Genomic DNA, 115343 nt, shown 5'->3' with positions numbered 1-115343 from the left:
GCAACCTCGTTGACGATCCGGAGCTACGTTTCACACCTAGTGGTGCAGCGGTAGCGAAATTTCGTGTTGCCTCAACACCTCGTTATCTAGATAAGGCTACAAATGAATGGAAAGATGGCGAGAGCCTCTTCCTTCAATGCCAAATCTGGCGTCAAGCTGCAGAAAATGTTGCAGAGTCACTGACAAAGGGAATGCGCGTCATTCTCTCTGGCAGACTCAAGCAACGTTCATATGAAACAAAAGAAGGCGAAAAGCGCACAGTCTTTGAGGTAGAAGTTGATGAAGTAGGTCCATCACTCCGCAATGCAACAGCGAAGGTCACACGAGCTTCGCGTGCAGGTGGAACTGGAGCAAGTGCAGCACCTGCTGCAGCCGAATCCTTCAACGACGATCCATGGGCTGCCGCAACGACTTCACCAGCCGGTGGTGGATGGGGAACATCTACAACCGACGAACCACCCTTTTAAATAGAAGAAGTTAAACAACCGACAATCCATTCCTTCTAAGCAAGTTGCGAAACTACTTGGAAGGGCCCGAAAAGGAGCACCACAATGGGAGCAAGAAATAACAAGGCTCTACGCGAGCCGAAGAATAAGGGCGCTAAAGCAGCGGCTCTTAATAAGAAGTTCAAGAAGAAGCCTTGCAGCTTCTGTCGTGACAAGGTCACATATATCGATTACAAAGATATTGCGACCCTTCGCAAGTACATCTCAGATCGCGGCAAGATTCGCGCTCGCCGAGTAACAGGTGCTTGCACACAACACCAACGTTCAGTAGCAACAGCTGTCAAGAACAGCCGTGAAGTAGCGCTACTGCCTTACACATCTTCAGCGCGATAAGGGAGCTAAGAACTATGAAACTCATCCTTACTCGTGAAGTAAATAAGGTCGGAAACGCTGGCGATGTTGTCACTGTTAAAGATGGCTACGCACGCAACTTCTTGTTGCCACGTGGCGTTGCAATCGTCTGGTCACTTGGTGGCGAGAAGCAGATCGAAGGAATCCGTCGTGCACGTGCTGCCCGCGAAGTCCGCGATCTCGATCACGCTAAAGAGATCAAGGCAACACTTGAGAAGGCAACAGTGACCGTAAAGGTCAAGACCGGTACAGCTGGTCGCCTCTTCGGTTCTGTCACAGATAAAGACATTGCTGCTGCAATCAAATCAGCAACATCCGTTGATATCGATCGCCATAACCTCAAGACAACTGGTCACATCAAGAAGACAGGCACACACGCCGTTAAGGTCTCACTTGCACACAACATCGTTGCAACTGTTAACTTGACTGTAGTTTCTGCTTAATAAATCTTCAGTTATAAGAAAGCCCGTCGCTATCTGAGGCGGGCTTTCTTATTGCCATTTTCAATCTCAGGTGAAATCTCACCAGATGAGAACTCCTAATTTACTTTTCTCCCCACCTTTCCACGCTCAATTGGGAGGCTATCCACCGTTAGGCGGGAGTTACACACACCTTCTCCACACCCTTTTACACATAGAAGTGTCCCTTATCCACACCTTTACCCCCAGGGTGCTTCGCATTTGTCAGTGCTCTAGAGGAAGGTACGCCTCGTGAGCATCGCAGAACTACCCAATAACTCCCAACGTAACGGGCAGTACAACACTGTTGGGGCTGAGTTTGAGCGCACACCACCACAAGATCTTCAAGCAGAACAATCAGTTCTCGGTGGAATGCTGTTATCAAAAGATGCGATTGCAGATGTTGTTGAAGTCCTACGTGAACGTGATTTCTATAGACCAGCACACGAACTTATCTACGATGCAATTCTAGATCTCTACGGACGTGGTGAACCAGCCGATGCAATTACCGTTGCGGCAGAACTCACAAAGCGTGGCGATATTGCGCGTGCAGGTGGTGCACCTTACTTACACACACTTATCTCTTCTGTGCCAACCGCTGCTAACGCCGGCTACTACGCAAAGATTGTGCTTGAACATGCAATCATGCGCAGGCTTGTGGAGGCAGGAACAAAGATTGTGCAACTTGGCTATGATCAAAATGGCGAAGTAGATGACGCAGTAGATGCTGCGCAAGCAGAGGTCTATGCAGTCACAGAACGACGCTCTTCTGAAGATTATGTGCAACTCAATACTTTATTGCCGCAAGCACTCGATGAGATTGAAGCTATCTCAAAAGGTGTTGGCGCTGAAGGTGTTAAATCTGGTTTCCGCGATCTAGATCAACTCACACACGGTTTCCATCCTGGAAACATGATCATTCTTGCGGCTCGTCCTGCCGTCGGTAAATCAACACTCGGTCTTGATATTGCCCGTCACGCCGCAATCCACGATAACCAAACAGCTGTCATTTTCTCTCTTGAAATGTCGAAATCTGAAATCACAATGCGCATGCTCTCTGCCGAAGCGCGCGTGGGACTTAATAGCATTCGTTCCGGTCAACTCAGCGATGACGAATGGTCAAAGCTTGCTCGCCGTATGGGCGAGATCTCAGATGCACCGTTATTTATTGATGATTCTGCCAACCTTTCCATGATGGAGATTCGAGCAAAAGCACGCCGCTTAAAGCAACGTCACAATCTCAAGCTTGTTGTGATTGATTACCTGCAGCTGATGACATCAGGTAAAAAGGTGGAGAACCGCCAGCAAGAAGTATCTGAATTTTCGCGTCAATTAAAGTTGATGGCAAAAGAACTAGATGTTCCAGTTATTGCAATCTCACAGCTCAACCGTGGCCCGGAACAACGTACAGATAAGCGCCCAATGCTCTCAGACCTTCGTGAATCTGGTTCTATTGAACAAGATGCCGACGTTGTTATCTTGCTCCACCGCGATGATATGTATGACTCACAGAACCGATCAGGTGAAGCAGACTTCATCGTTGCTAAGCACCGTAACGGACCAACTCGCACCATTACCGTCTCTGCCCAGCTTCACTTTGCACGCTTCTTTGATATGGCACCGAATGTTGGTTCTGGCCGCGACTTCACGCAATCAACTGCTACAACAAATGATATTCAACCGACAGCGCCAGGTGACGGTGGTTGGAACGAGTAGTTCAACTTTAATTTATTTTTGCGTTACGTTCTTAGCGCGATCTGCTAAGTAGATTCCAAAGAGCACAGTTGCTGCGCCAATGAGTTGTATGAAATCCCAACTCTGACCAAACCAGAACCAAGCAAAAGCTCCAGCGAGAACTGGTTCAAGCATCCCAATGACGCTACTTGTTGATGCGGTAAGAAGTCGCATGCCGGTAAGTACACAGAGATAAGGAACTACGGTTCCAATGATTGCAGCTGCTGCCATCATCACCCAACCAGGAACTAATGTGCCAGCAGCAATGCCACCCAGGTCCATCTTCATTGTAAATACTTCAAAAGGAAAGGTCCAAGGTGGAAGAACTACAAGCCAAAAGATTGATGCAAATCCCATACCAAAGATAAGTAGGGCAATCGGTTCGCGTTTCTTTCCAATTTTCTCACTCATTAAGAAGTACGCAGCTAGCGCGAAGGCGCTCATCACAGCGCCACCGATACCAATCAAGTCGAAAGCGAAGCCATCCCACGCCTTGGCAACCAAGACCAAACCGAAAATTGAGAAGGCGATAGCTATCCACATTTGGCGCGCAACGAAAGACTTACGGACAAACTTAATCCATAAGGCGATCCAGATTGAAGCGGTGAACTCGATGATTAAAACAAGAGCTAGTGGTACTCCACGTTGGATGCCAAGTAGGTATCCAAAATTAACCATCGCAAAACCGATGACACCGTATAAGCCTAATTTAGGTATTTCAGCGCGCACCATCTTTATGATTTCAGGGCGAGTGAGTACGACCAGTGTTCCAAGAATGAGCACAGCCGTCACAGAACGGAACTCAGCTAAGCGAAATGCCGGCAAATGCTCTAGTACAACCGTAACCACGATTCCGCTTAATGCGAAGAAGAAAGCTCCTAAAACAAGAAAAAACTCACCACGATGTTTTGAGAGCACCAGGAAAGGTTATCGTACAAGGACTAAAAAGCGGACTCCGGGATCTCCATAATCGTTGAATCAGTTGCTTCCACAATCTTGCGATCTGCAGTGATATGCGGAAGAACTGTTGCAACAAAGAACTTTGCCGATGCAATTTTGCCGGTGTAGAAATCAGTATCTTTGCCAGCACCGGCAGCTAACTTCGCCTCTGCGATATCTGCCTGGCGAAGAAGAAGCCAAGTAATAATGACATCACCTACTGCCATCAAAGCACGTGAGGTGCTCAGGCCCACCTTGTAAATTTCATCTGACTTCTCTTGCGATGCCATCGCATGGCCAACAAGCACGCCGATAATTCCATTGAGATCAGCCAGTGCTTTAAGGAGAGCTTGCTTCTCAGCAGCATGTGCTCCTCCACTTTCGGCAAATGCTTGAATCTCTTTTCCGAGTAGACCAAGTGCGCGGCCACCATCTTTTACAACTTTGCGGAAGAAGAAGTCCAAACCTTGAATTGCTGTTGTGCCTTCATACAAAGTATCAATCTTGGCATCGCGCACATACTGTTCTAGTGGCCAATCTTGGGTAAATCCGGCTCCACCAAATGTTTGTAGCGATTCAGTTCCAAGAAGTGTCCATGATTTTTCAGAACCGAAACCTTTAACAACCGGAAGCAGGAGATCGTTCAGACGTTCCATCTTCTCCAGCTTCTCTTCCTCCCCGGCTGCTCGAGCCAATTCGATCTCATCTTGAATTGAGGCGGTATAGAGCACAAGTGCGCGCATGCCTTCGGAGTAAGCCTTCTGCACCATCAACGAGCGACGCACATCTGGATGCTTAATGATTGTCACACGCGGGCTTGCTTTATCGTTCATCACCTTCATATCGCCACCTTGCACGCGGACTTTGGCATAGGAGAGTGCTTGCAGGTAGCCGGCAGATAACGTTGCAATCGCCTTAGTTCCCACCATCATGCGAGCGAATTCAATAATTTTAAACATCTGGAAGATTCCTTGATGGACATCACCGAGTAAATAGCCAACCGCAGGTTCTTTCTCACCAAGATTTACTTCGCAGGTAGCAGAAACATTAAGGCCCATTTTACTTTCTAGGGCTGTGACATATACGCCATTGCGTTTTCCTAGTTCGCCTGTTTCAAGATCGAACATGAATTTAGGAATGAGAAAGAGTGATAAACCTTTTGTTCCTGGTCCGCCACCTTCACGACGAGCAAGCACAAAGTGCATCACATTCTCATAGAAGTCGGCATCTCCGGAAGTGATGTATCGCTTATTTCCGGTGATGTGCCAAGTCCCATCTGCTTGTTCCACAGCTTTTGTCCGCCCTGCCCCAACATCTGAACCAGCATCTGGTTCAGTCAATTGCATGGTCGCGCCCCAGTGACGGTCAACCATATGTTTCGCCATTGTTTTTTGAACATCTGTGCCTAATAGAAATGCAACATGGGCAAAGGCATAACCGGATGCATAGAGGTGAACAGCGGGATTTGAGCCAAGGACCATTTCAGCAATTGCCCAACGAATAGATGCCGGAACTTTCATTCCACCGAGTTCTACTGGTGCATCAAGTCGCCACCACTCACCATCAATGTATGACTTAAAAGATTTAATAAAGCTCGCAGGCAGATTTACATTGCCAGTCTCTTTATTCAGAATTGCGCCAACGCGATCACCTTCAACAAAGGAAGCAGCTAAATCGTTCTCACATAAACGCTTCATCTCTTCTAACATTCCCATTGCGGTATCGCGATCAAGTTCAGAGTAGATAGAAGTACCCAGTACTTTTTCGCGACCAAGTAGGTCAAAGAGGCAGAATTCAATATCGCGCAGATTGGCTGTGTAATGGCTCATGGCGCAATAATGCTACCCGCCAGTAACTTAGGCAAGCGCGCCGGACTCCTTTTTCTAAGCCCGCAAAGGTAGGCTCGCGCCGTGCTTCTTAGTGATCGCGATATTCGCTCCGAAATAACGGCGGGCCGCGTGGCCGTTGAGCCTTTTGAAGAGGTGATGATCCAGCCATCCTCGGTCGATGTCCGCCTGGATAAATTCTTTCGCGTCTTTGAAAACCATAAATATTCAGTCATCGATCCATCTATCGAGCAGGCAGAGCTCACGCGCGAAGTTGTTGCCGATGATGGTGAAGCATTTATCTTGCACCCAGGTGAATTCGTATTGGCAAGCACCTATGAAATTATCACTCTTCCAGATGACATTGCCGGGCGGCTAGAGGGTAAATCTTCATTGGGCCGCCTAGGACTGCTCACACATTCCACTGCCGGATTTATCGATCCTGGATTTTCTGGACACATCACCCTGGAGCTTTCCAATGTTGCTAACTTGCCGGTGAAGTTATTCCCAGGCATGAAAATCGGTCAGCTCTGTCTGATTAGACTTTCATCCCCTGCTGAACACCCATACGGTTCAGCCATTTATGCATCTCGTTACCAAGGACAGCGCGGGCCAACCCCGAGCCGTTCTTTCATGAATTTTCACCAGAGCAAGATCAAATAACGCCTCGGATACCGATTATCTGGGGAATACAACTACCCACCAGAAGGTTGAATACATTATGGAATATATAGTCATCGGCGCAGTCATACTTTTAGTTTTATTCTTTATTGCCCAATACAACCGCCTCATTCGCTTGAATATCACAGTCGATGAAGCATTTGCCCAGATTGAGGTTCAACTCAAGCGACGTGCAGATCTGATTCCAAATTTAGTGGAGACTGTTAAAGGATATGCAGCCCACGAACAATCAACATTTGACGCCGTTGTCACAGCGCGGGCGAAGGCGACCAGTGCAACAACTATTGCTGACGTTGCGGCAGCAGATGGCGCCCTGACAAATGCACTCAAAGGTTTGCTCGCAGTGGCTGAGGCGTATCCAGACCTGAAGGCATCGGCAAACTTCTTATCACTTCAAGAAGAACTTTCAACAACTGAGAATAAAGTTTCATTTGCCCGCCAGTTCTATAATGACACTGTGCGCTCGCTCAACACGGCCGTTAAAACCATCCCCACCAGCTTCTTTGCCGGCTTTGCCAAGGTAGATGCGCGTGACTTCTATGAAGTTGAGAATCCAACAGATCGCAACGTTCCTGGCGTTAAGTTCTAGCAAGTTCTATGGCTGAGAATAACTTTCGGGCACTCGCTTCTGCCAATAAAGGAAAGACCTATTTCCTTCTTGCAGCAATGGGAGTTCTCACCTGGCTGGTCGCATACGCGGTACTAACTTATTTTGGAGCCGGCACAGCTTCAACAATTGTTCCGTTTGCGGTGGGAATATCACTCATTGGCGTGTGGGGCTCTTACTATGGCTCAGATAAATTAGTACTCACCATGACAGGTGCCAAAGTTGTTACCCGAGAAGATGCACCCGAACTCTTTAATGTGATTGAAGAAGTGGTGATTGCAAGCGGTTTACCTATGCCTAAAGTGGCAATCGTAGAAGATTCTGCGCCCAACGCATTTGCAACCGGACGTAATCCTGACCACGCACTGATTGCATTTACTACACGGATTCTTGAAGTCATGGATCGCGATGAACTTCAAGGAGTCATCGCACATGAGATGTCACACGTGGCAAACCGTGACACCTTAGTGTCAGCAGTTGCAGCAACTACTGCCGGAGCAATAGCAATCTTGAGTGATTTTCTGATGCGCATCATGTTCTTTGGTGGCGGTCGCAGAGACGGAAACCAAAATCAAAATCCAGTCGCACTTGTTCTTTCACTTGTTGTCTTAATTCTTGCTCCGATTGCAGCGCTGCTCTTGAAATCTGCAATCTCACGTAAGCGTGAGGCGCTAGCAGATGCCACAGCTGTCTCCTTTACGCGCAATCCCGCCGGGCTTCGCAAAGCACTTGAAGTATTAGCTGCTGATTCAACTGTCGTGCGCCAGAAATCAAATGCGGTTGCACATATTTGGATCGAATCTCCATTAGATGCAAAAGCAGTCTCCAAACTCTTTAGTACTCACCCACCAATCGAAGAGCGCATTGCAACGCTGCGTGCGATGGAATCATTGGGTCCACAGATTTAATATTTTCTAACTTTGCGCTGAATTACATTGGTGTAACTCCACCCACAATGGGGATAAACTCTGTGGATATCTAGCAAAGAGTGAGTTGATTCAGTAGGAACCCTCACCCCTGCGCCGAACGGGCGGTAAATCCCACTCCTAAGGCTTCTCGCCGGTATTTGACTTCTGATTTAACGATAGGATTTCACCCTGCTATAGCGGAATCACCGCTCTATAGCCCATTTAAGGCAAATTCAAGGAGTTCCCACTTTGAGCGAAAAGCGTGATGTGAAGAAGGAACCAGGCGGATACGACGCCTCCTCGATCACAGTCCTAGAGGGCCTTGAGGCTGTTCGAAAGCGCCCCGGAATGTATATCGGCTCCACCGGTGAACGCGGGCTGCACCACCTTGTCTATGAAATCGTCGATAACGCAGTTGATGAAGCGCTCGCAGGTTATTGCACTGAAATTAAAGTCAGCTTGATGCCTGATGGGTCACTACAAGTGGTCGATAACGGTCGCGGAATCCCGGTTGATATCCACCCGATTGAAAAGAAGCCAGCACTTGAAGTTGTTCTCACCGTTTTGCACGCCGGTGGAAAGTTTGGCGATGGTGGCTACTCAGTCTCTGGCGGCTTGCACGGTGTTGGCTCCTCTGTTGTCAACGCACTTTCCACAAAGCTATCTGCTGAAGTAAAACGCGATGGATTTACCTGGCGCCAAGATTACCGACTCGGTGTTCCGCAAGCACCTGTTGCTAAAGGTGAAGCAACAACTGAGACCGGAACAACAATTCAATTCTGGCCATCGGAAGATATCTTTGAAACAACAGATTTCTCATTCGAAGTTCTCTCTACTCGTTTTCGTGAGATGGCATTTCTTAACCGCGGCCTGATTTTATCTCTGACAGATTTGCGCCCTGGCCATGTCGATGACAAGGGTGAACAAATTGCGGTGCGCTACCAATACCAGGGTGGTATTACTGACTTTGTAAAACACCTTAACTCCACACGTGGTGAACTTCATAAGACCGTTATCGCAATTGAGTCAGAGGATAAAAAGGCGCAACTTTCACTTGAAATTTCAATGCAGTGGAATAACGGCTTTTCCGAGTCTGTCTATACCTTTGCCAACACTATTCACACCCATGAAGGTGGAACCCACGAAGAAGGTTTCCGCACAGCACTGACTTCAGTGGTTAATAAGTTCGCCGAGGAACAGGGACTTATTCGCAAGAAAGAAGATCGCCTTACGGGCGATGATGTTCGTGAAGGCCTTACTGCAATTGTCTCTATCAAATTGGGTGAACCACAGTTTGAAGGACAGACAAAGACCAAACTCGGTAACACTGCCGCGAAATCATTTACCCAAAAAGTAGTTAATGAGCACTTGACGCAATGGTTTGAACAAAACCCACAAGAGGGCAAAGACATTATTCGTAAATCAATCGATGCAGCTTCTGCTCGCGTGGCAGCACGTAAAGCACGTGATTTAGCTCGTAACCGTAAGGGCTTGCTCGAAGGTCGTGGAATGCCCGGCAAGTTAGCTGATTGCCAGTGGACTGATCCTTCCAAGTGCGAGCTCTACATTGTCGAAGGTGACTCTGCTGGTGGCTCGACAAAGGGTGGCCGCGATTCACGAAATCAAGCAGTCCTGCCAATTCGCGGCAAGATCCTTAACGTTGAAAAGGCTCGTATTGATCGCGTGCTACAAAATAATGAAGTGCAATCCCTGATTACCGCACTCGGTACCGGAGTTCACGATGACTTTGATATAGAAAAGTTGCGCTATCACAAGATTATTCTGATGGCTGATGCTGACGTTGATGGTCAACACATTCGCACACTACTTCTTACTTTGTTATTTAGATTTATGCGTCCATTGATTGAAAACGGTTTCGTCTATCTTGCCCAACCTCCACTTTATAAACTCAAGTGGGGCGGTAAAGACCCGGTTGAGTATGCATTTAGTGACAGAGAGCGCGATGGCATGATCAAGATTGGTCTAGATGCCGGAAAGCGTCTTCCGAAAGAAGATGGAATCCAGCGCTTTAAAGGTTTAGGTGAAATGCCGGCAAAAGAGTTGTGGGATACCACTATGGACCCAGAGCATCGCGTCTTGATTCAGGTAACACTAGATGACGCAGCAGCAGCCGATGATTTGTTCTCTGTTCTGATGGGTGAAGATGTAGAACAACGACGCGCCTTTATTCAGCGCAATGCTAAAGACGTTAGATTCTTGGATATCTAATGACAACTGATGACATGGCACCGGAAGAGGTAACTTTCGATCGCATCGAAAAAGTAGACCTACAAGTTGAAATGGCGCGCAGCTATCTCGACTACGCCATGTCTGTCATTGTTGGGCGCGCACTTCCTGATGTGCGAGATGGCCTAAAGCCAGTTCACCGCCGCGTTCTCTATGCCATGTTCGATGCTGGTTATCGCCCCGATAAGGGCTATTACAAATCTTCTCGCATCGTCGGTGATGTCATGGGTAATTACCATCCTCATGGTGACACCGCTATCTATGACACCGTTGTTCGTTTAGCTCAGTCATGGTCACTTCGTTATCCATTGGTAGATGGCAACGGAAACTTCGGTTCACCCGGTAACGATCCAGCAGCTGCGATGCGTTACACCGAAGCTCGCTTGGCACCTCTTGCCATGGAGATGATGCGTGATATCGATGAAGATACCGTCAACTTCTCACCCAACTACGACGGACGATCACAAGAGCCTGATGTATTACCTGCACGTTTTCCCAACTTACTTGTTAACGGCTCTGCCGGTATTGCAGTGGGTATGGCGACAAATATTCCTCCGCATAATCTTCGCGAAATCGGTGAGGCGGTCATTTACGCACTTGAACATCCAGATATGCCGGCCCCAGATCTACTTAATCATTTGCTTACTGTTGTGAAAGGCCCAGATTTTCCAACCAAGGCACTGATTGTTGGCCGTGGCGGCATTGAAGATGCCTATCGCACTGGCCGTGGCTCAGTGACTATGCGGGCAGTAGTAAATGTAGAAGAGATTAATAAGCGCACATGCTTAGTTGTCACTGAACTTCCCTATCAAGTGAACCCAGATAACTTAGCGCTTAAAATTGCTGAACTTGTTAAAGATGGAAAGATCAAGGGAATCGCAGATGTGCGCGATGAAGGAAACGAACGTCTAGGTCAACGCCTGGTTATTGTCTTGCAGAGCTCGGCAATTCCAAAGGTTATTCTTAACAATTTATATAAGCAGACTCAACTACAAGATACTTTCGGTGCCAATATGTTGGCACTTGTCGACGGTGTTCCACGTACCTTGCGCTTAGATGAATTCATTAAGTATTACATCGAGCATCAAGTTGAAGTCATTGTTCGCCGTACTAAATTCCGCTTGGTTGAAAAAGAGAAACGCGCACATATTCTTAAGGGATACCTCAAAGCCCTCGACGCCCTCGATGCCGTGATTGCACTCATTCGTGCCTCAAAGACTCCCGAAGAAGCGCGTACAGGTTTGATGAAGTTACTCGATGTCGATGAGATCCAAGCAAATGCAATTCTTGATATGCAGTTGCGCCGAATTGCAGCACTTGAGCGTCAGAAGATTAATGATGAATACGAAGGCCTGATGGCTGACATCATCGAGCTCAACGCAATCTTGGCATCGGAAAGTAAGCAGCGCGAAATCATTAAGAGCGAGCTCACTGAAGTGATTACTAAATACGGTGATGAGCGCCGTACTCAAATTGTGGCAAGTGAAGGTGATTTCTCGGCTGAAGATCTCATTCCTGATAACAATGTCGTAGTAACTATTACCCGCGGTGGATATTCCAAGCGCACTACCGCTGATCTCTATAAATCACAGCGCAGAGGTGGTCGCGGCGTTAAAGGCGCGGCGCTGAAGCAAGATGATGTGGTTGATCATTTCTTTGTTGCCTCTACCCACGATTGGCTCTTGTTCTTCACCAACCAGGGCCGCGTTTATCGGGCGAAGGTGCACGAGCTTCCTGATGCTGGCCGCGATGCCCGCGGACAACATGTGGCAAATCTGATGGCATTTAAGCCAGAAGAACAAATTGCACAAGTGCTTTCATTTAAAGATTACAACGCAGCTCCTTACCTAGTACTTGCCACAAAAGGTGGGCTAGTGAAGAAGACCCCACTGACTGAATACGATTCACCGCGCACCGGTGGCCTCATTGCAATCTCATTAAAGCCTGGGGATGAAGTTGTTTCAGCTTCTCTTGTCCGTAATGCCGATGAACTCTTGCTTGTTTCTAAGAAGGCGATGTCACTGCGCTTTACCACCGATGATGATTCACTTCGTCCGATGGGACGTTCCACATCTGGTGTGATCGGAATGAAATTTCGCGTGGGTGATGAACTCTTAACAATGGCGCGCGTTGATTCTCAATCTACGCAGGGTGCATTTGTCTTTACCGCAACCGATGGTGGCTATGGAAAGAAAACTCCAATCGATGAGTATCGACTACAAGGTCGTGGTGGCATTGGCATAAAGGCGGCAAAGATCGATGAAGATTCTCGCGGAACACTTGTATCCGCACTTGTATTAGAAGATAAAGATGAAATCCTCGCGATTACATCTGCTGGAACTGTCATGCGAACCCCTGCAGCTGAAGTGCGCCAAACAGGCCGCGATTCAATGGGAGTTCGTCTGGTCAACTTAGATGTTGGTGTGACCCTGTTATCTGTGACCCGCAACAGCGAAGATGAGATTTCGGAGCAAAAGTAGTAGGGTTCACGCCTGTAGTAATGGGGGCCGTTTTGGCTACTTGATGATATTCAAGTAACCTTGCGCTTCTGCGAAACGCACGAAAGTACGTCTAGCGGGCCCATAGCTCAGCCTGGTTAGAGCGCTTCCCTGATAAGGAAGAGGTCGGTGGTTCAAGTCCACCTGGGCCCACCCGTTCTAATACGGGGACCTAGCTCAATTGGTAGAGCACCGCCTTTGCAAGGCGGGGGTTAGGGGTTCGATTCCCCTGGTCTCCACATGTCAAACACTGCAACCCTTCACACCTCACTCGGCGACATTGTCATCGAGCTATTTCCTAATCACGCACCTAAGACTGTTGAAAATTTTGTAGGTCTTGCAACTGGTGCCAAAGAGTGGACGGATCCTCGTACAGGTAAGAAATCAAATGAGAATTTATATGACGGAACTATTTTCCACCGTGTCATCGCCGGTTTCATGTTGCAAGGTGGAGACCCACTAGGTCAAGGCTTTGGCGGACCTGGATACCAGTTCGCTGACGAATTCCATGGCGAGCTTCAATTTGATCGCCCATACATTCTTGCCATGGCTAACTCTGGACCAGGAACAAATGGTTCACAGTTCTTTATTACAGTTGCTCCAACAACATGGCTTAACCGCAAGCACACAATTTTCGGTGAAGTAAAAGATGTCGCTTCACAGGCCGTTGTAGACAAAATTGGCGCAACACCAACAGGTGCCCAAGATAAGCCTGTGACACCAGTTGTCATTAATAGCGTCACTATCGCTTAATTCTTTAAGCGCATGAAATCGCGTTCAACAGTCATATCGCTAATCACCATTATCTGCGGCTTTTACCTATACGAACTCCTTGATTCCGGAATCATTGGCACCTTTGGCCTCTATGGAATCGAATTACTTAAATCAACAAACGAGTGGTATCGACTTGTCACTGTGGCTCTCGTGCACGATAACTCAAATACAATTCCAATTCACCTAGCATTTAACATGCTTGCCCTGCACTCACTCGGAACACCGATCGAGCGCTTTATGGGGCGCAGCAAATTTCTCATTATCTTCTTCATCTCACTCATCGGTGGCTCTCTATTTTCGGCATACAGTCTTGGTTACAACGGATATTCAGTGGGAGTATCAGGTGCGGTCTTTGGTTTATTCGGCGCATTTGTAATTATTGGCAAGCGAATGGGCGGTGACATTAAAAGCATCATCGTTGTCATCGCCCTGAACTTTGCACTGGGTTTTACTATTGGCGGCGTAGATTGGCACGCTCACCTTGGTGGTCTTATCGCAGGGGCTGTAGTGACTAAGTTATTGCTTACTCTGAAGCCTTCACGCTTCTAAGTAATATCTGGGCAACATCGAGTACTTCAACATCTGATTGACGCGCAACCATTCCATCACCGACCATGATTCGGCAGAATGGACAGGCAACAGCGACTTCTTGCGCCCCGGTATCAATTGCTTCATCAACACGATTTAAGTTGATGCGAGTTCCAAGTTTTTCTTCCATCCACATGCGGCCACCGCCACCACCGCAGCAGAATGATCGTTCCTTATTACGTGGCATCTCTTCCACATCGCAACCACTAGCCTCCAGCAGCTCACGAGGTGGTGCGTAAATTTGGTTGTGTCGACCGAGGTAACAAGGGTCGTGATAAGTCAGCTTCTTATCTGATTTATGCGGACTTGGCTTCAGGCGTCCTTCTTTAATCAAATTATTAAGTAATTGCGTGTGGTGCAACATCTCGAGCTCAAAACCACTCTGTGCATAATCTCGTCCAATAGTTGTGAAGCAATGCGGGCAGGTAACAACAACCTTCTTCTTACCTTTTGATCTATCGCCAAAAGTTTCGTTAAAAGTCGCAATGTTTTCTTGGGAAAGAATTTGGTAGAGAAATTCATTACCGGAGCGACGTGCCGGATCTCCAGTGCAGGTCTCACGCTTTCCTAGAACGGCAAAGTTAACTCCCGCCATATGTAGTAACTCAGCGACAGCCTTTGTTGTCTTCTTTGCTCGATCTTCGTATGCACCAGCGCAGCCAACCCAGAAGAGATATTCAACTTCTTCTGGAAGTTCACCGCTAACAACGCGTACTGGGAAATCACACTCTGCAATCCAGCTCTCGCGGTCAGCCTTATTAGCACCCCATGGGTTTCCGGCCTTCTCAAGATTGCGGAAAGTGCCACCAAGCTCTGTTGGAAATTCAGATTCAACGAGTACTTGGAAGCGGCGCATATTAACGATGTGATCAACGTGTTCGATATCAACTGGACACTCTTCAACACAAGCACCACACGATGTGCAAGACCATAAGACATCAAGTGAGATAGGAGCGTTCTCACCCACTATGTTTTCGGTCTCGACAACCTTTGACATCGCGTGATCGCGCATCGCCATAATCAATAACTTAGGTGAAAGTGGTTTATCGGTATGCCAGGCCGGACATTGCGATTGGCAACGACCACATTCGGTGCAGCTGGTCATATCCAGCAAGCCCTTCCAGGAGATATCTCCGCGCGTTCCAAGGCCAAAGACATCATCTTCAGCCGGATCTTCGAAGTTAACAGGCTTACCTTTTGAGAGCATCTCTGGCAGCGCACCGAGTGCTGGTTGATCGATATTACGTTTGTAGTAAATATTAAAGAAGGCAAGGAATCTGTGCCAGGCGATACCCATGGTGAAATCAGATGCAATCACAATGAACCAGGCCATTGAAATAACAATCTTGAGCGTTGCGACGATAACTATTGCACTTTCAAGGGACGCAACCGACATGGAGTTAAAGGCAAGAACTGCCGGCCATGAAATCGCATAATGCCAATTCCATGATTCTTCATTAGCGAGTGCGCCTTCCAAACCACGAAGTGCAATGACACAGAAAACAATGCCAAGAATTGTCGCCTCGATGTAATAGGCCTTACCCATATTCGATCCACTAAAACGATTGCGTTTACGTAAACGAGTCACTTGGCGAATGCCAATCAAGGTAACTATGCCAACGCCGGTGAGGGCGGCGATGAGTTCAGCAAAGAGTTCATATCCAACAAAATGTCCAATAAGGGGCAGTGCAAAGTCTGGGTTAACTACTTGTCCATATGCGGTGATGAGAGTTCCGAATAGCGCGCCAAAACCAATCATCACAAACCAGTGAGCGATTCCCGTGGCTGTGAAGTTGAGCATCTTGGTATGTCCAAGAACTTCTGTGAGCATGTTCTTAAACCGCGCAGATTGATTATTGCTGCGAGTGGGATCTGGTTGCTGCTTCTTATACAGAGCAATTAATTGGCGTACTCGCACAGTAAGAAAAATGAGTGCGAAGGCAGTAATGAGATAAGAGAGTCCTGCCAGCGCAAACTTCATAAGCGTAGGGTAATCGTTACTGGCGATTTAGGAAGCGCACATGCTTAGGAGTCAATTCATCTAATGAATTCACACCCAACAACTTCATATTTCGAACCATTTGTGTGCGCATGATTTCAAGTGCGCGCTCGACGCCATCTTGGCCACCAGCCATCAGGCCATATAAATAAGCTCTGCCCACATAAGTAAATTGAGCACCGAGTGCGATGGCGGCTAAAACATCAGCCCCATGCATAATTCCGGTATCAATATGAATCTCGTAATCTTTCTTAAATTCCTTCTTAATATCACTCAGTAAATGGAGCATTACCGGGGCGCGATCGAGCTGCCGTCCTCCGTGATTGGAGAGTAGAACCGCATCGGCTCCAAGCTCTGCCGCCTTTTTTGCATCTTCAAGATTTTGAATTCCCTTGACCGTCAGCGTTCCATTCCACTGTTCTCTAATCCACTTCAGATCTTCCCATGTCATTGTTGGGTCGAACATGTAGTCAAGGAGTTCTCCTACAGTGCCCTCCCAATTCTTCATCGATGCAAATTCGATTGAGGGAGTTGTTAGAAAGTTAATCCACCAAGCAGGTCGAGGAATAGCGTTAATCACTGTTCCAGCCGTCAGGCGCGGTGGAACGGTGAGGCCATTTCGGTAATCACGAATTCTTTGTCCGGCGGCAGGCACATCAACTGTGAGCATTAGGTTTTTCACACCAGCACGTTGTGCACGCTCGACCAGCGCCATGCTTCCTTCGCGATCTTTCCACATATATAACTGGAACCAATTGCGACCATTAGGTGCTGCGGTGACAACATCTTCAATAGTTGTTGTGCCAAGGGTTGAGAGCGTAAATGGAATTCCAAATTTTTCAGCAGCCCGTGCTCCCGCAATTTCACCTTCAGTCTGCATCATGCGGGTAAATCCGGTTGGAGCAATACCAAGTGGCATTGAGAATTTTTCTCCGAGTGAGGTGCGAGTTAAATCTGCAGTAGATACATCTTTTAAAATACTTGGGATAAATTCAAGATCAGCAAATGCTTGACGAGCGCGTTCTAGACTTACTTCACTCTCTGCTGACCCGTCGGTGTAATCAAACGGACCTTTAGGAGTGCGCTTCTTTGCAATATCGCGTAGATCCCAGATTGTGTATGCCTTCTCTAAGCGACGCTTCTTGCGGCGCAGAGTAGGAAGTGAGAACTTAAGAAGTGGGGCTAGCTCCGAAGGCTTGGGAAATTGACGCTTAACATTCTTGCCCATGGAAGAAGTGTTCTAAAGTTTCTTACTTAGCGCCACTTAGTTGCGAGCGAGAATCCCACAGCGATAAAGCTAAAGCCAATAATCATGTTCCAAGCCCCGATACCCGGAATTGGGTAGCGAGTTTCGCTGACATAGAAGATGACAATCCAGAAGAGGCCGATTAGGAAGTTGGCAATCATCACAGGGGCAAGCCACGATGGGCTCTCGAGCAGCGGTGACTCTTCTTCGATGTGATGCTGTTCTTCGTGAGCGTGCTGCTCGGCGACCTTCTTACGCAACTTCGACTTTGGCATGAGGGCAAGGTTACAGCACAATTAGGACCATGGCTCGAATCCTCGTCATCGATAACTACGACTCGTTCGTCTTTAACCTCGTTCAATACCTCGCACAATTGGGGGCAGAATGCACCGTTGTTCGAAACGATGAAGTCACAGCCGATGAAGCTGCGCGCTATGACGGGGTTTTAATCTCCCCAGGACCGGGCACTCCAGATAAGGCTGGGGTCAGCATCGCGATGATCAAATACTGCGCAGAGAATTCAATTCCGTTATTTGGCGTCTGTCTTGGCCATCAAGCAATCGGTGAAGCATTTGGCGCCACTGTCTCTCGCGCTCCAGAGCTTTTACATGGAAAGACTTCAGAAGTTCTGCACAATGCAACGGGAGTACTGACTAATCTGCCTTCACCATTTACTGCAACTCGCTATCACTCACTTGCAGTAGAACGAGATACCGTTCCAGATGTCTTAGAAATTACCGGGTCAACTGAATCTGGTGTGGTCATGTCACTTAAACATAAAACCTTGCCAATCGAAGGCGTGCAATTCCACCCAGAATCAGTCTTAACCGAACACGGACATCAGATGTTGGCTAATTGGTTGGTGACATGTGGTGATCTAGCTGCACCTAAGCGAGCAGTTGGATTATCGCCAGTAGTTGGTAGAGCTAATTAAGGTTCTCTATTAATTGTAATTGTCACTGATTTACCAATTGTTTGAGTTGACTCCGCATCAGGTGCTTGGCGAATAACAACACCGAGTGGTTGCTCCGGATCGAAATCAAAGAATTCGTTGATAAGAAAACCCGCTTGAATCAGCGAAGTCTTAGCTTGAATTGCTTCCACACCAACCAAGTCTGGAACAGTGATTTCACCACTTGCAATTGTGAGAATTACTCCACTGCCAGCATCGGTAACTGAGCCCACTGCAGGTGTCACTTCGAGCACTGTTCCCTGTGGTTCATCTGATGGAGCAGCAATGGTCTGTGAAACAAGTAGACCAACAGCGGTAAGGGCTGCGCGTGCATCGATTAGTGACATGCCAATTAGATCATCAGGAACAATTGCCTCTCCCGGACCCTTTGAAATCGTAAGTACGATCGATGAGCCAGGTTGGGCGCTCATTGTTGCTAGTGGTATTTGGCTTGCGACTCGATCACGTGGAATAACGCCGTCATTCGCTCGTCTAATCGTGATTGTGTATTGGCTCAAGAGCGCGCGTGCTTGTGCCTCACTCAAGCCCACAACATTAGGGATTTGCGCCAGATTCTTATTTGAGCTGCCACTATATAAATAACCGCCAATAGCTAGCGCAATCGCGGCAAAGAAGGCACCACCGTAGATAAGTGCGGACTTGCGCGTAAACACAGGTGGACTAACTACCTTGGCTAATACTTTCTCACCTGCGCGTACTCGCGCAATATCATCGAGCATCTCTTGTGCACTTTGGTAACGATCTGCAGGTTTCTTGGCTAGTGCAACCGCAAGAATAGTTTCAATTCCTTCTGGAAGATTTGGTTGTATGGTGCGAATAAGTGGAGCGGTACTTGATGCATGTTGGTAGGCAATTGATACCGGAGTTTCTCCAGTAAATGGTGGTTGCCCCGAAAGTAGTTCAAAGAGTAAGCATCCAGCTGAGTAAATATCACTTCGTGAATCTGCGGGCTCACCCACAGCTTGTTCAGGTGAAAGATATTGCGCAGTTCCCACAACGTTCCAGGTGCTGGTAAGAGTGGCACCAAGATCATCCATGGCACGCGCGATTCCAAAGTCCATTACTTTTACATCGCCCTTGTCGGTGATCATTACATTCGCCGGCTTGATATCGCGGTGAACAATCGCTCGCGCATGTGAATACTCAAGGCCTGCAAGAACGCCCTCGGCAATTTCTAGTGCGCGCTGCAGCGGAAGTCTTTCACCATCATGAATCAGATCACGCAAGGTGTGGCCAGAGACAAGTTCCATCACGATATACGGCGCAGGTTCTTCACCAGAGTCATAGACAGCAACAATTGCTGGGTGATTAAGGCCAGCGGCGGCTTTTGCTTCTTTTCTAAATCGAGCTACGAAGAGTGGATCTTTTGCTAAATCACTACGCAAGATTTTGATAGCAACTTGTCGTGACAAACGTTGGTCTTGTGCAATATACACATCGGCCATGCCACCTGTGCCAATCATTTCCCCAAGCAGGTAGCGAGCACCCAATAATGAATTCATCATTGTGCGGCACCTAAGGTGAGAATCGAACTATCTTCACTTATCTCCACCAGATCAGCGATGATTACCGTGACGTTATCGGGAGCGCCATTGATATAGGTGGCATCAACTAAAGCATCAACAGCTTCTTTGCGATTCTTACCTTTAATCAATGACTTAATCTCTTTCTCGGTTAAGACAGAGCTCAATCCGTCGCTGCATACTAGATAGCGATCTTTAACTTTTCCTTCGAGAATCAGTAGAGGTGCGTGTGTGATGCCATCGCCCATGAGGACTTGAGTGAGCACCGAGCGCTGAGGATGCGTTGCAATATCTGCCTCCGAAATTGCACCTTGGCTAAGTAGCTCTTGAATCACGGTGTGGTCGAGGGAGAGTTGCTCAAATGAGTTTGCCCGCAACCGATATGCCCGGGAATCTCCAATGTGGAGCAAGGCAATCTTTTCCTGTGAGAGAAAGAGAGATGTCAACGTAGTTCCCATGCCCGAAAGCTCTGGGTTTTCATCTGCCGCACTCTTTATCTGAGTATCAATAGTGTGAAGTGATTGGCCAAAGAGATCGTCAGCAGAATCAGAATCAATATCTGGGTGAGTAATAACTGAGGTGAGTTCGGCAAGTGAATTGATTGCAATCTTTGATGCAACTTCTCCTGCTGCATGCCCGCCCATTCCATCGGCAACAGCAATAACGTGCAGTGAAGTAAGAGCGCTATCTTCATTGCCCTTGCGGACAAGACCCACCGCAGAACGCGCGGCAGTTGCGAAGTAGAGCTGGCCCATGGGGGTAAGACTAATCTCTTTGCTACTCTCGGTCTCATGCTCATCTACGCGCATCGCGGTGCGAGTGCCGATTTTCCAGAACTCACCATGGCCGCCTACGAAGGCGCAGTTGAACAAGGCGCCGACGGCTTCGAGTGCGATCTGCGCATCACCAAAGATGAAGTACCTATCTTGTGGCATAACGCTTCGATGCTCGAACGGGCTGGCAACCGAGGCCTCATTGCTGAGATGACATATAAAGAGGTATCTCGGGCATACCCACAGGTTCTCACCCTTGATACTTTCTTAGATTATGCAATCGCCAATAAGAAAGGTGTGCTTTTAGAAACTAAGCATCCCGTCTTTTCCGGCAACCGCGTTGAAGAGTTATTAGTGACGGCACTTCATGAAAAGAAAGCACTCGCAAAAATTGCAGTCTCTGTCATGTCATTTAGTTGGCTGGCGGTGGAGAAGATGCGCAGATTAGATTCAACAATCAACACAACATTTCTCATGCATAAAAATACGCCATGGTTTCAGGCACGTTTTTCATCTAGTGCTGCAATTGGACCAGGAATGAACGAATTACGTGCTGAGCCAATGATTGCGAAAAAGATCCAGTCGCTGGGGCGCTCGCTCAATGTGTGGACCGTCGATAAGGATGCGGACATTCACTTGTGCCAAAAATTAGGCGTAGACATTCTCATCACCAATAAGCCGGCACATGCACGTGAGGTACTCGGGTATCCTTAACCAGTGAGCACCCAAGACAGCCATACATATGCCTATTTGGGGCCGGTTGGAACTTTTACGGAAGCTGCACTAAAAACAATTACCAGTGAAGCTGATATCTCCATTCCTTTTGCCAATGTCACCGCCGCACTCGATGCAGTGCGTTCTGGGAAAGCTGACTACGCACTCGTTCCGATTGAGAATTCGGTAGAAGGCGTTGTTGCGCGCACCCTTGATGAACTTGCAACTGGAGAACCACTGACAATCGCTAGAGAAGTAACACTGGCTGTGACCTTTGCCTTAATGGTTAAGCCAGGTACGAAAGAAATTAAGCGTATTGGCACACATCCACATGCCGAATCACAATGCCGGGCCTATATTGCAAAGAACTATCCGCATGCAGAAATAGTTTCTACTGCATCAACTTCTGCCGCAGCGGAGGCAGTGAGTAAGGGTGAAATAGATGCAGCTATTGCATCAAGTGCGGCTGCCCAACATTTCAACCTAGAAGTAATTGCTGAAAATATTGGAGATAATGGTGGCGCCGTCACCCGATTTATCGCTGCCCAGAAGCCGGGATGGATGCCAGAGCCGACCGGACACGATCGCACCTCGATTGCCGTCTTTATCGGTATCGACCATGCGGGAGCGCTCCTTGAAATTCTGCAAGTCTTTGCCCAACACGATGTAAACCTGACATTCATCCAGTCACGTCCAACGGGTCGCGAACTTGGTCACTACCATTTCATCATTGATGTCGAAGGTCATATTAAAGATGCGCCAGTCGGTAAATCCGTGGAAGAGCTCCGCGAAATCTGCGACGACATTAGATTCTTAGGATCTTATCCACGGGAGGTGCGCGCATGATTGATATCAAATTCTTACGTGAGCACCCAGATGTTGTCCGTGCATCACAAAAGGGGCGCGGTGAAAGTGTTGAACTCGTAGATCAAATCCTTGCAATTGATGAGAAGAAACGCGCTGCGGTAACAGAGTTTGAAACGCTACGCCAAGAACAGAACACCCTTTCCAAGAGCGTTGGCGCAGCTAAAGGTGATGAGAAAGCAGCACTGCTTGAGAACGCGAAGGCCTTGGCAGATAAAGTAAAAGCGGCCGATACAAAGCGCGCCCAGGTAGAAGAGCAAACCAAAGCGTTAATTTTGCAACTCTCCAACCTATTAGACACTCAAGCACCTATAGGTGGCGAAGAAGACTTCCTCATCATTGAACATGTTGGAACCCCGCGCGATTTTGGCAAAGATGGTTTTGAGCCGAAGGATCACGTTGAACTCGGTAAGTTACTAGGTGCCATTGATACCGAGCGCGGTGCAAAAGTTGCTGGCTCACGTTCTTATTACCTGACCGGTGTTGGTGCGCTCCTGGAATTTGCACTCGTTAATTACGCAATCCAGAGCGCGGTAAAGAATGGTTTCACACCTGTTATTCCACCAGTGTTGGTAAACCCTGCGGCAATGGAGGGAACAGGATTTCTTGGCCAAGCAGCAGAGAATGTATATCGCATTGAAAAAGATGATGTCTATTTAGTAGGAACATCTGAAGTCCCACTTGCAGCGATGCATATGGATGAAACTCTGCCGGTTGATAAATTGCCACTTCGCTACGCCGGATATTCATCATGTTTCCGCCGCGAAGCTGGAACATATGGGAAAGATACTCGCGGAATTATTCGGGTGCATCAATTCGATAAAGTAGAAATGTTTACCTTCTGCAAACCTGAAGATGCACAAGCAGAGCATCTGCGGTTGTTGCAGTGGGAGAAAGATTTCCTGAGCGCAATGGAGATCCCATTCCGCGTAATCGATGTTGCATCAGGTGATCTGGGTTCATCTGCCACACGTAAATTTGATATTGAAGCATGGATTCCTACGCAAGATGCCTATCGTGAAGTAACCAGTACATCGAACTGCACGGAGTTTCAAGGGCGACGCTTGAATATTCGTTATAAAGACTCTGAAGGAGTCAAAGCAATTGCCACTCTCAATGGCACCCTAGTTGCTATTCCTCGCATGATTGTTGCAATTTTAGAGAATCATCAAAATGCAGATGGCACAGTCAATGTTCCGGCAGCGCTGCAACCATTTCTTGGCATGAAGAAATTTGAGGTTGTGTGAGTCTTCCTCAAGTATCGCAGCGCCGTCCAAAGCTCATTGCATCAGATCTCGACGGCACCATCGTCGCCCACTATGGCAATGTAACTCAGCGCACCATCGACGCTTTTCGTAAAGCGCATTCCATGGGAATTGAAATCTTCTTTGTTACAGGTCGCCCACCGCGTTGGATGCCAGAGATCAAAGAGGCATTTGGAATTGGTAACGCAATATGCGGCAATGGCGCCATGTTGTATGACCTGCAGAACGATAAAGTCCTAGAACAATGGCTGATGGATGCTGAAGATATCCTGGAATCTGTCAAGCGATTGCGTGCAGCGATTCCCCAGATTTCATTTGCAGTGGAATCACATAATTACTTTCACCGAGAAAAGATTTATATTCCGCGCTGGGATGTTGGTTTAGATAACATCGGAGTAGATCGCATTGAAGAAGTGATTACTTCTCCATCACTGAAGCTGCTCGCTCGCTGCTCTCAGCAGGAGCTAACATCGGATGAAATGTTAGCTATCGCATCAGTTGAATTAGAAGGCCTAGCAACTGTTACACATTCAAATCCGCATGACTCACTTCTTGAAATTTCAGCTATTGGTGTTTCAAAGGGAATGACACTTGCAAAGATGGCGGCTCGACTTGGAATCGATGCAGCCGATTGTGTTTCATTTGGAGATAATCCAAATGACTTCTCAATGCTTGAATGGTGCGGACGATCATTTGCGATGTCTGATGGACATCCCGAGGGAGTGAAGTATGCAAAAGGAGTTGCTGGTCCATGCGAAGAAGATGGTGTTGCAATCATCATCGAGCAGCTGCTCGAACTTCCTGCCTAATTACTCACTAATTTTTCGCTGAATTATTCAAGATGGCCACTTTCGGGTAATCTCTCCCACGGAGGACTCGCATAGCGGCCGAGTGCACCGGTCTTGAAAACCGGCAGGTGAAAGCCTCGTGGGTTCAAATCCCACGTCCTCCGCGCTTAATGCCAAACCCGCCTCATGCACTGGGGCGGGTTTTGCATTTCATGCGCCAGTTGTGGCTGACTTCATAAGCTATATGCGGCTCACCGCCTAGCGACTTTGCCCCAGTAAGCGCACACTTCTCTCATTAGAGAATCCCGTCACTCGGGAAAACTAGGGGAGCAGACATGTCCGGAGTTTTTTCTCCAACGCGCGCGAAGATTAAAGAGCGCACGCTACGCACAGATAAATGGTGGTTAGAACCCGCAATTACCTTCGGAGTTCTTTTCTCATTCATTATCTATGCAACCTTTAGAGCTTTCGAGGGTGCCAATTACTACAAAGATCATCTGATCTCACCTTTCTATTCACCGTGTTTATCAGAAGCCTGCGTGCCGGAAGCAACATTTCTTGGCTTTACCCCGGTCAGTGCTCAAATTTTTAACTTCGCACTTTCACCAGCACTTATTATTTTGATCTTCCCACTTGGTTTCCGTATGACTTGTTATTACTACCGCAAGGCTTATTACCGCGCTTTCTGGCTTTCACCACCAGCGTGCGCTGTTGCCGAACCACACACCAAGTACACAGGTGAAACACGTGCACCTCTTATCTTGCAGAACTCACACCGTTGGTTCTTCTATGCAGGTTTGGTCTTTAACGTCTTTCTTACCTATGACGCGATTATTTCGTTTAAGAGCGTTGAAGGTGAGTGGGGACATATGAGTGTTGGTTCCCTCGTACTGCTCGTGAGTTCAACACTTCTCTGGTTCTATTCACTTTCATGCCACTCATGTCGCCACACAGTTGGCGGACGTTTGAAACATTTCTCAAAGCACCCAGTTCGATATAAGGCATGGACTTGGGTATCAGCGCTTAATCACAAGCATCAACAATTTGCCTGGTACTCACTTGCTGGCGTTGCATTTGCCGATATCTACGTTCGCCAAGTTGCAACTGGCGCCTGGACAAACTTCTACTTCTTCTAAAGGATGCCGACAGATATGACTGCCAACGAATCAACTCTACAAAGAGAGAAGTACGACGTCCTTATTATTGGTGCTGGCGGCGCTGGTTTACGTGCAGCTGTGGAGGCTCGCGAAGCAGGCTTGAGCGTTGCAATCATCTGTAAGTCACTCTTTGGTAAAGCTCATACGGTGATGGCCGAAGGCGGCGCTGCTGCATCTATGGGAAATGTGAATGATAAAGATAATTGGATGGTCCACTTTCGCGACACTATGCGCGGCGGTAAATTCCTTAACCATTTCCGGATGGCAGAACTACATGCCAAAGAAGCACCAGATCGCATCTGGGAACTTGAAATGTGGGGTGCGCTCTTTGATCGCACAAAAGCAGGAAAGATTTCACAACGTAACTTTGGTGGACATGAATATCCACGCCTTGCTCACGTAGGAGATCGCACCGGCCTGGAAATTATTCGCACAATGCAACAGAAGATTGTTCAGTTGCAGCAGAAAGATGGTCGTGAGTTTGGCGATATGGAAGCCAAAATAAAAGTATTCGCAGAGTGCACCATCACTGAAATTCTTAAAGAGAATGGCAAAATCTCTGGTGCTTACGGTTACTGGCGTGAGAGCGGAGAAGAAGTTCTCTTTGAAGCACCTGCAGTAGTTATTGCTACCGGCGGTGTTGGAAAAACTTTTAAGATTACATCGAACTCTTGGGAAGGCACCGGAGACGGACATGCACTTGCGCTCAAAGCAGGCGCGAACCTGGTTGATATGGAGTTCTTACAGTTCCACCCAACCGGAATGGTCTGGCCACCTTCAGTACGTGGAATCCTTGTTACTGAATCAGTTCGTGGTGAGGGCGGAATTTTGACTAACTCACTCGGTGAGCGCTTTATGTTTAAGTACATCCCAGATGTATTCAAAGATAAGTATGCCGATAATGAAGAAGAAGCAGACCGCTGGTATCTAGATCAAGATAACAACCGACGTCCGCCAGAGCTCCTGCCACGCGATGAAGTTGCTCGCGCGATTAATACCGAAGTGAAATCAGGACGCGGTACTGAACATGGTGGTGTCTACCTCGATGTTTCAAAGCGCATCCCTGCTGAAGTGATCAAGAAGCGTCTTCCTTCGATGTGGCATCAATTCTATGAACTTGCTGGCGTTGACATTACAAAAGAGGCGATGGAAGTTGGCCCAACTTGTCACTATGTGATGGGCGGAGTGGAAGTTGAACCAGATACTGCAGCAGCAATAGGAGTTCCAGGACTCTTCGCTGCCGGTGAAGTTGCTGGTGGAATGCACGGCTCAAACCGTCTTGGCGGAAACTCACTCACAGACCTTCTTGTCTTTGGTCGCCGGGCAGGTGCTGGCGCCGTAAATTATGTGAAGAGCGCGGGTGCTAATCCTGTCTCGGCTGCATCAGTTAAGGCCGCCGCCGATCGCATCGAAGCACCATTTAGTCGCGCAGGTGGAGAGAACTCATACTCACTTCACGCGGAGCTGCAGGAAGTCACACATAACTTAATTGGAATTATTCGCACGCGCACCGAGATTGAAGAAGCAATCATCAAGATTGCCGACATTCGCGCTCGCAGTAAGAACGTTGCCGTTTCCGGGGGGCGTTTATTCAACCCAGGATTCCACCTAGCCTTTGATCTAGACAACATGCTCCTGGTTGCTGAATCAACAGCAAAGTCGGCGCTTTTGCGGGAAGAATCGCGTGGTGGACACACTCGAGATGATTTCCCTGGCATGAATAACAAATGGCGCCAGATCAATAACATCGCCAGCTTTGACGGCAATCAAGTCAACATTAAAGAACAAGCTTTGCCAGTATTGCCTAAAGAGCTCTTTGATCTCTTTGATGTGCACGAACTTGAGAAGTACATGACACCGGAAGAAATTGCGAAAGGCGGTTCCAACTAATGGCACGCACACTTAATCTTCGCATCTGGCGAGGAGACGCAAAAGATGGTGGTCTCAAAGATGTACAAGTTGATGTCAACGAGGGCGAAGTAGTTCTCGATGTTATTCACCGTGTTCAAGCAACGCAGATGGGTGACCTCGCTGTCCGCTGGAACTGCAAGGCAGGAAAATGTGGATCTTGTTCGATGGAGATTAACGGCAAACCACGCCTTGCCTGCATGACTCAGGTTGCTTCATTTGATGAGAATGAAACTATTACTGTTACACCACTTCGTGCATTTCCTGTCATTAAAGATCTCGTTACCGACGTATCATTTAATTATAAGAAAGCAATGGAAATTCCAGCCTATGAGCCACCTAAGGATTTAGCACCAGGTGAAGCACGCATGCAACAAGTCGATGTCGAGCGCAGCCAAGAGTTCCGCAAGTGCATCGAGTGCTTCTTATGCCAAGACACTTGTCACGTAATTCGCGACCACGAAGAGAACAAGCCATCTTTTGCTGGGCCACGATTTTTTATCCGTATCGCAGAACTCGATATGCACCCACTAGATATCTTGAAAAACCGTAAACGCACTGCTCAAGAAGAGCATGGTCTTGGAATGTGTAACATCACAAAGTGCTGTACTGAGGTCTGCCCAGAACACATCAAGATCACTGACAACGCAATCATTCCAATGAAGGAGCGCGTTGTTGATATTAAGTACGATCCAGCTCGCATGTTTGCCGGTCTTCTCAAGCGAGAAAAGCGCAGCTAACACTGAAGGCGGTCTGGCTAGTCTCACTTGGGGGAGTTCTCGGCTCTCTTACCCGCTGGATACTTTCTTTAATAATTCCACACAGTGGTAACGGAACACTTGCCGCCAATCTACTTGCAGTAGCTTTAGCAATCTTCTTCCTAGTGTTGATGGAGCGTCGCGGAATTACAGAGCTACGTTATTTCTTACTTCCAGGTTTCTGCGGCGGACTTTCCACATTCTCTGCTGTGACATATGAGGCTGTGGCACCTGATGAAGCTGGATTCTCATATTTGCTTATCAACGTAGTTGCCTCATTGATAGTCGCTTACCTTTCACTTAAAGTCGCCCGAAAAGTTGTGAAGGCTCGAATATGAATGTGTTCATGGTCATTGTCGGAGCAGCTATCGGATCCCCTGCCCGATTCTTAGTTGATCAATATTTCAAGAAATTTACAGATAAACCTGCCGGAACTTTCATTGTAAATATCCTCGGCTCATTTCTCATTGGACTAACTTTTGCCACAACGGAGCACTGGCACGATTTTCTGGCCGTTGGCTTCGCCGGCTCCTTCACAACGTGGTCCACATTTATCGTTGATCTCTATCTTGGCTATGAACTCAAGCACTATAAAGTTGTTGCAATTAACCTATTAGCTTCAATTACTTTTGGCTTACTGGCCGCTTATCTGGGCTATAACCTGGTTAGTTAAGCAAAATCACTCATTAATTCAGGGGTAGGCTGGCAGAAGTTCACTTTTCATTAACTTTCTAGACCCCAAGACCCTCTATTTTTCTGCCGTTATGGCGTGTATTGCCGGTAACGGGACACAAAAAGTGGGCGATGTTTTTCGAGGGAGTCGTCCACTTTTTGCTTTCTATTTATCGCTCTAAGACTCGCTTCATCCACATTTCAATATCATTAGGATGGCGCGGGATGTTTTCAGAAAGATTTCTATATCCATCACTTGTTACAAGAACATCATCTTCAATACGAATACCAATGCCGCGATATTCAGGTGCGAAGAGTTCATCATCAGGTTGGATGTATAGACCGGGTTCCACAGTTAATACCATGCCCTCACGCAATGGTGCATCGGAGTACATCTCTTTGCGGGCTTGGGCGCAATCATGCACATCAATACCTAAGTGATGACTTGATCCATGCAAAGTCCAGCGACGATGTAGACCCACCTCAGGCTTCATTGATTCTTCGACCGAGATGGTGAGAACTCCCATATCGGCTAAACCACGTGCCAATACTTCTTGGCATGCCTTATTTACATCAGAAAATAGCGCTCCAGGTTTAACGGCGGCAAAACCAGCGAGCTGAGCTTCATAAACAAGCAGGTAGAGCGCACGTTGTGCCGGAGAAAACCTGCCATTTATTGGAAAAGTGCGAGTGATGTCGGCGGTGTAGAAAGATTCCATTTCAACACCAGCATCGATTAAGACAAGTTCACCTGGATGCAGATCGCCATCGTTACGGGTCCAGTGCAGTACGCACGCGTGTGAACCTGCGCCCACGATGGTGTTGTAACCAAGGTCGTTACCTAATATGCGGGCACGGCCATAGAAAGCGGCATCTAGTACTCGTTCACCGCGCGAGGTTTGAACAGCGGCCGGAATGGAGCTAATGACATCATTAAACCCAAGTGTTGTTGCGTGAACTGCGCGCTGCAGTTCACTCACCTCATATTCATCTTTGCATAAGCGCTGTTCTGAGATGAACGTTGCAAAATCCTTATCAGCAGGCGAGAGTGATTTCTTGCCATCAGCTAGTAACTCTTTGAGCTCACTCAAATTCCTGGTTTCAATTTGGTAGCGCGCCTTAGCCTCTGACAATGTGAATCTGCGACCTACCCAGAGTTCGCCATATCTTGCATCGCGATAGAAAGCTTCAGTATCTCTAGTTGAACGTGGGTTCATATAGAGATAGGTAATGTGTGAATCTCCACTCGGTTCAAGTATGAGTACCGCATCAGCTGTTGCATCAGGTCCTTGCACGCCACTGTAATAAGCGAAAGCACTATCAGGGCGGTAGTTGTAATCGGTATCACCTGCGCGCACCTTCAGTTCACCTGCAGGAATTACTAGTCGCATTCCTTGGTATGCCGCAGAGAGAACTTGCCTGCGGGAGTATGCGTAGGTAACAACTTCCAGCGGCTCTAATTCAGTGAGTTCACTTTCGTCCCAGCCACTTTTCATAAATTCAGAGAAGATCAGTGAAGGTCCTTGATCATGGACCCGTGCGGTTTGCTCTTGCGGTGCTTGGGTACTCTCGCTACTCATTGTGCAATCCTAGGACTTACCGCAGTAAGTTCAAGATGGATGTATCAAGGCGCATCAACGACGAAGATGGTGCCATCCCTTTCTATCGTGGGTAGCAGGATGAGGTTTCTTGTCGCCGGACCCCCAGTTGGCTTACCGGTCGTCGCTTCAAAATATGAACCATGTGCAAAGCAGACTAATTGAGAACCAGAGATCTCGACATCACGCCCCAAGTGGGTGCACCGATTGCTAAATGCAATCACGCCATCTTCGCGGCGAATGAGGATGTAACCCCGCGCTGGGTAATTAAGTGAGGGGTTACTCACCGAGATTGGCTGGTTAAGTTTTAGATTCGCACTCTTTGCCACCGCAAACTCATCTGGTGGAGGCGTGTAGGCAGGGCGCGGTGCAGTTGAAGTGGTGGGAGTTGGCTGCGTGGAAGGTTGAGTTGTAGCCGAAGGAGTTGGCTTGGCTGGTGTGACCGGGACACCTTTATTCCACACTAGCTTGTTACCAGATTTCACACATGTGTATTTCTTATCCCGCCAAATAATTGTTTGCCCCACCCGTGTGCACTTCAGAGTCGGAACTTGAGCAGCCTCAGCAATAAATGGGTTGGCAAGAAGTGCAACTCCGGTGAGAATCTGAAGAATCTGTCTGCGTGAGAAGTGTGACATGTAACGATTATTCCCTGGAATTAGGTGATGAAAGTAAACACCAGGATAACGCAGTATTAATAGAGACAAAAAGCAACACCATGCATTCATATAAAAAGTGATAACAATTTGCTTGGTTGTTACTGGAAATATAACTCTCACCTAAAGACTTCGCGCAAACCTCACCGTGAGGTATTACCTAAGGAGTAATAAATGAAGAAGAAACTCTTCGCAGCTGTATCTACGGGTGTGATTGCATCATCACTCGTTCTTCAGAGTGCATCTGCAGCAGAAGCGCCGGTCTACTTAATTCCCGCAACAGATGCCGCTTCACTTGCTGTTATCGCAACAACAGGCGACAAAATTTCAAACGAAGTACTTCGTGGAGTTCCAGATGGAATGGGCGCGATGAAAAACGCAGATGGAACACTGACCCTGCTTTCAAACCATGAAATCTCAACTGGTGCAGATATCGCAAATAAGAAAGACACCGGAACATGGGGATCATCAATTTCAAAGATGACATTCGATCCGGCAACAAAGAAGATCACAAAGATGGAAAGCTGGATGAAGAGCATGTCCTACTACAACTACGCCACTGAGAAGTGGGGTTCAACATGGGAGCAGTCACTTCCAGTAGGCACTTCAGCCACTGATGCTTATGGATCAATCATCGGCACCAACGGAATTAACCGCCTATGTTCAGGTGACTTGGTCGCTGCAGGTGGATTTGCGTATAGCGAGAAAGATGCAAAGACAAAAAAGACAGTTACCTACGGTTACAAGGATGCTGTCTACCTCACAGGTGAAGAAGGCTCTGATGACCAGTCACGTGCTTTCGCATTCGACGTCGACGGTAACGGAATCCAGCTTCCAAAGATGGGTCTTGCTCCATGGGAGAACCTTCTTACAAAGCCAGGTACAGGTAAGACAACGATTGTTATGGGAAATGAAGATGGCAACGCAACAGATAGCCAGCTTTACATGTATGTCGGTACAAAGCAGACAACAGGAGCTAACTTTGCTGAGAAGGCTGGCCTCACAAACGGCAAGCTCTACACAATTGCGCTAGAGAACTACCGCACAGATAACGCCGTACGTGCAGTTGCAAAGGGCACAAAGATTAAGGTTGGCTTCAATGAAGTTAACACAAACCCTAAGTTCGGAAAGCTTGCAACAATGTCACAAGCTAACGGAACGACATTCTCACGTATCGAAGATGGCGAGTTTGATTCAAAGAATCCAAACGTCTTCTACTTCGTTACAACAGAATCAAATAAGGATCCGCTAGCAACAACACCACGTCCAGGTGCTACATACTCACGTGATGGTGGCGCACTTTGGAAAATGACTTTTGCTGATGCAAAGGATCCATTCAAGGGTGCAACAATTGAGATGCTACTTAACGGTACCGAAGTTCCGTACCTTACTAAGCCAGATAACCTAACCATTGATGGTGACTACATCCTGATTCAGGAAGATCCAGGCAACAATGCTCACATTGCTCGCCTAGTTGCATACCGTATCTCTGATGGCAAGCTCGCCGAGATTGCAAAGTTTGACGAGCAGTACTTCATCACAGGTGCGGCAAAGTTCATCACCCAAGATGAAGAATCATCAGGAATCATCAACGTCAACAAGTTCTTGAAGGCAAGTGGCGACACAAAGTCACACTTCTTCTTGAACGCACAGGTTCACTCAAAGCTTTCAGTGGCACGCCCAGATTTGGTTGCTGGCCTTGGAACAACTGAAGTGATGGCACTTGATAGCAAGGCAATTGAAGGCGGTCAGTACTACCACCTTGCAGTTGACTGGACAAAGGTCACATTTGCTTAATAAGTAAATGAAGAATTACAACTGAATAAGGCAGAGAGCGGTTCGCTACACAGCGGGCCGCTCTCTCGCCATTTATACAAGGGTTAGGTATGCCTGGGCGAAGGCGCTAAACTTGCCCTGCAACTCGGAGACGTCGCATAGCCCGGTCGAGTGCGCCTCACTGCTAACGAGGTAAGGTGTAAAAGCCTTCAGGAGTTCAAATCTCCTCGTCTCCGCTCAATCTTTCCTCTCCCACGCAAAAATATGAAATGCACTCTTGACCTTTGATAGGAATATTAGATACTTGGGCACACCCAAAGGGAAAGAATAATAAAAATGGCAAAAGTACGTGTCGGCGTCATCGGTGCTGGAAGCTGGGCAATCGCTTCACACCTCCCGCATCTTGCAAATCATGACGACCTCGAATTTGTGGGAATCTCACGTAAAGGTCCAGAAATCCTAAAAAAGATTGCAGATCGTTATGGATTTAAAGTCGCCTCTGAGGATTATCGAGATGTACTAAATGCTGGTGTGGATATTTGCGTGATTGGTAGCCCAACAGGATTACATCATGAGCATGCAAAGGCTGCGCTGGAGGCTGGTGCACATGTCATGTGCGAAAAGCCAGTAACCATCAACCCGACAGATGCATGGGATCTTGATGCAACTGCAAAGCGCGTAGGTAAAGAGCTCATCATTGCTTTTGGTTGGAATTACATGCCAATGATGCAAGAGGCGAAAGCTTTAATGGAAAAGTATGGAATTGGTGATTTAGAACATCTGACTATTCATATGTCTTCTATGACAAGAGAACTTCTCTCCAACACAGGTGCTTATCCGGATGCGACACCAGAATCCTTGCCTGATGAGAAAACTTGGACCGATCCAACACTTTCTGGCGGCGGATATGGTCAGGCACAGCTTTCTCACGCACTAGGTATGGGTTTGTGGGCAACTGGTGCTAGAGCTGAGTCTGGTTTCGCCTTGATGTCTTATCCAATGAATGCTCCTGTTGAAATGCACGATGCAATTAGTTATCGATTTGAAGGTGGAGCAATCGGTTCCGTCTCTGGCGGCTCTGCTCACGCGAAAGCCCATAAGACTTACCACGCACTTGAATTAAGAGCTATTGGCTCTGATGGCCAAATCCTTTTGGACCTTGAGCGGGCAGCAGTCTGGTTGTATTACAAAGGCGAAAACATCAGATTAGATCTTGATGATGATGCCGGTTATTACAACTGTCAGGGACCCATTGATGCACTCGTTGCAGCGGGTAAGGGTGAGAAGTTTAGGAACTACTCACCAGGAGAACTCGGCGCTCGCTCGGTAGAAGCTTTGGATATTGCTTATCGAAGTGCGGCAAGTGGAAAGCTTGAGCACCGTCTGTAAGAATCTTCTGCACTGCTGATTCCTGCATTGCCCCATTTAACATCGCGCCAAGTTTTCTCTTCGGGTGCTAGTTTTACGTACTCCTCATGCTCGCCACCCGCTGTTTTAATTCGCACCTTTCCGGCACCTATCGGCATCTCTTCAAATTCAACGTGTGTCACAGCAAGAAATTCAGAGGCGCTTTGCAAGTTAGTTGGATCTCCTGATTCCCAGAGCGCTGCAACTGCATAGGCTGGGTTCCACCACGGCCCGCCTTGAGAGGCATCAAGTATTGAGGCAACTGAAGTTGAGAGCACGACTGTGATGAATTCTATTTTTTCTTTATGCACTTCACGTAATTTCAATGCAGCAGCGAGGGCGGCATGAACAAATCCATTTGCGTCCATTAAACGAATTGCCACACCATCAATACCATTGAGAATCTCTGATGTTGATCCTTCAACAAGGAACAATTCAAAGAGCCCGCGGGGCCCGCTCCATATTTCTTCTGCGTGTGGAGCGCCAACAAGGGCGGCATGAGCGCTTGTAATTCCAAGTGAAATAGCTGAAGCACGATTTGTTTGGGCGGCGCCCTTGCGTTCGAGAACGGCTTGTGAAGAGCCACCAATGTTCATAGCGCAAATATGTAGTGCTTTTACGTGTTGCTCTCTTGATAGCCCAAGTGCGATTGCAGCAGTTGTTGTTGCAGCGAATGCTCCACTGGTTGCTGTGACATGCCATTTAGATCTATGCAGTGGTCCAAAGAAATTAGCAATCGTTGCACCAGTTCGATACCCGTAGGCAGCAGCTTCATAGACTTGCTTGAGCGATAGACCGCGCTCGATTCCAATCGATGTTGCGATAGGCCAGATGATTGAACCTGGATGAGTGAGTACTTTCCAATTCACATCATCCATATCGAGTGCACTGGTATAGAGACCTAAAGTCACGGCTCTTTCGGTGATGCCCGAGGAGAGCGCAGGTGCGCTCACCCCATAGTGCTTTTCACCTAAAACAGCAGAGGCCACAAAGTCTTGGAAGAGTATTTCAAGGCGGTTTTCTTTGATTTCAAGATTGTTTTGCGTCAGTGCTTCGATCATCAACTTTCCAAGTTTGGGATCATGCATGAGAGAGAGCCTTACTACTAGATCGTGGTCGGTAGATTGTAGGAACAACTGCTTGCGACGGGGCCTTTTCTGCAATGAGATCTAACATCAAGCGCGCCGATTGCCGCCCCATCTCTTCCGGATCTCGATAGACCGAGGATAAATCGGAAGAGAGAAGATCAAACATGGGCCATTCATCTAGTGCGACGAAGGCAATATCGGCCCCGGGCTTAATTTTTAACTCTTTTAGTGCGTGAAGTGCTCCGGTTGAAGCACCAATGCCACCTGTAATCAGCGCATTTGGTAATTTTTTACCTGAGAACAAATCTTTGGTTTGCTCGTATGCAAATTGTTCCCCAAATTTACCAAGTCGAATTAAATCCTCATCAATTTTTATTTTTGCATTCGATAAGGCTTGCTCATAACCTTTAATTCTGTTGCGCGAGATAAAGACATCTTTTCGCCCTGACACAAAAGCAATTCGCTTGTAGCCATTCTTAATGAGGTCTGCTGTGGCTTCTCTTACGCCTTGCGCATGATCGCAGATTACAGCGCTCGCGTTGAGTCCGGTCACTTCCCGATCTAAAAGCACTACTGGGGCACCTAATTCATTAATCGTGTTGCGAACATATGGAGAGTCTTCGGAAACAAGGGAAGCGATAACACCATCGATTCGGCGACGCTTAAAGAGTGCAAAATTCTCTTTCTCGGCATCTAAATCTCCATGTGAATTAATCAAGATGATTGAATAGCCAGCTTTACGTAATTCATGCTCAGCGCTTTGCGCAACAATTGAAAAGAGGGGATTGGTGATATCTCGAATCATGAACCCAATCGTGTTGGTAGCTCCTTTGCGCAGTGATTGCGCCAAGTGATCTGGTTCGTATCCAAGCTGGGCAACTGCTGCCTCGACTTTTTCGCGCATTTTCTCTGAGACATCGCGATGGCCGGAGAGAACTCTAGAAACACTAGAAATTGCGACGCCAGCTTTGGCGGCAACATCATGAATCGTGATTCGATTCTTTCCCATGGTCAGCCAGGGTAGTCCTGGCACGAGGGAATGAGAATGAATCCTGGAAATTATTCCCAGAAAAGATTTCCGGGGTAAATATTGACAAAGGCAGATTCCTGCTTAGAATTAGGAATCGTTTCCAGTTTTACTATCCCAGGAGGTGCAACGTGGACCTAACCATCACTCGTGTTGAAACTGAGTCAGTCCGTGTTCCCTTAGAGCGGGTTTATAAGGGCAGTCACTACAAGATGACTCACCGCTCGACAACCATCACTCGTATCTTCACTAAATCTGGCCTCGTCGGTGAAGCCTATGCAGGCGATGAAGATGCGGGGCTACTTGAAATTGACAACATTATTCATGAAGAGCTTGCCCCATTGATTTTGGGCAAGGATGCATTTGAAATTGAAAAGCTGTGGGAGCTCTGCCGCCCTGCAACATGGGACATTCTTCGTGATCGTCGCCTTGGATTAGTGGCAACTGCCTCTATCGATGTGACTTTGTGGGATCTACTTGGCAAGGCATATAACGCACCACTCTGGAAGCTATGGGGTGGCTATCGCTCCAAGATTCCGGTCATCACAATCGGCGGCTACTACGGCAGTGATTTAACGATTCAAGAAGAAGTTGAATATCTGCTCAAAGAGGAATTTGCCGGAATGAAATTTAAGATTGGCGGTCTTGAGCCAGAAGAGGATGCCAAGCGCTTCAAAGAAGCTCGACGCGTGGGCGGGGATAAGTTCCGCATTGCAGTAGATGCCAATCAGGGTTACACGGTTCCGCAAGCAATCAAATTCTCACACTTAGTTGCCGACGATAATCTCTTATGGTTTGAAGAGCCATGCATTTGGCAGAACGACAAAAAAGCGATGCGCGATGTTCGCTATATCGGCAACGTCGCTGTTACTGCCGGACAGACTGAATTTTCAGCAGCAGGCTGCCGCGATCTGATGGAGACCGGATCTATCGATTACTGCAACTTCGATTCATCGTGGTCGGGTGGACCCACTGAATGGCGCCGGGCGGCGGCTATCGCAACTGTTTATGACGTAAAGATGGCACACCATGAAGAGCCGCAAGTAGCTTCACATCTACTTGCATCCATTCCTCACGGTACCTACCTTGAGTTCTTCCACCCAATGCGAGATCCCATCTGGCACAACATGATCGCCAACCGTCCAAAGCTGAAAGATGGGTATATGCAGCTCAACGACACCCCTGGGCTCGGTTGGGAACTCGACCGTGATTACATCAAGAAGTATCGGATTGCTGAACGGGTATCAGAGCTAAAGTAATTCGTCCCTGACCAGGTGAATTGGTAAGTAGAGATACTGCGCACGAATACGTGCGTCTGTTCAAAAAATCTGGGTATTTCAATGCATTGTTCAATTTATAACATAAGTTTATCTTGAGTAATTGGTGAGTTTTCTATTGACACACATCACCTGGCAGGAAAGGATTCCAGTTAAGGCAAGAAATGCTTATGGGGAATTCGACACGGATCCCTCATCAAAAAACGAAGTTAGTGAAAGGTAACGGTGAACGATGAAAACTTTATCCAAAGCTCGAGTAGGTATTGTTTCGGCTTTAGCAATTGCTGCACTAGTTGGTTCAACGCTAGTTCCTGCTACAGCAGGACAGTATGAGTTCCGTCCAGCGGTCAAAGGCAGTGGTAAGGGAATCACAATCGGATATATCGGACTCGATGATGCAATCGGATTCGGTAAGGATGTTGGCGATTCCATCAAGCGTGAAGCTAAGAAAGCAGGAGCAAAGGTAATTTACTGTGACTCTAAACTTGATGCTGCAAAGGCACTAAACTGTGCAAAGACATTCAAGTTAAAGAAAGTTGACGGTATCTTGAATTTTCAGCCTGTGGCATCAGCCTCTGCATCAATCTGTAAGGCAGGCCCACAAGTTCCAGTTATTGCAATTGATATTGAGCAAGATCCATGTCAAGACGCATTCATGGGAGCTGACAACAGCTACGCCGGTGAAGTAACCGGAAAAGCACTCGGCGAACACTTCAAGAAGACATTCAACTGTGAGTTTGATTCATTCATCTCACTAGAAGATTACGGAGTTGGAGTTGTAAACGCTGCACGTATGGGCGGATACCGCACAGGCTTCGAATCAGTTTGCGGCAAGATTGGTGACAAGTTGATCCAGATTGATGCTGGTCGTCTTGAGCCAGCTCTTGCAAAGATGAAGGATGCACTTACAACCCTTCCTAACGCAAAGAAGATTGCTGTTGTAGCAATTAACGATGAAGGTATCCAAGGCGCATTTGCTGCTGCAAGAGCAATCGGTCGCGACCAGGATATTTATGCAGGTTCACAAGGTGCAGCTGCTTCAGCTCACTGCGATATCGCTAAGAACCCTAACTGGATCGGAGCAACTGCTTACTTCCCAGAGCGTTACGGCGAGATTGGTGTTCCTTACCTTATTGATCTCATCAAGGGAAAGAAAGTTCCTTTCCAATTGAAGATCAAGCACGTCGCAGTAACTGGGGACAACGTATTTAAGTTGTTCCCAGCTTCAAAGGCGAAGTGCGCGTAATACTGCATAGGTAGGAAAACGCTTCACAACCAACTGCTAGAAAGGGTTTCTATAAATGTCGAATAAGACGGAATTGATTCGTTTGGAAGGCATTAAGAAGTCTTATAACAGTGTGGAAGTTCTGCACGGAGTGGATTTATCTGTAAACGCCGGGGAAGTCATTGCACTTCTCGGGGAGAACGGAGCAGGTAAATCCACTCTCGTGAAGGTTCTGGCGGGGGATATTCCTCCAACAGAGGGCGTTATTAAAGTTAACGGTGCCGAGTTCTCTCAGCTTGATGTATTTAAAGCGAGAGAACTCGGTATTCGTATGATTTTTCAAGAACTTAACGATGCTCCCGCACTCACCGTTGCTGAAAATATTTCTCTTGGCCAATGGCCGACATCCGGTGGAAAGATTGCGTGGAAAGAGCTGAAGGCAAAGGCAAAAGAAGTCCTTAATCGGCTCGAAGTAGATATTCCACTCGATGCAGAAGCAGGCTCACTGCGCGTGGGAGAGCGGCAGTTGCTTGAGATTGCACGAGCTCTTATTCAAAATGCAAAAATTCTTGTTCTGGATGAACCATCGGCAGCTCTTTCAAACATTGAAGTTGAGCGCCTTTTTAAAGTAATGGATCAACTAAAAGCCCAAGGTGTAGGAATGGTCTACATCACCCATCGCCTTGATGAAGTCAACCGCGTTGCAGACCGCGTACAGGTGCTCCGTGATGGCGACTCTGTACTCAATGAAGTGGCTCAAGAAGTCTCACGTGAAGAATTGGTAACTGCGATGCTTGGCCACGCAACTGTACAAAACGTACGTCCAGTAGTTTCTAAAGGAGATACTCGCGCCCTAGTTGTGAATAACCTCTCCGACGGACATGTTTTTAATGACATTTCATTTGATGTTCATCAAGGTGAGGTTCTCTGTTTATTTGGAAAAATTGGTTCTGGCACCTCTGAAATTCTCGAGAGTATTTTTGGTTTGCGCCCACTTAAGTCTGGCGAGATAAGCATGTACGGAGAGAAATTCACTCCTAAGTCTCCGCAAGACTCTACCTCTAAGAAGATTGGCTACCTGCCTGCAGACCGCCAACGACTTGGCTCCTTTGCGATTCGCTCTGTGGCCGAAAATCTCGCTGTTAGTTCATGGGATCGGATGGCTAAGTTTGGTTTTGTGAAGAACGCAGATGAAGAAAAGGCTTATGGAACATGGCAAGAAGCGCTCTCTATCAGCTCGCGCCGCGGGCCATCACAAGAGATTTCAACTCTCTCGGGTGGAAATCAGCAGAAAGTTCTTCTTGGCCGTTGGTTTGAGGCAAAGGTAAATGTGCTTCTCCTTGTTGAACCTACACGAGGTGTGGATGTTGGAGCGCGTCGTGATATCTATGAAATTATTCGTAAACAAGCGAAAGAGAGCAACATGGCTGTTCTTGTTGCCACATCTGATTATGAAGAAGTAGTTCTTCTCGCAGACCGTGCACTCGTCATTTCCCGGGGTGCAATATCTGCAGAATTTACCGATGATCTTGTTCAAGCCAGCAATCTAATAGAAGCGTCAAGTTAGGAGCACATAGCAAAATGATTAAGAATAGAGCTAAATCAGTGACAGCAGGCACCGAAGATGGTGCAAAGAAGTCTCGCAAGATTCCTGACACCGCTCCGCTTATTGCTGTGCTTGTTTTGATGATGATGTATTTCAGTGTCGCCAGCGAATACTTCTTCCAAGTCGAAAACTTCAGAAATATTCTTGCCAACGCTGCAGTAACTGGAATTGTCTGTATCCCATCTACATTTTTAATTATCGCAGGTCATATCGATCTATCCGTTGGATCAGCTGCTGCAGTATCTGGAATGATGCTTGCTCAAGTTGTGAACTCCCAAGGGGTGGCAGTTGGAATGCTTGCAGTTCTCGCCTTTGGATTGGTCTTTGGATGTTTTAATGGATTCCTTGTGACCGTCGTTGGTGTTAACTCGCTGATTACCACCCTTGGCGGCCTTGGATTCCTCTATGGAGTAGCCCTTCTAATTGGTAACGGCCAGACAGTGGGCATGAACGACTTTGAATGGCTAGGAACCGCTCAACCGCTCAAGATTCCACTCCCAATCATCATTTTCGCGGTGATTGCTCTTCTTGGAGCGATCACGCTTCGATATACAAAGTTTGGTCGCTCAATTTATGCAATTGGTTCAAATCCCAATGCAGCCCGTGTTGTAGGTATTCGCTCTAATCGAATTATCTTCCAGACATTTATTCTCTCTGCAGTTGCATCGGCTCTTGCAGGTGCTGTCCTTACCTCACAACTTTCTGCAGGTTCTCCAAACTCAGGTCTAGGACTTGAACTTCAGGTGATCACAGCAATCGTTCTTGGTGGCGCCAGCCTTGCTGGTGGCCGAGGTTCAATCTTAGGAACAGTTCTAGGACTACTCATCGTGGGTATCTTGAACAACGGTCTGATTCTGATGGATGTACCAACCTTCTGGCAGCGTATTGCTCAAGGCTTGATGCTTATTCTTGCTGTTTCCTTCGACTCTATTCGAGCCAAACTCAATAGCACTAGGAGTTAACGCATGACGGTCAATGTTTCTACACAGAGAATCATTCCTGCTCGTCGACCTAAGAGGACTATCAAGGTTGGTTTAGTTGCCGGCGGACTCGGCACATACTGGCCGCAATTTCCACATCTCTTGCCGCAACTACAAGCATCAGCAAAGTATGTCTCACAACGTATCGGGGCGATGGATGTTGAACTAGTTGATGCTGGATTTATCTCTGATCCACAAGAAGGTGCAATAGCTGCTGAGAAGTTACGTGCTGCAGGCTGTGACATGATCGTAATGTTCTTAACTACCTACATGACATCATCAATGGTTATTCCTATTGCCCAGCGTTCTAATTCGCCTGTGCTCGTAATTAACTTGCAACCAACTGAACAGATGGATCACGCAAATTTCGACACCGGTGATTGGCTGGCATACTGTGGAGCTTGTCCACTGCCAGAAGTAGCTAACGCATTTGAGCGGGCCGGAGTTCCATTCCGATCAGTATCAGGATTCCTACGCGAAGAACGCGCATGGACAAAGATTCATGGTTGGATTCAAGCTGCTGGAATTCGCGCAATGCTTCGTAACTCACGTCATGGCATTATGGGCCACCTTTACCCTGGAATGTTAGATGTATCCACCGATATGACTATGGTAACTACACACTTTGGTGGTCATATGGAAGTGCTTGAATTTGATGACTTACGCGTGCGCGTTGAAAAGGCAACTGAAAAAGAGATTAACGCAGTCCTTGATGAAACTCGTTCAATCTTTGATTTAGATTCAACAGTTAACGATGATGATTTGCGTTGGGCAGGACAAGTAGCAGTTGGACTTCGCCGCCTCATTGATGATTTCGATATTTCAAGTCTTGCTTACTACCACCGTGGTCTCGATGGAGAAATTCACGAGCGCCTCGGTGCTGGAATGATTCTTGGTTGTTCACTTCTTACTGCAGAAGGTGTTCCTGCTGTGGGTGAGTATGAATTGCGCACATCCATCGGAATGTTGATGTTTGATCGAATTGGCGCAGGTGGATCTTTCACTGAGTTCCAGGGACTTAACTTTAATTCTGGTGTTGTTGAAATGGGCCACGATGGCCCTGCTCACCTATCTATTACCAATGACCGTCCGATTCTTCGTGGCCTCGGTGTTTTCCACGGTAAGCGTGGTTATGGAGTTTCGGTTGAAATCGGTGTCAAACATGGACCGGTCACTACCTTTGGAGTTAATCAACGCAAGAACGGCAGCTATCAATTCGTTGCCTCCGAAGGCGAAGTTGTTGCTGGACCGCGTCTTCTGCTTGGAAATACAACATCACTGATTGATTTTGGAATGAATCCAGGTGAATGGTGTGATGCTTGGAGTGCTACTGGAGTGCCTCACCACTGGGCGCTAGGAACCGGCCACCGCGTGGCAGAACTGCGTTCAATTGCAGAACTTCTTGATATTGAGATGGTTGTTATCTAGTAGCTCTTAGACTGTTAAGAATCAAAGAAATTTAGTAGGACTTCTTTCCTTTATTGCTATTTGTTCTAGCCTTCGTCTCTGCAACGTTATGGAAAGTCGTCGGAATCAAGATAGTTCTTGGAGCCTCGCCACGGATTAACTCCAGAATCAGCTCAGCAGCATATCTACCGATTAATTCAGGATTTCGATAGACCGAAGAAATAGGTGGGTTTAACAAGTCAAATAAAGGCCATTCATCTAGGGCAACGATGGTGACATCCTTCTCTGGCACTTTTCCGATCTCTTTAAGGGCATGCAACGTGCCACCGGAAGCTCCAATTCCACCAGTTAAAATAGCTGTAGGCGGCTTTGGGAGCTTAAACAATTTTAAAGTTTCTTCCTTGGCATATTTTTCAGTAAAGTCCTTAAGTCGGATGAGCTCAGGGTAGATCTTCTCATCAGCATCTTTATAAGCGGATCTAAAACCTTCTAAGCGGTTCTTTGTTACATACATATCTTTTGGCCCTGAGATGAAGGCAATGCGGGTGTGGCCCTGTGAAAGAAGGTGTGCAACTGCCTTTTTAACACCCAATGCATGATCGCTGAGTACGGCGCTACTGGTGACTCCGGGCAACTTACGATCTAGGAGAACCGTTGGTGCACCGAATAATTCGAGGTCTTCTTTGACGCTATCAGATGTCTCAGAGACCAGCGATGCGATGACGCCGTCCACACGCCTGCTCTTTAAAATAGCAAAGTTTAATTTTTCGGTATCTTCTGTGCCTGATGAATTGATTAGAATCATGGAGTAATGAGATTTGCGTAGCTCTGCTTCACAACTTTGCGCGATAGTTGAGAAAAACGGGTTCATGATGTCTCGGATCATAAATCCGATGGTGTGTGTTGTTCCGCGACGCAAAGATTGCGCTAGATGATCAGGTCTATATCCAAGGTTATTTACAGCCTTCTCAACCCTTATTTTCATTGTTTCCGAGACCGACTTATGTCCGGAGAGAACACGAGAAACACTAGAGATAGCCACACCCGCTTGGGCAGCAACATCCTCGATTCGGACCCTAGCTACTTTCTTTGATTTCAAAACTTTGCCTTTCGCAGGGCTATCTTCTTTTGCGGTGTGTGGAGTCTACAAAGGAGTAAATGCGTTCACCGCATTATAGGAGAATTACCTTGCTTGCAAGAAATTACAGGGAGTTAATTCTTATCAATCCTGTATTTTGCAATGAAGTCCTCGTCTAGCTCCCAGCCAAATCCAGGCTCTTCTGAGAGCAGGAAGTTGCCATTATCGAGCGGCTTCTTATTTGCAAGCATCTCCCAGAAAATAGGATCTCGGGTTGGGGAGAAGCATTCGGTATAGGTTCCGTGAGGCACCGATGCCAATAAATGCGATGACACTTGAGCCTCTTCATGGTGACCTAGTTGCACATCAAAAGTGGCGGCAAGAGCAGCAACGCGGCGCCATTCAGTCGGGCCTCCGCCCCATGAAGCATCGTAGTTACATACATCGATTGCATCATTGACCATTAGCTCGCGCATACCAAGTTTGGTGAACTCACTTTGTCCAGCGGCAACATTGACATTTCCACGAGTTCGAATGTCACGAAGCCCGCGCCAATCTGAATGCCAACGAGTTGGCTCTTCAAACCAACGCAACTCAATCGAATCCTCAATGCATGCCAAGAATGCCAGTGCTTCCGGAACGGTATATCCCTGATTGGCATCAACTACGAATAGAAAATCATCACCAACAATTTTCTTAGCTAGCTTTAATCTGGCGGCATCTTCCTCAGGCGGTTTTGCCCCAATCTTAAATTTCATACCAACTGTGCCAGTTTCTTCCTTGAAAAATTGAAGTTCACGTTCTAAGTCAGCTTCACTGGAACCGTAGTAACCACCAATTCCAATCATTGGAATCCGATCTCGGAATCCACCCCATAGGCGCCATAAAGGCTGGTTAACGCGCTTTCCAAATGCATCCCAGAGCGCACTATCGATACATGCAATAGATTGCATCGGAATTGCGCGATCGCGCAATTGATCGAAGGTAACGGGAAGCATTGCGTGCCACACTTTTTCAATCTGGCGCGAGTCCATGCCGATAATCGCAGGAACAATCTCGTCATGGATAATGCCTAAGACTTCGTGCTGCTCTTCATCTGTGTCAGCGTTATAGCTTTGGCCGACTATTCCATCAGATGTGGTAATTCTGGTAATGATTGTGCAGCGGTTACGCATCTTGTAGTACGAACCTTTGTAGAGGTGTTTAAGAGGTACCTTTATCGGAATCGTCTCGATTTTTTCTATAATTGGCACTTTATCTCCCTTAATTGGTTTCGCAGGTAAAAATGACGTCGCCCGTTTTTATTGCGTCGTTCTCCTTAAATAGGAGTTCAGTAATTTTCCCACTCACGGGAGATGGAACTTCAACCGAAGCTTTATCAGTTTCTACCTCAAGGACCATCTCACCAGCTTCAACCTGGTCACCGACTGATTTCTTCCAGTTTAAAAGGAAAACCTCATCCACTGTGTCACCAAGTCGTGGAAGTTTTACGCTGGTTTTCATTATTTACCTTTCTTATCGGTATAGATATTTTGGAACATCGAAGCCAAAGTAGGATTTGGAGCGCTCTTGCACACTTCAACAACACCCTCGATTACCTTAAGAGTCTCCTCTTTAATCTTATTAATTTGAGCAGCATCAATTAACTTCTCTTTGACTAGTTTTTCTTCAGTCAATTTAATTGGATCGCGTGCTTGCCATTTTTCTAACTCTCCTTCTGGGCGATAGAGCGCTAAATCGGCTCTAGAGTGGCCGGAGAATCGGTAAGTCTTTGCTTCGATAAAAGTTGGTCCCTTACCGCTTCTTGCATGATCTACAGCCTTTTGAATACCTTCTTGCACGGCTGCAATATCCATGCCATCAATTGCATAGTGCGGCATGCGATAACTCTCGCCTCGCAGGTGCAAATCTTCCAGCGGTGTCGTGATATCGATACGGCTGTATTCGCCGTAAACATTGTTGTCACAAATGAAGACAATAGGCAGGTTCCAGATAGCCGCTAAATTCAGGGTTTCATGGAAAGCTCCAATATTTGTGGCACCATCACCGAAAACAGCAACTGCTACATCATCTGTTCCTCGGGTTTGGAATGAGAGCGCGGCGCCTGCAGCAACTGGCATACCGCCTCCGATAATTGCCGAAGTAGGAAGAAGTCCTAATTCCATGTTGCTTAAGTGCATAGAGCCGCCTACGCCACCACAACAGCCAACTGTCTTACCCATGATTTCACCCAAGACTGATTCCGGGCTAAGTCCAAGTGCGAGTGCAATTCCGTGACCGCGATACGTTGCTGAAACAATATCTGTAGGTCGAAGCACTGATGCCATACCAACTGCAAGTGCTTCTTGCCCGATACACAAATGTGTTGTGCCTCTAATCTCACCTGAGGCAAAGAGCGCATTTATCTGTTCTTCTAAAGTACGTATTTCAATCATACGTTCATACTGAGCAACTTTATTGCCGGCTAAGGCAGATCGACGTTTTAGTTCAGCACTCATGAGCTTAGACCTTCAATCTCCCACCACTGTTTCGGAGTTAATCCGTTTTTCAATGATTCTGTAAGTTGGCGAGCTATATCTTGCGCTGTTGGAATGTATCTTGCTTCCAAAGTTCCACTATAAGGAACTGGAACATCAGGTGTAGTGATTCTAAATGGCGCAGCTTTAAGAGATGAGAAGAGCTTTGAAGTAGTTGCAGCAAGTATCTCAGAGCCCCAGCCACCACTGAATGGAGCTTCTTCAACCACGACCAAACGGCCAGTCTTTTTCACTGATTCAAGGACAGTTTGGCGGTCCCAAGGAACGATGGTCGCAAGGTCAATAAGTTCGGCATCAATTCCAGAAATCTTAATAGCCTCGTGACACACCTTTACCATTTGTCCCATCGATACCAAAGTAATGTCTTTTCCTGTACGCAGAACTCGCGCCTTACCGATCTCCATTTTTAATGAGGTATCAACTGGTCCACGATCGGCGTATAGAACTCTTGTTTCAAGAAACATTACTGGGTCTGGATCTTGAATTGCTGCTCGAAGCAAACTGTATGCTGACTGAGCATCGCTAGGAGTGATTACTTTTAATCCTGGGGTTGCACTTACCCAGTTTTCAAGAGTTTGCGAATGCTGGCTACCAAAACCTAAACCAGAACCACAAGAAGCACGTACGACCATCGGTACGGATAACATGCCATTACTGAGGTAACGCATCTTTGCCGCTTCAGTAACGAGCTGATCGAGTGCGACCCCTAAAAATTCCATAAACATAATTTCAACAACCGGGCGCATTCCCATGATTGCTGCTCCGACTGCGGCGCCCGTGAATGCCATCTCAGAGATGGGAGTATCTCGAACGCGAAGGGGTCCAAATTCCTGAAGCAGACCTTCTGAAGTTTTAAATGGCCCTTCAGCTACTGCCACATCTTCGCCGAAAATCATTACTGACTTATCGGCTCTCATCTCATCTGCCAGCGCCGTTGCTATTGCTTGGCGAAAACGGATTTCCTTTGTGCCGCTCTCAAGGACCTGTTCAGTCATTTCTTATAACCCTTCACAAGGATAAATCCTATTTTGTTTACATTTTGCTTTACTCAAGCCTATGGAAACGATACCATGTCAGAATATAACTTTCCCACCATAGGAGTCAATAGCTTCACATGTACAACAAATCACTATTTGAGCACTTGCCGCTCTCGGGCTTAAAGGTCCTAGATGCAACCTCTAACATTGCCGGTCCTTTTGGTGGGGCAATTCTGGCTGATTTGGGCGCAGAGGTAATTAAAGTGGAGACTCCGGCAGGTGATGCCTCGAGAACTATGACACCGCAAGATGGAGATAGATCCGCCTATTTTCATATTGTGAATCGGAACAAATCTGCAATCAGTATCGATCTAAAATCGGCAGAAGGTCAAGCAGAGCTGAAAAAGCTTTTGGCTGATACCGATGTCTTTCTGACTAATTTTCTTCCGGAGCGTTTAACGGCGATGCATCTGACCCCAGATGAACTGATGAGAATTAAACCAGGCTTAATATTTGGCAATTTATCTTCTTATGGCAGCAGCGGACCAGATTCATCTGTGCCTGGATATGACGCCACCTTGCAGGGGCGAACCGGAATCATGCATGTTACCGGCGAACCTAACGGAAAACCTGTTCGAGCCGGTGTCTCAGTACTCGATATGGGCGCCGGGATGTGGCTAGCTATTGGAGTTTTGGCTGCCTTAGTTAAACGCGCTGAAACCGGGCTAGGTTCGGTAGTAGAAACTTCGCTCTATGAGACAGGCGCGTCGTGGGTGAGTTATCACCTTTCCGCGTTCCAACTGAGTGGGAAGCCTTCTGAAAGATTTGGTGCAAGTCACCCAGCTTTTGGTCCTTATGGTCTCTATCAAACACTTGATGGAGACATCTGCATTGGAGTGGGCAACGATAATATTTTTTCTAAGTTGTGTGTCTTACTCCATCGCGAAGATTTGATTACCAACCCACAATTTGTGACCAATACCAGCCGAGTTGCGAATGCAGCTCTACTTCGAATTGAGCTAGAAAAGGTCTTGGTAACCCAGGGCGCTAAGCATTGGGCCGAACATCTTGGTAGACAGGGAGTTCCCGTAGATCGCGTTTCCAAGCCCGAAGATTTGTTAAATGATCTACAGGCGCAAGCAGTGGAGATACTGCTGCCTTACCCTGATGAGACAAGTAAGGTAAAGAAGATCCCAGGGGTCCCAATCCGATTTAATGGAGAAAGACCACCTATTAGAAGCGCGGCCCCACACAGACCCAATTAATACATTAATTGACCACCGGAGACGTTAAGCACAGCCCCGGTGATGTAAGAAGATGCATCTGAAGCTAGGAATATCACTGGACCCGCTAGCTCTTCTGGCGTAGCAAGGCGGCCAAGTGGAATCATTGAAACGAATCCTGCTAAAGCTTCTGGAGTTTGATTGCCCACCATCATCTGTGTATCGACTCCACCAGGAGAGACCGAATTGACGCGCACCCCATCCGGAGCGAATGAGCGAGCGAGACCTTTAGTCATTGTGACAACTCCACCTTTACTGGCGGCGTATACAACCGAGCCACCGAAGCCACCGGTCCACCAACCTTGAGAGGAGAAGTTGACGATAGAACCCTTGGTGCCGGCCTTGCGGAATGAATCTCGGGCGGTGCGGTTTAAGAAGAAGGTTGCTTTTAAATTGGTATCAATTTGGAAATCCCAATCGTCTTCTGTTATCTCATCCACAGTTGAGCGCCGGCGCAAAACTGCTGCACAGTGAACAAAAGCAGCCATGGGCGCCATCTCTTGCGCGAGCTCAAAAATACCTTTGTGATTAGCTAGTTGCGATAAATCCAGTTGAAGGGACTTATGCCCCGTGCCTGCCAGGCCAGAAATTATCTCCTCGACTGGAGATCCGGGGATATCAACGAGAAGAACGTGAGCCCCAGCTTCTGCCAATCCTTGGACAACTGCCTTGCCAATTCCACCTGCGGCTCCAGTAACAACAACACTTTTACCCGTTAATCCTGAATCACTTCGCCACATGGACGCCCCACTCCCCGAGTTAGTTAGTTCTTTCGAAAAATTACCAAAACACCTATTTAATATTGTTACATAAACCGCTACAGTCTATTTCACAGTACACTCATAGAAAAGTCAATATGTTTAAGGTGGAAATTTAATGGAATCACTATTCGGTATCACTGGATCTAAAGTTTTACTCACTGGCGGTACAGGTGGAATAGGTTCTGCACTAGTCGGAGGTTTTCTTCGAGCCGGAGCTCATGTGTGCATGCTGGCCCGCGATGAGGATGCGGTGAAAATTTCACAGCAGAAATACTCTGAATTTGGTGGGAACTTAACTTATGTGATTGCTGATTTCCTATCAGATGATTCATGCCTAAGCGCAGTCGCGCAGGCAACAAAAGCGCTAGGTCAGATTGACACTTTGGTGTTGGCACATGGCAACGCCATGCCAGGACCTGCCATCGACCTGACCCTTGATGTATGGTCGGCGCAGATTCAAGTGAACTTAACTGCGACCTTCCGTTTAGCACAGGCAGTTGCGCCAGAGATGATTAAGCGAAAATCTGGAAAGATTATTACTTATGCGAGCATGCTGACATTCCAAGGTGGATTAAATGTTGCTGGATATGCCGCGAGCAAAGGTGGGGTTGGTCAACTCACCAAAGCCTTATCCAATGAATGGGCGCCCCACGGAGTGAATGTGAACTCGATTGCTCCTGGATACATCAAAACCAAACTCAATCAACATGTGTGGAAGGATCCGGAGAGAGAAAAGAGTGTATTAGCTCGCTTAACAAGTGGGCGATGGGGCAACCCAGAAGACCTCGTTGGACCGACCCTGTTTTTAGCTTCCCACGCAGCAGATTACCTACATGGAGTAATTCTTCCCGTGGATGGCGGATGGCTCTCTCGGTGAAAGACGAAGTCGCTACCAACGTTGGTATCGATAGCTACACCTTCCATCGATTCTTTGGTGAGATCACTAAGTGGGAAGAGCCTTCTCAGGAACAGTGGAAGCTAAAGGATTTCTTTGACTTTGCAGATCAACAAGGAGTCTCTTTCGTCTCGCTGCAGACCGTCTACTTAAAAAACGAGATTGATACCTTCAAAGCAGATATCAAGAACTGGTTGGCAAAACCCAACCGCACCGTGGTCTTCACCTGGGGCCATCCAAACGGATTCGATGGCGGGCGCAAACCAGAGATGTTATTTGATGCCTTGTATTTCCTGCAGGTATCCCATGAATTAGGACTTCCGCAGATGCGGATTGTGCTGGGTAATCATTGGAATTTTGATATGCCGGTGCAAGAACGGCTAGAGACGCTTCGACCCCTTGTGAAGTCAATGCTGGTAGCAGCTGAAAATTTTGGGATCAAGATATCTATTGAAAATCATGCAGACTTTCTAGCCGTTCAACTCATGGGATTTATCAAAGAGTTCAATTCTCCCTATCTAGGGATGTGTTTGGATTTAGCAAATGTCTTTCGAGTGGGAGAAAATCCAGAGCAACTTTTGAGAGATTTCAATCTTGATAAGGTATTTATGATTCAGGCAAAAGATGTCAGGAAAATTGAAGGTCATGAACACCCCACTGGATGGTGGCCAAGTCAATTCTTTGGATCTGGAGATGTTGGTTTAATGAATTGCATGAAGGTGTTGAAAGAAAAGAACTTTAGCTCTCCTGTAGTTGCAGAGATATCAAATCTATTTACTGATCTAGAGGTGAAAGAAGTTGCAGCGCAGGCAGTTGCCTACCTAGCCCGTGAACTAAATACCTAATTTTCATGTTAATTGACTTAAGAAGAGTTTAAAAGAGGGAGGAATTCCCATCTGCTCTATTGACGCCATTCCTGCACAGTCTATGCTTATGGAAAGGTTTCTATGAGCAGGTTTCTAATGAGAGAGAAAACGTGAAAGCAGATATTGAAACACTCGCAACAGGGCTAGGTCATCCAGAAGGTCCTGACATTTTGCCTGATGGCCGTATCGTGATGGTAGAAACATTTACAAGTAGAATTATTGCTTGGTCACCGACACGAGGAATTCATGATTACGCGAACTGTGGTGGTGGACCGAATGCTTGCAGACTAGGTTCAGATGGAGCTGTATATATAACGCAAAATGGTGGCACGGCTGGTACATGGAGAGCGAAAGTTATGTCAGTACCTTCTATCCAGAAGGCTTGGCCAGATGGCAGCGTCGAAATCATTGTTGAGCAAATTGATGGATATAAATTACAAGCCCCAAATGATTTGAGCTTTGGACCTGATGGACGACTTTACTTTACAGATCCAGCAGATTACGACCCAGAAGATAGAGGACTGGGTCGCATATTTGCGGTAAATCCTGATGGCACTGGCGAACTTTTAGATGAGATTCCCGCAGCGTTCCCCAATGGCATTGTTGCAGAAGCGGGTGGCACCATTGTTTGGGTAGATTCATATGAAGGCGGTGTATATCGATTGCGTCCAGGTGGGAAATCAGAGAAGATTGCGCAGTTACCTGAAGGTCACGTCCCTGATGGTCTGAAAATTGATGTAAATGAAAATCTATGGATTACTACTTATACAGGTGGAGGTGTAGACATCATTAAGCCAGATGGAACTTATATTGATTTTCTTAAAACTGGGGGCGTCCCCCTCAATTGCGTCTTTGAAGGAGAAAACTTAATCATCACCGATTTTGGCGATATTGACACTATTTCAGTTGCTGAACCCATGGAAGGAAGACTCTGGAGGATTCCGGTCGGAGTCAGAGGGATGGAACTCTTTCGAGGTGCAATAGCATGAGCGATTCCTTTGACCCAATGTTCTCTGTACAAGGCAAAATCGTGCTGATTTCAGGTGCTGGAAACGGACTGGGAAGAGCAATCGCCATTGGTTTAGCTGCTCGCGGCGCAAAAGTAGGCGCCCTCGATTTTGCTTCAGATCAAGTACAAGAAGTCTGTGATGAAATTATTTCTCAGGGTGGAATCGCAACTCCGCTTGTTGCCGATGTGAGAGATACAGCTGCGCTCGCAAGTTGTTTAGAAAAGTTAATCGAGAAATTTGGAGTTCCAGAAATTGTTATTGCGGCGGCTGGAATAAATCGGCGTGGTACTGCCGTAGAAATGCTCGATAAGGATTGGCAAGATGTTATTGATGTCAATTTAACCGGATCATGGAATCTTGTGCGGCTGGCAGCGGCAGAGATGATCAAGGCTAAAGTGCAAGGTTCGATGATTTTCATCTCCTCAGTTGCAAGCCTGGTAGGAATCACAACCGGGATTGCGAATTACTCTGCCAGCAAAGGTGGCATTAACTCTCTTACGCGCACCTTGGCGATGGAGTGGGCAACCTTGGGAATCCGAGTCAACGCAATTGCGCCGACTCATTTTCGAACCCCAATGTTGGAGAAGGCAATTTCATTAAATCCAGAAGGCGCTGAATATTTCACAAGAAATATTCCATTAGGGCGACTGGGTCAACCAGAAGAACTGGTCGGGACAATCGTCTACTTGTCTTCGGCCGCATCAAGTATGGTCACCGGAATAGTCTTAGCCGTAGATGGTGGACATACCGCACGATAAAGAAGGTTAACGATTCTCACTATGTCCAAGTAGTGGACATTGGCCCTGAGATCTCTAATTTTTTATCCACTATCCATATATCTCTTCCCATTTTTCTATGCTGGGAGTACTATTTGGAAACGATACCAACGGGGAATATGGCAGAAATATTTTCCAACAACGAAAAGGGTTCCTATGAAAATTGTAAAAGTTGAGCCAATCCCCGTCGCATATCCTGAACCCAACGACTTTAATGCTGAGCGATACCTCTGCCTGGTAAAAATCACTACCGATGATGGTCTCGTTGGCTGGGGTGAATCCATCACACAATTTAAAGAAGCAAATTTTGCAGTTGCAGCTCTCATAGAGGGACTCTCCGAGTTCGTTATCGGAAAGTCTCCGATTGATAATCAGGCAATCTGGACTTCAATTCGCGAACGCTATTGGTGGTATGGATACCGTGGCGGCTTAGCAGCATATGCACTTTCTGCAATTGATATCGCACTCTGGGATCTTAAAGGTAAGGCTCTGAATGCAAGTTTGCTTGATTTACTCGGCGGACCTGTGCACGAGAAACTCCCGGCTATTGCTTCTGGTCATGCTCACGACTCATCAATTCCGGCAATGGCTGAACAAGCTAAGGGATGGCTTGCAACTGGAATGCAAGGAGTGAAAGTCGGATTTGGTAAGCGCGGGAATGCACATCTTGGATACGAACACGATCGCGATGTTGAGTATGTAAAGCAGATGCGTGAAGCACTTGGTCCAGATAAGAAGCTCATTATTGATCTTGGCTATGCAATTAAATGGGATGTTGCAACTGCGGTAAAGCGCGTGCAAGCATTTGATGAGTACAACATTGATTGGATTGAGGAACCACTCGGTGCTTGGGACCCTGAGGGTTATCGAACACTTCGCGATAAGACTAAAACTCTCATCGCTTACGGAGAGCGCGAATGGAATGTTGCTGGTTATGAGGCAATTATTGCGACTGGCACATGCGATGTATTTGGTATTGATCCTGGCCGCGTAGAAGGTGTCACAGGCTTTACAAAGATTGTCTCTCGCATTGAATCAGCAAAGCGACAGGCCAACGCTCACGCTTGGTCATCTGCAATCGTCTCGGCGGCAAGTATTGCGGTCAGCTTTAGTAGCTTGGCCTTTAAGCTCTTTGAATTTAAGCCACTTGCTAACCCGATGCAAAATGATCTCGTTAAGACCCCGCTAACCCATACAGATGGCTGGGTCTACCCACCATCCGGGCCAGGACTAGGTATCGAAATCAACGAGGATGTAGTTAATAAGTATCGCCAGAAGAAGTAAGTTTTTCTAGAAAGCGCATCGGTTTTACTGGTCGAAGAATGGCTAGTTGTGAATCTGAGCAACTCTTTCTAATAAACGCTCTGCAACTTTCTTAGATGCTTCATCAATCATGAGGCCGTCAAGATTAGTAGCACCTGATGATGCCTTAAATGCGTCAATAATTTCTTTTGCATGTGCAATCTCTGCCGGACTCGGTGTAAAAGCTTCATTGACCAGCGCGATTTGATTTGGATGAATCACCCATTTTCCATCAACACCTAAAGCGCGGGCCGTACGGGCAGAGCTCGAAAGGCCGGCATCATCGGTGATTTGAAAGTAAGGCCCATCGTAGGCAGTCTTTGCGTGCGCATGCGCTGCAATCACAACTTGCATGAGTGGCCATTGCAGTGCGTTCGCTGCTTCCGCCCAAGGAGTTCCAGGATTACTACTTGGCATTCCTGCTGAAGCCATGAAATCTGCTGGCCCAAAGGCAAGGGAGATCACTTGCGGATGAGATGCAATCTGTGGCGCATTGATGAGCCCCATCGCACTTTCAATTTGTACTTCAAGTTGCATATTGGCCGGAAGTTTAGCCGCCCAGCTCTTTACGTCCTCCAGGCTATGTATTTTAGGAAGAATAACTGAACTAAGAGGTTGTGGATTAAAACCACAGATGAGATCAATATCGGCTTTGGCAAAGGTGCTTGAGAGTTCATTAACACGGAGTGAAATTTTCTTTTTACTCTCAACTTTGCTCAGAAAATCCTTAAGGTATGCGCGAGCCGCTACTTTATCTGCGGGCGTAACAGAATCTTCCAGGTCAAGAATTATCTGATCGCAATCGAGCGTCAGAGCCTTTTCCACCATCTTTGGCTGGCTAGCAGGCACGCAGAGCAATGAACGCATGTTGCTTAGTCTAGAGGCAGCGGGCTTACGAAGGAAGGAAAATCTTCTGAGTAATCGATGCCGAAATCATTTCACGTAGTTGCGCTAAGCCCGAGACTTCTCCAGCAGCAATAGCCTGCATACCTATATTTCCTAGGAGAGTAGCTTCTACTGCGCCAGTAATAACTTTCTTTCTGGTGACATCAGCGGTCAATTGATTGAGGAAATCATTGGCGCTGCCTCCACCCACTACATAAATGAGATCAAATGAATGGCCTTCCACCTCTTCAAAATCAGAAATTACCTGATCATAAGCAGCAGCCAAACTGTCAAAAATACAACGTGCATACTCCGCCGGAGTATTGGGAACTGGTGCGTTATTTGCAATGCAATACTCGGCAATACGGCCGACCATGTTTCCGGCAGCCAAAAAGATATGATCGTTAGGATTGATAAGAAAGGAATTGGCAGGCACCTTCTGCGCCGCGGCAACGAGTTCTTCGACTTTGATATCTAATCCTTGGGCAGCCCAGTCTCGCTGACATTCTGATAGCAACCACATTCCAGCCACATTACGCAAGGACCGCACAGTTGCCTGCACACCTAATTCATTTGTTAAATCGATTTCAAATGCTTCATTGGAAGTATTTGCTTGCGATTTCTCGTAACCAACCAGAGACCATGTTCCACTTGAGATGTAAATGGATTTCTCCGGATGAGTCATGGGTACGGCTGCAACGGCCGATGCGGTGTCGTGTGAACCCACTGCCACCACTTGAATCCCGTCGAGTTCTCCATGGCCCTTAATCTTGCTTAAAAATGCTCCCGCTTCATGGAGTGCGGGAAAAATTCTCTTGGGGAGATCTAATTCTGCAATCAAATCCCAATCCCAATCGCGCGTTATAGGATTAAGTAATTGAGTAGTAGATGCATTAGTTACCTCCTGCGTCGCACTTCCGCAGAGGAAATAATTAAGTGCATCGGGAAGCATTAGAAATTGAAAAGCACCATCAAATTCATCAATTGAGAGCCCAGCGATTAATTGATAAATTGTGTTAAAGGTGAGAAATTGGATTCCAGTACTTTTATAGATTCGCTCTTTGCCAACTAGCTTGGTCGTATCTTCCATAACTCCTTCGAGTCGTAAATTTCGATAGGAAAAAACTCTTTTGTTAAGCGATCCATCGCTATTAAGAAGTTGGTAATCCACACCCCAAGAATCAACGGCCACTGATGTTAAGGGATATTTCTTCGCCGCCATATTCAGCCCTACAAGAACTTCTTCTTGAAGCTTGGACCAGTTCCAAAGAAGACCATCTACAGGATCATCAATAGGGTCATTGGTAAAACGGTGAATAACTTCGAAGGAGATTTTTCCATCCGAAATAGTCCCAACTGCCACACGGCCGCTGGTTGCACCTAAATCAATCGCTGCGTAAGAAGCCATAGTTAGCGCAGGAATGCACTCGCTACACCGCTATCAACCGGGATATGTGACCCTGTTGTCAGTGGTAAATCTCCTGCAACAAATGCAAATGCCGCTGCAGCAATGTGTGATGGAAGGACCTCAAGTTTTAAGATGCTGCGCTGGGCATAGAACGCACCAAGCTTCTCTTCTTCAACGCCATAGACGGCAGCGCGATTTGCGCCCCATCCACTAGCGAAAATTCCAGAACCTTGCACAACACCGTCTGGGTTAATTCCATTAACCCGAATTCCATACTCACCGAGCTCAGCAGCTAGCAGTCTCACTTGATGAGCTTGATCTGCCTTGGTCGCGCCGTATGCAACATTGTTAGGACCGGCAAAGACGGCATTCTTTGAAGCAATGTAGAGAATATTTCCAGCCATCTTCTGCACAATCATTGCCTTTGCAACTTCGCGTGAGAATAAGAATGAACCACGAGCCATCACATTATGTTGAAGATCCCAGTCACTAACAGTTGTATCAACTAAAGATTTAGAGAGTGAGAGCCCGGCATTGTTGACCAAGATATCTATTCCACCGAATGCCAGTGTTGTGGCATTTACTGCAGCAGCAACTTGATCTTCAAGTGTGACATCGACACCCACGGCGAGTAATCGCTCAGAATTACCCATTTCAGCTATGAGCTTCTTTGCACCTTCTAGATCGCGGTCTGCAATTGCAACACAAGCACCCTCATCAAAGTAGCGCTGAACAATTGCGCGTCCGATTCCTGATGCACCACCTGTCACAATTGCGATTTGTCCGGCAAGTGCCTTTGGCTTAGGCATGCGACGAAGCTTTGCTTCTTCAAGATCCCAGTATTCGATGCGAAACTTTTCGAGTTCTGAGATTGGTGCATATGTTGAGAGAGCTTCAGCTCCACGCATCACATTGATGGCGTTGACATAAAACTCTCCTGCAACACGAGCTGTCTGCTTATCTTTGCCGTAAGAAAACATGCCGATTCCTGGAACCAGAATAATTAGTGGATCTGCCCCACGTATTGCCGGAGATTCCTTGGTTGCATGACGGTTGTAGTAAGCCGAGTAACTCGCGCGATACTCCTCATGCAAAGTGCGAATACGAGCGGTTACTTGCTCAAGATCAGCACCTGGCTCTGTATCAAGGACCATAGGGGAGACCTTGGTACGTAAGAAGTGATCAGGACATGATGTGCCTAAGGCAGCGAGTTTTTGCAGTGACTGGCTGGCGATGAAATCTAAAACTACATCTGAGTCGGTGAAGTGACCAACCATGCGTGCATCCTGTGAAGCCACGCCTCGCAGTATTGGAGAGAGTTGTGCGGCGCGTGCCCTACGTTCTGCTTCCGCAAGCGCCTTGTACTTAGCGATACTTGCACCAAATGGTTCTGATTTGCCATTTGCCTTAATGAAATCTTCTGCCTTCTTTATGGCATCAAGTGAGCGCTTCTCGCACTCATCAGAAGTATCAGCCCATGTTGTTAAGCCATGGCCACCAAGAATGCACCCTTTAGCGTTCGGGTTCTCTGCGGCAATCTTTGCGATATCCAATCCAAGTTGAAACCCAGGTCGGCGCCAATCCACCCAGAGAATTTCATCCCCAAAACATTTTTTGGTGATAGCAGGACCATCGGCGGAGGTGGCAAAGGCAATGATTGAATCTGGATGTAAATGATCAACATGTAACTTATCAACCAAACCGTGCATCGAGGTATCAATGCTCGGCGCTGCTCCACCTTTACCAAAGAGGCAGTAGTCAAATAGTGCAACCATTTCATCCTCGCGTTGCTCACCAGGATAAACATTTTTAAGCTCATGAACTTTATCGGTATATAAAACTGCTATTCCTTCTTCTTTGAGAGTACCGAGATCACCACCGGAACCCTTGACAAAGATAAGCGAGGTTGGCTTACCGGAAATTGGATCAGTAATCGTTGCCTTCGCAGAGGTATTGCCACCGGCATAGTTAGTTACTTTTGGGTCGGCACCTAAACGATTAGAACGAGAAATCAGTTCGTTAACTGCAGGAGTTAACTCAGATAGCTTTTTAATTATGCACCCCACCCAGCTTGATTGCCGCCGACTCGTGAATCAGCAATTTTCTTTAGATAACCAGAGGCTTTAAATGCCTTCATAGGATTGGGATCAATTCCCTTATCGCTGCGCCACTCTTCAAGAAGTGGACGGACATCAGTGTTATAGGCATCCATCAGGACACCGTTTGCCTCAAGCACATCACCTGCAGCTTGCGCAGCTTCAAGTGCACCCTGGTCAACTAATAGCGCCTTTGCAGCAGCCTCTTGAACATTGAGAATTGAGCGAATTTGCCCAGGAATTTTCGCCTCGATGTTGTGGCATTGATCTAGCACAAATGAAACGGGCGTTCCGACATCGAATCCGCCGTTGATGTTGACTTCGTGCAGAATGCGGAATAACTGGAATGGATCTGCGGCTCCAACAATCAAATCATCATCAGCGTAGAAACGTGAATTGAAATCGAATGCACCAAGCTTCTTTGCTCGAAGTAAGAAGGCCACGATGAATTCAATATTTGTTCCAGGAGCATGGTGTCCAGTATCAACGCAGACCATTGCGCGCTCGCCAAGTTGTAGACAGTGAGCGTAGGAAGTTCCCCAGTCAGGAATATCAGTGGTGTAGAAAGAAGGCTCAAAGAACTTGTATTCAACAAGCATTCTCTGATTGCCTTTGAGGTGACTATAAGTTTCGTGAAGTGATTCAGATAAACGATCTTGACGAGAGCTGATGTTGTCTTGGCCCGGATAGTTGGTGCCATCTGCAAACCACAACTTCAAATCTTGTGACCCAGTGATATCCATGATTTCAATGCACTCTAGAAGGTGGCGGACTGCTTTCTCGCGAATCTTCTTATCGGGATGACAGACTGACCCCAGCTTGTAATCATCGTCTTGGAAGGTATTGGAGTTAATTGTTCCAAGCACCACACCTAGATCTTTTGCGTGCTTGGCAAATTTTGCGTAATCCTCAACCTTGTCCCAAGGAATGTGTAGGGCAACGCTGTGAGCAGCACCGGTGTACTTATGTACCTGGGCGGCATCTTCTACTTTTTCAAAAGGGTCACGAGGAACACCCGGTTGACCAAAAACTTTAAATCGTGTTCCAGAATTTCCGTATGCCCATGATGGAGTTTCGATTTGTAGTCGGTCAAGAACTTTCTTAACGTCCGCCTTTGATGCCATGCCGTGCTCCTCTAGTAGTGGATGTAATAGAATTTATTGAAGAAAAAAGACTTGCTCAAGCTTGATAAATCCCTGATCTGCATTAACGCCTTCAAGATTTTCAAAGAATGGTGCCATATCTTTCTGCCATTTCTCGTTAATCTCAGTCTTTCCCATCCCTGCTAGCGCCGCCTCTAAATTAAGTGTTTCGAAATATCCAAAAAGTGAGCCATCAGCACGATCGAGGAAGATGGAGTAGTTGGTCCAACCAGTAGAGCGAAGAGCGTCGAGCATCTCGGGCCAGACTTCTGTATGTCTGCGCACATACTCATTCATCATCTCTTTACGTACTTTGAGACGAAATGCGACTCTCTCCATAGAATTCTCCTTGAACCGTTTTAAGCAGTTAGCTAAGGCTATTCATTGAGTTTAAGGGCGTCAATTGAGCGCGAAAAGAGAATCTGTTCAAAAGGCAAAGTAGCCAGACTCGCTCTAAATCCTGTATCGTTTCAAGTGTTCAATAGATTTTGTTCAATTCTAGGGAGATCTTTGTGGCAAGTATCAGAGATGTGGCCAAAGCCGCCGGCGTCTCTTTGGGCACCGTCTCTAATGCGATTAATCGCCCAGAGGTATTGGCACCACTGACTCTGCGTAAAGTGCAAAAAGTTATTGAAGAAATGGGCTTTGTTCCGAATGCATCCGCCCGCAATCTGCGCGCTGGACGAAATCGCGTCATTGGATTAATTGTCCCTGACATTTCTAATCCATTCTTCACCGCGCTAGCCATGGGTGTAAACGATGCTGCCTTTGCCGCAAAGTATGTTGTGATTTTATGTAATACAGATGAGAGCACTGATAAAGAGAGCCAGTATTTAGAGGTACTCAGCGCTCAAAATGTAGAGGGAATTTTGATTACACCAGCCAGAGAGACTATTAGGGCTCTGGCAAAAGTTGCCGAAAAGGGAATTCGCTTGGCTCTAGTTGATCGTCCTGCGCTCGGTTTGCAAGCATGTAGCGTTGCAGTAAACGATTCATATGGTGGTTCGCTGGCGCTCACTCACCTACACGAACTAGGGCACCGCAAAATTTTATTGCTCACCGGAAGTGAAGATATTCCACAAGTTGCCGATCGCAACACCGGAATTAGAGATTCTATGAAAGAAATCCCGGCTAACCAACTCCCTCAGATTATGGAACTTCGCCTGGATTCTATGAGCGCTTCAAATGCATACGATGCGATGATGAAGAAGATTGAATCAGGTGTTGATTTCACAGGAATCATCTGTGGCAATGACTTGATCGCACTCGGTGCCATCCGCGCCTTGCGCGAAAAAAATATTGCGGTTCCAGAAGATGTCTCTGTTATCGGATATGACGATATAGATTTTGCGGGCAGCGCCAACGTTCCCCTCACTTCAATATCACAACCCGCTTATGAACTCGGTTTTGCAGCGGCTGAATTGATTATTTCAGAGTGCGAAAACCCCGAGCGCCATGTTCATCAACGCATTGAATTCCAGCCACGTTTAGTAGTTCGTTCTTCTACCGCCCCTACTAAATCCCACCGTGCAAATTTGCGAATTTCCTAACTGAGTAAGAAACTGGGCATCGATGTCAAGATTTAAGGTAGCAATCGTCGGCGCGGGTCCTGCTGGCTACTTTGCAGCCCAAGCTCTGCAAAACTTGCAGAGCGATGAACTTCAATTTTCTATTGACATGATTGAACGTTTACCAACGCCTTGGGGTTTAGTGCGTAGTGGTGTGGCCCCGGATCATCCAAAAATTAAGACCGTATCGAAAGTATTTGAGAAAATTGCTGTGGAACCAGGCTTTAGGCTATTTGCAAATGTTGAACTCGGCTCAGATCTGACGATTGAACAACTCAAAGAGAAGTACGACGCGGTCATAATCGCTACCGGGTCTGCAGTTGGCAAGAAGCTTGGCATTCCTGGAGAAGATCTACCAGGCTCCATGTCTGCGGCCACCTTCGTGCCTTGGTATAACTCCCACCCAGATTTCAAAGATCACACTATTGATTTGAGTTGCGATACAGCCGTTGTCATCGGCGCTGGCAATGTGGCCATGGATGTGGCGCGCATCTTGGCGCTTGAACCCAGTGAACTTGATCCAACTGATACTGCAGATCACGCAATTGATTCATTTAAAGCAAGCGCCGTGCGCAAGGTAGTCATCAGCGCTCGCCGCGGAGCTGAGCATGCCGCCTTCACATCACCTGAGCTACGTGATCTGCCAAAACTTGAACATACCAATGTGATAATGAATAAGTCAGATATTTCTGATGCTATTTCGCGTGCAGGAGATGAACCTGCAAAAGATGTGAAGAGCAATCTTGATGCCATGTTGTTGATTGCTGAAAAAGAAGCGACCAACCACGAGCGCACGATTACCTTCCAATTTCTAGCCACCCCTATTGAGATTAAAGGCGCTGGCCGCGTTGAAGAGGTTGTATTTCAGAAGACGGGCAGTGATGAGATATTTAGCATCAAGTGCGGCCTCGTGATTACCGCCATTGGTTATGAAGCAACAGCGCTAGCGGGTGTGCCCTATGAGAAGGGCAAGGTAGTAAATACTGATGGTCGAGTACATGAGAACGTCTATGTTGTTGGTTGGGCTAAGCGTGGTCCGTCAGGTGTGATTGGTACCAATAAATCAGATGCAGCAGATGTCATGAAATTACTAGTCGATGATTTAACTACTCCCAAGAGCGCGGGTGATATCACCGATGTAATTACACATAACAGAGTTGTCACCCAAGCTCATTGGCAGGTAATAAATCAGGCTGAAGTAGCAGCAGGTGAACCGCTGGGTAAACCGCGTCGCAAGGCCGTTGATCGCGAGGAGCTCTTAAGACTCGGTAGGCTGTAGTACGTGCGATTTATCAACCAGCCGATTTATGATCTGACTTACGACGATGTATTTATGGTTCCAAGCCATTCCGAACTTACTAGCCGTTTAGAGGTAGACCTTTCTTCACGCGATGGTAGTGGTACAACAATCCCGCTTGTTGTTGCAAATATGACAGCAATTGCCGGCCGCCGAATGGCAGAGACAGTGGCAAGACGTGGTGGCCTAGTTGTCATTCCGCAAGATATTCCAATTCCGGTTGTTGCAGAGGTCATTGCATCGGTGAAAGCTCGCCATACATTTTTTGAAACTCCCATCACGCTGACTCTCAAAGAGACTGTGGCTGATGCAGCATCACTTATTCATAAGCGAGCACATGGGGCCATCATCATCGTCGATGGCACAAAGCCTGTGGGAATCGTGACTGAGGAAGATTTAGCGGGCGTTGATCGCTTTACTCAACTCAGCCAGGTCATGACGCAAGAGCTAACAAGCATGCCCGAGACCTTAGATCCGCGTCAGGCGTTTGACTTCCTGCATGAGCGCCTGCGCACTGTCGCCCCAGTAGTTTCGGCAAAAGGTGACCTCGTTGGAATAGTTACCAAAGTGGGTGCACTACGCGCAACGTTATATTCGCCAGCAATTGATAAGAAGAACAGATTACGTATTGCGGCAGCCGTTGGTATTAATGGCGATGTAGCTGATAAAGCGGCAAAGTTAGTTGCGGCAGGAGCTGACGTACTTGTCGTTGATACCGCCCATGGTCATCAGAAGAAGATGATCGAAGCGCTGCAGAGCATTAAGAAACTAAACCTTGGGGTACCAATCGTTGCCGGCAATGTTGTTACCGCCGATGGTGTTCGCGACTTGGTTGCAGCTGGCGCTGACATTATTAAGGTCGGAGTTGGACCAGGTGCCATGTGCACAACGCGCATGCAGACAGGTGTTGGCCGACCACAGTTTTCAGCAGTTCTTGAATGTGCTACCGAGGCAAAAAAGTTAGGTGCACACGTCTGGGCCGATGGCGGAGTTCGCCATCCTCGCGATGTTGCACTGGCGCTCGCGGCAGGTGCATCGCAAGTAATGATTGGTTCTTGGTTTGCTGGCACATATGAATCACCTGGAGATCTGATGCGTGATAGTTCAGGGCGTGCATATAAAGAATCATTTGGAATGGCATCAAAGCGCGCGGTTAGTGCCCGCACTTCACAGGAAGATGCATTTGATCGCGCCCGGAAATCACTTTTTGAAGAAGGCATCTCATCTTCCCGAATGTTCCTTGATCCAATTCGTCCAGGAGTTGAAGACCTCATCGATGAAATCATTTCTGGACTTCGTTCTTCTTGCACGTACGCAGGTGCTAAGAACCTAGAAGAGTTTGCAGACCGCGCGGTTGTGGGAATTCAATCTGCCTCTGGTTATGCAGAGGGACGCCCACTGAATCAAAGTTGGCGCAGTTAAGCATTAATTTCTGCTCGTTTTAAGCGTTTTTCAGTAGCGAGAAAAGCCTGTAGTATTCGTTTTCGCAATACACAATTTAATAGGCGTGCGTAGCTCAACGGATAGAGCATCTGACTACGGATCAGAAGGTTAGGGGTTCGAATCCCTTCGCGCGCACAAGTTAAGCTATCGGTGCCTTTCACACCGGGGGCTTTTCTTTTTCAACCTCTGAATGCATTCGCAAACTTGTGGAAATTCTCAACAAGTAAATCAATTTCAGGCAAGCGATGTGCCTTAGGTATTCTGAAATGACTATGCTGAGCATATGAGACTTCGCTCATCTGTGAAACTCTAACTATCTGGTGTGACGCAAAATAAATCAAATCTCGGGAGACAAATTATGCAGTTACTCTACGAAATACTTTTAAGGTTAGTGGGTGTAGCGTAATGAAAATACTCGTGCTGGGCGCTGGTTGGCGAGTTCAAAATGACGTACTTCCAGCACTCATTGGTTGTGGAGTAAGCCCTGAAGACATTGCTATTGTGAGGAGAAAACCAAGTAGCGTCCCGGGACATGAAGCGATTGAATGTTTCTCGAACATTTCGGAATTACCCCAAGATTTTATTTCCGATTCCATACTGCTCTGCAGTCTCCCAACAGGAGAAGTTTTTCAAATGTTGTCCACAATTCTAACTAAAGGTAAGCCAGCCTCGATTCTTGTTGACACTCCCATTTCAATGATTCAATCCGAGTTAAAATCACTCGAATGGCTTTATCAGATTCAATTTAATGTCCTCGAGGACTCTGTGTTAATTCCCTGGCTTGACGACATAAAAGACCTTAAACCGGCGGTTGTATTCATTAAACACGGGCTTTACTACTACCACGGGACTGCCTTGATGTCTTATGTCGCTAACCGAAAATTGTTTCGCATTTCCCCATGGTCGCTTTCGGACTCCTTCCCCTGGATTTTTCTTGATTCTCGGTTACGTGCGTATATTATTTGGGGAAGTAAGAATCCAAATAAGGCTGGTGGTTTTGTGCTTTCAACTTTTGGTAGGCTCGTGCGCGATTCCAATTTTGTTTCTACACGTACAGTAGACTACGCAAAAGGCGTGCTAGGGGAATCTTTTGAATCAATTGGATCAGATGGCTCCCTTACTCGGAGCTCGCCACTGAGCAGCATGGATGAGTGGAAACGAATTGGCTTAATGCTTGGCCTCCGCAAGTTGATTTTTTCCAAGGAAATGGCATTTCCTTCAATTGATGAAGCAATTGTTTTCGAACAACTTTCCTGCTGGGATCAATCTCATTTGATTATCCCGCGGATTTTTCGAAAAGCTCGAAAGCTAATTGTTTCCGTACCAGGGGGAAAAATGCTCATAAAAGGTATTCGATTCATACGCAACTTTAAGAATTAACTCAAAACTAGGGTCAGGTCCAAAATCTTATAAGTGCTTCCGACCGAGCAGCTTATCTACGGTAACAACCGCTATAGCAAGCGTCGCCATGGTGGGGTGGGTCGCAGAAGCCCGAGGTAAGATCCCAGCACTGATTGGATACACGTTTGGCAATGAAGAAATTTCTGCCGGGTGGGTGCCACTGGGGTGATTACTTGTCTGCAGATCTTCAATATTCAGGCCTTGCCTTTGAACAACGTTTTCCACTCCCGGCATAGCATCAATACAAGAGAGTAACCACTTTCCGTATCGAATAATTAAATTCCATTCATCAGATGAGATGTCAAAATCGATTCTAATTCCTGGAATTCTAGGAGTGAAGCCTTCGTCCGTTTCCAGACTGATACCTCTCTCCGGACTGTTTGGCGATTCAATAAATAGGTTTATGTCAGCTTCGACAGACCCTTTACTTGAGTCACCGTTACTCTTCATCCCATAAAATTCAGAGTCACCACGTGGATTTCGGAAGGATACTCGAGGCCCACCGTGGTTTATATTAGTAAAATAAATAAAACCTCGAAGAGAGTCAAATTCTTTGGGCTGATTTGAAATAGACCATCTAGGCCAAAGGCGCGAGCCATCCTGATTTTCCGAATAATCAATTAGTGGCGCCCATTGAAACAATCCCGAGAATTTAACAGATCCTAATTTAATAGTGAGGTGATCTGACAGATTTCTACCAAGGGCTGCTAAATCCCCATTTTCCGTCGATTTCACGGAATTCATTAGAAGTCTTGTAGTCTCAATGGTTCCTAAGCACACGAAGACACGTTTGGCGCGAACTTCAAACTCATCTGTTTCGCCGAATCGAATCATGCGCACAGTTACAAATTCGCCTGAATCCTCTAAACTCAGCGCAATTGCGTTCTTTATAAATTTGACACCTGGGCTTGACTTTAAGTTTTTAGAATTTTTCTTCATTTTTGAATCTTTTACAACGTATGCGTAGCAAAGTTCGAATACTTGGGAATCAAAATTTGAATCGCTAGATGGATTATTCTCAACCGGGACATTCTTTATGAAATCGAATCCATTGATTTCAAGCATCTCGGAAACAATTTTGTAGCCAGGCTCCATATTTGACCACATTAGAGAATCGGGTGAGGGACGACTGAGGTCTTTCAATGGAAATCCCATGCACGCACCACCCCAATGAAATTTTGACCCACCAAAAAGGCTTGGCATTTCACGTACATTTTTGAAGTCGACATTTGAATTTACAACCGTTGACGCGCGAAGCGCTGGCAATCCTTGCCCCGAATCGACAGTTACTACTTCGCAGCCTGCTGCCGCGAGTCGCTCTGTAACTACTATCCCTACGGGCCCAGCGCCTAAAACTAGGTTTTGTATCATGCAATGATTGTATTCCACCCTGTTGCATCTGGAAAAGTTGGATATTCATCCAAGCCTGTTGAGGTATTTGTCGTCGTGTCCTGTGAGCAACAAATCGAACTCTGGTCCGATGGTTGAGAATGCACCTGCTATGTTGCATTCATGTTTCTACTCATTGGGGTGGAGATACTTCTCCACTCAGATAGCAAAAAACTTTGTTTAAATCTTTGCTTTCAAATTGCTTTCAATCACACAGATTAAGCCTGAAACTTGGAGAACCAGTGAGAGCGTCTCCACGCTTAATTGCGGCAAAAGAACGAAGAACTAGATACTTAGAGATACGCTGAGACCAGCGTGAAGAGAAACTACGGATCAGAAGGTTAGGGGTTCGAATCCCTTCGCGCGCACAAGTTAAGCCTCGAGTGCCTTTCACACTTGGGGCTTTTCTTCTTTACGCTCTTATTGCTTTAGCAAACTCTCGGAAATCTTCAACAAGTAAATCAATTTCAGCCTGGCCATGTGCCAGTGAAATTAACCATTGCTCATCAAGTCCTGGCGGAGTGATGATTCCGCGGTTGAGGGCGAATAACCAATGTGCTTCTGCGATACCAAAGTCAGTTGCTTTGTAGTCACGATAGTTGCGAACTGGTGTTGTTGACCAGGTAACGCAGCCCTTCACACCAAAACCGACAGTATGTGCTGGAAGTTGGTATTCATCGATAATCTGACCGATGCGAGTTAGTGCTTGCAGGTTCAACTCTTCAGCTGCTGCGAGTGCCTCATCGGTACAAATACGATCTATGGCACGGACACCCGCCATTGCAAGCGGGTTACCGTTAAATGTTCCAAAGTGTGCCATTTTTCCGTTGCTGACAAAGTCCATGTATTTCTTCTTGCCACCGAAGGCGGCAAGTGGAAGTCCGCCACCTATAGATTTTGCAAGAGTGATGAGATCTGGCTTTACGCCGAGTCGAGCAGATGCACCGTGTGCACCCGCTGTGAGTCCAGTTTTCACTTCATCAAAGATCAGGATGACGTTGTATTGATCGCAGAGTTCACGAACTCGCTCGAGATAACCTGCATCAGGAAGAACAATTGCAATGTTCTCTAGAACAGGCTCGACGATGAAGCAGGCAATTTTATTTGCGTTGCTTGCAAACATACGCTCGAGGGCTTCAATGTTATTAAATGGAACGACATAGATATCTCCGGGCACCAGATTTGAATCAATATAAGGAGTTGGCTCTTCAGCGTCTCCAGCTTCTGCAACCGGTGGCTTGGAAGAAACTACAAATGGGTCATAGCTACCGTGGTAGCCACCCTCAATTTTTAGAATGCCCATCTTCTGGGTCGCAGAGCGGGCAACTCGGACGGCATACATCGTTGATTCGGTGCCTGAATTGGTAAATCGAACTTGGTCGATTCCAAAGCGCTTACAGATTCGCTCTGCTGCATCAGTTGAGGTTGGGGAGGGAGTCACAAAGAGCATGCCTTGTTTCAGGGAGGCTTCAATCTCTTCAATCACAATTGGGTTCAGGTGGCCGGCGAGCATTGCGCCAAAGCCCATAGAGAGGTCGAGTAATTGGCGACCGTCGACATCGGTCATATATGCGCCCTTGGCCGATGAGATGGAGATTGGGTAGGGATCCCAGTGCTGGAAGCTAGAGGTGACGCCAAGTGGCAGTGAGTTAAATGCCCGCTTGCTCTCAGTCTCAGATGCTTTGGTGCCTTGTGTGAATAATTCCCATTCAGCCTTAAGTACAGAAGCTACTTTTTCTGGCGAAACTGGAGTTGATGTGGACGGTACGTATCGGTGTGTTGCTGCATGTTGCGATTGGATCGCTGCTTGTGTAGTCATTGTAAAGCTGTACGGCAAATGTTTCTGATTTAGAAACCGTTTGAGAAGTACTCTCCTTTGGTTTTGCGAATGAACGCAACCCAATTATCTATGAAGTGGTGAAAACTTGCAACTAATGCGTGTTTCAGCGAGTTTTACGCACGAATTATCTGGATTGCATTCAAAACAATAATTCCTACCGCCACGATAATTCCAAGATACTTTGCGGGTAAACGGCCAACTAGGCGCGCTGCAACTGGGGCGGCAATGACTCCACCAAGTGCCAATCCGCCAACTGTTGACCAATTAATATCAATGCGCCCAATCTGTGCCAAGAATCCGGCAGAAGCAGAAAGTGCAACGACAAATTCTGCTGCACTCACTGTTCCGATAACTTTACGAGGTTCAGTCGTTGTCGTTGTCATCAGAGTTGGCGTAACAATTGGGCCCCAACCTCCACCACCTGATGCATCAACAAATCCACCAGTGAAACCAAGGTAGGTGAGAAAACGCGGATTTTTTATCTCCAACAAATTAGTTTGTGGTTCGGTCTTAAATACATTGCGATAGAGAAGTAAGAAACCCAAGAAAAGTAAGAGGGTGGAAATGAATATCTTTGAACTAGATAGATCAATAAATGTAAGGAATGTGGCCCCTAAGAACGCGCCAATTCCTCCTGGAATAGCCAACCTGAGAAGAATCTTCTTATCTATATTCTCAGCATGCCAGTGAGAAGCACCGGATGCGAGAGTCGTACCAATTTCAGCGATATGAACAGCGGTAGAGGCAACCACTGCAGATGCCCCTAGCGTGACCAAGAGAGTCGAACTTGTGAGTCCAAAACCCATTCCCAGAGAGCCATCAATTAACTGAGCTGCTGACCCTACGAGGGCAAAGAGAAGCCAATTCATAACAGAATCTTAATTATTTTCTCCACATTGTCTGCAACTGACGCGGTTCCATCAAGGTGCAAATCTGGAGCGAGAGGTCTTTCATAGTCTTGTCCCACACCAGTGAAGTTTGGAATCTGTCCAGCAGCAGATTTCTTATATAAACCTTTTGGATCTCGGGAACGACATGTTTCAACTGGTGTATCAACAAAAACTTCCAGGAACTCACCATCGTCAAAGATACTCTTTGCGCGCTGTCGGTCGACCTCAAATGGACTCACCAGAGCGGTAATGACAATAAGGCCAGCATCAACCATTAGCTTTGCAACCTCAGATACTCGTCGCACATTCTCGGCGCGATCTTCTGGTGTAAATCCGAGATCCATATTTAGGCCTAATCGTAAGTTGTCACCATCTAAAACATACGCGTGAGCACCTGAAGCAAACAGCCGTTGCTCTAGCGCATTAGCAATTGTTGACTTACCTGAACCTGAAAGACCGGTGAGCCAAATTACGCGCGCTTTCTGAGACTTTTGGACCCCACGTTGGGCTTTTGTTATTTCATAATCCTGGTGCGTAACGTTCGAGGCGCGTCGAAGAGAGTGACGGACCATTCCAGCACCAACTGTTTTTAAGGTCAGTCGGTCGACAAGAATGAAATTACCAAATTCTCTCGAATCCGTATAAGGTCGCATGACTACTGGGATATCTGTGGCTACTTCAACATCGCCAATTTCATTCATCTGTAGAACATCTGAAGAGATATGTTCACCCGTATTTACATCAATCTTGTGGCGGATTTTTGTAACAATTGCCGGGGTCGTGGTTGCGCCACTCACCAGTAAGTAAGAACGACTATGTATGAGGGGTTCTTCATTGAGCCAGACAATGTGGGCAGCTAAGCGATCAGAAGGTATTAAATCTTCAGTTGACTGGGCAATGATGTCTCCACGGGTTGCATCAACTTCAGGCGTTAGTACCAAAGTGACTGCCGAATCAGTGGGGGCGTGCTCGCTCTCCTCATTAAAGGTAACTATCGAGGAAATCTTTGCCTTCTGCATGCTCGGAAAAATCGTAACTTCATCACCTTTACTGAAACTTCCACGACGGACAGTTCCTGAAACCCCGCGAAAATTTTCAGCTCGAGCAATCATCTGAATCCGCATCAACCCCCGTGCTTCATGGTCAACTGGTTCGCTCCAGTCTTGGATGCTCTCAATAAGGGTTTTTCCTGAATACCAGTTCATATTTTCGCTGCGGAAAACAACATTATCGCCCGCCAACGCACTCAGCGGGATGATGTGAACATCTGTGAGCTCAAGCCGATCGATAGTTTTCTGAATCTCGGCTGAGATGTCATCAAAGACTTTCTTATCAAAACCGACAGCATCTAATTTATTGATGGCAACAATTACTCGGGAAACGCCCATCAAAGAACAGATTGTTAAGTGGCGCAACGTCTGTGTGCGCACGCCCTTGATTCCATCAACTAAAACCAGTGCTATATCTGCACGTGATGCTGCAACCACCATGTTACGTGTGTACTGCTCATGGCCTGGAGCATCGCTGATAATTAGTCGTTTACCATCCAAAAGATTCATTGATCGATAAGCGACATCGATAGTAATTCCTTGTTCGCGCTCAGCTTCAAGCCCATCAGTCAGAAGGCTGAAGTCAATTTCTCCAGCAGGGATAGTCGAACCTGTGCGACGTACTTTCCTTGCCGCGCCGACTGTGTCGTGCGGGATGCTATCTGTTTCAACTAATAGGCGGCCAATGAGAGTTGATTTACCATCATCGACACTGCCACAGGTTAAGAGGCGAACAATTGCACCGGACATTAGAAGTACCCCTCGGACTTCTTCTTCTCCATAGAATCTTCATTATCGCCGTCAATTAATCGGGTGGCACGTTCACTAAGCTTTACTTGCAAGACTTCTTCAACGACATCCTCAATAGTGAGAGCATTGGATTCAACAGCTGCGGTGAGTGGATAACAGCCCAGCGTGCGAAAGCGAACCTGCTTCATAAATGGAGTTTCACCATCTTGCAAGGGGTAACGATCATCATCGACCATTATTAATTGTTCACCACGTTTGACTACTGGTCGTTCTTTGGCGAAGTACAGTGGATTTACTTCAATGCCCTCCTGCAGGATGTAATGCCAAATGTCATTTTCGGTCCAGTCAGAAATTGGAAAGACGCGCATAGTCTGCCCTGGGCCTAGCCGAGTGTTATATGTGTTCCACAGTTCAGGGCGTTGTTCGCGCGGATTCCAACGATGGCCAGGATCTCGAACGCTAAAGATTCTCTCTTTCGCCCGGCTCTTCTCTTCATCTCTACGTGAACCACCAATGGCAGCATCAAAACCATGGAAATCAAGTGCTTCACGTAGGGCAACAGTCTTCATCACACGGGTGTATTCGGAAATTCCAGTAGTAAATGGGTTGATATTTGCATCCACGCCAGCTTGATTTGTATGCACAATAAGTTTCGAATTGGTTTGCGCAACCACTCGATCTCTAAAAGCAATCATCTCTTTAAACTTCCACGTGGTATCTATATGTAGCAATGGGAATGGAATAGCTGCCGGATAGAAAGCTTTACGAGCAAGGTGTAGAAGTACCGTCGAATCCTTACCGATTGAATACATCATGACCGGTTTACGGAAACCCACAGCCGTTTCACGGAAAATCTCTATCGATTCGTTTTCGAGTTCTTTAAGGATGCGTGACTTTATACTCATGAGCCCACTCGTGGAAATGTGAAGTCTGCATGACTCTTACCCATTGATACAAGAAAATCATCTTGAACCTTGCTCGAGCGATCTTGCTTTACTGTTGTCGGCGCAAGAGTTAACTTATCCCAATCTGAGAAGCCAGGAAATGCTGCAAAACTCTGTATCTCTCGTACCTTTTCCGGGTTATGTAAATCATCGAAATCAACATCAAGAATCTGGCAACCTTGCGCTTTAGCGAATTTCACGTAGCGAGTATAAAAGTCTGTAAAGTCATTTGTAAATCTCTTGAGCTCATTTGCATCAAGATTAATCACTAAGTCAGAAGTAGAAGCTGTATGCCATTTGCCGCTGGCATTTGCTTTCTTATGCGATACAAAACGGTCCAGATGATTTCTACGCAAGAAAATAATGTGCGGCTTGAACTCGGAGATCAGTGATTCCAATTCCTTATCAGGAAGGTGTTGAGGAAATATCTTGATGACGTGAATTCCAGGAATCTTCTTGATTGCACTCAAGGTTTTTCGAGAATCAAGAGATGTTGTTTCGAACTTGTTATAGGACCATTTCTTACGTTGCTGTTTTAGATTTTGTGAATATCTAAATGAAAAGAATGGATAGTGGCGATTAATCTTTTCAATATTCTTATTCCATGCATTGAAGATGAAGAATTCACCGTAGTAATGAAATCCCACCTGATCATTTGAGAGCAAACTGCCAATTGCATGGGTGCCAGAGCGGGGGAATGAGAGCACAAAGACTATTTTTGATTGCACTTGGATGGCTTTGCGAAGGTAATTGACTACGAAATAGGGAAGTAGCGCCCTGACATTAAGGAGAAACTTCTTTATTGAGGGCATTTTACCTTCGGTAGACACTTTAGAATCTTATCAGTCCAAGTTTTGAACATTGATAGTCTTACCCTGTGTCAGAGCCCGCAATTAAGAGTCTAGATAAACTCACCAGCTTTTCTCAGGAAATTGATGCTCTAGAACTATTGCGTAAGCAGCGAAGGTCGAAAGTTAAGAAATACCCTTCAGTCTCTGTTCTAGTTTCTACGGTTCGTCCAGATGATCTGACCAATCTACTGCAACAGTTAGTCAGCCAAAGCCTTCCTTTATTTGAATTACAACTTGGTCTGCATGCAATTAAAATAAATGCCTCACACAAGAAACTGATTCGAGTTCTCGAGAAACGAAAAATCTCAGTAAACATAGACACATTTGACCGGGAGAGTAGCCTTGGCACAATTCTCTCTTCATTAGCCCAGGCATCGTCAGGAGAATTCATCGCAAAGATGGATGATGATGATTATTACGGACCTGAGCACCTAAGAGATTTATTGGATGCAGCCCTTGATACCGGTGCGGATGTAGTGGGTAGGGCGATGAATTATGTATATCTCGAACCCTTGCAGCTAACCGTTCGTAGATTTTCACCTCACGGGATTCAAGCCGTTGAGTTATGGAGTGATTGGGTTTGCGGAGGAACAATTCTTGCTAAGCGTGCAGTAGCTGAAGCCGCACATTGGTTTGGAGATGGCAATACTGCAGTCGACAGGTTCTTACTCAGCGGAGTAACTAACAACGGTGGAAAAATCTGGAGAACTTTTGGGGCCGGATACATTTATCGTCGCACCTTTACATTCCATACTTATGCAACGAACTATTCCAAGTATCTCAACGGCGCAAATGAACATGTAGTCGGAAGATGGAAACACCCGGTATTTGGAGGTAATCTCCTATGAGTACCAATTTTAGGTTTAACCGCCCTCAAAATCTTGCGCTAGTGAGTAGACCTTCGCTGTCAGTGGCCGTGGTCATCGCATGCAAAGATGGACAAGAGAAGCTAGATCTTGTTTTAGCCTCCCTTACCTCGCAGAGTTACCCATCACGTTTATTCAACGTCTATGTCATTGACGATGGAAGTAGCACACCAATAACTATTCCTTCAATCTCACCGAAAAAAACACGCCTATTAAAGTATAAAAACTCGCCATCTCACTGGGGAAAAACTGCAGCCACCAATCATTTTGCAGCAGGACTTAAAGAAGATGTTCTGTGGTTCATCGATGCAGATATGGTTTTCGAACCTGACCACCTTGCCCACCATATGAAGTGGCATCATGAAGCAGATGATTTTGCGGTCTTAGGTTGGAAGCGATTTGTCGATCACTGGGATTACACGCCAGCGGCCCTTGCGGAATCGCTACGTAAAGGTGGCTTCCATCAGCTGCATTCTCAGAGCTGGAGTAAAGAGTTGTGGGAAGAGCGAGTCAATCGCACGCAGGATTTAGTAAATCCGGCACTTGAAGGTTATCGAACTTTTGTAGGTGCAACATTTTCAATTATGAATTCTCAGTGGAAAAAACTTGGTGGCTATAACCGCGAACTCATCACTGGTGAAGATACTGAACTAGGTTGGCGTATCTTTACAAATGGGCTAAGAACAGTTCCGGAGCGAGAGGCGCACTCTTGGCATTTAGGATTTAGTACAGTCGAGAAAAATAAAGAGTCGATTCACCGCCATAATGATCCGGCGTTAGCGCAGTTTATTCCGGAGATGCATTCAGTCCGGGCACGCTATGAATTTGATTGGAAAGTTCCCACATACCAAGTCTTTGTTGATGCCCGCAATTTAACCTTAAGAGATTTGCTCCTGCGCAGGCAGGAGCTGCTAGCAGTCAATGGTACGTCTGCTCATTTCACCTTGATGGGCCCATGGAAGCTTCTGAGAAGTCGATACTCGCCAACTGCAGATAAGTTTGCCGACCTTCGGGAAATCCGTAGCTGGTTAAAGGCAGATGAGAGTTATACCTTTGTCGAAATTGATTCAGAAATGAATGTGACAATCGATAGCGTTATCGAATTAATTAAACCAAGTGCAACACCACACTACATATTTATCGAAGGCTCATCTAAGGTTGATTTAAAGCATTTAGTTGACTTACAGATAACTCAAGGCCATGGATTGGTGGGAGTTGTGGACAAGAAAGATAATCGAGCATTTGTGATCTTTGCACCAGCGCTTTCTCGCGCGTGCACATCAGGTGGAGATGTGTATGAAAATATCTCTACACAATGGGGACTCAATTGGATGACAGATGAGAAGTTTCTTCAGCTCAATGCTGGTAGAAAATCTCGCATCAAGCGCTTCAATCGGTTTCTCAAGCGCGAGGGGAAGAAGATTAATTCTCCTGCCCAGCTTTTCATCTTTATCCAAAAGCTTGGGAAGTTGATTCTTCGAAAAGTTTTGCGCAATGGCTAAACCGACAATAATCCTTGCGACAAGCAACGGAATCGGAATGGGGCATCTCGCCAGAGCAACTGCGATAGCAAAAGCAATGCAGGAATTTGCCACCCCTGTGATTGTCTCTGTCGCTGGAGGAATTGCCGAGATTCCATCTGCAACTGGTTTTCAATGTGAATACATTCCAGGAAAGACTCGCGGATGGATGCCGCGCGGTAAATGGGATACCTATTTTCGCGATCGCTTAGTTGCGATAGCTCAGGAGACAGGTGCCAGCGTCATCGCCTTTGATGGCGTTGTTCCTTATCCAGGGTTTATTGCATCTAAATTAATGGATCCTCAATTGCAACTTGTGTGGATACGACGAGGTATGTGGCAAAAAAATCTCTTGCGCTTCGTTCTTCCCTTCCAATCGCAATTAGTTGATCAAGTTATTGAACCTGGGGATTTTGCTCGAGGCTATGATTTCGGACCCACAGCTGGACGCAATGAAGCAATCCTTACCGCTCCAGTTTCACTCTTTGAAAAAGATAAGGCTCTGTCACGCGATGACGCCCGAAAAGTTTTAGGTCTTGATATAAATCGCCCAGCTGTACTGGTGCAACTTGGCACTGGTGATAGTGATGTGAATCAGAAAATGCATGCTGCGCTCTCTGGGCTTACTGGATGGAAAGATCTGCAGGTTGTACTCACCAAAGATCCAGTTGATAAGAATGGCGCCTCGTGGGCACCCGATGGCTTGGATATTCGGGTAGTGCGCCATTTCCCACTAGCTCATGTGTTGCGCGCATTCGATGCAAGCGTCTGTGCCACCGGATATAACGGGGTTCATGAACTTTTACCGGCGCAAGTACCAACAGTGTTTGTCTCTAATATTCGAGGAACTGATGATCAAGAAGCCCGTGCACAATGGTGTCATGACATGGGCTTCGCCTTACGTGCCGACCAGTCAGATTTAAGCAACATCACTGCAACAGTAAGAAAATTACAAGATTCGCAAATTCGCGCGCGGCTACATCAGCAATGTGAGCATCTTCCCGATCCGGTGGGCGGGCAAGAAATTGCGAAGATTCTTTATGAATTGGTAAGTAAGACAAAGATGTCTCGTCAAGGGCCCGTTAATCGCCTGAAGCGACTTTTATTGTGGTCAGTTCTCAGAAGGGCGGCTCTCATTTATCGCACGATAAATCCCCATAACGTAGATGACTTAGTAAACCGCGAGGCACCAATCTGGGGATCTCAAAATACTGCTGAAGATCTTCACCCACTTATTAAGGGATCGATGCGTTTTGAACATCTAATAACTGGTGCATCCGAGAATTACATTAGGCGACGCAAGGAGATTGCACAGTCCGCCTACGGCACTCCTGGTCCTAGCTAGAAGCGAGAGCGAATTTCCCAGAGATCTTTAAATATCGGATTAAAGAGAGTGCTTGCAAGATATTCGACTCCACTGGAACCACCGGTTCCTGGTTTCTTTCCGATTGTTCTTTCAACCATTTTCACATGGCGGTATCGCCATTCTTGAATACCTTCATCAATATCTACCAGTCGTTCACTGACCATGGAACTCTCGGGATCTTGCTTATGAACAGTTAAGAGAACATCTTGAACAAGTGGATTGGATTCATATGCAATGGATTTATCCCGCGAGATCACTTCATGGGGAAGTGTGTAACCTCGTGCTTGTAGATAATCCAGGAATGAATCCCATAATGAATTACGGGAGGTAATCCCAGCAATTTCTGATTGAACCTCCGGTGGAAGGTGGCTCGACATGCGGCTATCGCGACGGCCAAGAATCGCTTCCACTTTTCTAAATTGAGCTGATTGAAATCCACTTGAGGAAGAGAGAAAGCCTCGAAAAGCATTAAATTGAAGTGGCGTCATCGTTTCCAAAATATCTACCTGTGCAACGCATACCTTCATGATGGTCCGGATCCGACCAAGGATTGCAAGTGCATAGTGGGTGTTACCAGACTCAAGTGCGCGTTGGGCTTCGAAGAACTCATGGATTAACTGTTTGAACCAGAGTTCATAGGTTTGATGGATGATAATAAAAAGCATTTCATCGTGCTCAGGTCCGGTGGAAAGTGGCTTTTGGAGTGCAAGTAATTCATCGATGGCAAGGTATGAACTGTATGTAAGGGCGGAATCGAATTCATTACTCATGTGACGCGAGATTCCGATCCTTGAATTTTCTCGTATTGACGGGTCTCAGTAAGGGCTGTAATTCGTTGGAATCCATCCCACACCTCGACATAGGAAGTCGCTAATGGGGAGATAGCCAGGCGTATGGCATTAGGAGTACGGTAATCAGGGATTACATTGGCAAATTTTCTAAGTGCAACGCAAATTCTTGCGGCATCAGGATGACCAAGTGAGATGTGTCCACCGCGTTCCTGAGGATTTCTAGAGGTTAAAAGGGTGTAACCAAGCGGAGCTAACCATTCATCGAATAAATCAATCATCATCTGAGTTCCAATAGCAGCCTTCGATGCTATGACGTTTATACCTGCCTCTTCAATCATCGAATAGGAAACTTGCACGCCACGTATTCCAATAATGGATGGACTTGCAATTTGGAAACCGCGAATTCCTTCTGCTTTCACAAATTCAGCTCCCATGCCAAATTGATCTTCATTTGCAAACCATCCTTGAATGGGAGTCTGCAATTCACTTTGAATCTTCCTATTCACATATAGCCAGGCTGGTGATCCAGGGCCAGCATTGCCATATTTATATGTGCATCCCACTGCAAGATCGACCCCGTTGTCATCGAAGTTCATCTCGATAGCACCCGCTGCATGGCTGGCATCCCACACAACGAGAGCACCATAACTTCTAGCCAAATCAGTGATGGATTTAATGTCTGTACGAGCACCAGAGCGATACTGAATTACTTCGAAAGTTACTAGTGCGACATCTTCTGTCATGTACCTCTCTAGCAGTTCTGCGGTGACTAACTCATTTTCTGCAATTGCAGGATCTTCGTTGTCGATGATTACCAGGTTCAGCCCATAGCTCTTTGCGATTCCATCGAGTATGTAACGATCAGTAGGAAAATTTGCCGCATCTGTAATTATTGTCTTGCGGCCAGGGCGTGCGTTAATTGCTGCTAAACAAAGTTGATAGAAATTAACTGAAGTTGTGTCACAGACTAGAACTTGCCCAGCGCCTGCGCCTAGAACTGCTCGGCCCAAAAGATCTCCTGCCACCTGCGCTTCATCGATCCAATGGCTCCAACCGGTAACGACTTCATTGCCCCACTCGTGGGACAGGAAATCTCCCACCGCTTTGACGGTGGCATGGGGCAATCTGCCTAGGGAATTTCCATCGAGATAGCAGAGATTAGGGTCTGTGATTACGAACTTGCTTCTATATTCGGCGAGCGGGTCATTCTTATCTAATTCCAACGCGTAAGCGCGGTCAGTGACCTTCATAGTTCAAAGGTACGCTCTCCTACCGTGGCGCGCAATGTTGTAAATATCGAAGAGGTTTCTAAGGCCTTCGATATTCGTCCTCTTCTCGATCGTGTTTCACTCGGAGTCTCAGAGGGTGAACGAATCGGAATCGTCGGACGCAATGGTTCGGGTAAAAGCACGCTCATGAAGATTATTGCAGGCGTAGAAGATCCAGACGCAGGTCGAGTTACAAAATCAAATGCAGCGCGTATTGGAATTCTCTCTCAGATTGATACAGCCGCCGCCGATGCCACCGTTGGTGATGTTGTGATTGGCAATCGTGAGAAACACGAATGGGCTAGTGACCCACAGATACGTGAGATATTTACCGGACTATTTGGTGGATTCGATGACCACCTGTTTGAAAGAGTCTTCTCATCGCTATCAGGTGGTGAAAAAAGACGGGTAGGTCTTGCCAAGTTGCTCATTGATGACCTGGATCTGATTTTACTTGATGAGCCAACAAACCACTTAGATGTTGAAGGCGTTGCCTGGCTAGCCCAGCATTTAAACAATCGAAAAGATTTAGCACTTCTTGTTGTTACTCACGATCGTTGGTTTTTAGATGCAGTCACAGATCGAACCTGGGAAGTAGTACTTGGAAAAGTAGAGGAGTATGACGGTGGTTATTCAGCATTTGTTTTAGCAAAAGCAGAGAGATCTCGTCAGGCAAATGTATTGGATAGCCGTAGAAACAATCTCATCCGTAAAGAGTTAGCCTGGCTTAGACGTGGCGCACCAGCTAGAACAACTAAACCAAAGTTTCGAGTTGATGCGGCCAATGAATTGATCTCTGCCGAACCCGCCCCACGTGATTCAACTGAACTATTAAAGTTTGCACTCAATCGCTTAGGAAATACTGTCTTTGAACTACACCATGCACTTATCAGGGCTGGCGATAAGAAATTAATCGAAGATCTCACTTGGAATATCGGTCCAGGAGATCGCATAGGAATAGTGGGAGTTAATGGTTCCGGAAAAACAACTCTCATGCGCACTTTGGCTGCCTTGCATCAACTCTCAGCTGGAAAACTGGTCACAGGTATTACAGTAAAGATTGCCTTCCTCACCCAACATTTAGATGAGTTAGATCCAGAGTGGCGCCTACTTGAAGCGGTAGAAAAAGTTGCAACCCATGTAGAGATTGGCAAAGGAAAGACTTTATCTGCCTCCCAGCTATGCGAACGTCTGGGCTTTGATCGCGATGCCCAGTGGACTCCAGTAGGCAATCTTTCTGGGGGAGAAAGACGACGATTGCAACTAACCCGATTGCTTATGGATTCGCCCAATGTTGTTCTACTCGATGAACCTACAAATGATTTTGATATCGAAACCCTCACCGAACTCGAAGATTTACTCGACAGCTATGGTGGAACTCTGATTGTTATCTCTCACGATAGATATTTTCTCGAGCGAGTCTGTGATCGCTTCTATGGGTTGCTTGGAGATGAAAATCTTCGAGATCTACCTAGAGGTGTAGATGAATATCTTGAGCGAAGAGCTGATTCAGTGTCATCACGCGGTAACACGGCGCCAAAGCAGTCATCTGGTTCAAGTGCTGCAGAACAGAGACAACTCAAGAAAGATCTAGCCCGCCTTGAGAAGCAGATAGTAAAAGGTAAAGAGCGAATTGCAGAACTATTTGCCGAACAAGAGCGTGAAAGTGCGAATCATCAACGTTTAATTGAACTCACCAATGAACTAGCTTCGGCTGAAAGTGAACTTGCGAGTCGAGAAGAAGAATGGCTGCAAGTGACGTTAGCCCTGGAAAGTTAATAGGATTGGGTTATGTCTAAAAAGACGCAACGCTTAGATGTATTGGCTGCAATATCTGGAGTCATGATTGCTCTTCAGGCACGCGCAAATGGAGAACTCTCACACTTAATCGGCAATGGCGTCCAAGCTGCCCTTGTTTCATTTGGATCAGGCCTAGCCATTATTGCGGTGATTGCACTGTTTAATCCGGCTATCAAAGCTGGCGCAGCTAATTTACGTGGGGCCATTACACGCAAAGAGTTACCAAAATGGACTCTCTTTGCTGGGGCGCTGGGTGGAAGTTTTGTCGCAGTGCAAACGCACATTGTTCCCCTTATCGGTGTGGCAATTTATTCAGTGGCATCCATTGCCGGACAGACCGCAGCTTCACTTGTTGTTGATCGCATCGGGTTAACTGGTGGTGGCAAGAAGCACATCACTCCACGACGAATCGGGGCGGCGCTATTTACGGTCTTTGCAGTCTTCATCTCGGTCTTCGACCGACTTGATGCACAAAACCTTTCAATCTTCGCCGTTATCTTGGGCTGTATCGCGGGGGCGATTGTTGGAGTACAGCGTGCGCTCAATGGACAGATAAACGAACATTCTCATCAGAGTTTCACAACATCCCTGCTCAATTTCATTATGGGAACTGCTTTCCTCGTAATTTTCCTTTTCATGCTTATCGCACTCGGTCCAACAGAACTTGTTCCTTTACCTGCGGGCCCATGGTGGATATACACGGGTGGCGTCATTGGAGTTATCTACATTGCCTTTACTTCAACAATCGTGCAACACCTGGGAGTTCTAACTTTTACGCTTTTCAGCGTTGGCGGACAACTAGTTGGATCCTTGATAATTGATTTTTATTCACCTACTGAAGGCGTGCAGGTAAGTGCTTATCTAGTTACAGGAATCGTTATGACTTACTGTGGGGTTCTCGTCGGTGGCGTGAATAATTCACAATCCCGGAAACGATTGAACCAATGATAAAGAAGGCTGCAATCGCGTAAGAGAATGTTCTCACCCACGGGACACTTGCAGCATAGAACCCAGCGAGAGTAATTCCCGCCCCCCACAGAACTGCCCCCACGACATTGGCAGATAAAAACTTGTAGTAATTCATCTTCGATGCCCCCGCAATGGGTGGAACGAAAGTTCGAATCCAAGGGAAGAAGCGTGCTGCTACAACTGCCCACCAGCCTGATTTTTCATAGAAACGCTCGGAGTTCGCAATCATTCGTTGCACACGCGGTGACTTTCTCTTATCAAGATATGGGCGGCCCACAACACGACCGATGACGAACCCAACTTGATCTCCGAAGAATGCCGCGAGCAAGATAACTGCCACTAAGACAGCAATATTGATATTTCCATGAGAAGCAGCGACCAAGCCTGCGCTGAACAAAATTGAGTCACCAGGAAGGAAAAAACCAAAGAGAAGTCCAGTTTCAATAAAAACTATCGCCCCAATAACAATGTAAAAGATGAATGGGGCAAGAGTTGAGAGTTGTGAATCAAATGATGCGGCAAGCTCAATCACACAGAAGCCTTCACTGCCGCCGCAACTTTAACAACAACGTTAGGGTCAAAAACGCTAGGGACGATGAATGATGTATTTAGCTGCGAAGGACTTACGCAATCGGCAATCGCCTCGGCTGCAGCAACAAGTAATTTGTCGGTAATTTTATGAGCTTGCGCATCAAGTAGACCTCGGAAGATGCCCGGGAATGCAAGCACGTTGTTTATTTGATTAGGGTGGTCACTTCGACCGGTCGCAACGACAGTTGCATACTTTCGAGCGATAACAGGATCAATTTCTGGGTCAGGGTTGGCAAGTGCAAAAACTATTGAACCTGCTGCCATTGCAGCTACATCCGCTTCTTTAAGAACGTGAGGCGCACTGACTCCAATAAAGATATCGGCCCCCACCATTGCCTGGTGAATATCACCAGCGAAATTGCCAGGGTTTGAGTGTTCGATAAACCACGAGCGCATTGGGTCTGATGATGTTGAATCGCCACCGATGAGTCCATCTTTATCGAAAGCAATAATATTCTGAGCGCCACTTAAGAGAAGCAGTCGCGCGATTGCTGTGCCAGCAGCTCCTGCGCCACTCATAACAATTTTCACAGCAGACATCTCTTTCTTCACCAACTTAAGAGCATTGCGCAGCGCTGCTAGAACGACAATTGCAGTCCCATGCTGATCATCATGAAATACAGGAATATCAAGAAGTTCACGCAATCGACGCTCGACTTCAAAGCAGCGGGGCGCCGAGATATCTTCAAGATTGATTCCTCCATATACAGGGGCAATAAGTTGCACTGTGCGAACAATTTCATCAACATCTTGTGTATCTAGACAGACAGGCCACGCGTCCACATTTGCAAAGCGCTTAAAGAGCGCAGCTTTTCCTTCCATGACGGGAAGGGCGGCAGCTGGACCAATATTTCCAAGGCCGAGCACGGCAGAGCCATCGGTAACAACGGCCACGGTATTGCGCTTCATGGTCAGGCGACGAACATCGGATGGGTCATCAACAATTGCTTGCGAAATTCGAGCAACGCCTGGAGTGTAAGCACGCGATAGATCATCACGAGTTTTCAATGGAACCTTAGAAGTTACTTCGATCTTTCCGCCGAGGTGTAGCAAGAACGTGCGGTCACTTACCTTGCGAACGGTAAGGCCATTATTGGCTGAGAGGGCATCATGAATTTGTTGAGCGTGGTCAGAGTCAATCGTGTCGCAAGTAACGTCAATGACTACTTTTTCAAGCAAAGATTCAACAACGTCGAGTGCGGTAATCGTGGCACCAGCATTGGTAATTGTTGTAGTAATTAATGCAACAGGTTGAAGTTCTGGTGATCCTTCAACACGAATCGTGATTCCGTAGCCGGGTGATGTAGAAGCCATTTACACAACTCCATAGAGACGGTCGCCGGCATCGCCTAGACCAGGAACGATGTATCCCTTTTCATTTAACTTTTGATCGAGGGAGCCTGTCACTAGCGTTATAGGAATTCCTGCATCTTTAAATTCATCCTCGAGTGCCTTGATTCCTTCAGGGGCGGCAAGTAAACAGATGGCAGTAATTTCATTCGCACCTCGCTCGATGAGGTAATTAATAGCCATCGCCAACGTTCCACCTGTTGCAAGCATTGGATCAAGGACAAAACATTGGCGACCAGATAAATCTTCAGGTAAACGATTTGCATAGGTGCTTGCTTGCAGCGTCTCTTCGTTTCGAACCATACCGAGAAATCCAACTTGTGCAGTTGGCAATAACTTCGTCATGCCTTCAAGCATTCCTAAACCTGCACGCAAGATGGGTACGACAACTGGACGAGGTTCAGCTAATACCAATCCTGTCGTGGCAGTCACCGGAGTTTTAATGGAGATAGATGTGGTGCGAACATCACGGGTTGCCTCATACGCGAGCAGAGTCACCAACTCTTCAACAAGAAGTCTGAAAGTTGGAGAATCGGTCTTTTCATCGCGCAGAACGGTTAATTTATGAGAGATTAACGGATGGTTCGCAACGTGAACTTTCATGTCATTTACTCTACAGGGCTTTCTTTCTAATCCAATGAGTGCCAAAATGGTTGATGTGTCAGAGCAGACCCAGGACTTCGCAATTGAGGCGTGGCATGAAGACGGCCGCTGGTCTCTTGCCGCTTTGCCTGATCCGGATGACCTAACTCACATTATTGATCGGCTAAAAAAGCAGCAAACAAATGGTGGTGCTGTTGCTCTCATCGCTATCGATGATGAATTCTTCATCGCAATTCGCGTACTAGGTAGTAACGTCAAATACTTCATGAGCGATATCACCGCAGCTCTCGACTATGAAGTGGCCGCCGAATTTTTAGAAATTGCAGATATTGATGCACCAGATGAAGAAGATGAGCCACTTCCTACCGGCGACCTAGATATTTTTGCTGATTTAGGTTTACCTCATATGGAACTCTCAACTCTCTGTGACGATGCCAATCTCTTTCCAGATGAACTGATTGAAGCTATTGCTCATCGATTAGGATTTGGCGAGCAATTCGCAGAGTTATTGGAGTCATAAAAATTTCACTTCGTACGCCAAATGAATTAATGGGTGAGGCAATTGCAATCGCTCATGACGCCGTGCGCACAGGAGATGTTCCAGTCGGCGCAATTGTCTTGAATAAAGATGGCATTGTTATTGGAATAGGCTCCAATGAACGCGAGGCAAATAACGACCCGACAGCCCACGCCGAAGTAGTTGCAATTCGTAATGCAGCCTCACGATTACAAAATTCGCGCCTTGATGGTTGCACCTTGGTTGTGACGCTCGAACCGTGCGCCATGTGCGCTGGTGCTATCGCACAATCAAGAATTTCACAGTTGATCTTTGGTGCTTGGGATGAAAAAGCAGGAGCAGTGGGCTCGGTTTGGGATCTACTCCGTGATCCGCGTTCGATTTTTAGCGTTGAGGTAACAGCTGGAGTACGTGAAGCTGAGTGTGCGCAGTTACTGAAAGATTTCTTTTCAGATAAGTAGTTCGTAAGAAGGATTTAAAATAACGAGCTGTCCATCTTCTTCCCCGACCATTCCCTCTGCGCGCATCTCCATACCAACTTCCAAGCCAGCTATTTCTCGGCGACCCAAGAAGTTCAAAGTGATTCCACCACTGTGATCCCACACTTCAACCTGAAGTATCGGCGCAGAACCACGCGGAGCTGTTGAAATTGAAGTTACCCTGCCGTGGACCATAGAGCGCTTACGCCATTGGATCTCTCCGATTGCGGTGACATCGTCTACATAGTGAGTAACCGGAGCAAAAACCTTCGGAGCATCCTGTGTTGGCTTCTGGAAATCGGTGGTCTTAACGTGGGCCAGGCTTTCACTCGCATGGTTGATAGCAAGCGGTTTACCTGAAGTAATTCTGTTGACATCAAATGGCACGATCGTTGCTACCACACGCTGCAGCTGTGAGATTGGTGCTGCAATGTTCTCCGCTGTCTGATCATGGAGCAGGCGACCTAAGAATCGTGAGTATGAACGACGAGGCAATAAAATGGTTAATTCAACATCGGGTTTCTCGGTCTTGCGAATTGCGTAGTCGAGGGCAGAGTTAACGATTCGACGGTCTGGGCAATCAATGAGTTCAAGCTGAACATCTTCAAGGGCAACGGAGGCTGCCCAGGCTTTTTGAATATCTTCAGCGCGACGATCATCGATGACGAAATGCACTGCTCTAATCTTGTGTGGTTTAAGGCTTCGTGCATAACGAACTGCTCCAACTGTCGCAACATCGACGCTATCGACGAATATTGTGACCATGTGACGTGCCATAGAAGTAGCACGCTCTTGCTCGGTCTTCACAGAGAGAGCATCTTGTTCGCGTGTGTATTGACGGCGTAAACGCAAGAATGTTGCGACCAAGATTGGCGCCGTCACAAGTACCAACCACGCGCCTTGAGTGAATTTAACGACAGAGAAAATGATGACAATTATTAGCGAGATTGAACCTGCAAGCCCGTTTATAAAGACTTTAATCTTCCATCCCTTTGGTTTGGTGCGCAGGAAGTAGCGAGTCATTCCGAACCCAGCCAATGTAAAGCCAGTAAAAACTCCGAGGGCATAGAAAGCGACGAGATGCTCGACAGATCCGGCTGTGATTACCACTAAGAGGATTCCGCCACCCGCAAGCAAGAGAATTCCGTTTGAGAATGCAAGACGGTGGCCGCGCTTAGTTAACTGGCGTGGCAGGTAACCATCTGAAGCAATAAAGTTAACTAGTAACGGGAATGCACTATATGTGGTGTTCGCTCCAGCAAACAAAATAAGCATTGTTGCTAGCTGAACCATAATAAACATCAATGAGCCAAAGGCGCCTGTACCCACCGCAGCCTTTGCAATCTGTGAAATTACTGTCGGAACACCAGATTCATATGGCATGGCATAGATGTGATGCGCAAAGTAAGAGACTCCTAAAACAAGAGTTCCAAGTAGACAGCTCATGATGACAAGAGTGCGCTTGGCATTTACATGCTCTGGTGCTTTAAAGAGGGCAACACCATCGGAGATTGCTTCAAGGCCAGTAAGAGATGATCCACCATTTGCAAAGGCGCGTAGCAAGATAAAAATCGCTGCAAATGTGAGCAAGCCTTGTGGTTCTCCTAATTCGACGGCACCAGGCAAATCGGTATCAAGCACAGGCAAAGTTCCATTTGCTAAACGGTAGAGCCCCATACCGAAGACGATGAACATACATCCGACGAAGAAATAGGTAGGAAATGCGAACGCTTTTCCCGCTTCCTTAACTCCACGCAAATTTCCATATGTAAGAAGTGCGATGACTGCAAAAATCATATGCATCTTATACGGTTCAGCGGAAGGGAAGGTCGAAATTATTGCAGCGACTCCTGCAGCAGCTTGAATTGCGAGAGTGACGATGTAATCAAGCATCAGTGCGACAGCAGCTATCTGGGCAACAACAGGTCCAAAGTTGTCGCGCGAGACAATATATGCGCCACCAGTTTTCGTATACACATCAATAACATTTCGATATGACAATGTAATGATGACAAGTATTACAAGAACTATTGCTGTCATTGGCATCAAGATTGCAAATGCTGCTAATCCAAAGGCGGGAAGGAGTGCGATCAAAATCTGTTCTGAACCGTAGGCAGAAGATGAAATGCAGTCTGAAGAGAGAATTCCGAGCCCGTATCTCTTGCTCAGACGTTGGTGACCAAGTGAGTGACGATTGAGTGCGCCGCCTAGAAGAAAGCGCTTAACCTTGTAGGAGAATGGATCTTTCACGTGCGCGTGTTCCTGTAGTGCTACCGGCTCCGGTGCATCATCGGTCCAAGACTTAGGCACTTCTACTCCCTCGGGCGTTGCAGTTAAGGCATCACCACTGCGTAGGAAACCATTTTAGGTGACCCATCGATATCTCGTAAGTATGCTTATCTTATGCGCACTCAGTTATATATAGATGGTCAATGGGTAGATGGAAGCGGCACGCTAGACGTTATCGACCCCAGTGACGGCTCTGTTATCGCCAAAGTTGCCACATCCAGTGATGATCAGAACCTCGCCGCCGTAGAGGCCGCCGACCGCGCGGGCCCATCGTGGGCACAGACTGCCCCACGCGTGCGAAGTGAAATTTTGCGGAAAGCCTTTGAAATGATGATTGCCGAAGCTGATTACTTGGCTGAACTGATCTCAAAAGAAAATGGTAAAGCTTTACCTGATGCAAGGGCTGAAGTGAATTACGCGGCAGAATTTTTCCGCTGGTTTGCTGAAGAGACTGTTCGAATTTCAGGTGATTTCAGAATGGCACCTTCGGGGGATAAGCGAATTCTGGTCACACACCAACCTATTGGAGTCTCGCTTTTAATTACACCGTGGAATTTTCCTGCCGGAATGGCAACGCGCAAGATTGGTCCAGCCATTGCCGCAGGCTGCACCATGATTTTGAAACCTGCTGGTGAAACACCACTGACTGCCCTCGCTATCGCCGACATCCTCGAGCGTTGTGGATTACCCAAGGGCGTCTTAAATGTAATTCTTCCAGCGAAAACCGGTCCAGCAATTAGCAAACTGCTTCACGATAATCGGGTAAAGAATTTGTCATTTACTGGATCCACCCAGGTCGGAAAGATTCTGCTCAAAGAAGCAGCAGATCAAGTAATTCGTTGCTCGATGGAAATGGGCGGCAATGCGCCATTCGTTGTTCTAGATGATGCAAATGTCGAAGAAGCCGTAAAGGGTTTGATGCTGGCAAAGATGCGCAATGGTGGCGCTGCATGTAATGCTGCCAACCGCATCTATGTCGCGCGTGCTATTGGGGATAAATTCATTGCAGAATTTACAAAGGCTATGGCGGCTATGAAAATGGGCGTTGGTCGAGAAGCTGGAACACAGCTTGGGGCAAGTGTTTCGATGAAAGAGCGAAACAAGATTGCCGAACTTGTCGATGCTTCAAAAGCGCGGGGTGCCAAAGTTCACCTCGGTGCTACTACCCCGGATGGTCCTGGGGCTTTCTATCCAGCAACTGTGCTTGAAGTTTCCAAAGATGATGACCTCTTAGCCAATGAAATCTTTGGCCCAGTTGCACCTATTGCACTCTTTGATACTGATGAAGAGGCCCTTGTGCTGGCTAATGACACTGAATATGGGCTCATGAGTTTTGTGTATTCGCAAGATTTAAAGCGTGCCATCCGATTTGCAGAAGGTATCGATGCTGGCATGGTTGCAATCAACCGCGGATTAATCTCTGACCCTGCTGCGCCATTCGGTGGTGTAAAGCAATCAGGCCTTGGGCGCGAAGGTGGCTTTGAGGGAGTGCATGAGTTCTTGCAGACAAAATACATTGGCGTAGAGATTTAATTTCTTCGCCCATTATTTACCTGACATTCACTAATAACCACGGAATACCCATGCCATCAGGCGGAGAATTAAAGCGCTTCCCCAGCCGATTACTTGCTAAAGAAGGGGTTGCCGTGTCACAAATTAATGATCTACCAGAGTGTTTCTTGTGCCGTTCGCAAGACCTCGAACTTGTCATGAATGCAGAAAAAGGACCAATGGTCCTATGCGATGAGTGCGGGTATTCAAGCTTGATGTCTAATAAACATCTCACGCTGCCAACAGTTTTCACTATCGCTTCTTAAAAATCTACTAGCTTAGCTACTAGACCTTAAGTTCTGCGCGAGCCTCGCATTCGGCCAACGTGTTCGTGATGCAGTCGATTCGCTCTTCGCTTTTTTGGGAAAGTTGAGACCAGCTAATTCTTTGGAATTCAAGCTCTTCCGGCGCACGATAGCTATATCCGCATCCGTTCTCGTCTACGGAGATTTTATACGTTGCTCCATTGCTTTCAAGGAGTTCCTCGCCACCATCAATTAGGCGCATTGCCAACTCTTCATATTTAGACGCATTTTTTAACTTGAGCTCATTCATCAGACCAAAGTAGTTTCGCTCCCACTCGATGTCCTCACCGCCTAGAAACCGATCTTGATATTTGCTCATGAGTGGAGTTTAACTCACGTACCGCACCTAAGTTCAATAGTATTTTCAGACCAAACAGGCGGAGTTTGGTACTGCTTTCCATTTATTAATGCCTTTGAGTAAGCCAATCCATAGTATTTTGATTTTGTCTGATTTTTGCAAAATATATAAGTAAATTGATTTTTTACTATTAAGCCGCGTGATTTGGAACTGAGGCCTTGAGTACTCTTTTCTACCATCAGATGCGGAGGACCAATCCCGACTTTATAGATTTTCACAGTAAGAACGACATTTTCTTGTAAAACGTTGCACCTTGAGATTGCATTTACCTTAACCGCTAAGCGACCTTGTCGCTCCAGAATTGTTGAAGAGATATGTGCGTCCCCAACATCGATAAAGCATTTAGTTTTTGGGGGAGATGAAACCTTTTCAGTTGCTTGAAGCTCAGTTGAGAAGATCACCGAAATCATCAAAATTGTTAGCAAAACTGATTGATACTTACCTTTGACTTTGCTCATGCCACAGGATGACAAGTAATTGGGAAACATGAATCAGGCTATCCACAGGCGGTACTGGCGGAGGATGAGGGATTTGAACCCTCGATAGGTTGCCCTATACACGCTTTCCAAGCGTGCGCACTCGGCCGCTATGCGAATCCTCCTGAGTCATACCTACCTGCTTCAATGAAGCCCGTAAGTCCGACCGGCTAAGGGTATCGGTGTCCAACTGAGTGCTCTGACACTTAAGATTGGGCCAGATCTCCGGTGCGACGCCACCGTGCCGAACTCCCCCAGGGTAGGAATACAGCAAGGGTAGGTACGCTCTGACGGGTGCACCGGAGGTCCCAAATCAATATAAGCAGTCAGAAGTTAATCAGCTCGCAGCCAATTAGAAGTGAATTGAATTGCGACCTTCACGAGAGTAGAAAAAGATGTCGTTAGCGTTATATCGAAAGTATCGCCCCTCTGTATTTGCAGATGTCATTGGCCAAGAACATGTCACTGTTCCGCTTTCAAACGCGCTCGAATCAGGAAAAACTCATCACGCATATCTATTTAGTGGACCTCGTGGTTGCGGAAAAACTTCAAGCGCTCGCATTATGGCGCGCTCACTGAACTGCGAAAAAGGACCCACACCGAATCCATGTGGCCTCTGCCAATCATGTAAAGATTTAGTAGCAAACGGACCTGGTTCTATTGATGTGATTGAACTCGATGCGGCAACACACGGGCTGGTCGATGATGCCCGCGATCTTCGCGATAAAGCATTCTTTGCGCCAGTACAAAGTAAGTACAAGATTTATATTATTGATGAGGCCCACCAGCTAGGGCCAGGTGCTTCAAATGCGCTGCTTAAAGTTGTGGAAGAACCGCCTCCCCACGTTATTTTTATCTTTGCTACAACTGAGCCAGAGAAGTTGATTTCAACTATTCGCTCACGTACCCATCACTACCCATTTCGCTTAGTACCGCCAGGAACTCTGACCACACACCTTGAAGGCATCTGCCAATCAGAAGGCGTGCAGGTTGCTAAAGGAGTTCTGCCACTTGTAGTTCGCGCCTCCGGTGGCTCTGTTCGAGATGCCTTATCTGTCCTTGGCCAACTCCTTGCCGGTGCTGGCAAAGATGGAGTTAGCTATGACATCGCAATTCAACTTCTTGGATTTACCGATGGCGCGCTCCTTGATGATGCTATGGATGCCATCGCTGCCCGCGATGGTGCAACGCTATTTAAGACAGTGGACCGGGTTATTGAATCAGGACATGACCCACGTCGCTTCACTCAGGATTTACTCGAACGTCTGCGCGATCTCATGATTGTTGACGCATTAGATGCGACAAATGCCAACAGCATCTTGCGCGAACTTCCTGATGATCAACTCGAACGGATGCGCGGGCAGGCACAGAACATCGGACAAGCATCACTTTCGCGCGCCGCAGATATTGCAGCCGAAGGACTCACTCAAATGCGTGGTGCAACTGCGCCGCGTCTTATTCTTGAACTCATCTGCGGGCGCATATTGCTGCCGATGGGCGATGCCGGTGAATCAGGACTTCTCGCTCGCATTGAACGGCTGGAGCGCGTTGAAAGTATTGCCCCACAGCCTCGAGCCGTTGATAGAGCCGATTATGTAAGTGCGGCAACTGCTGAAGCAAAACGGGAAGCCCCTGTTAAGCCAGTAAAAGAAGTTGCTGCCGTCGAAGTTGTGGCTGAAGAAAGTAATGCAAAGAAGGAAGCTGCTGCGCCTGCAAAAGCTCAGATTGATTCCATTGATGTGGCAGGGCTGCGAAGGTTGTGGCCTGATGTGATTGAGAATGTGAAGAAGAGGCGCCGCCTTACCTGGTCACTGTTATCAGCTAGTGCACAGATTCTTGGTGTGGATGATAAGAACATCACGATCGGAATCGTTAACTCGGGTGCTCGTGATTCATTTGTGCGCAGTGAATCAGATGAGATTCTGCGCCAGGCATTTATTGAAGTTGTTGGCCTTGATCGCAAGATTGAAGTTACAGTTGATCCAAGTATTGATATAACATCAACACCAGAATCACGTGCGGTGCGAACATCAGAGGCTCCAACAGATAAGGCGCAACTATCGGGTGCAGCGTTACTAGTCTCTGAACTTGGTGCCACTGTCATTAGCGAAACGAATCACGAATAATGTCAACCGGAATGTATGAAGGCGCGATTCAAGACCTCATCGATGCGCTAGGTCGGCTGCCAGGAATTGGACCCAAGAGCGCCCAACGCATTGCATTTCATATCTTGCAAGCAGATTCTGAAGTAGCAGCTAACTTAGTTGAGGCAGTTCGCACGGTGAAAGAACGCGTTAAGTTCTGCACGCAGTGTGGCAATGTTTCAGAGGAGACCGAGTGCCGAATTTGTCGTGACCCACGACGTGATGGAACAAAGATTTGTGTCGTTGAAGAGAGTAAAGATGTGATTGCAATCGAGCGCACGCGCGAATTCCGTGGGAAATACCATGTGCTTGGTGGCGCCATTAGTCCTATTGATGGAATTGGCCCAGATCAACTGCGCATCCGGGAGCTAATGCAGCGGCTTTCTGACTCATCGATTACCGAAATCATTTTGGCCACAGACCCCAACCTGGAAGGTGAAGCCACTGCCACCTACCTGGCTCGCCTGATTAAGCCGATGGGCATCAACGTCTCGCGCCTTGCATCCGGTTTGCCTGTGGGCGGAGATCTGGAATATGCAGATGAAGTCACGCTTGGTCGCGCATTTGAGGGCCGCACCAACCTTTAGTCTCATTATCTGGGCGCTGGAGCATCTCACATAGTAAGATTTTTAGATAATTGGGTGGCGTCATTTTTTCTCCTGCTTCACACTTAAGCCATGGGTCTGATTGTTCAGAAATTTGGTGGCTCCTCTGTAGCTGATGCCGAGGGCATGAAGCGCGTGGCTGCCCGCATTGTGGCGACTAAAAAGGCCGGCAATCAGGTTGTCGTCGTGGTCAGCGCCATGGGCGATACCACTGATGAACTCATCGAACTGGCCAATGCGGTCACTCCGATTCCGCAGGGGCGCGAGCTGGATATGTTGCTCACCGCCGGTGAGCGCATTTCAATGGCCGTGCTTGCGATGGCAATTAACAATCTTGGCTTTGAAGCACTTTCCTTTACTGGATCCCAAGCTGGTGTGATTACAGATTCAGTTCATGGCAAGGCGCGCATCATTGATGTGACACCAGGTCGGATTCGGGAAGCAATCGATGGCGGGGCTATTGCAATTGTTGCCGGCTTCCAAGGAATTTCCCAAGATACAAAAGACATTACAACTTTAGGCCGTGGTGGGTCCGATACAACTGCGGTGGCGCTCGCCGCTGCCCTGGAAGCAGATGTCTGTGAGATTTTTACAGATGTCGATGGCGTCTTTTCAGCCGATCCACGAGTTGTTCCAGCTGCGCGCAAGTTAAAGACTGTTACATATGAAGAGATGTTAGAACTTGCTGCAGCTGGTGCGAAAGTTCTGCATTTGCGTTGTGTTGAGTACGCGCGCCGATTTAATTTACCGATTCACGTCCGATCATCATTTTCACCTAACGAAGGAACATGGGTGGTTGAAAACCATCCGGATGGAGGCACCATGGAGCAAGCAATCATCTCTGGCGTAGCGCACGATAAGTCAGAAGCTAAAGTCACAATCGTGGGCGTGCCGGACCGCACCGGCGTTGCTGCCCGCATCTTCCAAGCCGTTGCCGATAACGATATTAACGTTGACATGATTGTCCAGAATGTTTCTGCCGCCGCTACTGGCCTGACAGATATTTCCTTTACCGTCTCAAAGACTGAAGGACAGAAGGCAACCTCAGTTCTGCAACGCATTCAAGGCGAAGTTGGATTTGCCTCAATTATTTACGATGACACAATCGGCAAACTCTCACTTGTGGGAGCAGGAATGCGTTCACACCCAGGTGTGACAGCTACATTCTTTGCGGCCATGGCCGATGCTGGGGTGAATATCGAAATGATTTCTACCTCTGAAATTCGCATCTCGGTCATCGTTCGTCAGGCAGACCTTGAGCGCGCGGCAAAGGCTGCCCACACCGCATTTGGACTCGATGCCGATCAGATCGAAGCAGTTGTATATGGAGGAACAGGTCGATGACACCTAAGAAAGTAAAGAGTGCGAAGAAACTTCCATCACTTGCAGTAGTGGGAGCAACAGGTGCGGTCGGCACAGTGATGCTCGATATCTTGAGCAAGCGCACAAATGTTTATGGTGAAATTCGCCTGATTGCATCCGCTCGCAGCGCCGGAAAGAAATTGATGTGTCGTGGTGAAGAACTCACAGTTGTCGCACTCTCACCAGAAGCCTTTGATGGTATTGATATTGCAATGTTCGATGTTCCAGATGAAATTTCAGCCGAGTGGGCACCGATTGCCGCAAAGCGCGGAGCTGTCGTCGTTGATAACTCTGGTGCATTTCGCATGGATAAGAAAGTTCCACTCGTTGTTCCAGAAGTAAATCCGAAGGAAGTAAAGAAGCGACCAAAGGGAATTATCTCTAATCCGAATTGCACAACACTTTCCATGATTGTTGCCATGGGAGCACTTGATAAGAAGTTTGGCTTGAAAGAACTTGTTGTCTCTTCTTATCAGGCAGCATCGGGTGCTGGGCAACCTGGAATTGATGCGCTGCACGATCAGATTTCAAAGGTTGCTGGTAAGAATCTTGGATCAGTAACCGAAGATCTTCGTGGCACCATTACTGATTTAGGACCATTTCCAGCTCCACTTGCCATGAACGTTGTTCCATGGGCCGGTTCTCTTAAAGAAGCTGGATATTCATCGGAGGAACTTAAAGTTCGCAACGAGTCACGAAAGATTCTTGGTATGCCAAAACTTAAAGTGGCTGCAACATGCGTGCGCGTTCCTGTCATTACAACCCACTCACTAACAGTTCATGCAACGTTTTCCAAGGTTGTTACACGTAAAGCAGCTCAATCGGCTCTAAAAAAGGCGGAGGGAGTCTTCCTCTATGACAATCCGGAGAAGATGCAATTTCCAACTCCTGCCGATGTAGTGGGAACAGATCCGACCTGGGTTGGCCGTGTCCGTCAGTCATTGGATAACCCAAACTCAATTGACCTCTTTGTATGTGGCGATAATTTGCGCAAGGGTGCAGCGTTAAATACTGCACAAATCGCAGAGTTACTTGCTGCTGAATTCACCCAAAAGTAAATAATCGCAGGAAGCAGAACTAGACTCTGACCATGACAATCGTGGTCGCAGGCGGTACTGGCCTTGCTGGCTCTGCAATTGTGCGGGCCTATCAGGCCACCGGCGCCGAAGTAGTTGTAATCAACCGAAAAGTTGTCGACCTGCTCGATCGTGATGCCACAACAGCGTTCTTGAAATCAGTAAAGCCGGCTCTGGTTGTTGATGCTGCTGCCAAAGTTGGCGGCATCGGTGCAAATAACGCTTATCCCGTCGAATTCCTTTCCGATAATGTGCGAATTCAAAGCAACCTGATGGAGGCGGCGCACGCAGCAGATGTAGAAAAGTTTATTTTTCTTGGCTCCAGCTGCATCTATCCAAGAGATTGTGCTCAACCAATTAAAGAGGAATATCTACTCACCGGCCCGCTTGAAGAGACCAACTCTGCCTATGCAATTGCAAAAATTGCTGGAATAGAACTCATTAAATCTTTTCGAAAAGAGTATGGCCGTACCTGGATTTCATTAATGCCCACAAATCTCTATGGACCACGTGATAATTTCGAATTACAGGGATCACATGTGCTTCCTGCCTTTATTCGCCGCTTTGTCGAAGCCGCGCAGAATAACGTTGCTACCGAAACTTTGTGGGGCACAGGTTCACCTAAGCGCGAGTTTTTACATGTCGATGATTTAGCTTCGGCAGTGGTGCACTTGGGCAATACCTATGATGCAAAAGAGCACCTGAATATTGGAACAGGTGAAGACCTGACCATTAAGGAATTGGCGCAACTTGTGGCGCAATTAGCGGGCTTTACCGGTGAAATCGCGTGGGATACGACAAAACCCGATGGCACACCTCGCAAGGTCCTTGATGTTTCGAAGGCGAAATCGCTAGGTTGGGCTCCACAGATTTCGTTACGCGATGGAATCGCATCAACTATCGCTTGGTATAAAGATGCAACTGCAAAGGGAGAAGCGCGACGATGAGTAGAAAAGTTGCATTAATTACCGGTGTCACCGGTCAAGATGGTTCCTACCTCGCAGAGTTCTTGCTAGCTAAAGGTTATGAAGTACACGGTCTAATTCGCCGTTCTTCCACATTTAACACTTCACGCATTGATCATATTTATCAAGACCCACATGAGAAGAACCCAAAGCTATTCCTGCATTATGGCGACCTCATCGATGGAGTGGGACTAACTAACCTCATCCGTGAAATCAAACCAACTGAGGTATACAACCTTGGTGCGCAATCACACGTTCAAGTTTCATTTACCATGCCGCAATACACCGGCCAGGTGGATGCGGTCGGTGCGGTTGGATTACTTGAGGCGATACGTTCTGCCGATCTTGATATACGTTTCTATCAAGCATCAACTTCCGAACTCTTTGGATCAACTCCACCACCACAGAATGAAGATTCTGTTTTCCGTCCACAATCACCATATGCGGCGGCAAAGCTGATGGCTTACTGGTGCACAGTTAACTATCGCGATGGCTATGGGCTTCATGCAACAAATGGAATTCTCTTTAACCACGAATCCCCACGTCGTGGCGAAACATTTGTGACTCGTAAAATTACCCGCGCAGTGGCTGCCATCAAGGCTGGCAAGCAAGAGAAGGTATTCCTTGGAAATCTCACCGCAGTGCGCGACTGGGGTTATGCAAAAGAATACGTCGAATCAATGTGGCTCATGCTTCAGCAAGATAAGCCATCAGATTATGTAGTGGCAACAGGTGTGGGAGCTACCGTGAAAGATTTTGCGGAAGCAGCATTTTCACGAGCTGGGCTAAATTGGGAAGATCATGTTGAGACAGATAAGAAATACATCCGTCCAACGGAAGTAGATGCACTTATTGGCGACCCATCAAAAGTGAAAAAGGCGCTTAATTGGAGTGCGACTACTCACTGGAAAGAACTTGCCGAACTGATGGTTGATGCTGATATTGCAGCACTTAATGATTAATTAGAAACCAGCGGTAAGAGTTACCAAAGAAACCTCTGGTGGACTTGCAACGCGAATTCGTGAGAATGGTCCGGTTCCCATACCTGCAGAAACATTAAGAAGCGGTTCACCTTTCACAACCGTTAATCCACGGGCGCGCCAATTAGGCAGATCACAATTAGTAGTCAGCGCCTTTGATCCACCAGGCCATGGCAAGCGCACCTGACCGCCATGAGTGTGGCCAGCAAATATTGCATCGAGGTTGTCATCAGACATAGCCTTAAGAATGCGCAGATATGGTGCATGGGTAACACCGATAGCCACATGACATTTTTCTGGTTGCCCGGCAACGAGTGAGTAATCATCAAATTCCAGATGTGCATCATCTGTGCCGCGAGCTTCAATCACTGTTTTGTTGATGGTCACCATTGCGCGCGAAGTGTTGAGGTTCTTCCAGCCACGTGCTTGCAGGCCAGAATCAAGTTCTTGCCAGGCAAGTTCGGGGCCGTGTATACGCTTTCCATGATTGGGAAGTAGGTACTTAAGCGGATTCCTTGGCACAGGTTCGTAGTAGTCATTAGATCCAAAGACAAAGAGCCCAGGAATATCCAAAAGAGAGTCGAGTGCATCTAAGACCACGGGCACAGCGTGCTTATGGGCCAAGAAATCACCAGTGCTAATAACTAGGTCGGGTTTGAGTGAGGCAAAGGATTTAATATCTGCAATCTCACTCTTTCGAGCTGGCGTGAGGTGGAGGTCAGAAAAATGCAGGATTCGAATATCTGCGTGGCCTGCCGGCAAGATAGGCATCTCGGCCTTGCGGAGTACATAACTCATGATTAACCAACAATAGTGGGGCATGAGAAGATACGGCTATGGGATTAAAAGAGACACTCAAAAGCGACCTGACAGAGGCAATTCGTAGCAGCGACAAAATTGTATCGGGCACCATCCGAATGGTTCTGACCGCTATTACCAATGAAGAGGTATCTGGAAAAGAAGCACGAGTTCTTTCTGATGACGAAATCATTACCGTGCTTTCTCGTGAAGGCAAGAAGCGTCGTGAGGCTGCAGAAGAGTTTGCAAAAGCTGGACGCACCGATAGAGCTGCGGAAGAAAAAGCTGAAGGTGAAGTCATTGCAAAGTATCTTCCTGCACAACTTTCCGAAGATGACATTAAGAAGTTAATCGCTGCTGCAGTTGCATCAACTGGTGCAGCGGGACCAGCTGATATGGGTAAGGTTATGGGAGCAATAAAGCCACAGATCGCAGGAAAAGCAGACGGTGCACTCGTTTCATCGCTGGTTAAAGCAGCGCTAACCAATTAAGCACAGGGAGAGGCAATAACTAATGAAGTTTGAATATGCCACAGTCCCACTACTTTCACATGCAACTAAACAAATTCTTGATACCTGGGGTTCAGATGGTTGGGAACTTGTCACTGTCATTCCAGCACCTGGCGGGGAACAACTCGTTGCGTATATGAAGCGTGAGATTAAGTAATGAGCGTTGATGTTCGGGCAAAGCTAGCTGAAAAAGGGCTAGTACTTCCCGTTGCCTCTAAACCAATTGCTGCCTACGTTCCAGCAGTTCGCACCGGCAATATTGTCTTTACCGCCGGTCAACTTCCGATGGTTGATGGAAAGATTGCGCGCGAAGGAAAAGTTGGCTCAGATATCACCGTTGAAGAAGCTAAGGCACTTGCTGAAATTTGTGCACTGAATGCGCTCTCTGCTGTTGAACTTGTTGCACCCGTAGATTCCATTGTGAAAGTTGTTCGTATTGTCTGTTACGTCAACGGCGCACCTGGATTTATTTCTCAGCCAGCAGTTGCCAATGGAGCATCAGAGCTCTTTATGCATATCTGGGGAGATGCTGGAGTTGCTGCGCGCAGTGCGTTAGGTGTTGCAGAACTTCCGCTTAACTCACCGGTTGAGGTCGAGTTAACAGTCGAAGTAAAGTAATTACTTACCGCGCTTTTCTAGCCGCTCTAGATCTGTAATCAACACTGCGCGACCATCAAGCTTGAGCCAACCACGGCCAGCGAAATCTGCAAGTGCTTTATTTACTGTTTCGCGTGATGCGCCAACTAGCTGTGCCAGCTCTTCTTGCGTGAGATCATGATGAACAAATAAACCTTCGCTGCTGTGCTTTCCAAAGCGGGTACCTAAATCAATAAGTGCTTTTGCAACGCGACCTGGAACATCAGAGAAGACCAAGTCGCCAACGGCTTCATTGGTGCGGCGTAAACGTTGCGCTAAACGAGTGAGCAGGTGAAGTGATACTTCTGGATTTCCCTTAAGCCAAGGAATCAATTTTTCGTGACTGAGCGAAAAGAGCTTTGCATCAGTAACTGCTGTGGCAGTTGAGGTTCGTGGGCCTGGATCAAAAAGGGAGAGTTCACCGAACATCTCACCGGGTCCAAGAATTGAGAGCAGATTTTCTCGCCCATCACCGCTAGATGTACCGAGCTTTAATTTGCCTTCGAAGATGACATAGACATGTTCACCCTCATCGCCTTCTTTAAAGAGGATGCCGCCCTTGGAGATCTTGACTGAATCCATTGAAGCGCGCAGCGAAGCTGCCTGAGCATCATCAAGGGCGGTAAAGAGCGGGGCGCGTCGTACGACTTCATCTTCTTGGGGCACATCGGTAGTTTACTCGCATGGCCGCCGATAGCGAAACTCGAAGTAACGCTCGCGCTATCTATCGGATCTTGACCAGGACCTACCCAGAGGTACGCTGCGAATTAGATTTTACAAACCCGCTTGAGTTAACTGTGGCAGTTGTTCTATCAGCGCAATGCACCGACAAGAGAATTAATACCCTGACGCCAGCACTCTTTAAAAAATATAAGAAGGCGACAGACTATGCGCGAGCACCACTTGCTGAAATTGAAGAGTACATTTTTTCTGCTGGTTTCTATCATGCAAAGGCAAGGCATCTCAAAGGCCTCGGAACCAAACTTGTTGAAGATTTCGATGGAAAAGTTCCGGCCACTATTGAAAAGCTCGTTACCTTGCCTGGTGTGGGGAGAAAGACCGCCAACGTCGTACTCGGACACGCATTTGGTATTCCAGGAATTACTGTTGATACCCACTTTGGCCGGTTGTCGCGACGCTTTGCTTGGACAACATCGAAGGATCCCGTCAAAGTTGAGCATGAAGTCGGCGCACTCATCCCGCAGAAAGAATGGACGAATCTTTCTCAACGAATGATTTGGCATGGCCGGCGTATTTGTCATTCTCGTAAACCAGCGTGTGGTGCATGTCCGGTCGCAAAGATTTGCCCATCATTTGGAATTGGTGAAATGGATAAGGCGAAAGCGAAGTTACTGGTGAAGACGGATAAGGACTTCAGATGAAGAAAATCTCTGGACTCTTTGTACTTCTTTTGGCTCTCACCGCTTGCTCTTCCATAGAACCTATTCAAGTCAAAGGTGAAGTAGTTAGTTGCGCGAACATTAAAGTCGAAAGTGGGACTGGCGTGCCGCTGGAATGTCTTGGTGGCGGTAGCGCAATCGCTGCCGATTCCATTCGCGGGCCAGCGCTGATCAATGTGTGGGGCACGTGGTGTGAACCTTGTAAGCAAGAGTTACCGCACCTCGCTCACTTCTTAGCTAAATACAGCGACCAAGTCGATACGGTGGGAATTGCGGTGGAAGAGAAAAGCATGGAGCGCGTGAGAAAGTTTGTTCAAAGCCACGGAATTTCATGGCCCATTCTTTATGATGCAACTGGTGCGACTCGTGGCAAATTTGGAATGGGCGTGCCGGTAACCTGGCTGGTGGACGAATCTGGCACAGTTGTATATAAGAAATACGGACCATTTAAGTCGACCGAAGAGATTGAGCTAGCAGCGATAAAGTATTTGGGAGTGAAATGATTTTTGATCTTATCTTCGCACTTGTTGCCATTGGTGCATTCTTTAACGGTTATAAGAACGGCCTGGTCACAACAGTTATTAGATCCATATTCTTTATCGCTGGCGGCGTAGGTGCGATGTATCTAGTTGTTAAATTCGATCAATCAGGTTGGCTCATCATCGCAATCATCGTCGGTGCCTATGGAGCTGCTTTTGTAGGAACACAGATGGCGAAGGGCCTTAAGGTCACCGTTATCCGCGGACCACTTCGGCTGGCAGATTCACTCATGGGTAGTGCATTTGAAGTTGGCAAGTACGTACTTCTCTTTTATGTAATCGGCACGATTTTATTGTGGGCGCCATGGCCAGCAGGGCAGAACTCAGTTTCTGAGAGCCGCTTCTATCTGCAGGTAAGTAACCACGCACCTGAGGTGATTGCTGATATTCGTAAAGAGGTAGAGAAGGTTCTTTCTAATCCTCGTCTTTAGAGGATTTCAAACCTTCAGAAATCAATTTCATCACATTGGGATCTGCCAGAGTCGTTGCATCACCTACCGCACGATTTTCCGCAACATCTTTTAAAAGCCTGCGCATAATCTTGCCGCTTCGGGTCTTAGGAAGTTCATTGACCACCATGATCTGACGAGGCTTTGCAATAGCCCCAATTTCTTTAGCAACGTGGTTGCGTAGCTCCTTTACGAGTGCATCACCATCGGCATGGGCTGTTCCGCCTCGTAAAATAACGAAGGCAACAATTGCCTGACCGGTAAGTTCATCAGCTGCGCCAACGACGGCAGCCTCAGCGATTGCCTCGTAGGAGACAAGTGCCGATTCAACTTCAGTAGTAGATATGCGATGGCCAGAAATATTCATCACATCATCGACTCGACCCATAAGCCAGATGGCACCGTCATCATCGAGCTTGGCACCATCGCCGGCAAAGTAAATTCCTGGAAAACGAGACCAGTAGGTTTCTTTATAGCGTTCGGTCTCACCCCAGATACCGCGCAACATAGATGGCCATGGTTGATCAAGAATGAGAAAACCACCATGTCCATTTCCAACTTCTACACCTCTGTCATCAACAACTTTCGCGCTAATTCCTGGCAATGGTCGCATTGCCGAACCAGGTTTTGTGGCAGTCACACCTGGAAGAGGGGAGATCATGATCGCCCCGGTTTCTGTCTGCCACCAGGTATCAACGATTGGGCAGTTATTGCCGCCAATAACTTCTCGGTACCACATCCATGCTTCCGGATTAATTGGTTCACCAACAGAACCAAGTAGACGAAGTGTTGTGAGATTGAATTTATTAGGGAATTCATCTCCCCACTTCATCCAGGTGCGAATGAGCGTTGGTGCTGTATACAAAATAGTGACACCATACTTTTCAATAACTTCAAATACGCGACCTTTGTGTGGTGTATCAGGTGTACCTTCATAAATAACTTGCGTGCAACCATTTATGAGTGGTCCATAGACCATATAGGTGTGGCCGGTAATCCAACCCACATCTGCAGTACACCAATAGATATCTGTTTCAGCCTTGATATCAAAAACAACCTTGTGGGTATATGCCGCTTGGGTGAGATAGCCACCGATGGTATGAAAAATTCCCTTTGGTTTAGCTGTTGTTCCGGATGTGTAGAGAATAAATAAAGGGTGTTCGCTATCAAAAAACTCTGGGGTATGCGTTGGGTTTTGGCGATTGACAAGATCATGCCACCAGATATCCCTGCCTTCATTCCAGGCGGTCTCTTGCCCAGTGCGCTTTACCACTAAGACATTTGCAACGTTTGTCTCACCTTTCAGTGCTTCGTCTACAAGTGGCTTAAGAGCAAATGCAGCACCTTTTCTAAAACCACCATCTGCTGTGATGACTAATGTGGCATCGGCATCTTGAATGCGAGATAAGAGCGCGTCGGCGGAGAATCCACCAAAGACAACAGAGTGAATTGCGCCAATGCGCGCGCACGCAAGCATGGCAACAATTGCTTCAGGAATAAGTGGCATGTATATCGCAACACGATCTTCTGAGTTGATTCCAATTTCGGTGAGTGCGTTTGCAGCTTTACTGACATCGGCAAGTAGTTGTGCATAAGAAATAGTTCGAGTGTCGCCAGGTTCGCCCTCAAAATGAAAAGCTATGCGATCACCATTACCTTCGGCAACATGTCTATCTACTGCGTTGACGCTCGCATTAATCTGGCCACCAACAAACCATTGCGCAAAGGGTGAATCCCATTGCAGCGTCTTATCCCACTTCTTGTGCCAATTCAGAGCACTGGCCTGCTCGTCCCAGAAAGCTAAGCGATCTTTATCAGCGTGTGCGTAGAGGTCAGCGCTTGCATTTGCTTGGGTGGCAAAAGCACTTGAAGGAGGAAAAGATCTATTTTCAGTGGAGAGATTTTCCAGTGATTCAGAATTGCCACTCATATACGCGAGGTTACTCCTTTGTCAGGAGATTTTTCTAGCGATATTTATCAACAGAGCGCCAGATTGAGTCCTATTTCTTATCGATGAAGGCTGATGATTCGCAGCTATCGCCACATCCATCTGAAATGTGAAAGGAAAATTATGACAATCGCAGCCATCATTACAATCTTGCTTAAAATCCTCGGCAACCCCGCCCTCATAGCGGGGCTGATCGCCTACCTGCAGAAACTCCTCCACCCGTAGGGGGGTTTACCGCCTGCAGCTGCTCCCGCGTAGTAAGTGAGTCGATTTTTCTTACGCGGGGGTAGGTGGTTGGATTAGGCGTAAGCCTGACAAAGACCCAGTGCCGCGTCGATGCGTTTACACCAGTTCTACTCACTCACTTGGGAGCCTCAGATGCCAATAGCAACCCCTGAAGTTTATGCAGCAATGTTAGACCGCGCGAAAGCGGGATCTTTTGCTTATCCAGCAATCAACGTTTCTTCATCACAAACAATCATCGGAGCAATTCGTGGTTTCGCCGAAGCAGAATCCGATGGAATTATTCAATTTTCTTGGGGCGGAGCTGAATACGCATCCGGTTCAACGGTAAAGCACATGGTTGATGGCGCAGTAGCGCTAGCAGAGTTCGCCCATGTGGTGGCCAAGAATTACAAAGTCAATATTGGTATTCACACAGATCACTGCCCAGCAGAGAAGCTAGATGGATTCATGCGTCCGCTTCTTGAATTCGGTGCGCAGCGCATCAAGGAAGGTAAGTCACCACTTTTCAACTCACATATGTGGGATGGCTCAGCTGTTGATATGCCAGAGAATATGAAGGTCGCTCGCGAACTTCTTGATAAATCTGTTGCAGCTCGCACTGTGCTTGAAATTGAAATTGGCGTTGTGGGCGGAGAAGAAGATGGCATCGAGGCAAAGCATGATGCAAAGCTCTACTCAACTCCAGAAGATGCCCTTCTCACTATTGAAACTTTAGGCACAGATGCAAAAGCTCGTTACATGGTGGCAGCAACATTTGGAAATGTGCACGGTGTATATAAGCCAGGAAACGTTGTATTGCAGCCAAAGATTCTAAAGACTCTGCAAGAGGCAGTTGCGGCCAAGCTTGGTTTACCTGCCGGAAGTAAGCCTATGGATCTCGTCTTTCATGGCGGCTCTGGCTCACTACTTTCAGAGATTCGCGAGTCACTTGATTACGGCGTGATCAAGATGAATGTTGATACCGATACCCAGTACGCATTTACCCGTCCGGTCGTTGACCACATCATGAAGAACTACGACGGAGTCTTAAAGATTGACGGCGAAGTGGGAAATAAGAAGGCCTACGACCCACGTGCGTGGGGCAAAGCGGCAGAAGCGGGAATCGCAGCACGCGTTGGCGTAGCATGTGAAGATCTTCGCTCTACCGGAACATCACTACTTAAATAACAACCTAACAACGAGTCGGAAAGGCTTTATCCATGCCTGCATTAGTACTGCTGGGAGCTCAGTGGGGCGATGAGGGCAAGGGTAAAGCTACCGACTTGTTGGGCGATCGCGTTGATTACGTTGTTCGCTATCAAGGTGGAAACAATGCAGGTCACACAGTTGTTATCGGCGATCAGAAGTACGCCTTGCACCTCCTGCCTTCTGGAATTCTTTCGCCCAATGTAATTCCAGTTATTGCCAATGGTGTTGTTATTGACCCAGGTGTATTACTTGAAGAAATTAAAGGGCTGACCGAACGCGGAATTGATTGCAGCAAGTTAGTGATATCAACGAACGCACATCTGATTACTCCTTACCACCGCACCATCGATAAAGTCTCTGAGCGTTTCCTTGGTAAAGCCAAGATTGGTACAACTGGTCGTGGAATCGGTCCAGCTTATGCTGACAAGATCAACCGCATTGGAATTCGCGTACAAGACCTATTTGATCCATCAATTCTTCGTCAGAAGTTAGAAGCGGCGCTACGCGATAAAAATCAAGTTCTTATCAAGGTCTTCAATCGCAAAGATATCGAAGTTGAAGATGTCCTAGAAGAGTATTTGCGCTACGCCGAGATCTTGCGACCTTACGTGGCAGATACAGTCCTTTTACTTGATAACGCGCTCAAAGCTGGCAAACGAGTGCTTCTTGAAGGTTCGCAAGGAACGCTCCTTGATGTCGATCATGGAACCTACCCATTTGTTACTTCATCTAACCCAACCGCGGGCGGTGCATGTACAGGATCAGGAATCGGACCAACAAAGATTGATCGCGTCATTGGAATTGTTAAGGCTTACACAACTCGCGTTGGGTCAGGTCCATTTCCAACAGAACTCTTCGATGAAGATGGCGAGAAGCTACGCACTATTGGCGGTGAAGTTGGCGTGACAACGGGCCGTGCACGTCGATGCGGTTGGTATGACGCACCTATCGCCCGTTATGCGGTGCGAGTCAATGGCCTGACAGATTTCTTCTTGACCAAACTCGATGTATTAACTGGATGGGAACAAATTCCAGTCTGTGTTGCATATGAAATCGACGGTAAGCGCGTTGAGGAACTTCCTGCATCACAAACAGATTTTCACCATGCAAAACCAATCTATGAATATTTGCCAGGGTGGAAAGAAGATATCTCTGGTGCGAAGAAGTTGAGCGATCTGCCTAAGAACGCCCAGGATTACGTGAGCTTCCTGGAAAAGATTTCTGGTGCACCAATGAGCGCCATCGGCGTTGGTCCCGGGCGCACTCAAACAATTGTTGTGAAGGATTTCATCTAAGCCATGAAAATCCTCCTAGTCGGAAGCGGCGGCCGTGAGCACGCACTCGCACTAGGACTACAGGCAGATGCAGCGTGTACTGAGCTCCATGTCGCACCAGGAAATCCTGGCATTGCAACTATTGCCACAATTCACCCAGTTGCCGTGACAGATAATGATGCAATCTGCGATTTAGCTACGAAGTTAGAAGTTGATTTAGTAGTCATTGGCCCAGAAGTTCCACTCGTTAATGGTGTTGCAGATGTATTGCGCAGCGCTGGTTTCGCAGTCTTCGGCCCCTCAAAGGCCGCGGCCCAACTTGAAGGATCAAAAGATTTTGCAAAAGGGGTCATGCGCGATGCTGGTGTTCCTACTGCGCATAGTTTTACCTGCACTAAGCAATCAGAGATAGAGATAGCACTCGACACTTTTGGTGCGCCCTATGTTGTGAAAGATGATGGCCTTGCTGCAGGAAAGGGAGTTGTTGTCACCGATGATCGCGATGTCGCACTGGCGCATGCACTTACATGCACCCGTGTTGTTATTGAAGAATATTTAGCTGGCCCAGAGATTTCACTCTTTGGAATTTCAGATGGCCGAAACATTTTGCCGATGCAACCTGCGCAAGATTTCAAACGCGCCTTCGATGGTGATCTGGGACCAAACACTGGCGGCATGGGGGCTTACTCGCCACTTGCATGGGCACCGGATGACATCGTTGAAGAAACCTATGAGAAAGTATTAGCGCCCATGATTGCCGAGATGGCAGCGCGTGGGACTCCCTTTGTGGGACTGCTCTATGCCGGGTTAGCGCTGACCGATGATGGAATCCGAGTGATTGAATTCAATGCCCGTTTTGGAGATCCGGAAACACAAGTACTTATTCCACGATTGGTTACACCGCTTGCCACACTTCTCTATAAGGCTGCCACCGATGATCTAGATGACGAAGTACTGCACTGGCGCGATGAAAGCGCCGTCACAGTTGTACTTGCAGCTGGCGGATATCCGGAATCACCAAAGACGGGTGGAGTCATCACATTAAAGCCCGCAGTTGAAAAAACCCAGATTTTTCACTCTGGCACAACACAGGACGGAGCATCGCTGCTCTCAAGTGGCGGACGAGTGCTGACAATTACCGGAATGGGCGCCGATCTCACCGAAGCTCGGGACCGCGCATATCGAGTCATCTCACAGATTGCTCTCGAAGGCTCTTTCTACCGCAGCGATATCGCACTTAATGCGTCGGTGGCAGAGAAGGGCAATTAAATGGAGGAGAATGCACCAGTGAGCGTATTAGCTGATCGTTATGCATCCGCCGAGATGCGCAAAGTCTTTGCGCCCGAAGAAAAAATCATTGCTGAACGCAAACTCTGGATTGCAGTAGCCAAGGCGCAAGCAAAGCTGGGGCACGCTATAGCAGACTCAGTAATTGCAGATTATGAAAAAGTAATCTCAAAGGTCGATTTAGCGTCTATCGATGCCCGCGAGAAAATCACTCGCCACGATGTCAAAGCCCGTATCGAAGAATTTAACGCACTGGCTGGCCATGAAGCTATCCATGCCGGAATGACCAGTCGTGATCTGACCGAAAATATTGAAGCACTTCAAGTTCGCAATGGACTTTCGATTGTTCACAATAAGACAGTCGCACTCCTTGCCGCACTTGCTGCAAAAGCTGCGCTGTACTCGGACCAACCCATCGCTGGGCGCTCACATAATGTTCCAGCCCAAATTACAACTCTTGGTAAGCGTTTTGCATCGGCGGCTGAAGAACTTCTCTTTGCATATGAACGACTTGTCTCTCTTCAAGACCGCTACCCGATGCGCGGCATTAAAGGTCCGGTTGGAACAGCGCAAGATTCCATTGATCTCTTGGGTTCAACAGAGGCACATCAGAAACTGGAATCTGCTATCGCAGCTGAACTTGGTTTCAACCGGGTATTAGATTCAACCGGTCAGGTCTATCCGCGCTCACTTGATTACGATGTAGTAACAACTCTTGTTCAAATTGCGGCTTCTCCTTCCTCTCTTGCTACATCTATTCGACTGATGGCTGGTGCCGAACTTGTCACTGAAGGCTTCAAGGCTGGACAAGTGGGCTCATCTGCCATGCCACACAAGATGAATACCCGTTCATGTGAACGAGTTAATGGACTCACCGTCATTCTTCGCGGATATGCATCGATGGTCTCTGAACTCGCTGGCAATCAATGGAATGAAGGCGATGTTTCATGCAGCGTTGTTCGCCGAGTCGCCCTACCTGATGCGTTCTATGCTATCGATGGGCTACTTGAAACCATGCTCACAGTCCTGAATGAGTTTGGTGCATTCCCGGCCATTATTGCGGCAGAGCTAGAAAGATACTTGCCGTTCTTAGCGACAACAAAGATTTTGATGGCTTCAGTAAAAGCAGGAGTCGGTCGCGAAGTTGCACACGAAGTGATTAAGGAACATGCAGTTGCGGCAGCACTTGGAATGCGCGAAGGAAAGCCAAATAATTTCCTTGATGCGATTGCACAAGATAATCGCATTCCATTCGACAGAGCAGCACTCGATGCACTCATTGGTAACCCACTTGAATTTACTGGCGATGCTCGCCAACAAGTTGCTCGAGTTGTAAGTCGCATTGAGGCGATTTCAGCCGCGCACCCTGCCGCTGCGCAGTACAAGCCCGGCTCTATTCGGTGAGCGGCTTCGGTGTAGCTGGCCCGCCGCCAGCACCATCGATTGAGGGTTGGAACCACCTTCGCACCGGAAAAGTCCGCGACTTATATTCCAATGATTCTGGGGAAATTCTGCTCGTAGCATCCGATCGCATTTCAGCTTTCGATTGGGTACTACCAACGACTATTCCTAATAAGGGTGCGATCCTGACTCAACTCTCACTCTTCTGGTTTGAATTACTTGCCGACATCGTTCCTAACCATGTCATCTCTGATGAGGTACCCGAGTCTGTTGCAGATCGCGCAGTTATTGTGCAACCGCTTGAAATGTTTGCCATTGAATGTGTGGCCCGTGGATATCTGACTGGCAGCGGGCTGGTGGAATACAACACCAACCAAGAAGTGTGCGGGAACCCACTTCCAGCAGGGTTATTAGATGGTTCAGCCCTGCCAGCAAGCATTTTCACGCCAGCAACAAAAGCTGAAGTAGGCGATCACGATATCAATATAGATTTCCAGAGCGCGCAAAAAATAGTCGGAGCAGAAGCGGCCGAAGATCTTCGCCGGCTTACTCTTGCTCTCTATGACACTGCAGCCGATTTCGCACGTGGGCGTGGCATCATTCTGGCCGATACTAAATTTGAATTTGGAATTAATATGGCGGGTGAAATTACACTTGGAGATGAAGCCCTCACCCCAGATTCATCGAGATTTTGGGAATCTGATGGTTGGGCTCCTGGAAAATCACAACCTTCTTTTGATAAACAATTTGTACGCGATTGGTTAACTTCTAGTGGCTGGGATAAGAAATCTCCTCCACCAGAGCTACCAGCAGAAATTGTTGCGAAGACAGCAGCACGTTATCAAGATGCATATGAACGAATTACCGGCAGTAAGTTCTAAGAGAAGACTAGGGAGATAAAAATGGCAAAGATCGTGGTTGATGTGATGTTAAAGCCCGAAATTCTTGACCCACAAGGAAAGGCCGTTGCTGCTGCCCTTCCTCGTCTTGGATTTAGCTTTGCCAAAGATGTCAGACAAGGAAAGCGATTTGAAATAGAGGTCGATGGGGATCCAACACCAACTCAGCTTGCCGAAGTTGAGAAGGCTGCCGAAAAATTGTTATCAAATCCAGTGATTGAAAACTTCACAGTGCGAGTGGAGAAGTAGAAGTTATGAAAATTGGTGTTGTTACTTTTCCGGGAACTCTCGATGATCGAGATGCGGCCCGTGCAGTTCGTCACGCAGGTGGGGAAGCCATATCTTTGTGGCATAACGATGCCGATTTAAAAGGGGTAGATGCAGTCATTCTTCCGGGTGGTTTTTCCTACGGTGACTATCTTCGCTGCGGTGCGATCTCGCGCTTTTCGCCAGTGATGGAGCCCATCATTGATGCAGCTAATGGCGGGATGCCGCTTCTCGGTATCTGTAACGGCTTTCAGGTACTTGCTGAAGCACATTTGATTCCAGGGGCGCTGACACGTAATCACGAATTACATTTCCTATGTCACGACCAGAATCTTAGGATTGAAAATACAAACACCCCATGGACTTCTTCTTTTGCTCAAGGTCAAGAGATTCTGATTCCGCTAAAAAATGGTGAAGGCGCATATATGTGCGATGACAAGACCCTGGCAGAGTTAGAGAGCGAAGGTCGCATCATTGCGCGATATGTAGGTGAAAATCCAAATGGTTCTCGTAATCTCATTGCCGGCATTACAAATGCACGTGGGAATGTCGTCGGTCTGATGCCTCACCCAGAACATGCAATTGATTCACTGACCGGACCATCAGCAGATGGTTTGGGCTTTTTTACTTCAGTATTGAAAGCTTTGGTGGGCTAATGGCACTTGATACCGTTGCTATTGCCCAAGCTAATCCAGATGCAACTCAACCTTTTGCAGAACTTGGGTTGAAAGCAGATGAATATGCAAGCATTAAAAAGATTCTAGGACGGCGCCCCACTTCCTCAGAGCTAGCCATGTATTCAGTGATGTGGTCTGAACACTGTTCGTATAAATCATCAAAAGTTCACTTGAAGCAATTTGGCGAGAAGGCAGTCAAAAGTGATGCGCTCCTGGTTGGTATTGGTGAAAATGCTGGCGTTGTAGATGTCGGTCAAGGTTATGCCGTAACTTTTAAAATTGAATCTCATAACCACCCATCATTTATCGAGCCATATCAAGGAGCTGCTACTGGTGTGGGTGGAATCGTGCGTGACATTCTTACAATGGGTGCACGCCCAATTGCCATCATGGATCCACTTCGTTTTGGACCAGCAGATGCACCAGATACTCGTCGTGTACTACCTGGAATCATTGCTGGTGTTGGTGGATATGGAAACTGCTTAGGTTTGCCAAATATTGGTGGCGAAGTTGTCTTTGATGAAACTTATATTGGAAACCCATTGGTCAATGCCCTCTGCGTAGGCGTCATGAAACATAGCGATATTAAGCTCGCAAAAGCAGCCGGTGCCGGCAATCTCGTAGTTCTTTACGGAGCAAAAACCGGCGGTGATGGAATCGGTGGCGTATCTGTACTTGCATCAGAGACATTTGAATCTAAGGGACCAGCAAAGCGTCCGGCAGTTCAGGTGGGCGACCCCTTTGTTGAAAAAGTCTTGATTGAATGCTCGCTTGAGATATTTGCTGAAGATCTCGTTGTTGGAATTCAAGATTTGGGTGGTGCGGGACTTTCTTGTGCTACCTCAGAGCTTGCATCTGGTGGCTCAGGTGGCATGAAAGTGCAGTTAGATAAAGTTCCGCTTCGCGACCCATCACTTTCACCAGAAGAAATCTTAATGTCTGAATCACAAGAGCGGATGTGCGCAATTGTGGAGCCAAGCAAGATTGCACGTTTCCTTGAAATCTGCGAGAAATGGGATGTCACAGTTAATGTCATTGGTGAAGTCACCGATGGCAATCACCTTGAAATTACCTGGAACGGCGAACTCATTGTTGATGTCCCACCTCGCACAGTTGCCCATGATGGCCCGGTCTATAACCGGCCACTGGCACAACCTGCCTATATTGATGCGGTTGCCAAGGAAGTAATCAAAGTTCCCATTCCATCAACGCCGGATGAAATCAAAGCTACCATTTTGAAGTTGGCAGCAACTCCAAATTTGGCAGATAAATCTTGGGTCACCAATCAATACGATCGTTATGTTCAAGGAAATACCATTCAATCGCAACCTGATGATTCTGGAATGGTGCGCATTGATGAGAAGACTCACTTGGGTGTGGCAGTTGCAACTGATGCCAATGCCAATTGGTCCTACTTAAATCCTTACCAGGGTGCGAAGTTAGCTCTGGCAGAAGCAGCACGAAATATTGCAACTGCAGGTGCGAAACCGCTTGCGGTGACCAACTGTCTTAACTTTGGCTCACCGGAAGATCCAGGTGTGATGTGGCAATTTGCTGAATCTGTGCGTGGGCTAGCAGATGGATGTTTAGAGATGGGACTACCTATTACAGGTGGAAACGTCTCGTTTTATAACCAGACGGGGTCTGTTGCAATCCTTCCTACCCCTGTTATTGGTGTACTTGGCGTCATTGATGATGTGCGCACCCGCACACCGATGTCATTTGATCGCGCTGGTCTTGATCTCTACCTACTTGGTGAAACAAAGGAAGACTTGGCTGGAAGTGAATGGGCATATCTGCATAATCAACGTGGAGGTATTGCACCGATTGCAGATCTTCAACGCGAAATGCAACTGATAGAACTTCTTGTTGCAGGTCGCACAAAGAAGATATTTACTGCAGCTCATGACTTAAGCCAGGGCGGCTTAGCGGCAACACTGACAGAGATGGTGCTGCGCCATCACATAGGTGCAACAATCCAATTGGAGAATGTTGGAATATCACTGTTGAGTGAGAGCCCAGGTCGCGTTGTTGTGGCAATTGATCCCGCCCAAACCAAGGCACTCACAAGTGAGGCAGCAGCGCAGAAGATTGCACTGACAAAGATTGGTGTGACTGGTGGAGATGCTCTTGTTATCAATGGCGCAGCTATTACGCTAGCTGAACTGCACACCGCACACACGCAAACCTTTCCGAAGTTGTTTGGCTAATTTGTTATGCGCGACCCAGTTGTTCTTCAAGAAGTGAAAGCAACGCTTGCACTTCTGACCGAACGCTCGCCAGGGCGCGCGATAGAAGTGCGGGTTCCTCCCTATGCCGCGGTGCAATGCGGTGATGGCCCCACGCATACGCGAGGAACTCCAGCTAATGTGATTGAGATGGATGCCCAGACCTGGCTCGCACTCGCACATGGAGAGCGCACCTGGGCCGATGCAATGGCAGCAGGTTTGATTATTGCCTCAGGTGTTCGAGCAGACCTCACTTCACTTCTACCGCTTAAGATTGCGCCATGAGCCGGCGCCCAGATGGATTGTTAAATCACAATCTTCTCGATGCTGACCTTGGACCACAAGATGCCTGTGGTGTTTTTGGAGTATGGGCACCGGGTGAAGAGGTAGCAAAGCTCACCTTCTATGGTTTGTATGCACTTCAACATCGCGGACAAGAATCAGCAGGTATCGCAACATCTGATGGTGAAAGAATCTTGATTTATAAGGATATGGGTCTTGTTTCCCAGGTATTTACTGAGACCGATCTCGCTTCACTTGTTGGCAATCTTGCTATTGGTCATTGTCGTTACAGCACAACCGGATCTAGTACCTGGGTAAATGCCCAGCCCACACTTCGACCAACGAAGTATGGAACGTTAGCTCTTGCACATAATGGAAATCTGACAAATACCGGCTCACTTGCAGAGATCGTGCAAAAGTTAGAGACAAACCTTTCAAAGAATGAACGCGGTGCCACAACAGATACTGAAATTATGACCGCCCTGATTGGTCTGCAAGATGAGAAAAATGTGGAAGCCAGTGCACTTGCAGTCTTGCCAAAACTTGAAGGTGCTTTCTCACTCGTCTTTATGGATGAACACACCTTGTATGCAGCACGTGATCGCCATGGTGTTCGACCACTTGTAATTGGCAAACTCGAACGCGGTTGGGTAGTTGCATCTGAATCTGCCGCCCTGGATATTGTTGGTGCTGCATTTGTTCGAGAAGTTGAACCCGGTGAATTTCTTGCAATCAATGAAGATGGAATTCGCTCGCAGATGTGGGCAACTCCTGATCCCAAAGGTTGCATCTTTGAATACGTCTATCTAGCTCGTCCTGACACAACAATTGCTGGCCAGGGTATTCACGCTGTGCGCGGACGTATTGGTCAGCGCTTAGCCATCGAGGCTCCAGTCGATGCTGATCTAGTTATTCCAGTTCCTGAATCTGGAACACCAGCAGCAATTGGTTATGCAAAGCAATCTGGAATTCCCTATGGCCTTGGCCTGGTGAAAAACTCCTATGTGGGGCGAACATTTATTCAGCCATCACAGACAATTCGCCAGCTTGGAATTCGATTAAAACTTAATCCACTTCGCGAAATCATTGAAGGTAAGCGCATCATCGTTGTCGATGACTCAATTGTCCGTGGAAATACCCAACGCGCACTTGTTCGCATGTTGCGCGAAGCGGGAGCCCTGGAAATCCATGTGCGCATCTCTTCCCCACCTGTGAAATGGCCCTGCTTCTATGGAATTGATTTTGCTACCCGCGCCGAACTCATTGCTAGCGGCTTAGAAGTCGAAGAAATTCGCCGCTCCATCGGCGCCGATTCACTGGCCTATGTCTCTGAAGCAGGCCTGATTGAAGCCACAAATGTCGCCGAAGATAAGTTATGTACTGCATGTTTTTCTGGTAACTATCCCATCGCAATTCCAACAGATATGTCTGAAGGAAAGATGCGCCTAGAAATCACAGAGGTTCATAAGTAGTGGCAACATATAAAGATGCTGGTGTTGATATTGATGCTGGAGATCGCGCAGTTGAATTAATGAAGGCATCCATTGCGCGCGCTTCGCGCCCAGAGGTAATGGGTGGCATTGGCGGATTTGCTGGACTCTTCGATGCATCTGCGCTCAAAGGCATGAAGCAGCCACTTCTTGCAACATCGACAGATGGCGTTGGGACAAAAACTGAGATTGCTCGCCAATTAGGAAAGTACGACACCATTGGTGAAGACCTAGTTGCGATGGTTGTTGATGACCTTGTTGTCTGCGGGGCAGAACCCCTATTTATGACTGACTACATCGCAGTTGGCAAAGTAATTCCCGAACGAATTGCAGATATCGTTGCCGGAATAGC

109 protein-coding genes, 6 tRNA genes and 1 other RNA gene (2 of these 116 running past the window's edge) are annotated in these 115343 nt (G+C 47.2%); 76 read left to right on the top strand and 40 right to left on the bottom strand.

Annotated elements, in window-relative coordinates; genetic code table 11:
• The 4 genes from A1sIA79_RS06795 to dnaB form a co-directional block, all read left to right on the top strand.
• Window positions 1-467, top strand: partial view of a single-stranded DNA-binding protein gene (locus tag A1sIA79_RS06795; protein WP_095675425.1) — the 3' portion only. It extends 34 nt beyond the left edge of the window; 467 of the gene's 501 nt are visible here — the last part of the coding sequence; the start codon falls outside the window, past its left edge; it ends in the stop codon at window positions 465-467.
• Window positions 468-551: 84 nt separating this feature from the next.
• On the top strand, window positions 552-839 hold the full coding sequence (gene rpsR, locus A1sIA79_RS06790; RefSeq protein ID WP_095675424.1) for a 30S ribosomal protein S18: 288 nt from the start codon (window positions 552-554) through the stop codon (window positions 837-839).
• A gap of 14 nt (window positions 840-853) precedes the next feature.
• Window positions 854-1300 carry a 50S ribosomal protein L9 gene (gene rplI, locus A1sIA79_RS06785; RefSeq protein ID WP_095675423.1) on the top strand — a complete coding sequence of 149 codons (447 nt, stop codon included), beginning with the start codon at window positions 854-856 and terminating at the stop codon, window positions 1298-1300.
• Window positions 1301-1567: 267 nt separating this feature from the next.
• A complete protein-coding gene (dnaB, locus tag A1sIA79_RS06780) occupies window positions 1568-3031 on the top strand; it encodes a replicative DNA helicase (protein WP_095675422.1) in 1464 nt (487 codons plus the stop codon).
• 12 nt (window positions 3032-3043) lie between these two features.
• Here the strand turns inward: dnaB and A1sIA79_RS06775 are convergent, their stop codons facing one another.
• Together A1sIA79_RS06775 and A1sIA79_RS06770 are read right to left on the bottom strand one after the other, a co-directional pair.
• Window positions 3044-3967 (bottom strand): EamA family transporter, encoded by a 924-nt coding sequence (locus tag A1sIA79_RS06775; RefSeq protein WP_095675421.1) that lies wholly within the window; start codon window positions 3965-3967, stop codon window positions 3044-3046.
• A gap of 23 nt (window positions 3968-3990) precedes the next feature.
• The gene (locus A1sIA79_RS06770) at window positions 3991-5817 is read right to left on the bottom strand and encodes an acyl-CoA dehydrogenase (protein WP_095675420.1); all 1827 of its coding nucleotides are present in this window, start codon (window positions 5815-5817) and stop codon (window positions 3991-3993) included.
• Window positions 5818-5898: 81 nt separating this feature from the next.
• Between A1sIA79_RS06770 and dcd the strand changes: the two genes are divergently transcribed.
• The 9 genes from dcd to A1sIA79_RS06725 all read left to right on the top strand — a co-directional run bounded on the left by dcd (window position 5899) and on the right by A1sIA79_RS06725 (window position 14078).
• Window positions 5899-6477, top strand: coding sequence for a dCTP deaminase (gene dcd, locus A1sIA79_RS06765; protein ID WP_095675419.1), 579 nt, complete (start codon window positions 5899-5901; stop codon window positions 6475-6477).
• Window positions 6478-6535: 58 nt separating this feature from the next.
• The gene (locus tag A1sIA79_RS06760) at window positions 6536-7084 is read left to right on the top strand and encodes a LemA family protein (RefSeq protein WP_095675418.1); all 549 of its coding nucleotides are present in this window, start codon (window positions 6536-6538) and stop codon (window positions 7082-7084) included.
• 8 nt (window positions 7085-7092) lie between these two features.
• Window positions 7093-8010: a M48 family metallopeptidase gene (locus tag A1sIA79_RS06755; protein WP_095675417.1), complete on the top strand. Its 918-nt coding sequence runs from the start codon at window positions 7093-7095 to the stop codon at window positions 8008-8010.
• Between the two features lie 249 nt (window positions 8011-8259).
• A complete protein-coding gene (gene gyrB / locus A1sIA79_RS06750) occupies window positions 8260-10239 on the top strand; it encodes a DNA topoisomerase (ATP-hydrolyzing) subunit B (protein ID WP_095675416.1) in 1980 nt (659 codons plus the stop codon).
• Window positions 10239-12737 carry a DNA gyrase subunit A gene (gyrA, locus tag A1sIA79_RS06745; protein WP_095675415.1) on the top strand — a complete coding sequence of 833 codons (2499 nt, stop codon included), beginning with the start codon at window positions 10239-10241 and terminating at the stop codon, window positions 12735-12737. The genes gyrB and gyrA overlap by 1 nt, the downstream gene beginning before the upstream one ends.
• A gap of 96 nt (window positions 12738-12833) precedes the next feature.
• A tRNA-Ile gene (locus A1sIA79_RS06740) sits at window positions 12834-12908 on the top strand.
• 13 nt (window positions 12909-12921) lie between these two features.
• Window positions 12922-12994 (top strand) — tRNA-Ala (locus A1sIA79_RS06735).
• Window position 12995: 1 nt separating this feature from the next.
• On the top strand, window positions 12996-13508 hold the full coding sequence (locus A1sIA79_RS06730; protein WP_095675414.1) for a peptidylprolyl isomerase: 513 nt from the start codon (window positions 12996-12998) through the stop codon (window positions 13506-13508).
• 12 nt (window positions 13509-13520) lie between these two features.
• Window positions 13521-14078: a rhomboid family intramembrane serine protease gene (locus A1sIA79_RS06725; protein WP_095675413.1), complete on the top strand. Its 558-nt coding sequence runs from the start codon at window positions 13521-13523 to the stop codon at window positions 14076-14078.
• On the opposite strand, the gene A1sIA79_RS06720 is transcribed toward A1sIA79_RS06725, so the two are convergent.
• The 3 genes from A1sIA79_RS06720 to A1sIA79_RS06710 are packed head-to-tail and all read right to left on the bottom strand — an operon-like array spanning window position 14053 to window position 17637.
• Window positions 14053-16098: a 4Fe-4S dicluster domain-containing protein gene (locus A1sIA79_RS06720; protein ID WP_095675412.1), complete on the bottom strand. Its 2046-nt coding sequence runs from the start codon at window positions 16096-16098 to the stop codon at window positions 14053-14055. The genes A1sIA79_RS06725 and A1sIA79_RS06720 overlap by 26 nt on opposite strands.
• Before the next feature lie 16 nt (window positions 16099-16114).
• Window positions 16115-17344, bottom strand: a complete 1230-nt coding sequence (locus tag A1sIA79_RS06715) for an alpha-hydroxy acid oxidase (RefSeq protein ID WP_095675411.1) — start codon at window positions 17342-17344, stop codon at window positions 16115-16117.
• A 26-nt stretch (window positions 17345-17370) separates the two neighbouring features.
• Entirely contained in the window at window positions 17371-17637 is a 267-nt protein-coding gene (locus A1sIA79_RS06710) for a cell division protein CrgA (protein WP_095675529.1), read from the bottom strand.
• Between the two features lie 29 nt (window positions 17638-17666).
• Between A1sIA79_RS06710 and A1sIA79_RS06705 the strand changes: the two genes are divergently transcribed.
• Window positions 17667-18296, top strand: coding sequence for an aminodeoxychorismate/anthranilate synthase component II (locus tag A1sIA79_RS06705; RefSeq protein WP_095675410.1), 630 nt, complete (start codon window positions 17667-17669; stop codon window positions 18294-18296).
• Here A1sIA79_RS06705 and A1sIA79_RS06700 read toward each other — a convergent pair.
• Together A1sIA79_RS06700 and A1sIA79_RS06695 are read right to left on the bottom strand one after the other, a co-directional pair.
• Window positions 18293-19840 (bottom strand): protein kinase domain-containing protein, encoded by a 1548-nt coding sequence (locus A1sIA79_RS06700; RefSeq protein ID WP_095675409.1) that lies wholly within the window; start codon window positions 19838-19840, stop codon window positions 18293-18295. The genes A1sIA79_RS06705 and A1sIA79_RS06700 overlap by 4 nt on opposite strands.
• A complete protein-coding gene (locus A1sIA79_RS06695) occupies window positions 19837-20613 on the bottom strand; it encodes a PP2C family protein-serine/threonine phosphatase (RefSeq protein WP_095675528.1) in 777 nt (258 codons plus the stop codon). The genes A1sIA79_RS06700 and A1sIA79_RS06695 overlap by 4 nt, the downstream gene beginning before the upstream one ends.
• Window positions 20614-20649: 36 nt before the next feature.
• Between A1sIA79_RS06695 and A1sIA79_RS06690 the strand changes: the two genes are divergently transcribed.
• From A1sIA79_RS06690 to A1sIA79_RS06645, 10 genes are all read left to right on the top strand, one after another.
• Complete coding sequence (locus A1sIA79_RS06690) at window positions 20650-21345, top strand: glycerophosphodiester phosphodiesterase (RefSeq protein WP_095675408.1); 696 nt, start codon at window positions 20650-20652, stop codon at window positions 21343-21345.
• A 3-nt stretch (window positions 21346-21348) separates the two neighbouring features.
• On the top strand, window positions 21349-22191 hold the full coding sequence (gene pheA, locus A1sIA79_RS06685) for a prephenate dehydratase (protein ID WP_095675407.1): 843 nt from the start codon (window positions 21349-21351) through the stop codon (window positions 22189-22191).
• Window positions 22188-23456 (top strand): serine--tRNA ligase, encoded by a 1269-nt coding sequence (serS, locus tag A1sIA79_RS06680; protein WP_095675406.1) that lies wholly within the window; start codon window positions 22188-22190, stop codon window positions 23454-23456. The genes pheA and serS overlap by 4 nt, the downstream gene beginning before the upstream one ends.
• Window positions 23453-24283, top strand: coding sequence for an HAD family hydrolase (locus tag A1sIA79_RS06675; RefSeq protein ID WP_095675405.1), 831 nt, complete (start codon window positions 23453-23455; stop codon window positions 24281-24283). The genes serS and A1sIA79_RS06675 overlap by 4 nt, the downstream gene beginning before the upstream one ends.
• A gap of 60 nt (window positions 24284-24343) precedes the next feature.
• Window positions 24344-24426 (top strand) — tRNA-Ser (locus A1sIA79_RS06670).
• 171 nt (window positions 24427-24597) lie between these two features.
• Window positions 24598-25398: a hypothetical protein gene (locus tag A1sIA79_RS06665; RefSeq protein ID WP_095675404.1), complete on the top strand. Its 801-nt coding sequence runs from the start codon at window positions 24598-24600 to the stop codon at window positions 25396-25398.
• Between the two features lie 15 nt (window positions 25399-25413).
• Complete coding sequence (locus A1sIA79_RS06660; protein WP_095675403.1) at window positions 25414-27309, top strand: fumarate reductase/succinate dehydrogenase flavoprotein subunit; 1896 nt, start codon at window positions 25414-25416, stop codon at window positions 27307-27309.
• Window positions 27309-28067 (top strand): succinate dehydrogenase/fumarate reductase iron-sulfur subunit, encoded by a 759-nt coding sequence (locus tag A1sIA79_RS06655; RefSeq protein ID WP_095675402.1) that lies wholly within the window; start codon window positions 27309-27311, stop codon window positions 28065-28067. Before A1sIA79_RS06660 ends, A1sIA79_RS06655 begins: the two co-directional genes overlap by 1 nt.
• 2 nt (window positions 28068-28069) lie before the next feature.
• Window positions 28070-28423 carry a fluoride efflux transporter FluC gene (locus A1sIA79_RS06650; protein ID WP_095675401.1) on the top strand — a complete coding sequence of 118 codons (354 nt, stop codon included), beginning with the start codon at window positions 28070-28072 and terminating at the stop codon, window positions 28421-28423.
• The gene (locus A1sIA79_RS06645; RefSeq protein WP_095675400.1) at window positions 28420-28758 is read left to right on the top strand and encodes a fluoride efflux transporter FluC; all 339 of its coding nucleotides are present in this window, start codon (window positions 28420-28422) and stop codon (window positions 28756-28758) included. The genes A1sIA79_RS06650 and A1sIA79_RS06645 overlap by 4 nt, the downstream gene beginning before the upstream one ends.
• A 169-nt stretch (window positions 28759-28927) precedes the next feature.
• Here the strand turns inward: A1sIA79_RS06645 and A1sIA79_RS06640 are convergent, their stop codons facing one another.
• A complete protein-coding gene (locus A1sIA79_RS06640) occupies window positions 28928-30337 on the bottom strand; it encodes an aminopeptidase P family protein (RefSeq protein WP_095675399.1) in 1410 nt (469 codons plus the stop codon).
• A 44-nt stretch (window positions 30338-30381) separates the two neighbouring features.
• Entirely contained in the window at window positions 30382-30993 is a 612-nt protein-coding gene (locus tag A1sIA79_RS06635; RefSeq protein WP_095675398.1) for a Rieske (2Fe-2S) protein, read from the bottom strand.
• Between the two features lie 192 nt (window positions 30994-31185).
• Between A1sIA79_RS06635 and A1sIA79_RS06630 the strand changes: the two genes are divergently transcribed.
• The 3 genes from A1sIA79_RS06630 to A1sIA79_RS06620 all read left to right on the top strand — a co-directional run bounded on the left by A1sIA79_RS06630 (window position 31186) and on the right by A1sIA79_RS06620 (window position 34176).
• Window positions 31186-32808 carry a hypothetical protein gene (locus A1sIA79_RS06630; RefSeq protein WP_095675397.1) on the top strand — a complete coding sequence of 541 codons (1623 nt, stop codon included), beginning with the start codon at window positions 31186-31188 and terminating at the stop codon, window positions 32806-32808.
• A gap of 126 nt (window positions 32809-32934) precedes the next feature.
• Window positions 32935-33023, top strand: a tRNA-Ser gene (locus A1sIA79_RS06625).
• 100 nt (window positions 33024-33123) lie between these two features.
• The gene (locus A1sIA79_RS06620; protein ID WP_095675396.1) at window positions 33124-34176 is read left to right on the top strand and encodes a Gfo/Idh/MocA family protein; all 1053 of its coding nucleotides are present in this window, start codon (window positions 33124-33126) and stop codon (window positions 34174-34176) included.
• Here the strand turns inward: A1sIA79_RS06620 and A1sIA79_RS06615 are convergent.
• On the bottom strand, window positions 34134-35282 hold the full coding sequence (locus tag A1sIA79_RS06615) for an MmgE/PrpD family protein (RefSeq protein WP_095675395.1): 1149 nt from the start codon (window positions 35280-35282) through the stop codon (window positions 34134-34136). The two genes, A1sIA79_RS06620 and A1sIA79_RS06615, sit on opposite strands and share 43 nt — an antisense overlap.
• Entirely contained in the window at window positions 35275-36291 is a 1017-nt protein-coding gene (locus tag A1sIA79_RS06610) for a LacI family DNA-binding transcriptional regulator (RefSeq protein WP_150122984.1), read from the bottom strand. Before A1sIA79_RS06610 ends, A1sIA79_RS06615 begins: the two co-directional genes overlap by 8 nt.
• A gap of 149 nt (window positions 36292-36440) precedes the next feature.
• Here A1sIA79_RS06610 and A1sIA79_RS06605 point away from each other — a divergent pair, with 149 nt between their 5' ends.
• From A1sIA79_RS06605 to A1sIA79_RS06585, 5 genes are all read left to right on the top strand, one after another.
• Window positions 36441-37568 (top strand): mandelate racemase/muconate lactonizing enzyme family protein, encoded by a 1128-nt coding sequence (locus A1sIA79_RS06605; RefSeq protein WP_223298151.1) that lies wholly within the window; start codon window positions 36441-36443, stop codon window positions 37566-37568.
• Window positions 37569-37818: 250 nt separating this feature from the next.
• The gene (locus A1sIA79_RS06600; RefSeq protein ID WP_095675393.1) at window positions 37819-38832 is read left to right on the top strand and encodes a sugar ABC transporter substrate-binding protein; all 1014 of its coding nucleotides are present in this window, start codon (window positions 37819-37821) and stop codon (window positions 38830-38832) included.
• 55 nt (window positions 38833-38887) lie between these two features.
• Window positions 38888-40378, top strand: a complete 1491-nt coding sequence (locus tag A1sIA79_RS06595) for a sugar ABC transporter ATP-binding protein (protein ID WP_095675392.1) — start codon at window positions 38888-38890, stop codon at window positions 40376-40378.
• Between the two features lie 14 nt (window positions 40379-40392).
• Window positions 40393-41379, top strand: coding sequence for an ABC transporter permease (locus tag A1sIA79_RS06590; RefSeq protein ID WP_095675391.1), 987 nt, complete (start codon window positions 40393-40395; stop codon window positions 41377-41379).
• A 3-nt stretch (window positions 41380-41382) separates the two neighbouring features.
• A complete protein-coding gene (locus tag A1sIA79_RS06585) occupies window positions 41383-42825 on the top strand; it encodes an L-fucose/L-arabinose isomerase family protein (RefSeq protein WP_095675390.1) in 1443 nt (480 codons plus the stop codon).
• Window positions 42826-42856: 31 nt separating this feature from the next.
• Here A1sIA79_RS06585 and A1sIA79_RS06580 read toward each other — a convergent pair whose 3' ends face one another.
• The 5 genes from A1sIA79_RS06580 to A1sIA79_RS06560 all read right to left on the bottom strand — a co-directional run bounded on the left by A1sIA79_RS06580 (window position 42857) and on the right by A1sIA79_RS06560 (window position 47414).
• Window positions 42857-43903, bottom strand: coding sequence for a LacI family DNA-binding transcriptional regulator (locus A1sIA79_RS06580; protein WP_095675389.1), 1047 nt, complete (start codon window positions 43901-43903; stop codon window positions 42857-42859).
• 113 nt (window positions 43904-44016) lie between these two features.
• Window positions 44017-45057, bottom strand: a complete 1041-nt coding sequence (locus tag A1sIA79_RS06575) for a mandelate racemase/muconate lactonizing enzyme family protein (RefSeq protein ID WP_095675388.1) — start codon at window positions 45055-45057, stop codon at window positions 44017-44019.
• A gap of 88 nt (window positions 45058-45145) precedes the next feature.
• Window positions 45146-45385, bottom strand: a complete 240-nt coding sequence (locus tag A1sIA79_RS06570; RefSeq protein WP_095675387.1) for a biotin/lipoyl-containing protein — start codon at window positions 45383-45385, stop codon at window positions 45146-45148.
• Window positions 45385-46380: a thiamine pyrophosphate-dependent dehydrogenase E1 component subunit alpha gene (locus A1sIA79_RS06565; protein WP_095675386.1), complete on the bottom strand. Its 996-nt coding sequence runs from the start codon at window positions 46378-46380 to the stop codon at window positions 45385-45387. The genes A1sIA79_RS06570 and A1sIA79_RS06565 overlap by 1 nt, the downstream gene beginning before the upstream one ends.
• On the bottom strand, window positions 46377-47414 hold the full coding sequence (locus tag A1sIA79_RS06560) for an alpha-ketoacid dehydrogenase subunit beta (protein ID WP_095675385.1): 1038 nt from the start codon (window positions 47412-47414) through the stop codon (window positions 46377-46379). The genes A1sIA79_RS06565 and A1sIA79_RS06560 overlap by 4 nt, the downstream gene beginning before the upstream one ends.
• 119 nt (window positions 47415-47533) lie before the next feature.
• Here A1sIA79_RS06560 and A1sIA79_RS06555 point away from each other — a divergent pair, with 119 nt between their 5' ends.
• A complete protein-coding gene (locus A1sIA79_RS06555; protein WP_095675384.1) occupies window positions 47534-48661 on the top strand; it encodes a CaiB/BaiF CoA transferase family protein in 1128 nt (375 codons plus the stop codon).
• On the opposite strand, the gene A1sIA79_RS06550 is transcribed toward A1sIA79_RS06555, so the two are convergent.
• Complete coding sequence (locus A1sIA79_RS06550) at window positions 48658-49419, bottom strand: SDR family NAD(P)-dependent oxidoreductase (protein ID WP_095675383.1); 762 nt, start codon at window positions 49417-49419, stop codon at window positions 48658-48660. The genes A1sIA79_RS06555 and A1sIA79_RS06550 overlap by 4 nt on opposite strands.
• Before the next feature lie 136 nt (window positions 49420-49555).
• On the opposite strand from A1sIA79_RS06550, the gene A1sIA79_RS06545 reads away from it, so the two are divergent.
• The 5 genes from A1sIA79_RS06545 (at window position 49556) to A1sIA79_RS06525 (ending at window position 54271) form a co-directional block, all read left to right on the top strand.
• Window positions 49556-50317: an SDR family NAD(P)-dependent oxidoreductase gene (locus A1sIA79_RS06545; protein ID WP_095675382.1), complete on the top strand. Its 762-nt coding sequence runs from the start codon at window positions 49556-49558 to the stop codon at window positions 50315-50317.
• Window positions 50314-51180 (top strand): sugar phosphate isomerase/epimerase family protein, encoded by an 867-nt coding sequence (locus tag A1sIA79_RS06540; RefSeq protein ID WP_190277054.1) that lies wholly within the window; start codon window positions 50314-50316, stop codon window positions 51178-51180. Before A1sIA79_RS06545 ends, A1sIA79_RS06540 begins: the two co-directional genes overlap by 4 nt.
• Window positions 51181-51311: 131 nt before the next feature.
• Complete coding sequence (locus A1sIA79_RS06535; protein ID WP_095675380.1) at window positions 51312-52190, top strand: SMP-30/gluconolactonase/LRE family protein; 879 nt, start codon at window positions 51312-51314, stop codon at window positions 52188-52190.
• Window positions 52187-52969, top strand: coding sequence for an SDR family NAD(P)-dependent oxidoreductase (locus A1sIA79_RS06530; RefSeq protein ID WP_095675379.1), 783 nt, complete (start codon window positions 52187-52189; stop codon window positions 52967-52969). Before A1sIA79_RS06535 ends, A1sIA79_RS06530 begins: the two co-directional genes overlap by 4 nt.
• Window positions 52970-53143: 174 nt before the next feature.
• Window positions 53144-54271, top strand: coding sequence for a mandelate racemase/muconate lactonizing enzyme family protein (locus A1sIA79_RS06525; protein ID WP_095675378.1), 1128 nt, complete (start codon window positions 53144-53146; stop codon window positions 54269-54271).
• A gap of 42 nt (window positions 54272-54313) precedes the next feature.
• Here the strand turns inward: A1sIA79_RS06525 and A1sIA79_RS06520 are convergent, their stop codons facing one another.
• The 5 genes from A1sIA79_RS06520 to A1sIA79_RS06500 are packed head-to-tail and all read right to left on the bottom strand — an operon-like array spanning window position 54314 to window position 60159.
• Window positions 54314-55156 (bottom strand): HpcH/HpaI aldolase/citrate lyase family protein, encoded by an 843-nt coding sequence (locus A1sIA79_RS06520; protein WP_095675377.1) that lies wholly within the window; start codon window positions 55154-55156, stop codon window positions 54314-54316.
• Between the two features lie 25 nt (window positions 55157-55181).
• Entirely contained in the window at window positions 55182-56582 is a 1401-nt protein-coding gene (locus A1sIA79_RS06515) for a rhamnulokinase (RefSeq protein WP_095675376.1), read from the bottom strand.
• Between the two features lie 2 nt (window positions 56583-56584).
• The gene (locus tag A1sIA79_RS06510; RefSeq protein WP_223298348.1) at window positions 56585-58648 is read right to left on the bottom strand and encodes a bifunctional aldolase/short-chain dehydrogenase; all 2064 of its coding nucleotides are present in this window, start codon (window positions 58646-58648) and stop codon (window positions 56585-56587) included.
• On the bottom strand, window positions 58636-59802 hold the full coding sequence (gene rhaI / locus A1sIA79_RS06505; RefSeq protein ID WP_095675375.1) for an L-rhamnose isomerase: 1167 nt from the start codon (window positions 59800-59802) through the stop codon (window positions 58636-58638). Before rhaI ends, A1sIA79_RS06510 begins: the two co-directional genes overlap by 13 nt.
• Before the next feature lie 33 nt (window positions 59803-59835).
• On the bottom strand, window positions 59836-60159 hold the full coding sequence (locus A1sIA79_RS06500) for an L-rhamnose mutarotase (RefSeq protein WP_095675374.1): 324 nt from the start codon (window positions 60157-60159) through the stop codon (window positions 59836-59838).
• Window positions 60160-60332: 173 nt separating this feature from the next.
• Here A1sIA79_RS06500 and A1sIA79_RS06495 point away from each other — a divergent pair, with 173 nt between their 5' ends.
• From A1sIA79_RS06495 to A1sIA79_RS06475, 5 genes are all read left to right on the top strand, one after another.
• Window positions 60333-61370, top strand: a complete 1038-nt coding sequence (locus tag A1sIA79_RS06495; protein WP_150122983.1) for a substrate-binding domain-containing protein — start codon at window positions 60333-60335, stop codon at window positions 61368-61370.
• A gap of 22 nt (window positions 61371-61392) precedes the next feature.
• Complete coding sequence (locus tag A1sIA79_RS06490) at window positions 61393-62667, top strand: FAD-dependent oxidoreductase (protein WP_095675372.1); 1275 nt, start codon at window positions 61393-61395, stop codon at window positions 62665-62667.
• A gap of 3 nt (window positions 62668-62670) precedes the next feature.
• Window positions 62671-64107, top strand: coding sequence for a GuaB1 family IMP dehydrogenase-related protein (locus A1sIA79_RS06485; RefSeq protein WP_095675371.1), 1437 nt, complete (start codon window positions 62671-62673; stop codon window positions 64105-64107).
• Window positions 64108-64190: 83 nt separating this feature from the next.
• Window positions 64191-64263, top strand: a tRNA-Arg gene (locus A1sIA79_RS06480).
• A gap of 270 nt (window positions 64264-64533) precedes the next feature.
• Window positions 64534-65508: a hypothetical protein gene (locus A1sIA79_RS06475; RefSeq protein ID WP_095675370.1), complete on the top strand. Its 975-nt coding sequence runs from the start codon at window positions 64534-64536 to the stop codon at window positions 65506-65508.
• A 27-nt stretch (window positions 65509-65535) separates the two neighbouring features.
• Here A1sIA79_RS06475 and A1sIA79_RS06470 read toward each other — a convergent pair whose 3' ends face one another.
• The 6 genes from A1sIA79_RS06470 to A1sIA79_RS06445 all read right to left on the bottom strand — a co-directional run bounded on the left by A1sIA79_RS06470 (window position 65536) and on the right by A1sIA79_RS06445 (window position 73221).
• Window positions 65536-66900 carry a GMC family oxidoreductase gene (locus A1sIA79_RS06470; RefSeq protein WP_095675369.1) on the bottom strand — a complete coding sequence of 455 codons (1365 nt, stop codon included), beginning with the start codon at window positions 66898-66900 and terminating at the stop codon, window positions 65536-65538.
• Between the two features lie 430 nt (window positions 66901-67330).
• Complete coding sequence (locus tag A1sIA79_RS06465; RefSeq protein WP_095675368.1) at window positions 67331-68737, bottom strand: aspartate aminotransferase family protein; 1407 nt, start codon at window positions 68735-68737, stop codon at window positions 67331-67333.
• 134 nt (window positions 68738-68871) lie between these two features.
• Complete coding sequence (locus A1sIA79_RS06460; RefSeq protein WP_095675367.1) at window positions 68872-69627, bottom strand: sulfite exporter TauE/SafE family protein; 756 nt, start codon at window positions 69625-69627, stop codon at window positions 68872-68874.
• A complete protein-coding gene (gene cysC, locus A1sIA79_RS06455; protein WP_095675366.1) occupies window positions 69624-71447 on the bottom strand; it encodes an adenylyl-sulfate kinase in 1824 nt (607 codons plus the stop codon). The genes A1sIA79_RS06460 and cysC overlap by 4 nt, the downstream gene beginning before the upstream one ends.
• A complete protein-coding gene (gene cysD / locus A1sIA79_RS06450) occupies window positions 71447-72352 on the bottom strand; it encodes a sulfate adenylyltransferase subunit CysD (protein WP_095675365.1) in 906 nt (301 codons plus the stop codon). Before cysD ends, cysC begins: the two co-directional genes overlap by 1 nt.
• Window positions 72349-73221 (bottom strand): sulfotransferase, encoded by an 873-nt coding sequence (locus A1sIA79_RS06445; RefSeq protein WP_095675364.1) that lies wholly within the window; start codon window positions 73219-73221, stop codon window positions 72349-72351. The genes cysD and A1sIA79_RS06445 overlap by 4 nt, the downstream gene beginning before the upstream one ends.
• Before the next feature lie 47 nt (window positions 73222-73268).
• Here A1sIA79_RS06445 and A1sIA79_RS06440 point away from each other — a divergent pair, with 47 nt between their 5' ends.
• From A1sIA79_RS06440 to A1sIA79_RS06430, 3 genes are read left to right on the top strand one after another with little or no spacing between them, the layout of a single operon-like run.
• Complete coding sequence (locus A1sIA79_RS06440) at window positions 73269-74090, top strand: glycosyltransferase family 2 protein (protein WP_095675363.1); 822 nt, start codon at window positions 73269-73271, stop codon at window positions 74088-74090.
• A gap of 41 nt (window positions 74091-74131) precedes the next feature.
• Window positions 74132-75610: a glycosyltransferase family 2 protein gene (locus A1sIA79_RS06435; protein ID WP_190277053.1), complete on the top strand. Its 1479-nt coding sequence runs from the start codon at window positions 74132-74134 to the stop codon at window positions 75608-75610.
• Window positions 75603-76973, top strand: a complete 1371-nt coding sequence (locus A1sIA79_RS06430; protein ID WP_095675361.1) for a glycosyltransferase — start codon at window positions 75603-75605, stop codon at window positions 76971-76973. Before A1sIA79_RS06435 ends, A1sIA79_RS06430 begins: the two co-directional genes overlap by 8 nt.
• Here the strand turns inward: A1sIA79_RS06430 and A1sIA79_RS06425 are convergent.
• Entirely contained in the window at window positions 76970-77764 is a 795-nt protein-coding gene (locus A1sIA79_RS06425; RefSeq protein WP_095675360.1) for a tryptophan 2,3-dioxygenase, read from the bottom strand. The two genes, A1sIA79_RS06430 and A1sIA79_RS06425, sit on opposite strands and share 4 nt — an antisense overlap.
• Entirely contained in the window at window positions 77761-79035 is a 1275-nt protein-coding gene (locus tag A1sIA79_RS06420) for a kynureninase (RefSeq protein WP_095675359.1), read from the bottom strand. Before A1sIA79_RS06420 ends, A1sIA79_RS06425 begins: the two co-directional genes overlap by 4 nt.
• 24 nt (window positions 79036-79059) lie before the next feature.
• Between A1sIA79_RS06420 and A1sIA79_RS06415 the strand changes: the two genes are divergently transcribed.
• Window positions 79060-80832, top strand: a complete 1773-nt coding sequence (locus tag A1sIA79_RS06415; protein WP_095675358.1) for an ABC-F family ATP-binding cassette domain-containing protein — start codon at window positions 79060-79062, stop codon at window positions 80830-80832.
• A 12-nt stretch (window positions 80833-80844) separates the two neighbouring features.
• A complete protein-coding gene (locus A1sIA79_RS06410) occupies window positions 80845-81801 on the top strand; it encodes a DMT family transporter (protein ID WP_095675357.1) in 957 nt (318 codons plus the stop codon).
• Here the strand turns inward: A1sIA79_RS06410 and A1sIA79_RS06405 are convergent.
• From A1sIA79_RS06405 to upp, 3 genes are read right to left on the bottom strand one after another with little or no spacing between them, the layout of a single operon-like run.
• The gene (locus tag A1sIA79_RS06405) at window positions 81731-82354 is read right to left on the bottom strand and encodes a DedA family protein (RefSeq protein WP_095675356.1); all 624 of its coding nucleotides are present in this window, start codon (window positions 82352-82354) and stop codon (window positions 81731-81733) included. The genes A1sIA79_RS06410 and A1sIA79_RS06405 overlap by 71 nt on opposite strands.
• On the bottom strand, window positions 82351-83727 hold the full coding sequence (locus A1sIA79_RS06400; protein ID WP_095675355.1) for an NAD-dependent malic enzyme: 1377 nt from the start codon (window positions 83725-83727) through the stop codon (window positions 82351-82353). The genes A1sIA79_RS06405 and A1sIA79_RS06400 overlap by 4 nt, the downstream gene beginning before the upstream one ends.
• Window positions 83728-84366, bottom strand: coding sequence for a uracil phosphoribosyltransferase (gene upp / locus A1sIA79_RS06395; RefSeq protein WP_095675354.1), 639 nt, complete (start codon window positions 84364-84366; stop codon window positions 83728-83730).
• Here upp and A1sIA79_RS06390 point away from each other — a divergent pair.
• On the top strand, window positions 84365-84886 hold the full coding sequence (locus tag A1sIA79_RS06390; protein ID WP_095675353.1) for a tRNA adenosine deaminase-associated protein: 522 nt from the start codon (window positions 84365-84367) through the stop codon (window positions 84884-84886). The two genes, upp and A1sIA79_RS06390, sit on opposite strands and share 2 nt — an antisense overlap.
• 29 nt (window positions 84887-84915) lie before the next feature.
• Window positions 84916-85344 carry a nucleoside deaminase gene (locus A1sIA79_RS06385; RefSeq protein WP_095675352.1) on the top strand — a complete coding sequence of 143 codons (429 nt, stop codon included), beginning with the start codon at window positions 84916-84918 and terminating at the stop codon, window positions 85342-85344.
• Here the strand turns inward: A1sIA79_RS06385 and A1sIA79_RS06380 are convergent.
• Window positions 85333-87672 carry an amino acid permease gene (locus tag A1sIA79_RS06380; RefSeq protein WP_095675351.1) on the bottom strand — a complete coding sequence of 780 codons (2340 nt, stop codon included), beginning with the start codon at window positions 87670-87672 and terminating at the stop codon, window positions 85333-85335. The two genes, A1sIA79_RS06385 and A1sIA79_RS06380, sit on opposite strands and share 12 nt — an antisense overlap.
• Before the next feature lie 93 nt (window positions 87673-87765).
• Between A1sIA79_RS06380 and A1sIA79_RS06375 the strand changes: the two genes are divergently transcribed.
• Together A1sIA79_RS06375 and A1sIA79_RS06955 are read left to right on the top strand one after the other, a co-directional pair.
• Window positions 87766-89184 carry an NAD-dependent succinate-semialdehyde dehydrogenase gene (locus A1sIA79_RS06375; RefSeq protein WP_095675350.1) on the top strand — a complete coding sequence of 473 codons (1419 nt, stop codon included), beginning with the start codon at window positions 87766-87768 and terminating at the stop codon, window positions 89182-89184.
• 113 nt (window positions 89185-89297) lie between these two features.
• Window positions 89298-89468 (top strand): hypothetical protein, encoded by a 171-nt coding sequence (locus A1sIA79_RS06955; protein WP_190277052.1) that lies wholly within the window; start codon window positions 89298-89300, stop codon window positions 89466-89468.
• A 19-nt stretch (window positions 89469-89487) separates the two neighbouring features.
• Here the strand turns inward: A1sIA79_RS06955 and A1sIA79_RS06370 are convergent, their stop codons facing one another.
• The 3 genes from A1sIA79_RS06370 to A1sIA79_RS06360 form a co-directional block, all read right to left on the bottom strand.
• Window positions 89488-89826 carry a hypothetical protein gene (locus tag A1sIA79_RS06370; protein ID WP_095675349.1) on the bottom strand — a complete coding sequence of 113 codons (339 nt, stop codon included), beginning with the start codon at window positions 89824-89826 and terminating at the stop codon, window positions 89488-89490.
• Window positions 89827-89840: 14 nt separating this feature from the next.
• Window positions 89841-90323: a hypothetical protein gene (locus tag A1sIA79_RS06365; protein WP_150122982.1), complete on the bottom strand. Its 483-nt coding sequence runs from the start codon at window positions 90321-90323 to the stop codon at window positions 89841-89843.
• A 55-nt stretch (window positions 90324-90378) separates the two neighbouring features.
• Window positions 90379-90466, bottom strand: a tRNA-Ser gene (locus A1sIA79_RS06360).
• A 92-nt stretch (window positions 90467-90558) separates the two neighbouring features.
• On the opposite strand from A1sIA79_RS06360, the gene ffs reads away from it, so the two are divergent.
• From ffs to gmd, 7 genes are all read left to right on the top strand, one after another.
• Window positions 90559-90655, top strand: an RNA gene (gene ffs, locus A1sIA79_RS06355) — signal recognition particle sRNA small type.
• A gap of 81 nt (window positions 90656-90736) precedes the next feature.
• Window positions 90737-92467, top strand: coding sequence for a DNA polymerase III subunit gamma and tau (locus A1sIA79_RS06350; protein WP_095675347.1), 1731 nt, complete (start codon window positions 90737-90739; stop codon window positions 92465-92467).
• An 11-nt stretch (window positions 92468-92478) separates the two neighbouring features.
• A complete protein-coding gene (gene recR / locus A1sIA79_RS06345; RefSeq protein ID WP_095675525.1) occupies window positions 92479-93072 on the top strand; it encodes a recombination mediator RecR in 594 nt (197 codons plus the stop codon).
• A gap of 90 nt (window positions 93073-93162) precedes the next feature.
• Window positions 93163-94434, top strand: coding sequence for an aspartate kinase (locus A1sIA79_RS06340; protein ID WP_095675346.1), 1272 nt, complete (start codon window positions 93163-93165; stop codon window positions 94432-94434).
• Window positions 94431-95510, top strand: coding sequence for an aspartate-semialdehyde dehydrogenase (locus tag A1sIA79_RS06335; protein WP_095675345.1), 1080 nt, complete (start codon window positions 94431-94433; stop codon window positions 95508-95510). The genes A1sIA79_RS06340 and A1sIA79_RS06335 overlap by 4 nt, the downstream gene beginning before the upstream one ends.
• Before the next feature lie 32 nt (window positions 95511-95542).
• Entirely contained in the window at window positions 95543-96475 is a 933-nt protein-coding gene (locus A1sIA79_RS06330; RefSeq protein ID WP_095675344.1) for a GDP-L-fucose synthase family protein, read from the top strand.
• Window positions 96472-97455 carry a GDP-mannose 4,6-dehydratase gene (gene gmd, locus A1sIA79_RS06325; protein ID WP_095675343.1) on the top strand — a complete coding sequence of 328 codons (984 nt, stop codon included), beginning with the start codon at window positions 96472-96474 and terminating at the stop codon, window positions 97453-97455. Before A1sIA79_RS06330 ends, gmd begins: the two co-directional genes overlap by 4 nt.
• Here gmd and A1sIA79_RS06320 read toward each other — a convergent pair whose 3' ends face one another.
• The gene (locus A1sIA79_RS06320; RefSeq protein ID WP_095675342.1) at window positions 97456-98271 is read right to left on the bottom strand and encodes a metallophosphoesterase; all 816 of its coding nucleotides are present in this window, start codon (window positions 98269-98271) and stop codon (window positions 97456-97458) included.
• A gap of 38 nt (window positions 98272-98309) precedes the next feature.
• Here A1sIA79_RS06320 and A1sIA79_RS06315 point away from each other — a divergent pair, with 38 nt between their 5' ends.
• From A1sIA79_RS06315 to A1sIA79_RS06310, 3 genes are read left to right on the top strand one after another with little or no spacing between them, the layout of a single operon-like run.
• A complete protein-coding gene (locus A1sIA79_RS06315; RefSeq protein ID WP_095675341.1) occupies window positions 98310-98762 on the top strand; it encodes a GatB/YqeY domain-containing protein in 453 nt (150 codons plus the stop codon).
• Window positions 98763-98784: 22 nt separating this feature from the next.
• Entirely contained in the window at window positions 98785-98937 is a 153-nt protein-coding gene (locus A1sIA79_RS06950; RefSeq protein WP_020045589.1) for a Sp36 family protein, read from the top strand.
• Window positions 98937-99398: a RidA family protein gene (locus A1sIA79_RS06310; protein WP_095675340.1), complete on the top strand. Its 462-nt coding sequence runs from the start codon at window positions 98937-98939 to the stop codon at window positions 99396-99398. The genes A1sIA79_RS06950 and A1sIA79_RS06310 overlap by 1 nt, the downstream gene beginning before the upstream one ends.
• Here the strand turns inward: A1sIA79_RS06310 and A1sIA79_RS06305 are convergent, their stop codons facing one another.
• Complete coding sequence (locus tag A1sIA79_RS06305) at window positions 99399-100082, bottom strand: Crp/Fnr family transcriptional regulator (RefSeq protein ID WP_095675339.1); 684 nt, start codon at window positions 100080-100082, stop codon at window positions 99399-99401.
• A gap of 17 nt (window positions 100083-100099) precedes the next feature.
• On the opposite strand from A1sIA79_RS06305, the gene nth reads away from it, so the two are divergent.
• From nth to A1sIA79_RS06290, 3 genes are read left to right on the top strand one after another with little or no spacing between them, the layout of a single operon-like run.
• Entirely contained in the window at window positions 100100-100798 is a 699-nt protein-coding gene (gene nth, locus A1sIA79_RS06300; protein ID WP_095675338.1) for an endonuclease III, read from the top strand.
• Window positions 100795-101319: a TlpA disulfide reductase family protein gene (locus A1sIA79_RS06295; RefSeq protein ID WP_095675337.1), complete on the top strand. Its 525-nt coding sequence runs from the start codon at window positions 100795-100797 to the stop codon at window positions 101317-101319. The genes nth and A1sIA79_RS06295 overlap by 4 nt, the downstream gene beginning before the upstream one ends.
• Window positions 101316-101786, top strand: a complete 471-nt coding sequence (locus A1sIA79_RS06290) for a CvpA family protein (protein WP_095675336.1) — start codon at window positions 101316-101318, stop codon at window positions 101784-101786. The genes A1sIA79_RS06295 and A1sIA79_RS06290 overlap by 4 nt, the downstream gene beginning before the upstream one ends.
• On the opposite strand, the gene acs is transcribed toward A1sIA79_RS06290, so the two are convergent.
• Window positions 101770-103734 carry an acetate--CoA ligase gene (gene acs / locus A1sIA79_RS06285; RefSeq protein ID WP_095675335.1) on the bottom strand — a complete coding sequence of 655 codons (1965 nt, stop codon included), beginning with the start codon at window positions 103732-103734 and terminating at the stop codon, window positions 101770-101772. The genes A1sIA79_RS06290 and acs overlap by 17 nt on opposite strands.
• Window positions 103735-104130: 396 nt before the next feature.
• On the opposite strand from acs, the gene fbaA reads away from it, so the two are divergent.
• The 11 genes in view from fbaA to purM are tightly spaced (at most 32 nt apart) and all read left to right on the top strand, a layout consistent with a single transcriptional unit that may run on beyond the window.
• On the top strand, window positions 104131-105165 hold the full coding sequence (gene fbaA, locus A1sIA79_RS06280) for a class II fructose-bisphosphate aldolase (RefSeq protein ID WP_095675334.1): 1035 nt from the start codon (window positions 104131-104133) through the stop codon (window positions 105163-105165).
• Window positions 105166-105197: 32 nt separating this feature from the next.
• Complete coding sequence (locus tag A1sIA79_RS06275) at window positions 105198-106481, top strand: adenylosuccinate synthase (RefSeq protein ID WP_095675333.1); 1284 nt, start codon at window positions 105198-105200, stop codon at window positions 106479-106481.
• A gap of 3 nt (window positions 106482-106484) precedes the next feature.
• Window positions 106485-107729, top strand: coding sequence for a phosphoribosylamine--glycine ligase (gene purD / locus A1sIA79_RS06270; protein WP_095675332.1), 1245 nt, complete (start codon window positions 106485-106487; stop codon window positions 107727-107729).
• On the top strand, window positions 107730-109151 hold the full coding sequence (gene purB / locus A1sIA79_RS06265; protein ID WP_095675331.1) for an adenylosuccinate lyase: 1422 nt from the start codon (window positions 107730-107732) through the stop codon (window positions 109149-109151).
• A complete protein-coding gene (locus A1sIA79_RS06260) occupies window positions 109148-110029 on the top strand; it encodes a phosphoribosylaminoimidazolesuccinocarboxamide synthase (RefSeq protein WP_095675330.1) in 882 nt (293 codons plus the stop codon). The genes purB and A1sIA79_RS06260 overlap by 4 nt, the downstream gene beginning before the upstream one ends.
• A gap of 21 nt (window positions 110030-110050) precedes the next feature.
• The gene (purS, locus tag A1sIA79_RS06255) at window positions 110051-110296 is read left to right on the top strand and encodes a phosphoribosylformylglycinamidine synthase subunit PurS (protein WP_095675329.1); all 246 of its coding nucleotides are present in this window, start codon (window positions 110051-110053) and stop codon (window positions 110294-110296) included.
• A 5-nt stretch (window positions 110297-110301) separates the two neighbouring features.
• Window positions 110302-110970 (top strand): phosphoribosylformylglycinamidine synthase subunit PurQ, encoded by a 669-nt coding sequence (gene purQ / locus A1sIA79_RS06250; protein ID WP_095675328.1) that lies wholly within the window; start codon window positions 110302-110304, stop codon window positions 110968-110970.
• Window positions 110970-113201, top strand: a complete 2232-nt coding sequence (gene purL / locus A1sIA79_RS06245) for a phosphoribosylformylglycinamidine synthase subunit PurL (protein ID WP_095675327.1) — start codon at window positions 110970-110972, stop codon at window positions 113199-113201. The genes purQ and purL overlap by 1 nt, the downstream gene beginning before the upstream one ends.
• Before the next feature lie 6 nt (window positions 113202-113207).
• On the top strand, window positions 113208-113504 hold the full coding sequence (locus tag A1sIA79_RS06240; RefSeq protein WP_095675326.1) for a sterol carrier family protein: 297 nt from the start codon (window positions 113208-113210) through the stop codon (window positions 113502-113504).
• Window positions 113501-114973, top strand: coding sequence for an amidophosphoribosyltransferase (gene purF / locus A1sIA79_RS06235; RefSeq protein WP_095675325.1), 1473 nt, complete (start codon window positions 113501-113503; stop codon window positions 114971-114973). The genes A1sIA79_RS06240 and purF overlap by 4 nt, the downstream gene beginning before the upstream one ends.
• Window positions 114973-115343, top strand: the start of a protein-coding gene (purM, locus tag A1sIA79_RS06230) for a phosphoribosylformylglycinamidine cyclo-ligase (protein WP_095675324.1). The gene runs 688 nt beyond the window's last position; the window shows 371 of its 1059 coding nt (coding positions 1-371); the start codon lies at window positions 114973-114975; the stop codon falls past the right edge of the window. Before purF ends, purM begins: the two co-directional genes overlap by 1 nt.

The sequence above is a fragment of the Candidatus Planktophila versatilis genome, assembly GCF_002288105.1.
In the GTDB taxonomy this organism is placed as follows: domain Bacteria; phylum Actinomycetota; class Actinomycetes; order Nanopelagicales; family Nanopelagicaceae; genus Planktophila; species Planktophila versatilis.
This window is presented reverse-complemented; position numbering and strand designations above follow the sequence as displayed.

What these genes read in the sequence shown, in the direction of transcription:
- rpsR (WP_095675424.1), top strand. Translation starts at nt 552, where the DNA reads ATGGGAGCAAGAAATAACAAGGCTCTACGCGAGCCGAAGAATAAGGGC.
- rplI (WP_095675423.1), top strand. Translation starts at nt 854, where the DNA reads ATGAAACTCATCCTTACTCGTGAAGTAAATAAGGTCGGAAACGCTGGC.
- A1sIA79_RS06770 (WP_095675420.1), bottom strand. Translation starts at nt 5,817, where the DNA reads ATGAGCCATTACACAGCCAATCTGCGCGATATTGAATTCTGCCTCTTT.
- A1sIA79_RS06760 (WP_095675418.1), top strand. Translation starts at nt 6,536, where the DNA reads ATGGAATATATAGTCATCGGCGCAGTCATACTTTTAGTTTTATTCTTT.
- A1sIA79_RS06755 (WP_095675417.1), top strand. Translation starts at nt 7,093, where the DNA reads ATGGCTGAGAATAACTTTCGGGCACTCGCTTCTGCCAATAAAGGAAAG.
- gyrA (WP_095675415.1), top strand. Translation starts at nt 10,239, where the DNA reads ATGACAACTGATGACATGGCACCGGAAGAGGTAACTTTCGATCGCATC.
- A1sIA79_RS06730 (WP_095675414.1), top strand. Translation starts at nt 12,996, where the DNA reads ATGTCAAACACTGCAACCCTTCACACCTCACTCGGCGACATTGTCATC.
- A1sIA79_RS06725 (WP_095675413.1), top strand. Translation starts at nt 13,521, where the DNA reads ATGAAATCGCGTTCAACAGTCATATCGCTAATCACCATTATCTGCGGC.
- A1sIA79_RS06720 (WP_095675412.1), bottom strand. Translation starts at nt 16,098, where the DNA reads ATGAAGTTTGCGCTGGCAGGACTCTCTTATCTCATTACTGCCTTCGCA.
- A1sIA79_RS06715 (WP_095675411.1), bottom strand. Translation starts at nt 17,344, where the DNA reads ATGGGCAAGAATGTTAAGCGTCAATTTCCCAAGCCTTCGGAGCTAGCC.
- A1sIA79_RS06710 (WP_095675529.1), bottom strand. Translation starts at nt 17,637, where the DNA reads ATGCCAAAGTCGAAGTTGCGTAAGAAGGTCGCCGAGCAGCACGCTCAC.
- A1sIA79_RS06705 (WP_095675410.1), top strand. Translation starts at nt 17,667, where the DNA reads ATGGCTCGAATCCTCGTCATCGATAACTACGACTCGTTCGTCTTTAAC.
- A1sIA79_RS06700 (WP_095675409.1), bottom strand. Translation starts at nt 19,840, where the DNA reads ATGATGAATTCATTATTGGGTGCTCGCTACCTGCTTGGGGAAATGATT.
- A1sIA79_RS06695 (WP_095675528.1), bottom strand. Translation starts at nt 20,613, where the DNA reads ATGGGCCAGCTCTACTTCGCAACTGCCGCGCGTTCTGCGGTGGGTCTT.
- A1sIA79_RS06690 (WP_095675408.1), top strand. Translation starts at nt 20,650, where the DNA reads ATGCTCATCTACGCGCATCGCGGTGCGAGTGCCGATTTTCCAGAACTC.
- serS (WP_095675406.1), top strand. Translation starts at nt 22,188, where the DNA reads ATGATTGATATCAAATTCTTACGTGAGCACCCAGATGTTGTCCGTGCA.
- A1sIA79_RS06665 (WP_095675404.1), top strand. Translation starts at nt 24,598, where the DNA reads ATGTCCGGAGTTTTTTCTCCAACGCGCGCGAAGATTAAAGAGCGCACG.
- A1sIA79_RS06660 (WP_095675403.1), top strand. Translation starts at nt 25,414, where the DNA reads ATGACTGCCAACGAATCAACTCTACAAAGAGAGAAGTACGACGTCCTT.
- A1sIA79_RS06655 (WP_095675402.1), top strand. Translation starts at nt 27,309, where the DNA reads ATGGCACGCACACTTAATCTTCGCATCTGGCGAGGAGACGCAAAAGAT.
- A1sIA79_RS06645 (WP_095675400.1), top strand. Translation starts at nt 28,420, where the DNA reads ATGAATGTGTTCATGGTCATTGTCGGAGCAGCTATCGGATCCCCTGCC.
- A1sIA79_RS06640 (WP_095675399.1), bottom strand. Translation starts at nt 30,337, where the DNA reads ATGAGTAGCGAGAGTACCCAAGCACCGCAAGAGCAAACCGCACGGGTC.
- A1sIA79_RS06635 (WP_095675398.1), bottom strand. Translation starts at nt 30,993, where the DNA reads ATGTCACACTTCTCACGCAGACAGATTCTTCAGATTCTCACCGGAGTT.
- A1sIA79_RS06630 (WP_095675397.1), top strand. Translation starts at nt 31,186, where the DNA reads ATGAAGAAGAAACTCTTCGCAGCTGTATCTACGGGTGTGATTGCATCA.
- A1sIA79_RS06620 (WP_095675396.1), top strand. Translation starts at nt 33,124, where the DNA reads ATGGCAAAAGTACGTGTCGGCGTCATCGGTGCTGGAAGCTGGGCAATC.
- A1sIA79_RS06615 (WP_095675395.1), bottom strand. Translation starts at nt 35,282, where the DNA reads ATGCATGATCCCAAACTTGGAAAGTTGATGATCGAAGCACTGACGCAA.
- A1sIA79_RS06610 (WP_150122984.1), bottom strand. Translation starts at nt 36,291, where the DNA reads ATGGGAAAGAATCGAATCACGATTCATGATGTTGCCGCCAAAGCTGGC.
- A1sIA79_RS06600 (WP_095675393.1), top strand. Translation starts at nt 37,819, where the DNA reads ATGAAAACTTTATCCAAAGCTCGAGTAGGTATTGTTTCGGCTTTAGCA.
- A1sIA79_RS06595 (WP_095675392.1), top strand. Translation starts at nt 38,888, where the DNA reads ATGTCGAATAAGACGGAATTGATTCGTTTGGAAGGCATTAAGAAGTCT.
- A1sIA79_RS06590 (WP_095675391.1), top strand. Translation starts at nt 40,393, where the DNA reads ATGATTAAGAATAGAGCTAAATCAGTGACAGCAGGCACCGAAGATGGT.
- A1sIA79_RS06585 (WP_095675390.1), top strand. Translation starts at nt 41,383, where the DNA reads ATGACGGTCAATGTTTCTACACAGAGAATCATTCCTGCTCGTCGACCT.
- A1sIA79_RS06575 (WP_095675388.1), bottom strand. Translation starts at nt 45,057, where the DNA reads ATGCGTAACCGCTGCACAATCATTACCAGAATTACCACATCTGATGGA.
- A1sIA79_RS06570 (WP_095675387.1), bottom strand. Translation starts at nt 45,385, where the DNA reads ATGAAAACCAGCGTAAAACTTCCACGACTTGGTGACACAGTGGATGAG.
- A1sIA79_RS06565 (WP_095675386.1), bottom strand. Translation starts at nt 46,380, where the DNA reads ATGAGTGCTGAACTAAAACGTCGATCTGCCTTAGCCGGCAATAAAGTT.
- A1sIA79_RS06560 (WP_095675385.1), bottom strand. Translation starts at nt 47,414, where the DNA reads ATGACTGAACAGGTCCTTGAGAGCGGCACAAAGGAAATCCGTTTTCGC.
- A1sIA79_RS06555 (WP_095675384.1), top strand. Translation starts at nt 47,534, where the DNA reads ATGTACAACAAATCACTATTTGAGCACTTGCCGCTCTCGGGCTTAAAG.
- A1sIA79_RS06550 (WP_095675383.1), bottom strand. Translation starts at nt 49,419, where the DNA reads ATGTGGCGAAGTGATTCAGGATTAACGGGTAAAAGTGTTGTTGTTACT.
- A1sIA79_RS06545 (WP_095675382.1), top strand. Translation starts at nt 49,556, where the DNA reads ATGGAATCACTATTCGGTATCACTGGATCTAAAGTTTTACTCACTGGC.
- A1sIA79_RS06530 (WP_095675379.1), top strand. Translation starts at nt 52,187, where the DNA reads ATGAGCGATTCCTTTGACCCAATGTTCTCTGTACAAGGCAAAATCGTG.
- A1sIA79_RS06525 (WP_095675378.1), top strand. Translation starts at nt 53,144, where the DNA reads ATGAAAATTGTAAAAGTTGAGCCAATCCCCGTCGCATATCCTGAACCC.
- A1sIA79_RS06520 (WP_095675377.1), bottom strand. Translation starts at nt 55,156, where the DNA reads ATGCGTTCATTGCTCTGCGTGCCTGCTAGCCAGCCAAAGATGGTGGAA.
- A1sIA79_RS06515 (WP_095675376.1), bottom strand. Translation starts at nt 56,582, where the DNA reads ATGGCTTCTTACGCAGCGATTGATTTAGGTGCAACCAGCGGCCGTGTG.
- rhaI (WP_095675375.1), bottom strand. Translation starts at nt 59,802, where the DNA reads ATGGCATCAAAGGCGGACGTTAAGAAAGTTCTTGACCGACTACAAATC.
- A1sIA79_RS06500 (WP_095675374.1), bottom strand. Translation starts at nt 60,159, where the DNA reads ATGGAGAGAGTCGCATTTCGTCTCAAAGTACGTAAAGAGATGATGAAT.
- A1sIA79_RS06490 (WP_095675372.1), top strand. Translation starts at nt 61,393, where the DNA reads ATGTCAAGATTTAAGGTAGCAATCGTCGGCGCGGGTCCTGCTGGCTAC.
- A1sIA79_RS06475 (WP_095675370.1), top strand. Translation starts at nt 64,534, where the DNA reads ATGAAAATACTCGTGCTGGGCGCTGGTTGGCGAGTTCAAAATGACGTA.
- A1sIA79_RS06470 (WP_095675369.1), bottom strand. Translation starts at nt 66,900, where the DNA reads ATGATACAAAACCTAGTTTTAGGCGCTGGGCCCGTAGGGATAGTAGTT.
- A1sIA79_RS06465 (WP_095675368.1), bottom strand. Translation starts at nt 68,737, where the DNA reads ATGACTACACAAGCAGCGATCCAATCGCAACATGCAGCAACACACCGA.
- A1sIA79_RS06460 (WP_095675367.1), bottom strand. Translation starts at nt 69,627, where the DNA reads ATGAATTGGCTTCTCTTTGCCCTCGTAGGGTCAGCAGCTCAGTTAATT.
- cysC (WP_095675366.1), bottom strand. Translation starts at nt 71,447, where the DNA reads ATGTCCGGTGCAATTGTTCGCCTCTTAACCTGTGGCAGTGTCGATGAT.
- cysD (WP_095675365.1), bottom strand. Translation starts at nt 72,352, where the DNA reads ATGAGTATAAAGTCACGCATCCTTAAAGAACTCGAAAACGAATCGATA.
- A1sIA79_RS06430 (WP_095675361.1), top strand. Translation starts at nt 75,603, where the DNA reads ATGGCTAAACCGACAATAATCCTTGCGACAAGCAACGGAATCGGAATG.
- A1sIA79_RS06425 (WP_095675360.1), bottom strand. Translation starts at nt 77,764, where the DNA reads ATGAGTAATGAATTCGATTCCGCCCTTACATACAGTTCATACCTTGCC.
- A1sIA79_RS06420 (WP_095675359.1), bottom strand. Translation starts at nt 79,035, where the DNA reads ATGAAGGTCACTGACCGCGCTTACGCGTTGGAATTAGATAAGAATGAC.
- A1sIA79_RS06410 (WP_095675357.1), top strand. Translation starts at nt 80,845, where the DNA reads ATGTCTAAAAAGACGCAACGCTTAGATGTATTGGCTGCAATATCTGGA.
- A1sIA79_RS06400 (WP_095675355.1), bottom strand. Translation starts at nt 83,727, where the DNA reads ATGGCTTCTACATCACCCGGCTACGGAATCACGATTCGTGTTGAAGGA.
- A1sIA79_RS06390 (WP_095675353.1), top strand. Translation starts at nt 84,365, where the DNA reads ATGTCATTTACTCTACAGGGCTTTCTTTCTAATCCAATGAGTGCCAAA.
- upp (WP_095675354.1), bottom strand. Translation starts at nt 84,366, where the DNA reads ATGAAAGTTCACGTTGCGAACCATCCGTTAATCTCTCATAAATTAACC.
- A1sIA79_RS06385 (WP_095675352.1), top strand. Translation starts at nt 84,916, where the DNA reads ATGGGTGAGGCAATTGCAATCGCTCATGACGCCGTGCGCACAGGAGAT.
- A1sIA79_RS06375 (WP_095675350.1), top strand. Translation starts at nt 87,766, where the DNA reads ATGCGCACTCAGTTATATATAGATGGTCAATGGGTAGATGGAAGCGGC.
- A1sIA79_RS06370 (WP_095675349.1), bottom strand. Translation starts at nt 89,826, where the DNA reads ATGAGCAAATATCAAGATCGGTTTCTAGGCGGTGAGGACATCGAGTGG.
- A1sIA79_RS06365 (WP_150122982.1), bottom strand. Translation starts at nt 90,323, where the DNA reads ATGAGCAAAGTCAAAGGTAAGTATCAATCAGTTTTGCTAACAATTTTG.
- A1sIA79_RS06350 (WP_095675347.1), top strand. Translation starts at nt 90,737, where the DNA reads ATGTCGTTAGCGTTATATCGAAAGTATCGCCCCTCTGTATTTGCAGAT.
- recR (WP_095675525.1), top strand. Translation starts at nt 92,479, where the DNA reads ATGTATGAAGGCGCGATTCAAGACCTCATCGATGCGCTAGGTCGGCTG.
- A1sIA79_RS06340 (WP_095675346.1), top strand. Translation starts at nt 93,163, where the DNA reads ATGGGTCTGATTGTTCAGAAATTTGGTGGCTCCTCTGTAGCTGATGCC.
- A1sIA79_RS06335 (WP_095675345.1), top strand. Translation starts at nt 94,431, where the DNA reads ATGACACCTAAGAAAGTAAAGAGTGCGAAGAAACTTCCATCACTTGCA.
- A1sIA79_RS06330 (WP_095675344.1), top strand. Translation starts at nt 95,543, where the DNA reads ATGACAATCGTGGTCGCAGGCGGTACTGGCCTTGCTGGCTCTGCAATT.
- gmd (WP_095675343.1), top strand. Translation starts at nt 96,472, where the DNA reads ATGAGTAGAAAAGTTGCATTAATTACCGGTGTCACCGGTCAAGATGGT.
- A1sIA79_RS06320 (WP_095675342.1), bottom strand. Translation starts at nt 98,271, where the DNA reads ATGAGTTATGTACTCCGCAAGGCCGAGATGCCTATCTTGCCGGCAGGC.
- A1sIA79_RS06315 (WP_095675341.1), top strand. Translation starts at nt 98,310, where the DNA reads ATGGGATTAAAAGAGACACTCAAAAGCGACCTGACAGAGGCAATTCGT.
- A1sIA79_RS06950 (WP_020045589.1), top strand. Translation starts at nt 98,785, where the DNA reads ATGAAGTTTGAATATGCCACAGTCCCACTACTTTCACATGCAACTAAA.
- A1sIA79_RS06310 (WP_095675340.1), top strand. Translation starts at nt 98,937, where the DNA reads ATGAGCGTTGATGTTCGGGCAAAGCTAGCTGAAAAAGGGCTAGTACTT.
- nth (WP_095675338.1), top strand. Translation starts at nt 100,100, where the DNA reads ATGGCCGCCGATAGCGAAACTCGAAGTAACGCTCGCGCTATCTATCGG.
- A1sIA79_RS06295 (WP_095675337.1), top strand. Translation starts at nt 100,795, where the DNA reads ATGAAGAAAATCTCTGGACTCTTTGTACTTCTTTTGGCTCTCACCGCT.
- A1sIA79_RS06290 (WP_095675336.1), top strand. Translation starts at nt 101,316, where the DNA reads ATGATTTTTGATCTTATCTTCGCACTTGTTGCCATTGGTGCATTCTTT.
- acs (WP_095675335.1), bottom strand. Translation starts at nt 103,734, where the DNA reads ATGAGTGGCAATTCTGAATCACTGGAAAATCTCTCCACTGAAAATAGA.
- fbaA (WP_095675334.1), top strand. Translation starts at nt 104,131, where the DNA reads ATGCCAATAGCAACCCCTGAAGTTTATGCAGCAATGTTAGACCGCGCG.
- A1sIA79_RS06275 (WP_095675333.1), top strand. Translation starts at nt 105,198, where the DNA reads ATGCCTGCATTAGTACTGCTGGGAGCTCAGTGGGGCGATGAGGGCAAG.
- purD (WP_095675332.1), top strand. Translation starts at nt 106,485, where the DNA reads ATGAAAATCCTCCTAGTCGGAAGCGGCGGCCGTGAGCACGCACTCGCA.
- purB (WP_095675331.1), top strand. Translation starts at nt 107,730, where the DNA reads ATGGAGGAGAATGCACCAGTGAGCGTATTAGCTGATCGTTATGCATCC.
- purS (WP_095675329.1), top strand. Translation starts at nt 110,051, where the DNA reads ATGGCAAAGATCGTGGTTGATGTGATGTTAAAGCCCGAAATTCTTGAC.
- purQ (WP_095675328.1), top strand. Translation starts at nt 110,302, where the DNA reads ATGAAAATTGGTGTTGTTACTTTTCCGGGAACTCTCGATGATCGAGAT.
- purL (WP_095675327.1), top strand. Translation starts at nt 110,970, where the DNA reads ATGGCACTTGATACCGTTGCTATTGCCCAAGCTAATCCAGATGCAACT.
- A1sIA79_RS06240 (WP_095675326.1), top strand. Translation starts at nt 113,208, where the DNA reads ATGCGCGACCCAGTTGTTCTTCAAGAAGTGAAAGCAACGCTTGCACTT.
- purF (WP_095675325.1), top strand. Translation starts at nt 113,501, where the DNA reads ATGAGCCGGCGCCCAGATGGATTGTTAAATCACAATCTTCTCGATGCT.